The sequence below is a fragment of the Alloalcanivorax profundimaris genome (assembly GCF_015265435.1).
In the GTDB taxonomy this organism is placed as follows: domain Bacteria; phylum Pseudomonadota; class Gammaproteobacteria; order Pseudomonadales; family Alcanivoracaceae; genus Alloalcanivorax; species Alloalcanivorax profundimaris.
The window spans coordinates 166716-278360 of sequence record NZ_JABJWH010000006.1; the positions used below are offsets into that span (position 1 = coordinate 166716).

Sequence of the window (111645 nt, forward strand, 5' to 3'; positions counted from 1 at the left end):
GCGCCGGCGGCGGCGAGTTCAACACCCTGGCCGACCTGGGCATCACCCTCAAGGTGGACGGCACCCTGGAGGTGGACGAGGAGGCCGTGGACGACGCCGTGGACAATCAGTTGGGAGCCCTTGCGGACTTCTTTACCGGCACCGTTGACCGGGATGGCCTGGCGGTGCGGCTCGACGACGCCCTGTCGGAAATGGTGGATGACGGCGGCACCCTGGACGATGCCACCGAAGGGCTGGAAACGAGCATTGACACTCTGCAGAACCAGTACACCCGAACCGAAGAGCGTATCAACAGCACCCTGGCCCGCTACCGGACCCAGTTCCAGCAGTTGGACAGCATGATCGCGGAGATGAACTCCACCAGTTCCTACCTCACGCAGCAATTCGATGCCCTCAACGCACAACTGGGCCAATAACCGTCATGCCGGAAGGAAGGGGATTATGACAACATCACGAGGGGCGGCCGCCTACGGCCGCGGCGCCGGGGCCTATGCCCGGGTTGGAGTGGAAAGCGGTGTCATGGCCGCCAGTCCCCATCAGCTGATCACCATGCTGTTCGACGGCGCGGCCTCGGCCATCCGCACCGCCGGGCTGCACATGGACAACCAGCGGCCGGCGGAGAAAGGCGCGGCCATCTCCAAGGCCCTGGACATCGTCAACAACGGCCTGCTGGCGGCCCTGGACCGGGACAAGGGCGGTGAAGTGGCGGAACGGCTGGCGTCCCTGTACGACTACGTCGCCCGGCTGCTGCTCAACGCCAACCTGCGTAACGACCGCGCCAGCCTGGATGAGGCCGGCCGTTTGCTGGCGGACATCGCGTCCGCCTGGCGCCAGATCGAGCCCGCGACGGCGCAGGGGGACGAATGACGAAAACCGCCCCCAGCCGTGCCCCCGCCACCGGCGAACAGGTCCTGCAGGCCTACGAGGCGTTGCTGGAGCGCACCGGGCGAATGCTCGAATGCGCCCGCGACCAGGATTGGAACGGGCTCATCGACGAGGAGAGCCAATACGTGCTGGAGGTGGAACGCCTGGCCCGGGGCGAGACATCGATACAGCTCAACGAGTTTCAGCGGCACCGCAAGGCGGAGGTTCTGGAACGTCTTCTGGAACGCGAACGCGGTGTGCGCGGTTGTCTGGAAAGCCGTCGCCAGGAACTGGACCAGCTGATCGGCCTGTCACGGCGACGCCGCGACCTGAACCGCTCCTACGGCGCCCAGGAGGCCGCCGTGGTGGACGGCCGGCCGCGCTTCGATAAAGAGCGGCCGTGAGCGGCATCACGCCGATCCTCGACACCTTGCTGCACCAGGTGTTGGGAAAACGGGTCGACGTGCCCCTGGAGCGGCCGCTGCCCGACCCGGTGAAGCCCTTGCTGGGCGCCGAGGCGCCACCGGCGGTGCGCAGCGATTCGCGGCTCGACCCCCGCGCCCTGCCGGCCCGTGAAAGCGGCGCCGCCGCCGGCGAGGCCCGGTCCGGGGCGCCAGCCGCGCCGGCCCCGGACACCGCCCCTGGCTCCACCCGCACCCACTTCAGCCCCGCCGCGCGCACCATCGCCGACCTGCTCGCCCGTTATCCGGCGCCGCCCTCGGCGGTGCGTCCGCCGGCGCCACTGATGGCCCCCGCCGAGCAGGGCGCCCCGGAGTTGGCCGCGCGCCTGCGTGGCAGCCTGGAGCAGAGCGGCCTGTTCTACGAATCCCATCTACAAGGCTGGTTCCAGGGCCGGCGTGACGCCGCCACCCTGGTCCGGGAACCGCAGATGAGAGTGTTCCTGGAGGCGAGGGCGGCCACGCCGGCGCCGCCGGGCGCGGAGGGCGCCGGTCCGGCCCGTGGCGCCGCGACCTCGCCGCCGGCGGGCCCGGCCAACGCGCCGCCGACCGCCGCCGCCTCTTCCCCGGCGCCGCCCGGGGCCCCGGAGCGGACAACGCCGGCGTCCGGTCAGGCGTTGCCCGCCGGCGCCGAATCCGGCGCCGAGGAGGCCCGTGGCGGCGAGCCGCGCCCGGCGCCGGCGCTGTCCGAGACCCAGCGGGATGCGCTGCACGGGGTCCTGCGCCACCAACTGGAGATGCTCGCCACCCCGGTGCTGCGTTGGGAGGGCGACGTCTGGTCCGGCGTGTTCATGGCATTGATGATCCAGCTCCCGGACGGCTCGCCGGAGCACCGCGAGGGGCAGGCCGGTGAAGGGGAAGGCGAGGGCGAGGAGTCGCCGTCGGACACCTGGCGCACCGGGCTGACCCTGAGCCTGCCCGCCCTCGGCGAGGTACGGATCAAGGTGGTGCTGGGCGGGGATCGCCTTGATCTTACGCTTGCCGCCGGCGATGAGACCGCGCGACGACTGCGCGCCGGCGGTGGCCGCCTGCGCGAGCGGCTGGTGAATCTGGGCCTGGGTGATGTCCGGGTCACCGTCACCGAGGAGAACGGCGATGACCGATCAACGCCCTGACGCCCCGCGCCGCCGGGCGGTGGCGCTGGCCTATCGCGAGGGGGGCGATGCCCCGAGGGTGCTGGCGCGTGGTTATGGCGAGCTGGCCGAACGCATCATCGCGGAGGCCCGGCGGCGGGACATTTTCGTGCATGACGCGCCGGAGCTGGTGGCACTGTTGATGCGGCTGGATGTGGACGAGCGCATACCTTCCACGCTGTACCAGGTGATCGCGGAACTGCTGGTCTGGGTCCGGGACCTGGATGAGAGGGAGGGGGAGCGGAATCGAGGCTAAGCTTAAAGTATGAGTAAGTTTGCCAATAGTAAGTGAGAGCGACTTTCTGTGACCTGATTCCTTGTTTCTGAGTGTTTCACGAAGAGCTGCAACAAAGTCATTATTACAGTGTTGCATATTGCGATGACGATGGTCCCAATAACTCACCGGTAAGATCTGGAAAATATAGGGTAACTGACTGTTATTAAAGAGAAAAAATAAGAATACAGGGCAAACCACGTATTTCCGGCTTGAACAGGCCAACCTCCCCGATGACACCCATAGGTCGATTTGTTGACCAAATTCTATACTGTGACGGACATCACAAAAAGCCGATCACCCGGTGATTTTTTTGGCAATAAAGTATGAGCTTTCCGGCAAAACTGTGATACGTTTCAACCATAAGATGCCAACTCAAATCACTTACCATCCAAGTGCTACTAGCACTTTATTCTTATTTATTGCGGTGACCGTCACGACAAGGACTGGACGGACACCGGAGGAAGGCCGCGGCCCTGCTTTCAGGTCCGGGCTTTCGTTCAAAACGGGAACCGGGTTTCGCCCGGTTGGGGTTATCGAAGGAGCAAGCGCACCCATGAACATCGACGGCGTTCTCAATGAAATCCAGGATCTGAATCTGTCCTACATGCTGCTGGCGCAGCGTCTTCTGAACGAGGATTACACTACCGCCCTGTTTCGGCTGAAGATCGACGAATCGCTGGCCCGGGTGTTGGTATCGCTGTCCACCAAGCAGTTGGCGCGCATGGCGCGCACCAACCAGCTGCTGTTCCGCATGCATCTCGATGACGCCGACCAGGTGACCCAGCTTACCCGGGACAAACGCGAGCAGGGCTTGGGCCAGACCCATGCCTCCCTGCTCATGGCGGCCTGTGACTACTGAGGGGGTGTCATGGCGGAGAAGAGTCTGGTGGGCGAGATGCAGCAGGTGCGGCTCGCCATTGAACTGATCGAACTGGGGGCCCGGCTGCAGGTACTGGAGTCGGAAATCGGATTGAGCCGTGGGCGGCTGATCCGGCTGTACAAGGAAGTGAGGGGCGCGTCGCCGCCCAAGGGGATGCTGCCGTTCTCCACGGACTGGTTCATTACCTGGTTGCCGAACATCCACTCCTCGCTGTTCTACGGTTACTACCGGCAGCTCACCGAACAGAAGGGCTGCGAGCGCATGGAAGGGTTCGTAAAGGCATATCGCCTGTATCTGGAACAGGTGGCACTGGACGAGGCGGAGCCGGTGCTCGGACTGACCCGGGCCTGGACCCTGATCCGCTTCTTCGAGAGTGGCCTGTTCGAGCTGTCCGATTGCACCTGTTGCGGTGGGCGGTTCGTCAACCACGCCCACACGCCCAGTCAGGATTTCGTGTGCGGCATCTGTCAGCCACCCTCCCGGGCTGGCAAGACGCGAAAGAAGCCGGCCGCCGGTAAGGCCATCGGCGCCTGATACCGGCCCTCGTTGTTCTCTCCCCGCCGTGCCGTCACGCGGCGGGTCCCCTGCGCGCGCGGCAAACCGCCGCCGGATAAATTCCTACCCGTTTCCCTCAAGTCCGGGGTGTTCCCGCCGATACGGACGGTAATGCGATCCACGCTGTAGGAAGGACACCCGTTGTGCTGATACCTCTAGGTTTTCTGATTGTCGCGATTTCTGTTTTTGGCGGCTTCTCGCTGTCCGGCGGAAACCTGGGGCCGCTCTATCAGCCCACCGAAATCCTGATGATCGTGGGCTCGGCGGTGGGGGCCTTCGTCGCCGCTAATAACGGCAAGGCCATTAAGGCGACATTCCGCTCGGCGAGCCGTCTCAAGCGCACCAAACGTTACGACAAGTCCATGTACATGGAACTCATGGCGCTGCAGTACAAGCTGCTCACCAAGATGCGTCGCGAAGGGGTTCTGGGTGTCGAGAAGGACATCGAGAATCCCCAGGACAGCGTGTTGTTCTCCGAGCATCCACGCATCGCGGCGGACCCACTGATCATGGGGTTCATCACCGACTATCTGCGTTTGATGGTCAGCGGCAGCGTTGAACCGTTTGAGCTCGACGAACTCATGACCCATGAGATTGAGGCCTACGAACACGAGGCTCACATCCCCGCCGATGCCCTGCTCAAGGTCGGCGACGCCTTGCCCGCTTTCGGGATCGTGGCGGCGGTATTGGGCGTGGTGAAGGCGCTGGCATCGGCGGATTCCGGCGCCGATCAGATGGGTATGATGATCGCCCACGCTCTGGTCGGGACCTTTCTGGGCATCCTGCTCGCCTACGGTTTCATCAATCCGCTCGCCAGCCGCATCGACCGGCAGGTGGCGGAAGGGGTGAAGATGCTGCAGTGCGTGCGCGTGACCCTGCTGGCCAACCTGAACGGCTACGCGCCTCAGCTGGCGGTGGAGTTCGGCCGCAAGGCGCTGCACAGCGCCGAACGGCCGTCCTTTGACGAGCTCGAGGAGCATGTGCGGTCGGCCCGGTCCGGCGGGGTCGCGGAAGGATGAGCAACGGGCGCCGCGCCGTCATCGTCCGCCGGCCCCGGCGTAGCGCGCCGGAGCACCATGGCGGAGCCTGGAAAATCGCCCTGGCGGATTTCATGACCGCCCTGATGGCGCTGTTCCTGGTGTTGTGGATTCTGTCCACGGCGTCGCCGGCGGAACTGCAGGGGCTGGCGGAATACTTCCGCACGCCCCTCAAGGTGGCGATGACCAACGGCGACCGGGATTCAGCCAGCACCAGCGCGATCCCCGGCGGCGGGCCGGACCCGGCCCACTCCGACGGCGAGCAAGCGCGCATCGACCTGCGCCGGCAAAGCCGGCCGGCGGAGGAGCGCCAGCGCTTCATCGACCTGCGCCGGCGCATCGAGAGCGTGATCCGGAACGACCCGGCCCTGCGCGACCTGCGCGATCAGATGCGCTTTGAAATGACCCCGGAGGGGCTGCGCGTGCAACTCATGGATACCCAGGAAAAGCCCATGTTCGAGTTGGGCAGCGACCAGGTGTCGGCGGCCATGCGGGACCTGCTGCGCTCGCTGGCGCCGATCCTCAACGACGTGCCCAACCGGCTCAGCATCAGCGGCCACACCGACAGCCTGCGCTACGCCGGCGGCGACACCGGCTACAGCAACTGGGAGCTGTCCGCGGACCGCGCCAATGCCTCGCGCCGGGAACTGGTGGCGGCCGGCCTGGACCCGGACAAGCTGCTGCGCGTGACCGGCATGGGCGACCGGGTTCCGGTGCCAGGCAGCAACCCCGGCGATCCGGTCAATCGCCGCATCACCCTGGAGGTGCTCACCGACCAGGCCGCCCGGCGCCTGCGCGCGGCGAGCCGGCCGGACGGCCTGGGCACCCCCGCACAACCGGTTGTGGAGTGATCATGGATATCACCGATTTCTACGACACCTTTTTCGAGGAAGCGGACGAACTGCTGGCGGAGATGGAATCCCATCTTCTGGAGCTGGACGTGGACAACCCGGATCAGGAACGGCTCAACGCCATCTTCCGGGCCGCCCACTCGATCAAGGGCGGCGCCGGCACCTTCGGGTTCGAGGCGCTGCAACGCACCACCCATCTGCTGGAGAACCTGCTCGACTACACCCGGCGCGGGGAACTGGCCCTGCGCCGCGACATCGTCGATACCTTTCTGGAAGCCAAAGACATGTTGAACGACCAACTGGATGCCTATCGCCAGGGCGGCGAGCCCGACCCCGAGGCCCTGGAGCGGATCTGCGAGACCCTGCGGCGGCTGGCCCTGGAGGAAATCGGCGAGGAAGCGGACGTGGAGGCGCATGCGCCGCCGCCCGCCGCCGACGCGGTGGCCCCGTCACCGCCCCCGGAACCGGCCGGGGAGGCGGCCTCCGCCGCCGGCGGGCGGTTCGAAGTGGTGTTGCTGGGCGTCGATGACAAGGACCGGGAATTGCTCATCGAGGAACTGGGCCAGCTCGGCGACATCGAGACCCGGGACGGCGACGCCGAGCGCTACCGCGTGACCCTGTCGTCTTCGCTGAGCGCCGACGACATCGAAGCGGTGATGTGCTTTATCGCCGAACCCGAACAGTTGGAGATCAAGGCGCTCGACGCGGCGCCGGCGGCTTCCGAGCCCCCCGCTGTCGCGGCGGCCGCGGCCACGACCTCCGAGGCCGGGACCAACGAAGCCGCGCCCAACGCGGCCGAGGCGAGCCCGGCGCCGGGCGACGCCAAGGCCGACGGCGCCAGGTCGGCGCCGCCCGCCGAGAAGGCGCCGGCCAAGGCCGCCAAGAGCAACGAATCCACCTCCATCCGCGTGCCGGTCACCAAGGTGGACCAGATCATCAATCTGGTGGGCGAACTGATCATTACCCAGTCCATGCTCAACCAGGTGGCGGAGGATTCCGAAACCCTGGACGACGGCGCCCTGGTCAACGGCCTCAACCTGCTGCAGCGCACCGCCCGGGATTTGCAGGAGGCGGTGATGTCGGTGCGCATGGTGCCCATGGACTATGTGTTCAGCCGTTTCCCGCGCCTGGTTCGCGACCTGGCCGGCAAGCTCGACAAGGACGTGGAGCTGGTCACCGAGGGCAAATCCACGGAGCTGGACAAGGGCCTCACCGAACGGATCATCGACCCTCTTACCCATCTGGTACGCAACAGCCTGGACCACGGCATCGAAACCCCGGAGCGTCGCGAGGCCGCCGGCAAGCCACGCACCGGCAAGCTCACCCTCTCCGCCCAGCACCAGGGCGGCAACATCCTTATCGAGGTGATCGACGACGGCGCCGGCCTGAACCGCGAAAAGCTGCTCGCCAAGGCGCGCAGCAGTGGCCTGGTGGTATCCGATTCCATGAGCGACGACGAGGTCTGGCAGCTGATCTTCGCGCCGGGCTTTTCCACCGCCGAGGAAGTCAGCGACGTGTCCGGCCGGGGCGTCGGCATGGACGTGGTCAAGCGCAACATCCAGGCCATGGGCGGCCACGTGGAAATTCTCTCCCAGCCGGGGCAGGGCACCACCACCCGCATCGTGCTGCCGCTGACCCTGGCGATCCTGGACGGCATGTCGATCCGCGTCGGCAAGGAAACCTTCATTCTGCCGGTGAGCGCGGTGGTGGAATCCCTGCAGCCGGCGGCCGGCGATCTCTACGCCATGGCCGGCGACGACACCCTGCTCAAGGTCCGCGAGGACTACCTGCCGGTGGTGGCCGTGCACCAGGCCATGGATGTGGCCGGCGCCATCACCGAGGCGACCCGCGCCATCGCCGTGATCGTTCAGGGCGAGGGGCGCCGCTACGCCCTGCTGGTGGATGAACTGGTGGGCCAGCAGCAGGTGGTGGTCAAGAACCTGGAAACCAATTACCGCAAGGTGCCCGGCGTGTCCGCCGCCACCATTCTCGGCGATGGCAGCGTGGCGCTGATTCTGGATGTGGCGGACCTGCACCGGCTCAGCCAGAGCAAGAAAGAAAACCGTATCTTCGAGAATCGCTCCCAACCTTTGGAAAAAGAGGTAGAACCGTCATGAGCAACGCCACCGCTTTGGATCACACCGTCGCCGCGGAAGCCGGCAGCCAGGAATTCCTGGTGTTCTCCCTGGGCGAGGAAGAGTACGCCATCGACATCCTCAAGGTTCAGGAGATCCGCGGCTACGACAATGTCACCCGCATCGCCAACGCTCCGGAGTTCATCAAAGGCGTGGCCAACCTGCGCGGCGTGATCGTGCCGATCGTCGACCTGCGCATCAAGTTTCGTCTCGCCAAGGCCGAGTACGACGATCAGACCGTGGTGATCGTGGTGAACATCGCGGATCGCGTGGTGGGCATCGTGGTCGACCGCGTTTCCGACGTCATGACCCTCACCGCCGAGCAGCGCAAACCGGCCCCGGAATTCGGCGTCAGCCTGCCGCTGGATTACATCCACGGCCTGGGCAATCTGGACGACCGCATGCTGGTGCTGGTGGACATCGAGAAACTTCTGACCAGCGAGGAAATGGCGCTGGTGGAAGAAGCCAGCGAGTAAGCGCCCAGGGACCATGACAATAGCCACGATAAAGGGAAGGCGTGATGCGTGATAACCAGCCGGTGACCCAGCGCGAGTACCAGCTTGAATCCGATGACTTTCTGATCTCGCGCACCAACTTGCGCGGGCGTATCACCTATGCCAACCCGGCCTTCGTGGCGGTGAGCGGTTTCGACAACGACGAGCTGGTGGGCGCGCCACACAACATCGTACGTCATCCGGACATGCCGGAAGTCGCGTTCGAGAACATGTGGGCGTGCATCAAGGGCGGCGACATCTGGATTGGCCTGGTTAAGAACCGCCGCAAGAACGGTGACCACTACTGGGTGCGCGCCCACGTCACCCCGGTCACCGAGGACGGCGAGATCGTCGGTTTCGTATCCGTGCGCCTGAAGGCCGACCGTCCCTCCATCGACGCCGCCGAGCGCGATTACGCCGCTCTGCGCGAAGGCCGCGGCCGCCATCTCTACTTGCACAAGGGCGAGGTGCGCCGGCGCGGCCCGCTGGCGGCTCTGCGCCGCTGGAACCCGCATTCGGTGAGCAGCCGCATGAGCTTTTTGTTCATCGCCGCCGCCGCCCTGGTGCTGGCCACCGCCGGCGTCGGCCTGCGCGGGCTGGCGGAGGGCGCCGGGTTGTCCCGGGCCCTGCTCATCGCCCTGGCCGCCGCCGGTGTGCCGTTGCTGGCCCTGGGCTTCCGTCTGGTGACCCGCTCGGTGCTGGCGCCGGTGCTCACCGCCGGCAAGTTTACCCTGCAGATCGCCGCCGGCAATCTCGCGGCGCGACCGCCGGGCCGTATGGGCGGTGAACTGGGCATGCTGGTCATGGGCCTGAAGCTGATGCGCCGAAGTCTGGGCAGCATCGTCGGCCATGTGCACCAGGGCATGACCGTGGTGGCGCCGGCGGCGCGGGACATCGCCGAGGGCAACGAGGACCTGTCGTCCCGGTCCGAGCAGCAGGCCAGCTCACTGCAGCAGACCGCCGCTAGCATGGAACAGATGACCGCCACCGTGAGCCAGAACGCGGACAACGCCCGCCAGGCCAGCGAGCTGGCGTCGGACGCTTCCCGGGCGGTGTCCGAGAGCGGCCAGGTGATGGGCCAGGTGGTGGATACCATGGGGCGCATCACCACCAGCTCCGAGCGCATGGCGGTGATTATCGGCACCATTGATGGCATTGCCTTCCAAACCAATATTCTGGCGCTCAACGCCTCCGTGGAAGCGGCGCGCGCCGGCGAGCACGGCCGGGGTTTCGCCGTGGTCGCCGAGGAAGTGCGCAACCTGGCCGGACGTTCCTCCGAGGCCGCTCGCGAAATCCGCCAACTGATCGACGGTTCCGGCCGCGAGATCGAAAGTGGCGCCGACCTGGTGCGGCGGGCGGAGAGCGCCGTCGAGTCCGTGGTTGCCTCGGTGACCCGGGTCAACGACATCATGGACGACATTCGCGCCGCCTCCGAGGAACAGAATACCGGCATCAATCAGATCAACCAGGCGGTGGCACAGATGGACGCGGTGACGCGCCAGAACACCGACCGGGTACAAGCCTCGGCTAGTGCCGCTGCTTCCCTGGAGCGGCAGGTTCGGATGCTGACGCATTCCATGGGGGTGTTCAGGCTAAAGGGGGGGCATGAAAACCCGCCGCCGCGCACCGTCACCAATCGCCGTGCCGTTGGCACGGGTGGGGAGTTCTCGGGCATTGAGCGATAACGCCGAGCAGTACCGTGCCGATGTCTTCGGCACAGCGGATCGGGACCTGGTGTTCCGCGACGCTGACTTCGATCGCATCCGCGCGCTGATCTACCGGCGCGCCGGCATCGTGTTGGCCGCGCATAAGCGCGACATGGTCTACAGCCGCGTGGGCCGGCGCGTGCGTCAGCAGGGGCTGGCGCGCTTTCAGGACTACCTGACCCGGCTGGAGGAGGACCCCAGCGGCCCGGAGTGGGAAGCCTTCACCAACACCCTCACCACTAACCTCACCGCCTTTTTCCGCGAGGCGCACCACTTTCCGTTGCTGGCGGAGCATCTGCGCGGTCGCGGCGGGCCGGTGCGGGTATGGAGCGCCGGCGCCTCCACCGGCGAGGAACCCTATTCCATCGCCATGACATTGCTGGAGACCCTGGGCGACCGGGCCGACATCCAGGTACTGGCCACCGACATCGACACCGAGGCCCTGGATCGCGCGCGCCTGGGCGTCTACCCCCTGGCCCAGGTGAACAAGATCGAGGAAAGCCGGCGGCGCCGCTTTTTTCAGCGCGGCAGCGGCCGGCGCGCCGGCTTCGCCCGGGTACGCCCGGAGGTGGCGGCGCGGGTGCGCTTCGAGCCACTCAACCTGGTGGCGCCGGGCTGGCGCGTGGAGCCCCCATTCGACGCCATCTTCTGCCGCAACGTGATGATCTATTTCGACCGCGACACCCAGGCGCGCATTCTGGAGCGCTTCGCGCCCCTGCTGAAGCCGGACGGCCTGCTGTTCGCCGGCCATTCGGAAAGCTTTTCCTACATCAGCGACCGGTTCCGTCTGCGCGGCCAGACCGTTTATACGCCGGTGCGCTAAAGAACACGACGCCGCCGCCGATAACCAGAACAAGGAAGACGTCCGCCACGCGCCGGCGTTCGAAGCAGGGGAGACCGATCTTGGGCGGAAAAAAAATAACGGTGCTGTGCGTTGATGATTCGGCGCTGATCCGCGACCTGATGACCGAAATCATCAACGAGCAGGACGACATGGAGCTGGTGGCGGTGGCACCGGATCCGTTGGTGGCACGAGATTTGATCAAGCGCCACGACCCGGACGTTCTGACCCTGGATGTGGAAATGCCGCGCATGGACGGCCTGGATTTCCTGGAACGCCTGATGCGGCTGCGGCCGATGCCGGTGCTGATGGTGTCGTCGCTGACCCAGGCCGGTTCGGAAGTGACCCTGCGGGCGCTGGAACTGGGCGCGGTGGATTTCGTGCAGAAGCCGGCGCTGGGCATTCGCACCGGCATGCTCGAGTACGCCGAACGCATCGCCGAGAAGGTGCGTGCCGCCGCCCAGTCGCGGCCCCGGCGTCTGCCGGCGGCGTCCCCCGCGCCGGCCAGGGAACTGAAGCCGGTGATGGTGTCCAGCGAGAAGCTGGTGATCCTGGGGGCGTCCACCGGCGGGCCGGAGGCGATCCGCCAGGTGCTGGAACCGTTGCCGCCGAACTCGCCGGCGATCCTGATCGCCCAGCACATGCCCGGCGGGTTCACGCGCTCCTTCGCGCAACGGCTGGACCGGCTGTGCCGGGTCACGGTGAAGGAAGCGGAAGACGGCGAGCGGGTGCTGCCCGGTCACGTCTACGTGGCGCCGGGCGATCATCATCTCAAGCTGGTACGCAGCGGCGCCAATTACGTGGTGCGTCTGGACGACGGCCCGCCGGTGAACCGCCACCGGCCCTCGGTGGACGTGCTGTTCGATTCGGCGGCCCGCCAGGCCGGCGGCAACGCCATCGGCATCCTGCTCACCGGCATGGGCAAGGATGGCGCGGAAGGACTGCTGACCATGCGCCGCGCCGGCGCCCACACCCTGGCCCAGGACCAGGACAGCTCCCTGGTGTTCGGCATGCCCCGCGAGGCGATCGCCCGCGACGGCGCCACCGAGGTACTGCCCCTGGATCAGATGGCGCCGCGTTTGATGGCGCTGGTGGCGGCTTCCGGGCGCGCCCAACGGGTGTGAACAACGACGAGAACCCCTGATTAAAGGAAACCCTGGTTATGCTTAAACTCCCCCGTAACCTGAAGATCAACACGGCGGTCGCCGGCGCGTTGGCCTGCTGCACGCTGCTGATTGCTCTGTTGTTCGGCCTGCGAGTGGCCAACGACCGGATGGTCGATGACGCCATCGGCACCCTCAACCAGGTGAATGTGGAGCAGCTCAACCAGGTGAGCCGCGCCACCACCCTGCTCAACCAGGCGCGCATCGAAATGGATCTGGCCGCCGATTACCTGGACATGGGCATGCGCATGATCGCCGCCGACCAGGTGCAGAACGTGGGCGCCCTGCTGGACCGCGCCGAGGGCCGTTTTCAGCGTTTCAGCGAGACCGAGAAAACCGAGGCCGGTGAGGAACTCTCCGCGGAACTGGCCACCGCCTTCGGCAAGGTCATGGAACTCACCCGTCAGCAGCTGGACACCCTCAAGGAAGGCTCGCTGAGTGACTACCGGGCGCTGCGCCAGCAACTGTTGGGGCCGGGCACCAACCTGAACAAACGGCTCACCGACTTCACCCACTACGCCGATGAGCGCGGCGCCGAGGTGATGGCCGGCTATCACCAGGAGTCCACGCTGTTCTCGCGTATCGCCCTGGGCGCGGTGATCGCCGCCGTGCTGGTGATGCTGTTCATCTACCTGGGCCTGCGTCGCATCGTGGTGCAGCCGCTGGAAAAAGCGGTGGAAACCCTGGAGCGCATCGCCCGCGCCGACCTGTCCGAGCGGATTCCGGCCTACGGCCGCAACGAGGTGGGCAAGCTGTTCCACGCCATGCGTGAAATGCAGACCAGCCTCAGCGGCATCGTCAACGATGTGCGTTCCAGCAGCGGTTCGATCCTGGTGGGCAGCTCCGAAATCGCCCGGGGCAACATCGACCTGTCCTCGCGCACCGAGCAGCAGGCCGCCTCCCTGGAAGAAACCGCCACCAGCATGGAAGAGCTCACCGCCACCGTGAAGCAGAACGCGGACAACGCCCGTCAGGCCAGCAGCCTGGCCAACGACGCCTCCGGCACCGCGTCCAAGGGCGGTGACGTGATGCAGCAGGTCACGGTGAAGATGCAGGGCATCACCGACAGCTCCCGCAAGGTGGCGGACATCACCGGCATGATCGATTCCATCGCTTTCCAGACCAACATCCTCGCCCTCAACGCCTCCGTGGAAGCGGCCCGCGCCGGCGAGCAGGGCCGCGGCTTCGCGGTGGTGGCCGGGGAAGTGCGCAACCTGGCGGGCAACAGCGCCGACGCCGCCCGCGAGATCAAGCAACTGATCGAACAATCCGCAGTGGAAGTGCAGGAAGGCTCCGAGCTGGTGGAACAGGCCGGTGAAACCATGAAGGAAGTGGTGGCCGCGGTGAAGCGGGTCACCGACATCATGGACGAGATCTCCGCCGCCTCCCAGGAACAGAGCGGCGGTATCGAACAGGTCAGCCAGGCGGTCAGCCAGATGGACGAAGCCACCCAGCAAAACGCCTCCCTGGTGGAACAGGCCGGTGCCGCGGCGGCGTCCCTGGAAGAGCAGGCCAAGCGCCTGGAGCAGGCGGTGGCGATTTTCCGCGTGAGCGCCGACAACGGCGCCGACGCCGCGCCGATGATGATGCCCCTGGCCGACGAACACGATGATCAGCCGCCGGTGGTGACCATGGCGGCGGAGCCGGCACCGGAGCCGGAGCTGGAGCCTCGGGACGGTTCGGACGACGAGCGGGAAGACGCCGCGCCGCGCCGCGAGGCCCGCGCCGAGGCGCACCCGTCCCGGGAAGCGACGCGCCGGGAACCGGTGACTACCGAGGACGACTGGGAAGAATTCTGAATCCATGAATGCGCCGGGCCGCCGCCCGGCGCCGCGACGCAGTGAGAGGAAATGATGGACAAGGGCATGAGTATTCTGGTGGTGGATGACTTCCCCACCATGCGACGCATCGTGCGCAGCCTGCTCAAGGAGCTGGGTTTCACCAACGTGGAGGAAGCCGAGGACGGCCAGGAAGCCTTGACCAGGCTCAAGGCCGGCGGCTTCGACTTCGTGGTGTCGGATTGGAACATGCCCAACCTGGACGGTCTGGAGATGCTCAAGCAGATCCGTGCCGATGAAGGGATGAAGTCCCTGCCCGTGTTGATGGTCACCGCCGAGGCCAAGAAGGACAACATCGTCGCCGCCGCCCAGGCCGGTGCCAACGGCTATATCGTCAAGCCGTTCACCGCCGTGACCCTGGAAGAGAAGCTCAACAAGATTTTCGAGAAGCTGGGCAAATAAAGCCCGGACTTCGCGACAGGAGAAGCGACTATGAGTGGTGAGGCGCGGCCGACGAACGAACACGCTCACAACGAAGATCTGGTGCAGCGTATCGGACAGCTCACCCGCATGCTCCGTGACAGCATGCGCGAGCTGGGGCTGGATAAAGAGGTGGAAAAAGCCGCCGAGGCGATACCCGATGCCCGGGCGCGGCTCAATTACGTGGCCTCCATGACCGAGCAGGCGGCGAACCGGGCGCTTAACGCCGTGGACCGCGCCCAGCCGCTCCAGGACGAAATGGAAAGCCGCGCCCAGGCCCTGGACGAGCAGTGGAGCGCCTGGTTCGAGAACCCCATGGAGCTGGACGACGCCCGCGAACTGGTCACCGAAACCCGTCGCTACCTGGGCGCGGTGCCGGCCATGGCCCGCGACACCAACAAGGAACTGTTGGAAATCATGATGGCCCAGGACTTCCAGGATCTCACCGGCCAGGTGATCAAGAAGATGATGGAGGTGATCCAGGAGGTCGAGCGCCAGCTGCTGCAGGTGCTGCTGGAGAGCGTCCCCGAGGGCCAGGAGCGGGAAGCCATGCGCCAGCGCATGGACAGCAGTTCCGCGGAGGTGGCCCGCCAGCGCGAGGAGGCCGGCCTGATGAACGGTCCGCAGATCAAGCCCGAGGGCGAGGACGTGGTGAGCAGCCAGGATCAGGTGGACGACCTGCTCGACGAGCTGGGCTTCTAGCGCGGATCGCCCACGGCGTCCGCTCACCGTAGGAGCGACTTCAGTCGCGACCCGCGCTTGCCATGAATAGCCGCCGATAGCGGTCGCTTATCGGCGGTTTGGCCGGTGCCGGCCTGGCCGACAATGCTCCGCGAGAGCAATTGCGCGCGGACGCCGCATCATGGCCGACGAAACCGAAGATCAGGAAAAGACCGAAGAGGCCACGCCCCGAAAACGGGAGAAAGCCCGTGAAGACGGGCAGGTGGCCCGTTCCCGGGAGCTCACCACGGTGCTGCTGCTGTTCGCCGGGGTGGGCGGCCTGTGGGCGCTGGGCCCGGCCCTGTTCGGGCGCGTCGGCCGCGTCATGGAGCAGTCCTTCCTGTTCGACCGCCAGCAGGCGTTCGATCCCACCGTGATGCTGGTGCACGCCGTCGACCTGGGGGCGCGGGCCCTGTTCGGCCTGCTACCCCTGTTCCTGTTGCTGGCGGTGACCGCCCTGGTCGCCCCCAACCTGCTGGGCGGTTTGCTGATTTCCGCCAAATCCCTCAAGCCGCAGCCCGGCAAGCTCAACCCGATCAAGGGCCTCAAGCGTCAGTTTTCCTCCCAGGCCCTGGCCGAGCTCGCCAAGGCGATCGCCAAATCGGTGCTGGTGGGTCTGGTGGCGGTGAGTTTCATGGTCGCCCACCGGGGCGAATTCATGTCGCTCATGGACCAGCCCCTGCAGCAGGCCCTGGCGGACGCCCTGCGCCTGGCCGCCATGGCCTGCGCCCTGATGGTGCTGTCGCTGATCGTGGTGATCCTCATCGACGTGCCCTACCAGCTCTGGAGCCATTCCAAGAAGCTGCGCATGAGCAAGGAAGAGGTGAAGCGCGAGCACAAGGAAAGCGAGGGCGACCCGCACCTCAAGGCCAAGATCCGTGGCCAGCAGCAGGCCATGGCCCGCAACCGCATGATGACCCAGGTGCCCGACGCCGACGTGATCGTCACCAACCCCACCCATTACGCCGTGGCCCTGAAGTACGAAGAGCAGCGCATGAACGCGCCCCGGGTGGTGGCCAAGGGCGCCGACGCGGTGGCGGCGCGCATCCGCGAGCTGGGCGCCGAACATCGCGTGCCGCTGCTGGAAGCGCCGCCGCTGGCCCGCTCCCTGTACCGGCACGTGGACCTGGACCGGGAAATCCCCGGCCCGCTGTACACCGCCGTGGCGGAGGTGCTGGTGTGGGCGTTCCGCCTCAAGCGGGCCCGGGAGGAGGGCGGTGAAACCCCGATCACGCCCTCGCAGCTGACCGTGCCGCCGGAACTGGAGGTGGCGCCATGAAAGCCCTGAGTCAGTACCTGGGCCCGGTGGCCGCCACCGACGGCAAGCTGCTGGCCGGCCCGCTGTTGATCCTGCTGATCATGGCGATGCTGATCCTGCCGCTGCCGCCGTTCGCCCTGGATCTGTTCTTCACCTTCAACATCGCGCTGTCGCTGATGGTGCTGCTGGTCAGCATGTTCACCCTGCGCGCCCTGGATTTTTCCGCTTTCCCGGCGGTGCTGCTGTTCACCACCCTGCTGCGGCTGGCGCTCAACGTGGCCTCCACCCGGGTGGTGCTGATGGAAGGCCACGAAGGCGGCGCCGCCGCCGGCAAGGTGATCGAGGCGTTCGGCCAGTTCCTGGTGGGCGGCAACTTCGCCGTCGGTCTGGTGGTGTTCCTGATCCTGGTGGTGATCAATTTCATGGTGATCACCAAGGGCGCCGGCCGCATCGCCGAGGTGGGCGCGCGCTTCATGCTGGATGCCATGCCCGGCAAGCAGATGGCCATCGACGCCGACCTCAACGCCGGCCTGATCGGCGAGGAAGAAGCCAAGAAGCGCCGCGCCGAGGTGTCCCAGGAAGCGGATTTCTACGGCTCCATGGACGGCGCCAGCAAGTTCGTGCGCGGTGACGCCGTGGCCGGCCTGGTGATCATGGCGGTGAACATCATCGGCGGCCTGATCATCGGCATGGCGCAGCACGATCTGTCGTTCGCCGATGCCGGTCGCACCTACACCCTGCTCACCATCGGCGACGGCCTGGTGGCGCAGATCCCGGCGCTGGTGATCTCCACCGCCGCCGGCGTCACCGTGTCCCGGGTCAACACCGAGCAGGACGTGGGCCAGCAGATGATCGAGCAGCTGCTGGTCAACCCCAAGGTGCTGATTCTGGCCGCCGGCGTCATGGGCCTGCTGGGCCTGGTGCCGGGCATGCCCAACTTCGTGTTCCTGCTGTTCACCGCCGCCCTGGCCGGCGCCGGCTGGTACCTGGCCCGGCGCGGCGACCGCCAGCTGGCGGAGGAACGGATCCAGGCGGAGCCGCCGCCCCAGCCGGAAGCCCCGGAAGCGAGCTGGGACGACGTCCAGTTGATCGACACCCTGGGCCTGGAAGTGGGCCACCGGCTGATTCCCATGGTCGATTACCGCCAGCAGGGCGAGCTGCTGGGCCGCATCAAGAGCGTGCGCAAGAAATTCGCCCAGGAGGTCGGGTTCCTGCCGCCGGTGGTGCACATCCGCGACAACCTGGAGCTGGGCGCCAACACCTATGTGATTACCCTCAAGGGCGCCGAGGTGGGGCGCGGCGAGGCCTACCCGGGCAAATGGCTGGCCATCGACCCGGGCCAGGTGTCCGGCGAGGTGAGCGGCACCCCCACCCGGGACCCGGCGTTCGGTCTACCGGCGGTGTGGATCGAGGAGAACCAGCGCGAGCAGGCCCAGGTGTACGGCTACACCGTGGTGGACGCCAGCACCGTGGTGGCCACCCACCTCAACCATCTGTTGCACGGCCATTCCGCCGAGATGCTGGGCCGTCAGGAAGTGCAGCAACTGCTGGACAAGCTGGGCGACGCCAACAAGGGCCTGGTGGAGGACGTGGTGCCCAAGGCGGTGTCGCTCACCACCCTGCAGCGCATCCTCCAGCACCTGCTCGACGAGGACGTCTCGATCCGCGATCTGCGCACCATCCTCGACACCCTGGCCGAACACGCCAGCGAGGGCGCCGGCGCCCACGACCTTACCGCCCTGGTGCGGGTGGCCCTGGGCCGCGCCATCAGCCACCAGTATTTCCCTGGCCAGGACGAGCTGCGCGTGATCGGCCTGGACGGCCAGCTCGAACAGGTGCTCAACCAGGCACTCAACGGCGGCGGCGCCCTGGAGCCGGGGCTGGCGGACACCCTGATGAACCAGGCCGCCGCCGCCCTGGAGCGCCAGGAAGCCGCCGGCGATCCGCCGGTGCTGGTGGTGCCCCATAACCTGCGGCCGCTGCTGGCCCATTTCCTGCGCCGCCGCCTGCGTCACCTGGCGGTGATGTCCCAGGCGGAGATCCCCGACGACCGGGGGCTGCGCGTGACCCAACTGATCGGCGGACCGTCCTGAGGGAAAGCCCATGAGCGTACAGCGATTCACCGGCGCCAATAACCGCGAGGCCATGGGCCGGGTGCGCGCCGCCCTGGGCGACGACGCCCTGATTCTGGCCAACCGCAGCACCCCGGACGGCGTGGAGATCCTGGCCGTGGCCGAGGACGAAGCGGGCCCGGCGCCGCCCCGCCGCCCGGCGCCGCCGCCCCGGTCCGCGTCCCCGGCGGCGGGGTCGCCATCCACCGCCCCGGACGCCGGGCTCAGTGAACAATTGCTGCGCGAGGTGCGTGATCTGCGCGCCCGGCTGGACGCCCGTGGCGAGGACGAAACCCCGGCCCGCCGCGCCCTGCGGCGGCGGCTGGCGGCCCTGGGCTTGGGCGCCGCCTTGAGCGACGACCTGCTGGCCGGCTGGCCGGAGGAGGCCGGCCTCGGCGGCCTCGACCCGTGGCTGCGCCGGCAACTGCGCCGTCGCCTTCTGACCGGCGAGGGCCTGGAGCAGGACGGCACCTTGGTGGTGCTGGGCCCGGCCGGCGTCGGCAAGACCAGCGTCGCCCTCAAGCTGGCGGCCCGGGCCGGCGCCGCCCGCGCCCGCCTGTGGGTGGAAACCCCGCCACCGCCGGCGCTGGCGCGCCGGGCGGAGGGCCTGGGCCTGTCCTGGGAGAAGCTCGACCAGGAGCGGCCGGTGCCCCCGGAGCCCGGTGGCCTGACCCTGATCGACACCCGGGGCCGGGGTCTGCGCGACCCGGACCTGGGCGCCGCGCTGCACCGCGCGGGCCCGGCGGCGCGGCCGGTGCTGGTGCTGCCCGCCGGCGCCGCCCCGGAGACCCTGGAAGAGACCCTGGCGGTGTACCGGGGCCTGGCCCGGGCCGCCGGCCGGCGCCTGGACGACGTCATCGTCACCGGCCGGGACGACGCCGCCCGCCTGGGCCCGTTGCTGGACCTGGTGCTGCGCCACGGCCTGCGTCTGCATTACCTGAGCGCCGGCCAGCGTATCCCCGAGGATCTGACCCCGGCGCGGCCGGAGGCCCTGCTCGACGACCTGCTGGCCACCCCGGACAGCGATGAGCTGGAGCGGGCCCCGGCGGTGGGCGACCGGCGCTGGGCGGAGCGGCTGCTGGACCAGAGCCGCGCCCTGGACGCCGCCAGCCGTCTGCTTCGCGACGGCGTTCCGGCGTTCCGCGAACTGCTGGAAGCCACCCCCGGCGGCGGCCTGGCCACCGCCGGACCGGACGCCATCGTGCACGGCGCCGAGGACGCCCGGGTGCGCCTGGCCCTGGACCCGGGCGGGCTGCCCCTGGGCCCGGTGAGCGACCACGGCGACGGTGCCCGGCTGCTGCCGTCGCTGCCGGACGCGGCCCTCTGGCACCGCCTGGGCGCGCGCCCCTGGCTGGCCTCCGCCCGGGGCAATGGCCGGGTGTGGCTGCGCGGTGAACGGCATGCCCTGGAAGAAAGCCGGGCCCGGGCCGTCGCCTGGGACAGCCGCCTGCTGCGTCACCGGGGCCGCGCGGTGCAGGCGCGCCTGCGCCGCCTGGATGTGGCGGCGCCGGTGGCCGGCGGCGGCGCCGCCCCGCTCAGCGCCCGGCTGTGCGCCTGGTTCGCCAGCCTCCACGACCTGGACACCGGCGCCGAGCTGGGCCAGCGCTACTGGCTGGCGCCCGGCGACCAGGATCGCGAACGAACCCTGTCGTTGCTGGTGGCGTCGCTGAGCGCCGAGGGCCTGCCGGCGCTGGAGCGGCGTGCCCGTCTGACCCTGGACCGGGAAGGGCTGGCGGCGCCCGCCGGCGCCGCCGGCCTGCTGGCCTCCCTGGCCCTGCGCCTGGATCTGGACGACGGCGACTGGGCCCTGGACGCCCGTGGCCAGCTGCTGGCCCTGCTCGGTGGGCGCCGCCGGCGCAAGCCGGAAACCCTGCTCGACGCGCTGCTGGCGCTGCTGCGCGCTCGCCACAGCCTGCGCGATCTGGGCCGTGATCTGGGCCTGGAGCCGTGAGGCGCTCGGCGGCGGCGCTGTTGTCGCTGGTCGCCGGCCTGGCCGTGGCGGCACCGGGCAGCTGGACCGCCGAGGCCCCGGCGGTGCGCGTGGCGGGGCCGGACCGGGACTACCACAGCCGGGCCCTGACGCCGCCGCCCCTGGCCGAACGGGCCACGCCCACGCGGGTGAGCTGGCGCTACCGCGTCCCCGCCGGCGCCGAGCCCCGGGCCTGGCTGTGCCAGGCCGGCCACTGCCTGGCGCTGGGCGGCCCCCGGGGCCGCGCGCCGGCGCCGGCGGCCTGGCGCGGCGACCGGCCGCTGCGGTTCCGTTTCCGGCTGGCGGCGGGGGCCCGGCAACCGCTGCGGGTGGCGGCGCTGCGCCTGACGGTGGCTTACGCCGATCCGAACGACGCCGATCCGGACCTCGCCGGTCGATCCGGCAAATAAGCCCGCCCAACGAGCGTTATTCACCGCTTCCAAAGCCGGCCAGATGCCAATAATGAAAGCAGTCACGGGCGCCCCTTGCGGAGAACCACATGTACACGGCACAGGGTAAAATCGATCACGATGCCTTGCTGGAGCAACACCTGCCGGCGGTGCGCCGCCAGGCGTTGGCCTTGCAGGTGAAGCTGCCCTCCGGCATCGACCTGGACGACCTGATCCAGGCCGGCACGGTGGGGCTGCTGGACGCGCTGCGGCGCTTCGACCCCAACGCCGGCGCCAGTTTCTCCACCTTCGCCAGCCAGCGCATCCGGGGCGCCATGATCGATGAGCTGCGCACCCGGGACTGGCTGCCGCGCAGCGTGCGCCGCAACGCCCGCAACCTGGATCAGTGCGTGCACCGCCTGGAGCAGCGTCTCGGCCGCCCGCCGGAAGAGCGTGAAATCGCCGCCGAGATGGGCATGGACCTGGCCGAGTATCAGCAGCTGCTCACCGACACCAACAACGGCTACCTGCTGCCCTACGAGGAAATGGTGGAAGAGCGCGGCGAGCCGGAAGCCGGCAGCGGCGCGCCGCCGTCGCCGTTCGCCGCCCTGGTGGACGGCCAGCAGCGCGAGCGCCTGACCGCCGCCATCGAGGCCCTGCCGGAGCGCGAGAAACTGCTGGTGGCGCTGTACTACCAGGAAGAACTCAACCTCAAGGAAATCGGTGCCGTGCTCGGCGTCACCGAGTCCCGGGTCTGCCAGCTGCACAGCCAGGCGATCAGCCGTCTGCGTTCGCGCCTGGCGGAATCCGACTGACGGCGCGCCTACACGAATCCCCGGGCCGGCGTTACAATGCGCGCCGACGCAGACCGAGGATTCTATGAACCCCAGCGACGAGATCCACCAACGGCGAACCTTCGCCATCATCTCCCACCCGGACGCCGGTAAGACCACCATTACCGAGAAGCTGCTGCTGTACGGCAACCAGATTCGCATGGCGGGCACCGTGAAGGGCAAGAAGAGCGGCGTGCACGCCACCTCCGACTGGATGGAGATGGAGAAGGAGCGGGGCATCTCGGTGACCACCTCGGTGATGCAGTTCCCCTACCGGGACGCCACCGTGAACCTGCTCGACACCCCCGGCCACGCCGACTTCTCCGAGGACACCTACCGCACCCTGACGGCGGTGGACTCGGCGCTGATGGTGATCGACGCCGCCAAGGGCGTGGAGGAACGGACCGTCAAGCTGATGGAGGTGTGCCGGCTGCGCGACACACCCATCCTGACCTTCATCAACAAGCTCGACCGCGACGTGCGCGACCCCATCGAGGTGCTCGACGAAATCGAGGACGTGCTCAAGATCGAGTGCGCCCCGGTGACCTGGCCGATCGGCATGGGCAAGAGCTTCAAGGGCGTCTATAACCTGCTGCGCGATACCACCGTGCTGTACAAGACCGGCCAGGGCCACACCGTGCAGGAAGTGCGCGAAGTGCAGGGCCTGAACAACCCGGAACTGGACCAGGCGGTGGGCGCGGACTACGCCCAGGAACTGCGCGACACCCTGGAGCTGGTGCAGGGCGCCAGCCATGAATTCGACCTGGAACGTTTCCTGGCCGGCAGGCTGACGCCGGTGTTCTTCGGCACCGCCCTGGGCAACTTCGGCGTCGACCACATGCTCGACGGCCTGGTGGACTGGGCGCCGCCGCCGCAGCCCCGGGACGGCGGCGCGCGCCAGGTGCAACCCGACGAAGGCAAGATGACCGGCTTCGTGTTCAAGATCCAGGCCAACATGGACCCGCGCCACCGGGACCGCATCGCCTTCCTGCGCATCTGCTCCGGCAAGTACCAGAAGGGCATCAAGCTCAAGCAGTGCCGCACCGGCAAGGACGTGCGCATCGCCGACGCCCTGACCTTCCTGGCCGGCGAACGCGATAACGTGGATCAGGCCTTCGCCGGCGACATCATCGGCCTGCACAACCACGGCACCATCCAGATCGGCGATACCTTCACCGAAGGCGAGGAGCTGCGCTTCACCGGTATTCCGCACTTCGCCCCGGAGCTGTTCCAGCGCGTGGTGCTCAACGACCCGCTCAAGAGCAAGCAGCTGCACAAGGGCCTCACCCAGCTGGCGGAGGAGGGCGCCACCCAGGTGTTCTTCCCGCTGCGCAACAACGACGTGATCCTGGGCGCCGTGGGCACTCTGCAGTTCGACGTGGTGGCCGCCCGCCTGAAGGCGGAATACGGCGTGGACTGCCGCTACGAGGCGGTCAACGTGAGCACCGCCCGCTGGACCGAGGCGGACAGCGAACGGGAACTGGACGCTTTCGAACGCAAGGCCCACGAGCACCTGGCCCGGGACGGCGCCGGCCATCTCACCTACCTGGCGCCCACCCGCGTGAACCTGCAGCTGGCCCAGGAGCGGCACCCGGAAATCCGTTTCCGGGAAACCCGGGAGATCTGAACCCGACCCCGGGCCTTCTTGTAGGAGCGGCTAAAGCCGCTCCTACGGAGGGTATGTAAATCCCCCGGGGCCGTGCGGCGGCGCGGTCGCTGTGCTAGACTCGCCGCCCTCTTTGGCACCGGCCCCGATTTCGATATGTTCATGGCGTCCAATCCGCCCTAGCGTTTCGCCCCCCTGTCATCGCGTTCCGCGATGATCCGTCGGCCGTCTTCCATGACGGCGTACTCCCGGCCACCCCGGTCGTCATTTTTGTTGCTTATGGTTTGCCGCGTCGGCGTGCCCGTCGCGTTCCGTGCTTCGTTGTTGTTAGAAGGATTCCGTTTTGCTGCCGTTGAAAGAAAACTGGTTTTCCAATCTTCGTGGTGATGTGCTCTCCGGTCTGGTGGTGGCGCTGGCCCTGATTCCGGAGGCGATCGCCTTCTCGATCATCGCCGAGGTGGACCCCAAGGTGGGGTTGTACGCCTCGTTCTGCATCGCCGTGGTCACCGCCTTCGCCGGTGGCCGCCCGGGAATGATCTCCGCCGCCACCGGCGCCATGGCGCTGCTCATGGTGACCCTGGTGCGCGAGCATGGCCTGCAGTATCTGCTCGCCGCCACCGTGCTCACCGGGGTGCTGCAGATCATTTTCGGGATCTTCAAGCTGGCCACGGTGATGCGCTTCGTGTCCCGCTCGGTGGTCACCGGCTTCGTCAACGCCCTGGCGATCCTGATCTTCCTGGCCCAGATTCCGGAGCTGATCGGCGTCACCTGGCACGTCTACGCCATGACCGCCGCCGGCCTGGGCATCATCTACCTGTTCCCCTTCCTGACCCGGGTGGTGCCGTCGCCGCTGGTGTGCATTCTGGTGCTCACCGCCGTGGCGGTATTCTTCGGCCTGGACATGCCCACCGTGGGCGACAAGGGCGAGCTGCCCAGCAGTCTGCCGGTGTTCCTGCTGCCGGATATTCCCCTGTCCCTGGAGACCCTGCGCATCATCTTCCCGGTGTCGCTGACCATGGCCGTGGTGGGGCTGCTGGAATCGATGATGACCGCCACCATCGTCGACGACCTCACCGACACGGACAGCGATAAGCACCGCGAATGCCGGGGCCAGGGCATGGCCAACATCGCCTCCGGTTTCCTCGGCGGCATGGCCGGCTGCGCCATGATCGGCCAGTCGGTGATCAACATGAAATCCGGCGGCCGCACCCGGCTGTCCACCCTGGTGGCCGGCGTGGTGCTGCTGGTGCTGGTGGTGTTCCTGGGCGACTGGGTGTCGCGGATTCCCATGGCCGCCCTGGTGGCGGTGATGATCATGGTGTCCATCGGTACCTTCAGTTGGGAGTCGATTCTCAACTTGCGCCGTCATCCGCCGAGCAGCAGCGTGGTGATGCTGGTCACCGTGGCGGTGACCGTGTTCACCCACAACCTGGCCATCGGCGTGGGCATCGGCGTGCTGCTCAGCGCCCTGTTCTACGCCAACAAGGTGGGCCGGGTGTTCTATGTGTCCAGCGAGGCCGACGACGCCGGCTACCAGCGCCGTTATCAGGTGGTGGGGCAGGTGTTCTTCACCTCCGCGGACCGGTTCCTGGCGGCGTTCGACTACAAGGAAGGCCTGGAAAAAGTCACCATCGACGTGCACCGGGCCCGCTTCTGGGACATCACCGCCATCGGCGCCCTGGACAAGGCGGTGATCAAGTTCCGCCGCGAAGGCACCGAGGTGGAGGTCATCGGCCTGGACGAGGCCAGCGCCACCCTGGTGGATAAATACGCCGTCCACGACAAGCCGGACGCCGTGGAAAAAATGATGGGCGGCCACTGAGCCACCCCCGGATTCGAGGATCGACCATGAGTCATGTGATTGCCTGCATCGACGGCTCCGCCGCGGCGGACACCATCTGCGACCACGCCGCCTGGGCGGCCCGGCGCCTGGGGGCGCCGCTCATGTTGCTGCACGTGCTGGACGAGGACCGCTACCCCAGCGAGTCCAACCTGAGCGGCAATATCGGCCTGGGCACCCGGGAAGCCCTGCTCAAGGAGCTGGCGGACCTGGACGCGCGCCGCAACCGTCTGGCCCTGGAGGAGGGCAGGGCACTGCTGGAGGCGGCCCGGGAGCGCCTGGCGGCGGCCGGGCACCCGGCGCCGGTGCTGCGCCAGCGCCACGGCAAGCTGCTCGACGCGGTGCGTGAGCTGGACCAGGAAACCCGGCTGCTGGTGATCGGCAAGCAGGGCACCGAGCACACCGGCGTCGACCGGATCGGCGACAACGTGGAAAAGCTGATCCGCGGCGTGGACCGCTCCGTGCTGCTGGCGGTGGGGCCGTTCCGTGAGCCCGGCGCGTTGATGCTGGCCTACGACAACAGCCCCTCCATGCGCGACGGCGTGCGCCTGATCGCCAGCAGCCCGCTGCTGCGCGAGCTGCCCTGCCACCTGGTGCAGGTGAACGGCTCGGACCGGGACCGCGAGGGCGCGGACTGGGCCGCCGGGCGCCTGGAGGATAACGGCCATCCGGTGACGGTGGCGTCCCTGAAGGGGGACGTGGAGGCGGAACTGCACCGCTACCAGGAAGAGCACGATCTGGACCTGGTGGTCATGGGCGCCTACGGTCACTCGCGGATCCGGGAATTCCTGATCGGCAGCACCACCGACCGGCTGATCCGCCATGCCCGGGTGCCACACCTGATTCTGAGGTAGCATTCACGGCGCGAATACCGGTTATCATCAAGATTGATTGTTTTTATGAGAACCGCGCTCCTAGAATGCGCGGCATCGGTAGTCGGCGTCGGGCGGGCCCTGCCCCGCGTGACCGGCGGCTGCGGTGTTCATTCTTCTATTGACAAGGATTGACCATGTCACAGTACCTCAAAGAGATCGAAGCACTGAGCTCCGTGGTTGGTGCCAACAAAACCTGGCACGACATCAACCCGGAATCCGCTGTCCGCATGCGTCTGCAGAACCGTTTCAACACGCATCTGGATATCGCCAAGTACACCGCGAGCATCATGCGCAAGGACATGGCGGCCTACGACGCGGACAACTCCAAGTACACTCAGTCCCTGGGTTGCTGGCACGGTTTCATCGGTCAGCAGAAGATGATTTCCATCAAGAAATACTTCGGCAGCACCAAGGGCCGCTACCTGTACCTGTCCGGCTGGATGGTCGCCGCGCTGCGTTCCGAGTTCGGTCCGCTGCCTGACCAGTCCATGCACGAAAAAACCGCCGTGGCCGACCTGATCCGCGAGCTGTACACCTTCCTCAAGCAAGCCGACGCCTGGGAACTGAACCACCTGTTCCGTGACCTGGACGCCGCCAAGGAAGCCGGTGACGAAGCCAAGCAGAAAGAGATCATCGACAAGATCGACAACTTCGAGACCCACGTTGTGCCGATCATCGCCGATATCGACGCCGGCTTCGGTAACCCGGAAGCCACCTACCTGCTGGCCAAGAAGCTGATCGAAGCCGGTGCCTGCTGCATCCAGATCGAGAACCAGGTTTCCGACGAGAAGCAGTGCGGCCACCAGGACGGCAAAGTGACCGTTCCCCACGCCGACTTCATCGCCAAGCTGAACGCCGTTCGCTACGCGTTCCTGGAGCTGGGTGTCGACGATGGCGTGATCGTTGCCCGTACCGACTCCGAAGGCGCTGGCCTGACCAAGCAGATCGCCGTGACCAACGAGCCGGGCGACCTGGGCGACCAGTACAACGCCTTCCTGGAAGGTGAGTTCATCGATTCCGCCGAGCAGATCAACAACGGCGACATCGTGATCAAGTCCGAAGGCAAGCTGCTCAAGCCGACCCGTCTGGCGTCCGGCCTGTTCCAGTTCCGCGAAGGCACCAACATCGACCGCGTGGTTCTGGACTGTGTCACCAGCCTGCAAAACGGCGCCGACCTGCTGTGGATCGAAACCCCGACCCCGAACGTGGCTCACATCAAGCACATGGTCGACCGCATCCGCGAGCAAGAGCCGAACGCCAAGCTGGTGTACAACAACAGCCCGTCCTTCAACTGGACCCTGAACTTCCGTCAGCAGGTGTTCGACGCCTGGAAAGAGGAAGGCAAGGACGTATCCGGTTACGACCGTGGCGACCTGATGAACGCCAAGTACGACGACAGCGATCTGGCCGCCGAAGCCGACCGCTGGACCCGTGAGTTCCAGGCCAAGGCCTCCCGTGAAGCCGGTGTGTTCCACCACCTGATCACGCTGCCGACCTACCACACCGCCGCCCTGTCCACCGATCAGCTGGTGGAAGGTTACTTCGGTGAGGAAGGCATGCTGGCCTACGCCGCGGGCGTTCAGCGCAAGGAAATCCGCCGTGGCATCGCCACCGTGAAGCACCAGGACATGGCCGGTTCCAACATCGGCGATGATCACAAAGAGTACTTCTCCGGTGAAGCCGCGCTGAAAGCCGGCGGTAAGGACAACACCATGAACCAGTTCGGCTAACAACCGGTTCGGTGTTAAAAAAAGAAGGGCGGGATCCTTGGATCCCGCCCTTTTTTTATGGCCGCCGTCCCTGGCGGCCGCTCCTTACGTCGCTGCTACACAGCGGTCCTTGTCAGCCTTGCTTGTCCAGCCACTCATCGGCTTGACGTTCCGCGTCCTCGCGGGTGGAGCCGTAACGCTCCTGGATCTTGCCCACCAGCTTGTCCTTGTGACCCTCGATCTGCTTGAGGTCGTCATCGGTGAGCTTGGCCCACTGTTTCTTTGCATCGCCTTTCAACTGTTTCCACTGGCCTTTCAGCGTATCGCTGTTCATTACTACCTCCATGCGGTAACGACGAATGAGGCTTCAGTATGCGCTTGTGGGGCCGGGGCGTAAGGGGGGCAAGCGAAGATTTAGCAGTTTTTATCGTACTTGCCGGAGACCGCCGATGGCCCCATCATGGGCGCCGCGCGGCCCCGGTGGGCCGTGAATCGGGCGCGATCACCGGGCGATCACTGTAGGGAGAGGCATTCATGGCGGCGGTATTGGCGGGCGGCATCATCCTGATCTGGCTGGCGTTGAGCGGCGGCCGGGCCCTGCTCGGCGCCCTGGGCGTGACCCTGCACCGCCGCGCCGCCCTGATCGCGCCGCCGGGTCTGGCCCTGGCCGAGAGCCTGCTGTTCCTGCTGGCGGTGCCCGCCGGCGAGCTGCTGCCCGAGCCCCAGTGCTGGCCCGCCGCCTGGGCCCTGGTGGCCCTGGCCTGGCTGATCAATGGCGCCGTCACCTTCCGCCTTTGGCGCGCTCCCCAACGCTAAAACGTGGACCAGCCGGTGAATTCCATCACCCGGTACAGGCCGTAGCGCCAGCGGGAATCGTCCGCGAACGCCTGGTAGGGCAGGCTAAACGTCTTGCCGTCCGGGTTCGACCAGCGTTGTTGAAAGGCCTCCCGTGCCGCGCGAATCGTCGGGTGCCCGGCCTCCGCCACCAGCTCCACGCTGGTTTCCAGGTTCAGATTATCCAGGTTGCGGCGCGTGTAGTTGGCCGAGCCCAGGATCAGCGTGGCCGGCCGGTGAGCGCCGTAGCGCAGCAGCATCTTGGTGTGGCACTGCTCGCCGTGGGTGGCGCACCAGCGCACCGGCACGCCGGCGCGGTGCAGTTCCCAGGCCACCTGGCGGTTGGGCACGCCGTTCTTCTCGCGGCCGAAGGCGTCCTTGTTGGGGTCCAGCAGCAGGCGCAGCCGCACGCCCCGTTCCCGGGCGGCGGCCAGGGCTTCCACCAGCGGCCGGTGGGACAGATAGAACACGCCCACGTCCAGGTGCTGGCCGGCGCGGGCGCCGTTCACCGCGTCCAGCAGGGCATCGCGGATCGCCACCTCGCTGAGCACCCGCAGGCGGGGGCCGGCTTGCCGGTCGCCCTGGTCCGCGGCGTCCGGCGCCGGCGGCGTTGGCCAGTTGTCCCCCAGCCGGGCGCCGGAAAAACGCGCCGCCGACAACTCCGAGTGCAGCAGGTCCAGGGCCGCCGGGCCGCTGAAGCGCAGCGCCAGGTTGGAGTGGGCGCTGCTGGCGTCGTGGGCGTTGGCGGAGGTCACCAGGCCGGTCCATTGGTCGCCTTCGTCCACCACCAGGGTCTTGCGGTGGTTGGCCTTGAAGTTGATCAGGGAGAGGTAGGTGCGCAGGGTCACCTTGCCGTCGCCGGTGGGGTTGGGCAGCCAGCCGCCCTCGGTGGTGTTGCCGAACCACTGGCAGCACAGGCGCCACAGGCCGGACCAGGTGGGGTTGGAGTCCCGCAGCCGGTTAAGGTCGGTGAACACCACTTCCACGCCGGCCTGGCGCAGGCGCTCCAGGTGCGGCGCGGCGACGCCGCCGTACAGGGTGTTGAAGGGGTCGGTGATCAGCACCACGCGCACGTCCGGGCGTTGCCGTTTGCGCGTCGCCAGGGCCTCGGTGAGCTGCTCGCTGAGCGGTCGCAGGCTGCCGGTGGTGGCGCCGGCCATGTCGTTGTAGAGGAACATGTCCACCACCACCAGTTTGTCCGCCTGGCCGATGAGGCGGAAGAATTCATCGAAGATCGCCTGGTCATAATGGCGCGCCGGGTCGTCGCCCGCGTCGGTGTCCACCCAGGTGTCGTCGGCCAGCAGCGCCAGGTTGTCCGCGCCGCGCGCCGGCCAGGCCCGGCCCACGTCCTCCGGGAGCGGCTTGTAGCGGTGATAGAGGGCGGTGAGCAGCCAGGCGGAAAGCAGTAGAAGCAGAAGCACGCGGATCGGGTGGCGTTTTTTCATGGGTTTTTGGGGCCAGCGGGCGAAGGGGGTAAAGCTACCTGTTCGGGGGTGTGGGCCGCAAGCGCCCGCGTCCTGGGTTCTCCATCCGGGCCGCGTCTCGGTGTGGGCCCCTTTCCGGGAACGCCGTGAACCCCCGCAAGCGGGCCCGGCCACCCATCACAGATGGGCGGCGTTCGGCGGCGCGCGAAGCAGTGCTTCGCAACACGCTTGCCTCACCCCTGGGGGCTCCCGGTTTGACATCCTGTCAAACAGGGTCCCGGAAAGGGGCCCACACCGAGACGCTTCGAGGTAGCGTCACGTGCGGCTCCGTAGTGTGGCATTGGCGGTTGAAGGTCGCGGTAGGAGCGGCCGGGCGGCGTTCCGCTTTAGCCGCGATGCGGTTGGCACGGCTTGTGATCGCGGCCAAAGCCGCTCCTACGGCGGTCTGCCTCCCGTGGCGGGCGCCCTACCGGTCCGGGAGGGCGTAGGTGATGACGTAGTCGCCGCTGGGCGTTTCCATGAAATGGTGGCCGGTGGCGACGATCATCAGGTACTGGCGCCCGTCCGCTTCGTAGACCAGGGGGTTGGCCTGGCCGCCGGCGGGCAGGGCGTCCCGCCAGACGGTTTCGCCGGTTTCGATGTCGATGGCGCGGATCAGGTCGTCGGTGGCGGCGGCGATGAAGATCAGGCCGCCGGCGGTGACCACGGCACCGCCGTTATTGGGCGTGCCGATGGTGAATGGCAGGCCGCTGCGGATGCCCCAGGGGCCGTTGGCCCGGGCGGTGCCGAAGGGGCGGTCCCAGAGGGTCTTGCCGGTTTTCACGTCCACCGCGCGGATGCCGCCGTAGGGCGGCTGCTTGCACAGCAGGCCGGTCCACTTGACGCGCCAGCCGGCGTTCACATCGATGGCGTAGGGGGTGCCCGCCTGCGGGTCGCCCTGGCCCTCGGCGCCGCCGTGGTCGCCGCCTTCCTTTTCCTCACGCGGTACCCAGCCGTATTCATTGGCCTTTTCCCGGGGCACCAGCCGGTTGTAGTTGGGGGTGATGTTGTAGTTGGCGATCATCACGCCCCGGTTCGGGTCCAGGGCCACGCTGCCCCAGTCGGAGCCGCCGTTGTAGCCGGTGAACTCGATCCAGGGCCGGTCCGCGTTGGGCGGTGTGTACATGCCCCGGTAGTCGGCTTTCTGGAATTGCGCGCGGCAGTACATCTGATCGAAGGGCGTCATGCCCCACATGTCCGCAGGCGTCAGATCCGGCTGCTGGAGGCTGTGGTAGTTGGAGTAGGGCTGGGTGGCGGTGCGCTGTTCCGGCTCCGCGCCACCCTGGGGTACCGGCCGTTCCTCGATGTCCACCAGGGGCTCGCCGGTGCGGCGGTTGAACACATAGAGGCCGCCCTGTTTGGTGGGCAGCAGCAGGGCCGGCACCGGGCCGTCGTCGGTGGGGAAGTCCAGCAGGCTGGGTTGCGAGCCCAGGTCATAGTCCCAGACGTCCTTGTGGGCGGTCTGGAAGTGCCAGGCCGGTTTGCCGGTGCTCACGTCCAGGGCCACCAGGGAGGTGGCCCATTTATTTTCCGCTTTGCTGCGCGGGGTGCTCCAGTAGTCGGCGGCGGAGTTGCCCATGGGCAGGTAGACCAGGCCCAGTTGGTTGTCGCCCACCGCCGTGGTCCACATATTGGGCGAGCCCCGGGTGTAGGTGTCGTCGCCGGTGAGCGGCTCGCCGCGCCCCGGGCGGCCCGCGTCCCAGGCCCACTTCAGCTCGCCGGTGATCGCGTCGAAGCCCTTGATCACGCCGGAGGGCGCGTCGCGGCGCTGGCCGTCCAGCACCTGGTGGCCGGTGACCAGGGTGTCGCGCACGATCACCGGCGCCGAGTTGATGGAGACATAGCCCGGCGGGGTTTCCCCCATGTTTTTCTTGATGTCCACCTGGCCGCCGTCGCCGAAGCCCTGGCAGGGTTCGCCGGTGGCCGCGTCCACGGCGATCAGGCGGCCGTCCAGGGTGCCGGAGAAGATGCGCTTGGCGCAGGCGCGGTCGTCGGCGCCGTTGCCCACGCGCCGGCCGGCGGCTTCGCCGCTGGCCGCCACCAGGGGGTCGCCGTCGTTGTCCGGGGCGTCGCCGCCGGCCTCGTTGCCGGCGTGCCCGCCCGGCGGCACCTCATAGTAGGTGACGCCCCGGCAGGCGGCGGTGTAGGGGATGGCGTCCTTGGACACCTGGGGATCGTAGCGCCAGTTTTCCTCGCCGCTGGCGGCGTCCAGGGAGATCACGATGTTGCGGGAGGTGCACAGGAAGACGTCGTCGCCCACTTTCAGGGGCGTGGTTTCCGCGCCCCAGCGTTCCTCCAGCAGGTCGCCGGTGCGGTAGGTCCAGGCCCGTTCCAGCCCGGCCACGTTGTCGCGGTTGATGCCGTCCAGCGGCGAGAAGCGCTGGGCGCTGTTGCCGCCGCCATAGGCGGGCCAGTCACCGGGCGCCGGGTTGTCCGCCGGCTGGTCGTTGCCCACGGTGGTGGCCAGCGCGGCGCTGCCCGCCTCGGGCACCGGGTTGGGGCGCACGAAATCGAACGGCACGAAGGCCAGCCCCAGGCCGGCCACGATCACCACCACCAGCAGGCCGGCCACGCCGAAGGAGGCGCCCTTGCCGAAGCCGTCGCGCACCCGTGGCGCCACCAGCGCCACCAGCACGCCCAGGCCGAGAATGACGTCCAGGCGGGGAATCCAGCCCCAATAATCGGCGCCGGCTTCCCACAGGGTCCACAGCAGGGTGCCGGCCACCACCAGGGCGTAGAGGGTGACGCCGGCCCGTCGGCCGCCGATCAGCAGGGCGCCGGAGAGCAGCAGGCCCAGGCCCGCGATCAGGTAGTACCAGGAACCGCCGAGGCTGGCCAGCCAGCCGCCTTGCAGCGCGAAGGCCAGGCCGAACAGCGCCACCAGGACGCCGACCAGCGCCCGGGGAAAATCTCGTGTGCCGGTGGATTCCGCCATGATGACTCCTTGTCGCTTGGGGTTGGAGGGACGTTTATCCGCACCTTAACGCAGCGAAGAGGGTCAATACCTTATACATGTTTTGGAACGTTCCCGGATTTTACCAACCTTTAAATTTGGCTCCGGGGCTGATCGCGGCTTCCTACCGCGACCAAGGAGCCGTAGGAGCGGCTAGGCGGCGTTCCGCTTCAGTCGCGATCAACGGTAGTCGTCGAAGCCGCGGTCGTCCTGGAACGTCAGCGGCTGGTCCCAGCCCGGCAGGCGAATGTCCTTGTCGGTGACGGTCAGGTCGTCGCCGTTCAGAACGCCGTCGTTGAAATGGTATTCCGGCACCACCTGGCCGGCCAGGGCGCGGCGGTCATAGTCGGCGGCGGCCTCCCGGGTGGCCGCCACCCGATCGCGCCAGCCGTCCAGGGTGGCGTCGCCGTGGCGACGACGCAGCAGCTCGGTGGCGCGGTCCGGGGAGAGCACCACGGCGGTGGCGTTGTTGCCGCCGAAGCCCTTGGAGTTGAGGAGCGCCGCCGACGGGCGCCCCTCCTGGTGGGTGCTGGACAGCGACAGCCGGTCCGCGTGCAGATCGTCGGCGAACCGGTCCACGGTGGCGATGCCCGGCAGCACGCCGTCGCTGAAGGTGCCCAGGCTGGCGGCCAGCTGGTCACCGCCGGCGCTGCCCAGGGAGTGGCCCACATAGGCCTTGATCGCCGCCACCGGCCAGTCGCGGATGCCGAACGCCTCCGCCACCTGGTTGATGACGTGGGATTCGGTGATCCGGTTCTGCGGCGTACCGGTGCCGTGGGCGTGCACCAGGGTGTTCCGGCGCAGGCCGTCCTCGCCCAGTAACTGGCGCACCAGGTGGGCGGCGCGGCCCAGGGTCAGGTAGTTGCCGATGCCCGGCGAGGAAATGGATTTCTTGGCGCCGTCGGCGTGCACGAACACGTCCGGCACCGCGCCCAGGATGTCGGCGCCCAGCTCCAGGGCCAGCTCATCGTCCATCAATACGGTGAACTGGGCCGACTCCGCCATGGTGAAGCCGCAGTTGGCGCCGAACGGCCGGCAGGCACGGCGCAGGTCCGGGGTGTCGGCGCCGTCCAGCGCCGCCAGGGCCTCGTCCTCGGCCAGGGCGCCCATGGCCCGGTAGCCTTCCATCACTTCCGGCACCAGCGGCGCCTCGCTGGTGCCCACCACCACCAGTCGGGCGCGCCCGGCGCGGATCGCGTGCACCGCGCGCTCCAGGTTGTAGAGGAAGGTGGCGCAGGCGCCCAGCAGGCCGCCGGTGCCCCCGGCGCTGCGCAGCACATAGGCGTTGATGAAGTCCGCGGTCATCTCGCCCAGGCCCAGGGGGCATTGCTTGGAGGTGGTGCGCTGGCCCAGGGCGGGGGCGCGCATCATGCCGCCCAGGCCGTGGTCGTCGAGCTGGGCCATGGCGTTGGACGCGAACACCGCCACCTGGTCCGGCGCCAGCCGGCCGCGCAGTTGCTCCCAGGGAATGCCGAGCATGCCGAAGGCATCGCTGACGCCGTAGATGGCCATCTGCAGGGCGCGGGGATGGTTGCGCGAGGCGTACAGGGCGCCCGGGTCGAAGCCGTCCGGCAACTGGCCGGCGGCGCTCACCCGGCGGGCGATGGGCGTGGGCACGCGCAGATCGGCGCCGGCCGGCACCGTGACGCGGCTGCGCTGGCGGTTGATCGCTTCCACCCGCCAGCCGGCGGGCAGGGGATCCGGGAGATCCAGGTTGCGCATCTCCAGGGTCACCGGGCCGTCGCTGTGGCCGTTCACCGCCAGGTTCAGGCGCCGGTCCTCGGGCAGGCCACGGATCAGGGTGCCATTAAGCAGCGCCTCCCGTCCGGAGGCGCCGGTCAGCGCCGCCAGGGCGCCCAGGGTGCTCTCCTGCCGGGCCGAATCCAGGGCGTCGAACACCAGACGGCGGAACCCGTGGTGCATGGACGTGCGGCCGGCGGCATTGATGCCACCCATGGCGGTAATGACGGGCAGGGCGGACATAGAACTCCCCAGAATGTGACTGAACGGTCAATTCTAGGCGTCCGCGCGCGCTTTGCGTATTGGTCAGAGGGATTGATGTTGCAACCGGATATTACCGGACGGCCCCGTCGGCCCGCTGCAAGCTGCAAGCAGGCTGTGCTGGCGGGGAGGCCGTGCCGGTCGAGAAACAGTTGCAAGTTACAAGTTGAAAGTTGAAGCGCGGCACAGGCCTTGCCGGCTGTAGCGACCGTGCCCGCGTTTGCAACTTGAAACTTGCAACTTGCTAACCCCGCCAGCGGCACGGCCTCCCCGCCGCCGCCCTCGCTGGCTTGCCGCTAGATCAGCTCCACCGCCACCGCCGTGGCCTCGCCGCCGCCGATGCACAGGCTGGCCACGCCGCGCTTGCCGCCGGTGCGCTTGAGCGCGTGGATCAGCGTCAGAATGATGCGCGAACCGGTGGAGCCGATCGGATGACCCAGGGCGCAGGCGCCGCCGTGGATGTTGAGCTTGTCGTGGGGAATGCCCAGATCCAGCATCGGCATCATCGCCACCATGGCGAACGCCTCGTTGATCTCGAACAGATCCACGTCGTCCACGCTCCAGCCCACTTTCTTCAGCAGCTTCTCGGTGGCGCCGATGGGGGCCACGGTGAATTCGCTGGGGTGGCGGCTGTTGGTGGCGTGGCCGAGCACCCGCGCCAGCGGCTTCAGGCCGCGCTGTTCGGCCACGCTTTCCCGGGCCAGTACCAGTGCCGAGGCGCCATCGGAAATGGAGCTGGCGTTGGCGGCGGTCACCGTGCCGTCCTTCTTGAACGCCGGCTTGAGCCCCGGAATCTTGTCGATGTTGGCGTTGCCCGGTTGCTCATCGGTGTCCACCACGGTTTCGCCTTTGCGGGTTTTCACCGTCACCGGCACGATCTCGTCGGCGAACCAGCCATTGGCGATGGCCGCCTGGGCCCGCTTCAGGGATTCGATGGCGAAGTCGTCCATTTGCTCGCGGGTGATGCCGCGCTGGTCCGCCACGTCCTGGGCGAAGGCGCCCATCAGGCGGCCGGTTTCGGCGTCTTCCAGGCCATCCAGGAACATGTGGTCGAACACCTGGCCGTGGCCCATGCGGTAACCGGCGCGGGCCTTGTCCAGCACATAGGGGGCGTTGCTCATGGATTCCATGCCGCCGCTCACCACGATGTCGTGGCTGCCCGCCTTGATCATGTCGTGGCAGAACATGGTGGCGCGCATGCCCGAGCCGCACAGCTTGTTGATGGTGGTGGCGCCGGTGCCGTCGGGCAGGCCGGCCAGACGCATGGCCTGGCGGGCCGGGCCCTGCTTGAGGCCGGCGGGCAGCACGCAGCCCATTACCACGTCCTCGATGTCGGCGGCCTTCAGGCCGGCGCGGGCCACCGCCTCGCGGATGCTGGCCGCGCCCAGTCGTGGCGCGCTCATCGGCGCCAGGGCACCCTGGAACCCTCCCATGGCGGTGCGGGCACCGTTTACGATCACGACGGCGTCGTTGGACATGCATTCTTCTCCTGGTTGTGTTGTAGCCGTAAGCCGCAAGCAGGCCGGGCTTGATGTGGGGCCGTGCCGGTGGCGTTAGTTACAAGTTTCAAGTTGCAAGTTGAAGGGAGTCAGCGAACCGGCTTTCCCACGACCCGCGGTCGGCAACGCCATTCGTGAATTCTCCCCCCTTGAGGCGCGGGCACGGCCTGAACACGGCGCGGGGCCTGCCCGCGCTTCAACTTGCAACTTGTAACTTGCCGCTAAAAAACGGCGTTATTCTACTTGAGATGCGCGGGAACGTCCCCATGTGCCCCTTGCATACGCACTCGGACTTTTTTGAAAAGCAATCATTCTCAAGTAGGCGTCAAAGAAGGTAAAACGCGGGTCGCGAAGCACTGTGTACTCAGTGGTTCACCCCCCGGACGCTTGTTATGATGCTTCCACATTTCACAGTCCGAATGGTTTTTCGACCAACAGTCAGGGGATATGACTATGGCTTTTGAACTTCCGCCGCTTCCGTACGAGAAAGACGCTCTCGAACCGCACATTTCCGCCGAGACCCTCGAGTATCACCACGGCAAGCACCACAACGCCTACGTCACCAAGCTCAACGACATGATCAAGGGCACGGATGACGAAGGGAAATCGCTCGAAGACATCATCAAGGGCGCCAAGGGCGGTCTGTTCAACCAGGCGGCACAGGTCTGGAACCACACCTTCTACTGGAACAGCCTCAGCCCCAATGGCGGCGGTGAGCCGTCCGGTGCCGTGGCCGACGCCATCAACGCCAAGTTCGGTTCCTTCGACAAGTTCAAGGAAGAGTTCAACGCCAAGGCCGCCGGCAACTTCGGCTCCGGCTGGACCTGGCTGGTGAAAACCGCCGATGGCGGCGTGGACATCGTCAACACCGACGACGCCGACACCCCGATCGCCCACGATAACGGCTACACCCCGCTGCTGACCGTGGACGTGTGGGAGCACGCCTACTACATCGACTACCGCAACGCCCGTCCCAAGTATCTGGAATCCATCTGGAACCTGATCAACTGGGACTTCGCCGCCAAGAACTTCGGGTAAGCGAACCTCCGGACACTCCCCATCACCCGTTCCGCGGCCGCCGTTGGCGGTCGCCCTGCGGGGCGCCGAGAGCGGCCCGCACTCCGCGTTGCGGCCTCTTGACGTAGCGCTGCTACGCCGGCGAGGCCGCGCCTTGATTGCGAACCGCTCTCGACGCCGGAACGGGTGCTGGGAAGCGCCCGAAGGTTCCGGCGCAATCAACGATCCTTATTTTACTTCCCGCCGCCTGACATCTCGTCGACCGGACGGTCGTGACGGCTGGGGTGGAACTTTCCCGCGCTTTCCCCACACCAAGCCCCACCGCCGTGCGCCGACTCCGGCGGACAGGTAAGATGCGTGTTTTCATCCAATCACACAGGAATTCGCCATGACCCGAGAGCGCGACGTCAAACTGGGTGATATCGACGACGTCCCCGTGGACGAACCCCGCCGCCGGCCCGCCGGCGAACAACCGCGCCCACCAAAAAGCGGCGGAGGTGGCAACGGTGGCGGCAATGGCAATGACAAAGGCGGTCGCCGGCCCACGCCGCGCCAGCCGGAACCACGCCGTGGCGGCGGTGGAGGCGGCTGGGTCTTCCTGACCCTGGTGCTGGCCGTGGTGCTGGCGGTAGCGTGCACTTACTTCTATCGCGAGATCAGCCGCCTGCAAGGGCAGATGGAAACCCGCATGGGCATGTCCTCCGAGCAACTGGAAAACCTCCAGGCACGGCTTTCCGCCACCGATGAATCCCTGGACCAATCCTCCGGCAAACTGCGCGACACGCTCAGCGAGCACAGCAAGGCCATCGACACCAACGGCGACGAAATCCGCAAGCTCTGGGACGTCAGCAACAAACGCAACAAGGAATGGATCCAGGAAAACCAGAAAACCCTGGATAGCGTGGAGAAGGCCCTCAAGAGCAACCAGAATGCCCTGGCCGAGCTCAAGAAAACCGTCGGCGGCTACGACCAGAGCATCAAGCAGGTGCGCGGCCAGATCGACGAACTGCAGAGCAAAGTCGCCAGCGCCATCGAAGCGGTCAACGACAGCAGCGACCAGTGGCGCACCCAGATCAACCAGGTGGAAACCCAGGTCGATGTGGTGGTCGATACCGTCAAGCAGCTCGAGCAACAGAACCAGACCCAGAAACAGGCCATCGCCAGCCTGAAAAACAACCAGAGCGGCGCCGCCCAGCTCGACCAGCGCCTCTCCGAAATCGAGGACGCCATCCGCGCCTTCGACCAGTACCGCCTGCAGGTGAACAACCGCCTGGACAGCCTGGAACGGTAACGCCGCCCCACCGTAAGGGCGGCTTCAAAAGCGTTCCGGTGGTATTCCATCGGCCGGCTGCTACAATGGCCGGCCTGCGCCAGTGGTGGAATTGGTAGACACGTCAGGTTTAGGTCCTGATGCCGCGAGGTGTGGGGGTTCAAGTCCCTCCTGGCGCACCATTCCCTTTCTTTAGACGATGCCCCGTCCGGGCGGCGTCGTCTACTCTCCAGTGAATCCGGGCTCGCGTTTGGCGAGAAAGGCGTTGATGCCTTCCTGGGCGTCCCAACCCTGTCCAAGCTCACTTTGCAGCGTCGCTTCGGCGTGAAGCTGTGCCTCCAGATCCTGTTCCGTGCTTCGGTCGATCAAGGACTTGATGCCCGCCAGAGCGCGGGTGGGTTGCGCCGCCATCTCGAAAGCCAGCGACATGGCTTTGTCGATCAGTTGGTGGTTATCGTGCACGGCATTGATCAGGCCCCACTCCAGGGCGGTCTCCGCTTTCAAGGCGTCACCACTCATCATCCACTGTAATGCCCTGGCGCGACCGATCAGGCGCGGCACGGTCCAGGTGCCCCCGGCATCGGGGATCAGCCCCAGCTTGATGAACGCCTGGATAAAGGTAGCGGATCGGGCGGCGAGAATGATGTCGCCGGCCAGGGCGAGGTTGCAGCCGGCACCGGCGGCGACACCGTTGACGGCGACGATAACGGGTTTTTGCATGCCGCGTAGCAGCCGGATGATGGGGTGATAGCTCTGATGCAGGGCGGTGCCCAGATCGGTGGCATCGTCGCCGGCGCTATCCGCGCCTTTGAAATGGCTCAGATCGGCGCCCGCGCAAAAGCCGCGGCCATTGCCACTGAGTACCAGGGCGCGGCAGGAGGCGTCCCTGGCCACCGAACCGATCGCTTGGCGCATTTCCTTGAGCATCAACGGTGACAGCGCGTTCAGGCGGTCCGGTTGATCCAGCAGAACCACGGTGACGGCGTCCCGCCGGGTGAGCTGGAGCGTGTGAAAGTCCTGAGCAGCGGTGTTCTTGGTCATGGGGTCTTTCCTTTCGATTGCCAACAAACAGGGGCGGGCTTACAGCCACCAGGTCTGGAAGTCGGAGGGCCAGAACCATTCCAGCGTGAAAATGGTGACGCCATAGAAAGCGATGAGTTTGGCCCAGATTCTGGTGAAGTAAGGCATGGATTCCCGGTGGAAACGCAACTGCATCCACAGCGAGTAGAAAAAGAGAATGGTGGCGAGCGTGACCTGGATGGCGATGATCAGGTTGATGCGGGGAAGAACATCGGCGGGGCTGGCGAACAGGTAGTGGCCGAAGGACAGCCAGTTACCGATTACGAAGCCCTGGATCAACGTGTAGACATGGTCGGGGTAATCTCCGGATACCGTGCTGGAGGCGCGCCAGGCGGCCAGGGCCAGCGGAATCCACAGAGCGGCGACAATGGGGGCGTTCAGCCAGGCGGGTTCCGGGTACTGATCGAAAAACACCACGTTGTCGAAGAAATGCAGGGTACAGCCGGCCAGCGTCAGCCAGATCAGCACCTTGAAAATCTTGAAGTGCTTTGAGTCGGGTTGCATATGCAGTCCTTATGACGGTTGTTATAACTCCTGCCGGGAAGGTATTCTATGACGATCGTTATATCAATGGCCGAAGGCGATGAAGATGACAGAGAAGGCGTCACGGCAGCGGCTGGTCGCCGGTGCCGCGGATCTGTTGAGCCGCAGGGGCGTGAAGGCCACCAGCATTCGCGAACTGGCCAAGCATGCCCAGGCGCCTCTGGGCTCCACCTACCACTATTTCCCCGGCGGCAAGGCTCAACTGGTCACCGAGGCGGTGCGTTTTATCGGCGGTAAGGTCAGCGAGGTTTTGGCGAAGTCCCTGGAGCGAGGGCCTGTCAGCGGGCTTCAGGAATTTCTGGCGCTATGGCGCCATGAAGTGGTGCGCTCGGACTATCGCGCCGGTTGCCCGGTGCTGTCGGTGGCGGTGGAGGAGCCCGATGACGAAGAGAGCAGGGCGGCGCTGACGGTGGCCGAAGCCGTTTTCGCCGACTGGATTGGCCTGTTGACGCGATCCCTGAGTGAGCACGGGGTGGATGATGAGCAGGCGCGGCAATTGGCCACGTTGGTGGTCGCCTCGGTGGAGGGGGCCATCGCGCTGTGCCGTGCGCGGCGCAGCGCCGAGCCACTGGAGCAGGTATCGACGCAACTTGAAGCACTGATCAGGCAAGCCTTGGGAGAGTAGCCGATGACTCCGGAAGAGAAAGCGGAACAGTACAATGGTCACGGTCATAGTGGGTTGCCGGGCCTGGTGGGCATGCGGATGACTCGCATCGACGAACGGACGGGAATAGCCGAGGCGGAGCTGCCGGTGGTCGGCAAACTGATGGCTCCCAACGGCTTTCTGCACGCCGCGTCTGTGGTGGCCCTGGCCGATACCTGCTGTGGCAACGGTACCATGGCGAGCCTGCCGGATGGCGCCGTGGGGTTCACCACGGTGGAGTTGAAATCCAACTTCCTTGGCACGGCCCGGGAGGGGATGCTCGAGTGCGTCGCCGAGCCGGCGCATCGCGGACGGACCACGCAGGTCTGGGACGCGCGGGTGGTTCATCGGGATACCGGCAAGAAGGTGGCGCTGTTCCGATGCACGCAAATGATACTGTACCCGCGATAGGGGCCGGTCTTGTCCAGGTTCTATGACCGGCTTTTGCTGGTCGCCATCGTCATTGTCCCGCTGGTGCCGATGCTGCTTTATAAATGGTCCTATTCGTTGGATACCTGGTACGTGCCTTGGGGTGAGAATCGCTCGGATTACTTCGACACGGGCTTCGAGCGGGCCGCCCGACAATGGCTGGGCAAGGTGGCGTCGCGAGGCGACGCGGTCTATGTGATTACCGATAGCCAATGCCCCTGCGCCAGGCCTGTTCTGAAAAAAATGAATCGTGCGCTGGAGGGGACCGTGTCGGCGCGGGTCCATGATGCCTACCGGGATCGGGACGACCGTTACGGTTTGTCGTCACTGGTACGTTACATGCCTGCCTTGCCGACCGCCCTGGTGGTGAAATCGGGAAAGCTGCGTTACGTGGGCCCACTGGTGACCGGCAATCTTTGTTCCCGCGAGGCACGGTTCTCGCCACCCCTTGCCGCCTACCGGACAGTGACGGACGGTACGGTCTTCAACTGGCTCTCGAAGGGCTGCTATTGCCGTGTCGTTCCCGAGCGGTTGGATCAGGGGGCGGTTTCGGGAAGCAGACCCAGAAGCCGTTCCGTGACTCTGTCGAAATAGCCGGTGTCGCCGTAAATGCGGGCCATCAGAATGGCCCCTTCGTAATCCGATACCGCTTGCCGGCCAATGTCCTGCGCCGCTTTCCGGGGAAGTTCGCTGCCGAGAATATGAGCCAGGGCCTCGCCCCATTCGTTCATGAAATCCCGGACCTGCTTCATGAGTTCGGGGGCATCGCCCGCCGCGTCAACCGAAATGATCCCCATCAGGCAGCCGACGGTCGGGTGCATGAAGAGCTTCTTCCCTTTGCGTCCGAGTTTGGTCAGACGGTCCCTTGGGGCCCCTTCCTGGTAGGCAATGCTGAACAGGCCATCGCGGATCTGTTCATGTGTCCAGGTCAGCACGTCGTGTACCAGGGCTTCCTTGCTCTTGTAATGGTGGTAGAAGGAGGCCTTGGTCAGCCCGCAAGCGGTGGCGAGTGCTTCCATGCTGGTACCGTGGTAGCCGCTTTGTTTCAGGGTATTGGCGCAGCGGGACAACAGTTCCGCGCGGGGCAGCTTTTGCGGGCGCATGGAAGGCTCCGGGGTAAGTGGGAAAGGCATGCTAGAACAGCGTCCCGGCATTCACAACTTGAAGTCTACCGAACGTTCATTTATAAACTAAACGTTCGGTAAGTAATCTGTTTGTTCTAGGAGAGAGAAATGTCGGAACTCAATAGTGGAGCAGGTCGGGTAAGCCGGGAAAAACGAGGCGCGGTATTCCTGATTGGCCTGGATCGCGCTGGCAAGCGCAACGCCTTCGACAGTGCCATGATCACGGATCTCTCCCTGGCGCTCGGGGAGTATGAGCGGGATGACGATTTGCGCTGCGCGGTGATTTTTGGTCATGGCGATGTATTCACCGCCGGCCTGGATCTGATGGAACTGGCGCCGAAACTGATGTCCGGGTTTGGCTATCCCGACAATGGCGTCGATCCTTGGGGCGTGGAGCCGCCGCGCAGGACCAAACCGGTGGTCGTCGCCGTCCAGGGGGAATGTTGGACGGCGGGCATTGAGCTGATGTTGAACGCCGATATCGTGGTGGCCTCGGAGGATGCCCGCTTCGCTCAGGTGGAGGTGCTGCGTGGTATCGCTCCGGTGGGGGGCGCCACGGCGCGCTTCGTGCAAGCCGCCGGCTGGCACAATGCGATGCTCTACATGCTGACCGGTGAGGCGTTCACCGCCGAGCGGGCCTTATCCATGCGTCTGGTGAACGAGGTGGTGGCGACCGGTGAAGCACTTCAGAGGGCGCTGGTGTACGCCGAGCGTATCGCCAAGGCGGCGCCGCTTGGCGTCAAGGCCACCTTGCAATCCGCCTTCAAGGCCCGGGATGAGGGCGAGGCGGCGGCGTTGTCGCAACTGAACAATACGCTGCTGGGGCTGATGAAAACACAGGACGTGCAGGAAGGTATCGCCGCGATGGTGCAAAAGCGCGAACCTCAATTCAGGGGTCACTGAACCACGCCGGGAAGCAGAATAATAAAGGAGACATGCTCATGAGCGATTCGATACTGCTGAAACTGCACCTGTTCGGCGTGGCGTTCTGGTTCGGTGTGGTCGGTGTGGAGTTCATCGTTGAGAGGCAGCGCGCGGCCCATCGGGAACAAGGCTTTCTGGTGGCCCGCGTTCATGAACGCATTGATCTTTTTCTCGAAATGCCGGCCTTTGTGCTGGTTCTGATCACCGGCGTCATGATGGTCGACATGGACCGTTTGACGGACTTCTATCTATTGAAGGTGAGCGCCGGCGCGATCGCGGTGCTGGGCAATGTTTTGTGCCTGGCGCCGGTCTTCGCGCGAAAAAGCGCCGCGGACAGGCAGGACCTTGGTGCCGTGATTCGCTATTCCGCCGCCATCGATCGAATCACTCTGGTGGCCCTGCCCGCCGGTTTGTTGGCGTTTTGCCTGGGTGTCGCGTTGATGCTGAACGTGATTCAGTGAACGTCGCGCACCCAGGCCCGCCTTTCCTCAGTAGCTTACTTCGACGGACGCCATGTAGTTGCGCGGGTCGCCGTAGTAGTTGTTCACCCCGCTGCCCACCTTCTTGTAGTACTCCTTGTCGAAGATGTTGTTGGCGTTGAGCCGCAGGCGCACGCCGTTGCCGAAGTCGTAGCTGGCCATCAGGTCGTAGACGGCGTAGCCGGCCTGGCGGTATTTCACGTCGCCGGCACCGGTGGTGTAGATGTCGCTTTGCGCGCGCACGCCGCCGCCGACGGTGAGGCCCTGGGGGCGTTGGTTCAGGTTGTAGCTGGTGAACAGCCGGAACAGGTGGCGCGGGTCGGCGGTGCGGATCGGGTCGCCGATGTTGTCCGGGTCGTCGTCTTCCACGTATTCGGTGTGGTTGTTGGTGTAGCCGGCCAGCAGTTGCCAGCCGGGCAGCACCTCGCCGGCGATTTCCAGTTCCCAGCCTTCGCTTTGCGTTTCGCCGTCGGCGACGCGGCAGTGGCCGTTGGTGTAGTAGGGGGTGCAGGGGTCGGGGCTGCCGGCGTCCTCGACGGCGGCGCCTTCGTTATTGATGCGGAAGGCGGCCAGGGTGAGGTTGAGGCGGCCGTCGCGGAACTCCCCTTTGAGGCCGGCTTCGTAGTCCTTGCCGACGATGGGGTCGAGCAGGCTGCCGCCGGCGTTGTATTCGTTCTGGGGCTGGAAGATGTCGGTGTAGCTGGCGTAGACGCTGTAGGTGTCGTTGAGGTCGTAGACCAGCCCGAAGTAGGGGGTCAGTTCCTTGTCCACGTCGTAGTCGCTGTCCGGGTCGCTGGGCACTTCGAATTCCCACCAGGTGGCGCGGGCGCCGGCGATCACGGTGAGCGGGTCGGTCACCGACAGGCGGGCGGTGCCGTAGACGCCGTGCTGGCGGGTGTAGTCCACGCGGCCGGAAGTGGTGACGTTGGCGTAGGGCTCCGGGATGTCGTGGTAGGGGTCCCAGTCGCGGATGTCCACGTTGGTGAGCACGTTGGGGGTCCAGATGCCGGCCGTGCCCCGGGTGCGCACGCGTTGTTGGTCGGCGCCGACCACCAGTTCATGCTCGCGGCCGAACAGGCGGAAGGGGCCGTCGGCGGTGACCGAGTAGAAGCGCTGGTCGCTGGCGTCGCCGTCGTAGATGGAGGTGGAGACGTTCATCAGATAGGGGTTGGTGGTGCTGGCAGGCTCGAAGTAGGTCTGCTTGAAGCCCTCGTCTTCCATGCGGAAGCGGGTCTTGGTGGCGGAGGCTTCCAGGTGCCAGCCGTTGTCGAAGTAGTGGTCCAGTTCCAGGAACAGTTGCTCGTTGAAGCGGTTCCATTGGTTCCAGTCGGCGCCCAGGTAGGTGTCCCGGGGCAGGTCCAGCTGGCTACCGTCAAAGTCCGCCGGCAGGCCGCCCCAGGAGCCGGTGGCGTCCAGGTGGGTGTACTGGTAGCCGGTGGCCAGGGTGGTGCGGTCGGTGAGGTCCATTTCCAGCACGCCGTAGAATACCTTGCGGTCTTCCTGGCGGGCGTCCTGGAAGAATTCCCGGTCGTCGGAGACCGCCACCAGGCGGCCGCGAAGCCGGCCGGAGGGGATCAGGGCGCCGGAGATATCGCCTTCGATGCGCTGGCGTTCCCAGGAGCCGTAGGTGGCCTTGGCGGAGGCCTGGAACGCCTCGGTGGGTTTCTTGCGGACCATGTTCACGGTGGCGGAGGGGTTGCCGGTGCCTTTGAGCAGGCCGGCGGAGCCGCGCAGGATCTCCACCCGGTCCAGGGTGGCCATGTCCGGTTGGATGAAGATGGAGCCGCCCTGCTCGACGCGGCCGCCGTCGATCTGCAGGGATTCGATCCGGTAGCCTCGGGAGTAATAGTTGACCCGCTCGCTGTCGGTGTAGTCCACGGTGACGCCGGGGGTGGCGCTGAGCACGTCGTGCATGTCCAGCAGGGCGCGATCGTCCAGGCTTTGGCGGGTGACCACGGTCACCGGTTGCGGCGTGCGGCGCACCGACTGGGTGCCCTTGAAGGTGCTGATGGCGTTGGCGGTATAGCCGCCGGAGCCTTCGGTCATCGGCGTCAGGGCCACGTCGTGCACGTTCACCGGCGCCAGTACGTTGCCGCCGGCCTTGACCAGGGTGATGGTGTCGTCGGCTTCCACCCGGTAGCCCAGGTCGGTGCCCTGCAGCAGGACGTCCAGGCCTTCGCGGACGGTGAATTCGCCGCTCAGGCCCGGGCTGCGCTTGCCGGCGGTGAGGCTGCTGTCGCCGCTGAGGTAGACGCCGGCGAGCTCGGTGAAGCGGTTCAGAGCCTCGGAGAGCGGCCCGGCGGGGATGTCCACGCGGACGCGGGCGGTCTCGGTCTGCGCCCGGGCGGGGGCGGACCACAGCGTTGGCAGGGTGGTGGCGCCGGCCCAGGCCAGGCCGGTGACGCTGAGTTGAATCGCCAGGGCCAGCGAGCCGGCCCGGCGGGGGATGAACAAAGTGGGTGTCGAGGGCATGTCGTGCCTTCCTCCGGTTTCAATGTCGGCGTTCTACCTCTCAACACGGATGAGCCGGAAAAAGGGGAAGAAAAAAATTCAGGGTTTCACGCCGGGCCGATGGTGACCCACCAGGGCAGCGGTTGCCGGGCGCGTACCGGCAGGGCGTTCTCCAGCATCGCCAGGGCCAGATCCGGGCGGCCGGCGGGGTAGGTGCCCAGTGCGCGCAGGTGGGCCACCGCCGGGTCCACGCCCAGGTGGCCGTGGCGGTAGCGGGCCAGCTCCTCCACCAGCTCGCCCAGGGGCAGGTCGTTGGCCACGATCAGGCCCTGGGACCAGGCCTGGCGGGCCGGGTCGGCGGCGCCGGCGGGGGTCACCGAGGCGGCCTGGAAGGTGGCTTGCCGGCCGGCCTCGATAACCGCCTCGTCGCCGTCCCGGGTGCGGATCGCCACGGAGCCTTGGTACACCGCCAGGAAGCCGTGGTCGCGGTGCTGGCGCACGGTGAAACGGGTGCCCAGGGCGCGCAGGCGGCCGTGCCGGGTGTCCACCACGAAGGGCCGGCGGCGCGGGTCCGCGCCGGTCTGAATGAGGATCTCGCCATCATGCAGGGTGACCCGGCGCAGGGCGTTGTCGTAGGCCACGTCCACGGTGGTGGCGCTGTTGAGCCAGAGGCGGCCGCCGTCGGCCAGGCCCAGGTCGCGGATCTCGCCGGTGGTGGTGTGCTGGCCGGCGGTGAGTCCGGCGATCAGACGTCCGGTGGCGTCCGGCAGTGGCGTGTGGCGCCAGGTCAGCCAGGCGGCCAGGCCTGCTCCACCGCCCGGCGCCGCCACAGGTCGATGTACAGGCGTTCGGCCACGGTGCGCAGATAGCCGCGGGCGCTGTGGGTGTTGTTCAGGGAGCGGGGCCGCGCCAGCAGGCGCAGGAAGGTGTCGTGGGCCAGGTCGGCGGCCAGGGCCGGGCAACCCACGCGCTGGCCGAGCCACTGGCGCAGCCAGCCATGGTGCTCGGTGTAGAGGGTCTCCACCGTTTGGTGGGGTTTCGCCACCCCGGACATGATTTCCGCCCCCAGGCATGAAGTTCGCGTGAAGGGCGGATTATGAATGAGAATGGTTTTTATTACAATTATGAACGGTTCAGTTTCGCCTTGAGCCGCTTGTCCATGCGCCGGAAGAACGGCTGGGTGTACTTCACCGCCGGGCCGGGTACCGCGGCCAGCACCAGGCTGCCCACCGTGCCCAGGGGGCTGCCCACCCGCGCCGGCCGGTCGCGCAGGGCCTTGAGAATCCAGCCGGCGGCGTCCTCCACCTTCATCATGCGCATGTGCTTGTAGATCGAGGTGCGGCTGGACATGGGCGTGCGCACCATGGGGAAGTACACCATGGTGGCGTGGATGCCCTTGTGGCCCAATTCCGCGTTCAGCGAGCGGGAGTAGGACTCTAGCGCCGCCTTGCTGGCCAGATAGGCGGAGAACAGCGGGATCGGCACCTGGGCGGAGAGGGTGGAGGCGTTCACCACCTGGCCGTGGCCCTGTTCCAGAAAGCGCGGCAGCAGGCCCATGGTCATGCGCAGGGCGCCGAAATAATTCAGCCGCATGGTGCGCTCGTAGTCGTGGATGCGGTCCAGGGCCTCGACGATGGGGCGGCGGATGGAGTGGGCCGCGTTATTGACCAGGGCGTCCACCCGTTGGTGTTCGGCGAGCAGGGCGTCCAGGGCGGTGTCGATGCTGTCCGGGTGGGTCAGGTCCGTGGGGTAGATCCAGGCGCGGCCGCCTTCGGCGTGGATGTCGGCCTGCACCCGGGCCAGTTCCTCCTCGCGGCGGGCCACCAGGCACAGCCGCGCGCCCCGGCGCGCCAATTGTTTGGCGGCTTCCTCGCCGATACCGCTGGAGGCGCCGGTGAGCACGATGGTCTTGCCGTTGAAGCTCATGGAAGGTCTCCGCTGTGGGCATCCAAGCGACCATGGTGACCGGCGCGGCCGGGAAAGAAAATGATCCGGTTCGCGGCCTCTTTTGTTTTGCTATTGTTATGTTATAACATATTTGTCCCCAAACGCTTCCCCGGGAGACTTCCCATGACCGACCAACGCCTGCCGGTGACCGTGCTGTCCGGTTTCCTTGGCGCCGGCAAGACCACGGTGCTCAACCATATCCTCAACAATCGCGATGGCCGCCGGGTGGCGGTGATCGTCAATGACATGAGCGAAATCAACATCGACGCCAGCCTGGTGAGCCAGCAGGTGAGCCTGAACCGCTCCGAGGAAAAGCTGGTGGAGATGAGCAATGGCTGCATCTGCTGCACCCTGCGCGAGGATCTGCTGGTGGAGGTCCGCCGGCTGGCCGCCGAGGGGCGTTTCGATTATCTGGTGATCGAGTCCACGGGCATCTCCGAGCCGCTGCCGGTGGCGGAGACCTTCACCTTCGAGGGCGAGGATGGCGAGAGCCTGTCCTCGGTGGCGCGGCTGGATACCCTGGTCACGGTGGTGGACGGCGCCAACTTCACCGAGGACTACCGGCGCGCCGCCGAGCTGCGCGACACCGGCGAAAGCCTGGGCGAGGACGACGAGCGCAACGTGGCCGACCTGCTGGTGGATCAGATCGAGTTCTGCGATGTGCTGCTGGTGAGCAAGACCGATCTGATCGACGAAGGCGCGCGGCGGTCGGTCATCGGCACGTTGCGAGCGCTCAACCCGGAGGCGGAGATCATTCCCATCCGCCAGGGCGCGGTGCCTTTGGACAAGGTGCTCGACACCGGGCGCTTCGATTTCGAGCGCGCCAGCCTGGCGCCGGGCTGGCTCAAGGAAATGCGCGGCGAGCATACCCCGGAAACCGAGGAATACGGTATTGCCAGCTTCACCTACACGGCGCGCCGGCCGTTCCACCCGCAGCGTTTCCACGACTTCCTGCACCGCCAGTGGGACAACGGCAAGTTGCTGCGCTCCAAGGGCTATTTCTGGCTGGCCACCCGACCGCGGCTGGCGGGCACCTGGAGCCAGGCCGGCGGCATCGCCCACCATGGCGTGGCGGGCTTTTTCTGGAAGGCGGTGCCGGAGGCGCGCTGGCCGGAAGACCCGGAGACCCGGGCCTTTATCCAGGAGAAATGGCAGGAACCCTTCGGCGACATGCGCCAGGAACTGGTGTTCATTGGCCAGGACATGGACCCGGCGATCACCCGGGCGGCCCTGGACGCCTGCCTGCTGGACGAAAAGGAAACCCTGGCCGGCGTGGAGTACTGGCGAACCCTGGCGGATCCCTTCCCGGACTGGGGGCTGGCGGAGGCGGTGTGACCGGGCCTGTTCAATCGGTCCGGATGACCGGATAATGTAACACTCCGCCCGGTGTCGGGCGGAGCGAACCGGGCCGGGAGAGAACATGCCGTACACGCAGGAAGAACAACTGGATATCGCCCAGCAGCGCTGCCAGGAGCAGGGGCTGCGGCTGACCCCCCAGCGGCGCCAGGTGATGGCGCTGCTGCTGGGGCATCAGGGCCCGGTAAGCGCCTATGACCTGCTCGACGAGCTGCAGCGCGAGCACCAGCCGGGCGCCAAGCCGCCCACCATCTACCGGGCCCTGGATTTCCTGGTGTCCGCCGGCCTGGCCCATCGCCTGGCCTCCACCAACCGCTACCTGGCTTGCGATCATCTGGCCTGCGATCACGGCCACGATGCCGGGACCCTGTTTCTGGTCTGCGATGAATGCGGCGCCGTGCGCGAGGCCCCCATGGATGCGTCGTTGCGCCGGCAACTGAACCGCAGTCTGGATCGCGAGGATTTCCGCGCCAACGCCCAGCCGGTGGAGATGCACGGCCGCTGCCAAAGCTGCGCCTGATCGCGCCCGATCGCGACTGAAGTCGCTCCTACCCCCGGTAGGAGCGACTTCAGTCGCGATTTCTTTTCTTAAAAGAGTCCCTTCTCACGCGCCGCGTGGCGCACCAGCTCCCCGGTAACGCCCACCGGCCGCCCGAACGAGCGGTCGTAATGCGCCTGGTTGAGGGCGTGGCATTCCTTGCTGATGCGGTCATACAGCTCCCGGGGCGCCAGCCCCTCGGCCTCCGCCAGGGGGCGCAGCCCGAACACGGCGTAATCCAGCCGCTGGCGGCCGGCGGCCTTGAGCAGCTCCGGCACCCAGCCCTCCGGCGACAGCTGGGTCTGATAACGCAGATTCTGGTAGTCCAGCTGCGCCGCCAGGGCGGCGGCGTCCAGCACCTCGAAGTAGTTGCGCACCACCAGGGTGAGCAGTTCGTCGAGACGCTGCCAGACCAGCCGTTTCTGTTCCTCGGAATAGGCGTTCCAGTCCACCACTTCATGGCTGAAGCGGCGGCAGCCGCGACAGACGGTGTCGCCGAAGACGGTGGAACAGACGCCGATGCACGGGGTGCCGATGCGGGTTTTGCTCATGACCGGATTGTAACGGGGAAGCGGGGAGGCGGTCGACGGGTATTGCGGCCGGGCTTGGTGGATCGCGACTGAAGCGGAACGCCGCCCGGTCGCTCCTGCAGCGGAAGGCTTCGGTGGCGCGCGTCGTAGGAGCGACTTCAGTCGCGATCAAGCGCGATCAGAAGCGCTCCGGGTCGATATCCCGTTCGGTGAGGCGCCGTTTGTTCTGCAGCAGGGTTTTCCAGTCGCGCACGTATTCCGGCAGCGGCGGGGACGACAGGTTCAGGCCGGTCATCTCCTGGAACGCCTGGGGGCTGATGGTCTTGCCGCCATACATGTGCGCCAGCCGGTGCAGGGCATGGGTGTGCAGCTTGCGCTGGGATTCGAAGCGCTGATCGTAATAGCTGTATTTGCCGTCCCAGCCGAGCAGCCGGGTGTGCACCTGGAAGCGCTGGTAGGGACGCAGCTCGCGGATGTAGGCGATCTCGGTGTTGGCCACCACGGTGCTGGTGCGCGCCTCGATGGCGCGGTGCAGCAGGCCGGTGACCACGGCGTGCTCCAGCCGGCAGCGGTCCATGATCTTGACGTACTTGCCGGTGTTGAGCTGCAGGTTCAGGTCGATGTCCAGCAGTCCGACGCGGAATTCCATCCGCACGGTGTCGAACAGGTCATGGGTCGGCGGTCTCTTGCGGCGCCGTGCCGCGCTGATCAGTTCCAGCATGGATGCTCGTTCCTTCCCCGGTGGCGCCGCCGGTCCGGCGCGGTACAGACTTCAGGATACAGGATACAGCGCGGGCGGCCACACCGCGCGGCGGCGCCCGCCTTCGCCGCGGCCAACCGCGGCCCCGGGCTCCTCGACAGCCCCGGTAGGAGCGGCTTTAGCCGCGATAACCCGGCGGTTGATCGCGGCTAAAGCCGCTCCTATGGCCATGCCGACTCCGGAGCCGGCGTTGTCAGGCCGCGCGGGCCAGGTGAATGCTGAACAGGCCTTCTTCGTCCACCCAGCTCGACAGCGGCGCGAAGCCGGCGTCCACCAGTTCCCGGGAAAAGCCCTCCACGGTGAACTTGTAGGAGTTCTCGGTGTGGATGCGGGTGCCCGCCGGCAATTGGATGCGCTGGTCCGCCACGGAGATGGTCTGGTCGCGGCGGCACTCCAGGTGCATTTCGATGCGCCGCGCGCTTTCGTTGTAGAACGCCCGGTGCTCGAAGGCGTCCGGGTCGAAGCCGCAGTCCAGGCGCCGGTTGAGATGGTGCAGGGCGTTGCGATTGAAGGCGGCGGTGTGGCCCTGGGCGTCGTTGTAGGCGGCGTTGAGCCGGGCCGGGTCCTTTTGCAGGTCGGCGCCGATCAGCAGATAGCCGTGGTCGCCGGCCAGGCGCCGCAGGCCGGCCAGGAAATCCGCCCGCGCCGCCGGTTCGAAGTTGCCGATGGTGGAGCCGGGGAAGAACACCAGCCGCGCCGGCCCCAGGTCGTCGGCGGGGAAGCTGAGCGCCTTGGAGTAGTCGGCGCACACCGCGCTGAAGCGCACCGAGGGGTAGCGCGGTGCCAGCTTCCGGGTGGCGTCGAGCAGGCATTGCCGGGAAATTTCCAGGGGCATGTAGCCGCTGGGCCGCCAGCGGTCCAGCAGCAGGCGCACCTTGTCGCAGCCGCCGGCGCCCGGTTCGGCGATCACCAGGTCGCCGGGCAGTTCACTGGCCATGGCGTCGGCGTGTTCGGCGAGCAGGGCGGCTTCGGTGCGCGTGGGGTAGTACTCCGGCGTGCGGGTAATGGCGCCGAACAGGGCGGAGCCGCGTTCATCGTAGAAGTACTTCGGGTCCAGAGTGGGGGAGGGCGCGGACAGCGAGGCCGCCACCTCCTGGGCGGCGTCGGTCATCGGTGGCTGCAGGTCCAGGAACGTCAGGTTAGGCAATAGCCGTTGGGGACGGGCCACGGGGTGCCTCCATGCTTTGGGCCAGACGAACGCCGCTGAACTGCCAGCGCAGGTGGGGGTAGAAGAAATTGCGGTAGCTGGCGCGCAGATGGTCCCGGCTGCTGGCGCAGGAGCCCCCGCGCAGCACCATCTGGTTGCTCATGAACTTGCCGTTGTACTCGCCCACGGCGCCTTCCTCCGGGGCGAAGCCCGGGTAGGGCAGGTAGGCGCTGGCGGTCCACTCCCAGACATCGCCGAACATCTGCGCCGGGGTGTCCGGGGCGCCGGCCCGGGCCACGGAGGGGTGGAAGCGGTGGTTGTCCACGAAGCCACCGGTCACTGGCAGGCGCGCGGCGGCGTGCTCCCATTCCGCCTCGGTGGGCAAGCGCTTGCCGCACCAGCGGGCGAAGGCGTCCGCTTCGTAATAGTTGAGGTGGGCCACCGGCTCGTGGAGCTGAATCGGGCGTCGGCCGGCCAGGGTGTAGTATTCCGGGGCGCCGCCGTCCAGGAACCAGTACAGGGGGGCCTCGGCGCCGGCCTGGCGCACCCAGTCCCAGCCGTCGGAGAGCCACAGCTCCGGGCGGCGGTAACCGCCGTCCTCGACGAACGCCAGGTACTCGGCGCAGGTGCCGGGCCGGCTGGCCAGGGCGAACGGCTCCAGCCATTGCCGGTGGCGCGGGGTTTCGTTGTCGAAGTGGAAACCGTCGCCGGGGCGGGCGCCGATTTCCACCAGGCCGCCCTCGTAATTCAGCCAGGCGAAGTCCGGAGCGCGGGCGTCCTCGTCGTCCCGGGCCTGGTAGACCGGCCACAGCGGGTTGTAGGAAAAGCTGTGCTTGATGTCGGTGAGCAGCAGTTCCTGGTGCTGCCGCTCGTGCTCGATACCCAGGGCCACCAGGGCCAGCAGGGCCGGGTCGTCGTCGCGGGCCAGCAGCTCCTGCAGCGCCTCGTCCACCTGGGCCCGCCAGCGGTACACGGTGGCGGTGTCCGGGCGCGACAGAAGATGCCGGCGCGGCCTCGGGTACTGGGCGCCGATGCCGTTGTAATAGCTGTTGAACAGGTATTCGAAGCGTTCGTCGAACGGCGGGTAATCCGGACAGCGGGGCTTGAGGATGAAGGTCTCGAAAAACCAGGTGGTGTGGGCCAGGTGCCAGCGCGGCGGGCTGACCTCCGGGCAGGCCTGCAGGCCCATGTCTTCCACGCTCAGGGGCGCGCACAGGGTTTCGCTGAAGCGGCGGGTGTCGGCCAGCCGTTCGGCGAGACCAGGGTTCCTCGGCTGGCTGTCAGGCTGACTCATGGGCAGTCCCCTTGGTGGTGCCGGATGGTAACCAGAATGCGCACACCGCTGAGCGGAAGCAACAATGTCGGCCCGGCGGCGCTTCGTTATAGTGTGGTTCGCCGTACTCATCCCAACAAGGAGTCAGTATGAATATTGAAGGTAAAGTCGCCGTGATCACCGGGGCCGCCTCCGGCCTGGGCCGGGCCACCGCCGAAGCGCTGATCGCCAAGGGCGGCAAGGTGATGATCCTGGACCGCGACGAGGAAAAGGGCGCGGAAACCGCCGCCGCCCTGGGCGAGGCCGCCGCTTTCGTGAGCACCGACGTCACCGACGAAGCCTCGGTGAAGGCCGCCATCGACGCCACCAAGGACAAGTTCGGCGCCATCCATCTGTGCGTGAACTGCGCCGGCGTGGGCTCCGCCATGAAGACCGTGGGCCGGGACAACCAGCCCCATGACCTGGGTGTGTTCAACACCGTGGTGCAAATCAACCTGATCGGCACGTTCAACGTAGCGCGGCTGGCGGCGGCGGTGATGGCCGAGAACGAGCCCGGCGAGGACAACGAGCGTGGCGTGATCGTCAACACCGCCTCGGTGGCCGCCTTCGACGGCCAGGTGGGCCAGGTGGCCTACGCCGCCACCAAGGGCGGCGTGGTGGGCATGACCCTGCCCATGGCCCGGGACCTGGCCAAGCTGGGCATCCGCGTGAACACCATCGCCCCGGGCATCTTCAACACGCCGCTGATGAACGCCGCCCCGGACAAGGTGAAGATGCCGCTGATCGAGATGACCCAGTTCCCCAAACGGCTGGGCGAGCCGCCGGAATACGCCGCCCTGGTGTGCCACATGGCGGAGAACACCTTCCTCAACGGCGAGACCATCCGCCTGGACGGCGGCATCCGCATGCAGCCGCGCTGACCATCACTCCAATACGTAGCAGGGCTCGTAGTGGCTGCCCGGCAGCTTCATGCGGCTCTGCGCCACGAACGACTGCAGCAGGATATCCAGCTGTGACATCAGCCCCGGCTCCGCGGTGAGCCGGTACGGGCCGTGTTCCTCGATGGCCTGGATGCCGGCTTCCTTGACGTTGCCGGCGACGATGCCGGAGAACGCCCGGCGCAGGTTGGCCGCCAGGTCGAACACCGGCAGGTCCTTGCGCAGGGCCAGGCCGGCCATCGCCGCGTGGGTGGGGTGGAAGGGCTTCTGGAACTCCACCGGCACGGTCAGGCGCCAGTTGTAGTAGAAGGCGTCGTCCTGGTTGCGCCGGAATTCGGTCAGGTCACGGACCCCGTCGCGTACCGCCAGGGCCACCGCTTCCGGGTCGTCGACGATGATCCGGTAACGCTTGGCGGCGTCGTCGCCCAGGGCGTAGCGGATGAAGGTGTCGATCTGGCGGAAGTATTCGGCGCTGTGCGCCGGCCCGGTGAAGATTACCGGCAGCGGAATGTCCCGGTTGCTCGGATGCAGCAGCACGCCCAGCAGGTAGAGGATTTCCTCGGTGGTGCCGACGCCGCCGGGGAACACGATGATGCTGTGGGCGATGCGCAGGAACGCCTCCAGCCGCTTCTCGATGTCCGGCATGATCACCAGCTCGTTGACGATCGGGTTGGGCGCTTCGGCGGCGATGATGCCCGGTTCGGAGATCCCCAGATAACGGCCCTGGCGGTTGCGCTGCTTGGCGTGGGCCACGTGGGCGCCCTTCATGGGGCCCTTCATGGCGCCGGGGCCGCAGCCGGTGCAGATGTCCAGCCCGCGCAGGCCGAGCTGATAGCCCACGCTCTTGGAGTAATCGTACTCTTCCCGGGAAATGGAGTGCCCGCCCCAGCACACCACCAGGTTGGGCGGTTCGCCGGCGTGCAGCACGCCGGCGTTGCGCAGGATGTGGAACACCGCGTTGGAGATGCCGTCGGTGTCCTCCAGGTCGAAGCGCCCGCCGTGCTGGATTTCGTTGGCCACATAGACGATGTCGCGCAACACCGCCGAGAGGTGCTCGCGGATGCCCCGGATCATGCGGCCGTCCACGAAGGCGCCCGCCGGGGCGTTGTCCAGTTTGAGCATCAGACCGCGGTCCTCCTGAATCACCTGAATGTCGAAGTCGTGATAGGTTTCCAGCACCTGGCGGCTGTCGTCGGTGGGCGTGCCGGCGTTGAGCACCGCCAGGGCGCAACGCCGCAGCAGGTCGTGCAGGCCCTTGGTGGAAGTGTCGCGCAGGCGTTCCACCTCCTGTTGGCTGAGGACTTCCAGGCTGCCTTCCGGGGCGACGATGGTGGATACGGTCGAGGTCATAGAATCCAGTGACGGTTGAGAGTGAAAGGGGGGCAGTATAACCCCGGGGACCGGAGTCCCGTCTCGTTTGATGGAAATCAGTTTTTACAGGATTTCATGCCTGGTGGCCGCCGGAGTCGCTGTCAAAACCCGCCAACTGGGTCACTATGGGCCCATCGGCGTGGAGACCCTGTCATGGCGGCGTCATCCCCGCTCCCTAGGCTGAGACGACCTCTGGAGTCTGGCATGTTGCTCAAGTATCTGAATCAACTCGATGACGCGGTGCGCGAACTGTTGGCGCACCCGGGCCAGGACGCCCTGACGCAATGCAACGAGTGCGTGCGGGTACTGGAAGATTATCTGGAAACGCAAATGGAGCCGGTGGCCCGGCGCGGCCGTGAGATCATGGACCAGTCCCTGGCCCGGTTGCCGACGCCGGTGGGCGAGCGGTCCGCCCCGGCGGCGCGGGTGGCCGGCTGATAGCACCCCGCTGGCGCGGCTGAAGCCGCTCCTACCGTGAATAGAGCCCGCCGCAGGACGCGAATAGAGCCCGCCGTAGGAGCGACTTCAGTCGCGATGGCCTTTCAGGGCCCGCGATGCTGGCGCAGGGCCTTCTCCCGTTCCTCGGGAAACAGATCCGGCTGTTGCGGGCTTTTCAGGTCCCTGAGCCGTACCCCCACGCCCAGCAGCCGCGCCGGCGCCGGATGGCGCTCCCACAGCTGGGAGAGCATGCGCTCGAAGGGTTCCCGCTCCACCCGGTCGCCGCCCTGATCGGTGCTGACGATGCGGAAATCGTTGTAGCGTACTTTCACCGTCAAACCCTGGATGATGTAGTTGGCGTCGAGCCGGTCGATGCGCTGGCGCAGCCGCTCCAGCAGGTCGTCCAGCTCCCGGTGCCATTCCGCCAGGGTGCGTTTGTCCTCGTGGTAGGTCTTTTCCACGCTGGCTGACTTGCGGCGCCGGCTGGTCTGCACCGGCCGGTCGTCCTCGCCCCGCGCCAGGTGGTAAAGCCGCTCGCCGAAGCTGCCGAAGTGGTGGGCCAGATCCAGCCGACCCATGCCCTGCAGGTCGCCGCAGGTGTGGATGCCCAGGGCCGCCAGCTTTTCGCCGGTGACCCGGCCCACCCCGGAGATGCGGTTCACCGGCAGGGCGGCCACGAAGGCGTCCACCTGGTCCGGCGGAATCACGAACAGGCCGTCCGGCTTGTTCCAGTCGCTGGCCACCTTGGCCAGGAATTTGTTCGGCGCCACCCCGGCGGACACCGTGATGTTGAGCGTATCGCGCACCTTGCGGCGGATGGTCTCGGCGATGCGCGTGGCGCTGTTGGCGTGCAGCGGGCTCTCCGACACATCCAGAAACGCTTCGTCCAGGGAGAGGGGCTCGATAATGTTGGTAAAGGTGCGAAAAATATCGTGAATCTGCCCGGACACCCGGCGGTATTTATCGAAATCCGGGCGCAGAATCACCAGTTCCGGGCACAGCCGCAGGGCGTGGGACGAGGACATCGCCGAGCGCACGCCGAATTCCCGGGCCGGGTAGTTGCAGGTGGCGATCACCCCGCGCCGGTTGGGATCGCCGCCCACCGCCACCGGACGCCCGCGCAGGCGCGGGTCGTCGCGCACCTCGACGGCGGCGTAGAAGCAATCGCAATCCACGTGGATGATCTTGCGGCTCACAGAAGTTCGGTGTCGTCGTGGTGGTAGGGCGGCGAGCAGGCGCACAGCACCACCAGGGTGGCGTCGCCGGTGTTGTCCAGGCCGTGCTCGGTGCCCGGCGGGATCACCACGGTGTCCCCCGGGGCGATGTCGAACCAGTCGCCGGCCAGCATCATCCGGCCGTGGCCGGCGGTGATGTGATAGATTTCCTCGCTGCGGGCGTGGCGGTGCGGCAGGCTTCGCGCGCCCGCCGGCAGCCGGGCCTCGGCCAGGGATTGATGACGGGCGCCGAATTCGCCGTGCACCGCCGGGTGCATCATCTCGCGAATCTCGGTGCCGTCGCGGGTAATGTAAGGAGTCAATTGCGCATGACGGGTTTTCATCGGGAACCTCGATCTCAGTTCCGGGCGACCATGGTAGCACCGCAATCATGATGACGGGATCCAACGCCCCCAAGGTATTGATCGTGGGCGCCGGCCCCACCGGCCTCACCCTGGGCATCAACCTGCTGCGCGCCGGCGTGCCCTGCCGGATCATCGACCGGCAGGCGGAGCGCTCCGAGCACTCCCGGGCCCTGGGCCTGCACGCCCGCAGCCTGGAGATCTTCGACGCCATGGGCGTGCTGGACGCGGTGCGCGCCGAGGGCCGGCCGCTGTCCATGATCCGCGTGCACGGCGAGAAGGGCCCGCTCATGGACCTGGATTTCGGCGAGCTGGCGTCGCCGTTTCCCTATCTGCTGTGCTGCCCGCAGCCGCGCCTGGAGGCGATTCTGGAGCGGCGCTACCGGCGCCTGGGCGGTGACCTGTGGCGTGGCGCGGAATTGCTGCAGGCGCAACAGGACGGTTCCGGCGTCACCGCCGTGGTCCGATACGACGGCGATGACGTGGCCATCGGCACCCAGCTGATGGTGGGCGCCGATGGGGCCGGTTCCACGGTGCGGAAACTGCTTGGCCTGCCGTTCGACGGCCACGAGTACCGGGAGCATTTCCTGCTCGCCGACGTGGACTGGACGCCCAACCTGGCCGACGACGCCTTCCACGGTTTCCTGCTCGCCGACGGCAACCTGGCGGCGATCCCCATGCCCGACGGCTGGCGCCTGGTGATCAGCGAAAACGGCGAACCGGACGAGGAGGCCGGCGAGCCCGGCCTGGAGGATTTCCACGAACGCCTGCGTGCCGCCCTGGGCGCGGACACGCCCCTGCCGGAGCGGGCCCGCTGGCTGAGCCGCTTCACCATCCAGCGGCGGCTGGTGAGCCACTACCGCCGCAACCGCATTCTGCTCGCCGGCGATGCCTGCCATGTGCAGAGCCCCCTGGGCGCCCAGGGCATGAACACCGGCATCGCCGACGCCTTCAACCTGGCCTGGAAACTGGTGCTGTTCTGCCGGGGGCGGGGCGGCGGCGCGCTGCTGGACAGCTACCAGCGCGAACGCCGGCCGGTGGCCGAGGACATGCTGCGCGGGGTGGACGCCCTGTCGCGGGCGTCGTTGGTGCGGGCCCGGGCGTTGCGTGGCGCCCGGGATTCGTTGTTGCGCCTGGCCGGTGGCCGGCCGCAACTGGCCCGCCGTCTGGTGCGCCGGGCCAGCCAATTGGACGTGCATTACCGTCATTCCCCCTTGGTGGAGGCCGGGCCGGATGCCGAGATCGGCCGCCGGCGCCAGGGGCCGCTGCCCGGCGACCGGGTGCCGGACGCCGCCCTGGTGTCCCTGCGCGACGGCGGGCCGCGGCGGGTGCAGGGGCTGCTGCGCCAGCCGTTGCATCATCTTCTGCTGCAGCTGGACGAGGCGCCGGATCACCGTACCCGGGTGATTCTGCACGCCCTGCTGTCGCGGCTGCCGGATGAGTACCTGAATGAGCTTAGGGTCACGGTGATCGGCCGTGGTGACCTGGAGCTGGATCCGCCCCAGGGGGTCATGGCCCGGGCGGTGCACCGGTGGCGGGACGAGAACGGGGAGTTCCAGGCCGCCTTCGGGCCCGGCAGCCGGCTGTGGCTGATGCGCCCGGACGGCCACCTGGCCTACCGGGCGCCGCTCACCGACGCGGATTACCTGCTCGCCTATCTGGAACGCATGCTGCGCGGGACCTGAGCCGCGCGACTGAAGCGGAACGCCCCCCGGTCGCTCCTACGGTGGGGCTTGTCCTCCGTAGGAGCGACTTCAGTCGCGATCCTTCAGCCGCGCTGGCGCAGCGCCCCCGCCAGCGCCAGCATCAGGACCGCCAAACCCAGGGTGCCGCCACCACCACCGCCGCCACCACCACCGCTGTCGGTGTCGGCGCTGGCGGAATAGGACAACGCCACGGCATCGTCATTGTTGTCGGTGGGGAAGTCGCCGCCGTTGGCGTCCACGCTCAGCCCCAGGGTGCCGGCCTGGGCGGTGCCGGTGGCCAGGGTCACGGTAAACTCGGTGCTTGCGCCGGGCGCCAGATTGCCCGGCCTGCACACCGTGTCGCAGGGCACGGAACTGTCGCGCACCGTGGTGCCGGCGGGCAGGGACAGGCTCACCGCCACCTGGCTGGCGGTGGCGCCGCTCACGGTGCTCAGGTTGCTCACGGTCACCCGCACCTCCGCCACGCCCTGGCCGTCGCCGTCGCGGCTGGCCTCGATGACCTGGCCGCTGACCGACAGGTCCGCCTGGTCGGAGAAAATCAGGGTGATTTCGTGGCGGTTGTTCTTGTCGCGGTATTCTTCCTGGTCGGCGCCGGCGTCCAGCGTCAGGGTGGCCCGCGCCGGGGTGGCCAGGCCGTCGTAGCGGGCGGTCAGCTCCACCTGCTCGGCGCGGTTGATCAGGGTGGTGCCCAGGGTGTTGGAGGAGGTGTAGCAGGGGGTGCTCAGCGGCGTGCAGCTTTGCCCGCCCAGCGTCACGTCCAGGTTGTTTTCGGTCGCCGATATGGTGGCACCGGTGACGCTGTTACGCAGGCTGCGGTTGGCCAGGGTCAGGGTGCGCGACAGGGTGCCCGCCGCCGATGCGTACAGCCGCTCGCCGGTGTTTTCCAGGGCCAGGTCCACCAGCGGGTCACCGGCGTCGGCGGTGGCTGCTTCCACGAAGCCGATCTGGCTGGCCAGGTTGGTGTACACCGAGGGCAGGTCGTCGGCGCAGCTGGTCTGGCCGTAGCTGGTCAGGCCGACGATGTAGGGATCGCTGTCCCGGCCGATGAACAGCGGGCCGCCGCTGTCGCCCACGCAGGTGTCCTGCTGCTGGCCATCCGGCGGGTTAAGCTCGTCGGCGCACACCATGGTGTCGGTATTGAAGTTGCCGCTGCCCCACTGGCTCAGGCAGCTGTCGGTGCGCACATAGTCCAGTTGCACTTCCTGGAGCCGCTGCGCCGGGGTGTTGCCGCCGGGCTGGGTAACGCCCCAGCCCAGGGCGGTGACCGCTTCGTCCCGCGCCGCGAAGGCACGGCTCTGGAGCTCCTGGAACCGCGCCTGCCCGATCAGGCTGGGGCGCTCGCTCATGGCCGGGCCGTTAACGAGCTGAAGCAAGGCTATGTCGTTATCAAACTCAGGGGAGCGAGCTGTATCGTAGTTCGGCGAGATATGGATTTCTCTTAGAGAGTAGGGGTCGCCGCGTCGGTCAAAGACGCTATTCAATAATACGACAGTCTCACCAGCCGCCACCTGTTGACCGTTTTCATCAAACAGACAATGGGCAGCAGTCACCACCCAGTTCCTGGCCAGATGTGTGCCGCCGCATAGGCCGAACCGGTTGGCAGCGAGTTCTATTTCGACCTGCGCCATCCAGGGCCACTGGCCGGCTGGGGCGGCGTCGCCGCCAATGATGCGCGGCTCGGCGGTCTGGGCCCAGGCCGGCGCGCACAGCAAGGAAATAAGGACGGGCGTCCAACGAAACATGGTCTTCCCCGGATCGTTATTGTTACCCAGAGCATACGCCACTTGTGCGAGGGAAAAGTGAGCAAACCGTTTCCGTTTGGTTAAAGAATCAAAGCGGCGTGGCGTGGGCCAGCCAGTGTCCCTCGTCCGGCCGGGTGCGCGGCATGGCGGTTTGCAGATGGTGCAGCACCTGCTCCAGGGCCGCGTTGGCGCTGTGCAGGGTGAGCAGGGCGGCGCACAGGCCGGGCCGGGAAGCGCGCAGATCGGCCAGCAGTTGCTCGGCGGCGCCGGTGGCGGTGCAGGGCAGCAGCAGGGCCAGATGTTCCTCGTCGTAGCGGGCGACGATGTCGCTGCGGCGCAGGCGCTGGCCGACGGCGTCGGCCAGGGCGTTAAGGTCGTCGTCGTGCACCAGCACCAGGGTCAGCGGCGAGGACAGGCGGTCGTGCAGGGGAATCAGCCAGCCGGCGGTGCTGGTCAGGGCGGCGCGGCTGATGAAGCCGGTCTGCGGGTCGCGCCAGGCGTTCTCCACGGACTGGCGGGCCAGCACCTGATTGCGCCAGATCATTAGGCCGAAATACAGCATGCACACGGTGAGCGCCGCCAGCAGGAACAGGCTGGCCGAGGCGGCCGGGTTGAGCAGGTCTCCGCCGTCGTCGCCGTAGCTCAGGCGGATCGGCATGACGATGGCCAGCACCACCTCGGCGGCGGCCAGCATGATCAGAAAACGCCGCAGGCCATACAGCAGGCCGTTACTGAGCACCGCCAGGAACAGCAGCGCCATGGTCGGTGGCGGCTGGCCGGCGTCGATCAGGATCACCACGCCCAGGATCACCAGGTCCAGGCCGGAGGCGAGCAGGGTGGCATGGGGCACGCGGGCCAGCAGGAACAGCAACTGCAATCCCAGGTAGCTGCCCGCCAGTACCCAGGGCGTCACCGCCGGCAGGGCGAAAAAGAAACCGTCGGAATGGTTGAAATAGATCACCGCGAGAACGGCGAACAGCGCCCGGGCAACGTACTGCAGGATAATCACGCCCTGTTCCGTGGACATGCGGCTTGGGGTTTCCATGAAACTGCTTCCTCGATCCGATCCGCGCTATGTTGCGTCAGCCCCGTTATGGAATAAAGATATCCAATGGACCCTTGTTGTAAAAAAGCGCTTCACGTTCGCCACCAGGCGGGTCGCGCACCCTAGAATGGGTGAATCGCAAGGCTCGGGGCACCAAGACGGTGCACCGTTCGGGCAATCCAATGGAAATCGGGAGCGACATGGATCAGGACCCACACGCGCCATTGCGCGAGGACGTTCGCCTGCTGGGCGAGGAACTGGGCGCGGTACTGCGCGAGCAAGCCGGCGACCGGTTGTTCGATACCGTGGAAACGATTCGTCAGGCGGCGGTGGAAAGCCGTTCCCAGGGCGAGGTCGAGCTGACGCGCCTGCGCGAACTGCTCGGCCCCCTGGACGACGCCACCCTGCTGGAAGTGGCGCGCGCCTTCAGCCAGTTTCTCAACCTGGCCAACATCGCCGAGCAGCATCACCGCGAGCGTCTGCACCGCCGCCATGAACGCTACCCCGGCGACCCGGACACCGACCAGGGCCTGCGCCAGGTGCTGGCGGAACTGAAAAAGCAGGGCGTCTCGCCGGAGCGCATCCAGGAAACCCTGGCGCCGCTGTCGGTGGAACTGGTGCTGACCGCCCACCCCACCGAGGTGACGCGGCGCACCCTGATCCGCAAGTACGATCAGATGGCGGACCTGCTCGCCGAGCGGGACCGGCCGGACCTCACCACCGAGGAAGAGCACGGCCTGCGCCAGCGCCTGCGCGAGCTGATCCTGTCCGCCTGGAGCACCGATGAGATCCGCCGCGAGCGGCCCACCCCGGTGGACGAGGCCAAATGGGGCTTCGCGGTGATCGAGCAGTCCCTGTGGCGGGCGGTGCCCCGCGCCATGCGCGACGTGGAAGCGGAGCTGGCGGTGGCCGGCCTGGACGCGCCGCCCTCCGCCTGGGTGCCGATGCGCTTCGCGTCCTGGATGGGCGGCGACCGGGACGGCAACCCCAACGTGACCGCGGCGGTGACCCGGGAAGTCTTGCTGCTGGCCCGCTGGATGGCCGCCGACCTGTATCTGCGCGACGTGGAAAACCTGCTCGCCGATTTGTCCATGCACCGCGCCAGCGACGAGCTGCTGGCCCGCACCGGGCCCAGCCACGAGCCCTACCGGGTGGTGCTGCGCGACGTGCGCGACCGGCTCAAGATCACGCGCCGGCGCATGGAGGCCCTGGTGGAAGGGCGACCGGTGCCCGACGGCGAGGGCTTCATCGAAGGCCGGCAACTGCTCGACGAGCTGCTGCTCATCGACCGCTCCCTGCGCGCCGTGGGCCTGGCCGCCATCGCCGACGGCGAGCTCAAGGATACCCTTCGGCGGCTTAACTGCTTCGGCATCACGCTGCTGTGCCTGGACATCCGTCAGGAATCCACCCGCCACACCGCCGCCCTGGATGCCATCACCCGCTACCTGGGGCTAGGCGGCTACGGCGACTGGGACGAGGACCAGAAGCAGGCCTTCCTGCTCCAGGAACTGGAGAGCCGCCGCCCGCTCATCGACGAAGCGTTTTACCGCTCCGACCGGTGTGACGGCGACGTGCGCGAGGTGCTGGACACCTGCAAGGTGATCGCCGAGCAGGGCCCGGAAGGGTTGGGCGCCTACGTGATCTCCATGGCCCGGGGGCCGTCGGACGTGCTGGCGGTGATGCTGCTGCAGAAGATCGCCGGCGTGCGCCACCCGATGCGCGTGGTGCCCCTGTTCGAAACCCTGGACGACCTGGACAACGCCGGCGACACCATGACCGCGCTGCTCGATATTCCGCTCTACAAGCATCGGGTGGTGGACGGCCAGGAAGTGATGATCGGCTACTCCGATTCCGCCAAGGACGCGGGCTTCCTGGGCGCCGCCTGGGCCCAGTTCCGCGCCCAGGAAAAACTCACCGGCCTGTTTCGCGACCACGGCGTGCCGCTGACCCTGTTCCACGGTCGCGGCGGGTCCATCTCCCGGGGCGGCTCGCCCACCCGCATGGCACTGCTTTCCCAGCCGCCGGGTTCGGTGGCCGGACGCATCCGCGTCACCGAGCAGGGCGAGGTGATCCGCTTCAAGTACGGCCGCCCCTCGGTGGCCGCCTACAACCTGGAGCAGTACCTGGCCGCCACCCTGGAAGCCACGCTGCTGCCCCCCGGTGAGCCCGAGGAGGCCTGGCGCGAGCGGATGCAAGCGCTCACCGATGTGTCCGTGGAGGGCTATCGCCAGGTGGTGCGCGACGACCCGGCCCTGGTGGGCTACCTGCGCACCGTCACCCCGGAAACCGAACTCAGCCGCCTGGCTCTGGGCAGCCGCCCGGCGCGCCGCAAACCCGGCGGTGGCGTGGAAACCTTGCGCGCCATTCCCTGGGTGTTCGCCTGGACCCAGATCCGCCTCATGCTGCCCGCCTGGCTGGGGACCGGCGCCGCCCTGGAAGCGGCCCTGGACAGCCCGGAGGAAACCGCCACGGTGCGCGCCATGGCCGAGCACTGGCCGTTCTTCCAGGGTGTCATCGACATGCTGGAGATGGTGCTCGCCAAGGCGGATCCGCGGGTGGCCGCCTGGTACGAGGAGCGCCTCACCGACGACCCGGACCTCAAGCGCCTCGGCGATACGCTGCGCCAGCGTCTGTCCGCCAGCGTGGACGCCCTGCACCGGCTCACCGATCGGGAGGACCTGCTGGTCAACAACCCGGTGATGCGCTGGTCGATCCGGGTGCGCGACCCGTATACCGATCCGCTGCACCTGCTGCAGGCGGAACTCATGGCCCGCCTGCGCGGCCGCGACGGCGACGACACCCTGGAAAGCGCCCTGATGGTGACCATCGCCGGCATCGCCGCGGGCATGCGCAACACCGGCTGAGTATCGCGGCTGAAGCCGTTCCTGCCGTGTGTACCAGGCGGCGGTAGGCGCGGCTTTAGCCGCGATCGATCAAGGCCCCCGGCCACCATCAAGGATTCCGTCGCGCGGCGAACCAGACCAGCAGGGCCTGCGGCACGGCCAGCACCCAGTCCACCGTTAGAAGGATGGAGAAGTGCTGGCCAGTGGCGCGCAGGGTTTGCTCCAGGTCCAGCATCTGCATGCCCTCCAGCCAGGTCTTGCCGACGCCACCGGCGCCGACCACGGCGCTGGCCAAGATCACGCCACTGACCACCATCAAGGCGGTCCGGGCGGCGCGCACCGCGCTTAGCGGTAGACTGCGTGGTCCGCCGGCGCGGGTGGCGCCGCTGGCGCTGAGCCAGAGTCCGGCGGCGAAACCCGCCTGCGGCGCCAGCCAGGCGGTGGCTTTCTCCCCAATGCCCAGCAGCACCAAGCCGAACACCGGCAGGGCCACCAGCCAGCCAATCAGCAGCGTCCGCCAGGGCACGAACGCCAGAGCGGCGGCCACCCCCGGCTGGCGCGCCGGCCCCCGCCCCAGCAACCAGCCCGGCAACAGCCCCAGCAGGGCGCCCAGCAGCACGCCGGGGACCGCCATCAACAAATAGCCGAACTGGCTGGCCACCGTCGCGTCCCAGGCGAACAGGCCCGTGAACAGCGCGGGCAGAGCAGACGAAAAAGAATACATTCGGGTCCTCCTTGTAAGTGGTGTTCGATTCGGTCGGCCGGGCCAATCGGGGCCGCGCCGCTGGCAGTGCCACGGGGTTGCGGTAGGCTGGCGAAAAAAACACCACACAAGGAGCGACCATGAACGCCAAGGATCCCCATCTGACCCACGTCACCCTGCCGGACGGCCACCGTATGCGCGCCCGCTGGTTTCCGCCCGAACGGCCCAACGGCCTGAACGCCGCGGTGATCGTGATCCATGACATCTTCGGTTTCAGCGATGACCAGGCGCGCATTGCCCGGCGCCTGGCGGACAACGGCTACCCGGTACTGGCGCCGGATCTCTACGACCGGGCCGGCGCCCGCTCACTGTGCGTGGTTCGCACCCTCCGTGACCACGAACTCGGTCACGGCCCGGCCTTCGAGCAACTCGACGCCTGCCGTCTCTGGGTGCTGGAGCAGGACCAGCAGCCGGTCACCAAGGTGGCGATGATGGGCTTCTGCATGGGCGGGCGTTTCGCGTTGCTGTACGCGGCCCGGGGCGGCCTCCAGGTGGTGGCCCCGTTCTACGGCGGCGTGCCGCGCAAGGCCTCGGCGCTCACCGGGATCTGCCCGGTGGTGGGGGGCTGGGGCAAGAAGGATCGGGTTTACGGGAGCCACGGTGACCGGCTGGCCCGTCATCTCTCCGAGCTGGGCGTCCCCCACGATGTCAAAACCTACCCGGACGCCGGCCACTCCTTCATGAACGATCACCAGACCTTCGTCTTCAAGCGGCTGTCCCCATACAGCCCTTTGCGCGCCTACCACGACCCGGACGCCGCCGAGGACAGTTGGCGACGAGTGTTGCTTTTTTTCCGACAAACGCTCCAATAAAGTAAACATATGTTCACTTTGAAACCAGTCAATGGCCCGATTATCAGATTTGGTGATTAAAAAACGGATTATTAGATATTAGTTACGTCCCCTTTTTTGCGTGAGCAACATGTTATTTAAAAAAGGGGACGGACATATTTTAAAAATCGCCTAACTGATTTATTTTGCTGAGTTTTGAAGATAGACTACCGTCCAATAATAAAGCGATATTAGAGGGATAGCATGCCGAGGAAGAGGCGCGTTGTTCTTCCGGGTTACCCCCATCATATCCTGCACCGGGGCCACAACCGCCAGGCCGTATTCAAAGAAGAAGAGGATTACCTCAAATATCTGGCGGACGTAAAAGAACTAAAACAAAGTTTCGGGGTTGATGTTTATGCATGGTGTTTGTTGCCCGATGAAGTCCACTTGCTGATTAATCCCGGGCCCGATACGGATGCCCTGGGGGCCTTCATGAAGTCATTGGCGGCCCGAATGACGAGACACCGGAACCGGCGCGAGGAACGCCGCGGCACGCTGTGGGAAAGCCGCTACCGCTCCAGCCCGGTGCAGTTCTCGTGGTTGTTGCCCTGTGTCCGTTATCTGGAGCAATTGCCGGTGCGGCAGGGCAGGGTGTCGGGCCCGGAATGGTACCCCTGGAGCAGCTACACGGAACGTCTGACGGCGGGTGCCGGTTCGTCCACCCTGGATCCGGACCCGGACTACCTGAATCTGGCGGACACCGAGGAAGAGCGCCGGAGTCTCTACGAAAGTTATGTCCGCCATAAGCCCGATGACAGGGAAACCGTCTTGATCCACGATGCCGTGGAGCGCAATCAGCTTACCGGCGATCCGGATTTCACCGACGAGGTGGAGGCCCTCACCGGCCACCGGGTGAGCAACCGTGGGCGCGGCCGCCCGCGGCTCAAGCAGCGTTTTTAAACGCGCTAATCCAGTTTTTCAAAGAGCGACGACCGGATTTTAATCGGGTTTTTCCTGATTATTATCCGGGGCGGTTTTGCGCCAGCGTCGCCACCAGGGTGTGCGCTTTTTCAGGCCGACATGGGCGCCGTCGCAGTGCGGCGGCCGGCTGGTGGCGCCGCAGCCGCAGAACAGCACGATCTCCTCCTTCCCCGCCGTATAGGGCACCCTCTCACCGGGCGCGCAGCCCTGGTCGGTGCAGAAAGGCGCCGCATCGCTGTGCCCGCAGGCGCACCAGTAGCGGGTCTCGCCGGGCCGCATCCGGACCGGTTGGGGATAGCGCGGCTCCGCCGCCTGTTTATCACGCATGCGTCTTCCTTTTTTCTCCACCGCGCCGGCTGTCGCGGGATGGTCATGTTTTTGTCACGGCACGGCAATCGGGGGCTTCCAGACTGGCCGGAAAATAATGTTGGGAGCTCGTTATGCTTGCGCAAGCCGCTGGAAGGATCAAAGCCCTGCGTCCGCCGTTCCGCCCCAAAACCCGGCCCAAGGACCTGGACGGCGGGAACCGTTTCAGTGCCTATTTCACCCGGTCACGACGGGAGATCCTCAAGGTGCAACGGTTGCGTTACCGGATTTTCTCGGAGGAATACGGCGCCAGCTTCAGCGCGCCGTTCGGCCTGGACCGGGACCGCTTCGACCGCCATTGCCTGCACCTGGTGGTGCGCGATAACCGCACCGGCGAGCTGGTGGGCTACACCCGGGTGCTGCCCGGCGACCGGGTGGCGCGCACCGGCGGTTTCTATTCCTCCGGCGAGTTCCACATGCCCCTGGTGGACACCCTGCGCGGCGGGGTGGCGGAAATCGGCCGCACCTGTATTCATCCGGCCCATCGCGGCGGTGCCGTGATCACGGTACTCTGGGCAAGGTTGGCCCAGTATATGCTTGAGAACGACGTGCGCTACCTGATCGGCTGCGCCAGCGTGGCCCTCGGCGAGGGCTACAACGTGGCGGCCATCGATCAGCGTATCCGCGAGGGCCATCTGGCGCCGGCGGGTCTGCGTGTGACGCCCCGCTGCCGGCTGTCGCCGGTGCCCGGCGACGCGCTGGTGTCCAAGGTGAAGATGCCGCCGTTGCTCAAGGCCTATTTGCGCATGGGCGCCCGGGTGTGTGGCGAACCCTGCTGGGATCCGGAATTCAATTGTCTGGATTACTTTATTCTGATGGAGGTGGACCGCCTGCCGGCCCGCTATGTGCAGCACTTCCTGCAGCCCGGCCAGGCCGGGGCGACCGAGCGCGCGGTAGCGATGGTATGAATGAACGGGATTGGTCCCTGGACGCCGAGGCGAGGCCCCGGCCGCTGATTCTGGCCCGCCGTCTGTGGCGGGCCTTGCGCATCATCGGCCATCTCATCGCCGGCGTGGCGGAGGCGGCCTGGCGGCGCGCCGCCCGGGACCCGCACCGGCCGGAAATCCTGCTCGCCAAGCAGCGCTGGTGCCTGCGGCTGCTGGCGATCATGGGCGTGGAGCTGCGCGTGCACGGCGCGCTGCGCGGCGGCCCCGTGTTCCTGGTGGCCAACCATGTCTCCTGGCTGGATATTCCGGTGATCGCGGCGGCGCGGCCCTGTCATTTTCTGTCCAAGGCGGAGGTGGCGCGGTGGCCGGTGATCGGCTGGCTGGCGCGTTCGGTGGGCACCCTGTTCATCCGCCGGGGCGCCGGCGAATCCCGGGCCAAGGCCGGCGAGATCCGCGAGCACCTGGCCCTGGGGCGCGGCATCCTGGTGTTTCCGGAGGGCACCACCACGGACGGCACCGCGGTGCGCCGCTTCTTCCCGCAGTTGTTCGCCGCCGCCGAGGACGCCCCGGTGCAAACCGTGGCGGTGCGTTACCGGGACGCCGCCGGCCAGGTGGACCGGAGCCTGGCGTTCATCGACGACGACGAGCTGCACCATCATCTGTGGCGGCTGCTGGGCCGTGAACGCATCGTCGTGGACCTGACCTTCGGCCCGCCGGTGCCCGCCGCCGAGCCCCGTGAACGGGCCCGCCTGGCCCGCGAACAGATCATCGCGTCTCTTGGCTGATTCGTTTTTTTGCTACCATGGCCTCCGTTTCGTCCACCACGAGGAAGGCCCGTGACCCGCGCCAGTGAATTGAAAAAAGCCGATGTGATCGAGCACAACGGCGGTTTGTTCGTGATTCGCCAGATCGACGTCCAGTCCCCCTCCGCCCGGGGCGCCGCCACCCTTTACCGGGTGCGCGCGCAGCAGGTGGGTGGCGGCTCCAAGTTCGAGGACCGTTTCAAGGGCGACGACGACGTGCCCACGGTGTCGCTGGTGCGCCGGCCGGTGCATTTTTCCTACCTGGACGGCGACGACTATGTGTTCATGGACGACGAGGATTTCTCCCAGTACCCGATCAAGGGCGAGGACATCGCCGACGAACTGGCCTTCATCACCGAGGACGGCGAGGGCCTGCTGGCCCTGCGTGTGGGTGAGGCGCTGATCGGCCTGGAGCTGCCCGCCTCCGTGGTGCTCACCATCACCGAGACCGCGCCCGCCATGAAGGCGGCCTCCGCCAGCGCCCGCACCAAGCCCGCCACCCTGGAAACCGGCCTGGTGGTGCAGGTCCCGGAATATCTGCAGGAGGGCGAGAAGGTGCGCGTCAACACCGCGGAACGGAAATTCATGTCCCGTGCTTGAAGAAAGGATGGCAAGTTGCAAGTTGCAAGTTGCAAAGACCTCGCCTTCGACGGCTGGCCAGCCTATTCGGGGCTGGGTCAGAGGTTGGGCCTTGCAACTTTTAACTTGCAACTTGCTATTGCTTTTATCCGGCTGTCAGCTGGGTTACTACGGTCAGGCCATGAAGGGCCACTTCAGCCTGATGCACCAGCGCGAGCCGGTGGAGCGGGTGCTCGCCAACCCGGACACCCCGGACCCGGTACGCCGCCAACTGGCCCTGGCCGAGGACGTGCTGGGCTTCGCCGAGCGGGACCTGGCGCTGCCCGCCGAAGGCGTTTACCGCGGCTACGTGCACCTGGACCGGGACGCCGTGGCGTGGAACGTGATGGCCGCGCCGCGCTTTTCCTTCCAGCCCAAGACCTGGTGCTTCCTGTTCGTGGGTTGCCTGAGCTACCGGGGCTATTTCCAGGAGGCGGCGGCCCGCGAGCAGGCGGACAAGCTGGCCGCCGAGGGCTGGGACACCTACGTGGGCGGCGCTATCGCCTATTCCACTCTGGGCTGGTTCGACGATCCCCTGACCACGCCCATGATCGACCGCTCCGGCCCGGCGCTGGTGGAGCTGCTGATCCACGAGCTGGTGCACCGGCGCCTTTACATCGCCGACCACACCCGCTTCAACGAATCCCTGGCCACCATGGTCGCCCGGGAGGGCACCCTACGTTACCTGGCCCACCACGATCTGGCCGTGGACCTGGATCGCTGGCGGCGCCGGGACCAGGCCCGCGACGCTTTCCTGGACCTGGTGGGCGACACCCGCGACAAGCTGGCGACCCTGTACGCCGGGGACCTGCCGCCGGAGGCCATGGGCGAGCAAAAGGCGGCCCTGATCGAGGCGCTGCGCCAGGCCTTCCGCGCCCGCGCCGAGGCGGTGCCCGGCCTGGAGGCCTACGCCGGCTTCTTCGAGGGCACGCTGAACAATGCCCGCCTTAACGGGGTCCATGATTATTACGGCCGGGTGGGGGACTTCCAGAAAATACTGCTAAGCTGCGGCGGGCAGTGGCCCTGCTTCTGGCGGCGGGTGGAAGCACTGGCCGACGACCTGGATTAGAGGACGGGAATGCTGGAACTGGTTCGTATCAACAACGCCTCCCTGGCCAAACGGCTGGCCGATCTGCTGGCGCGGCGCGGCATCGACACCCGCACCGAGGAACGGGACGGCCACTACACCCTGTTCCTGGCGGACGCCGCTCGCCAGGACGAGGCCCGTGAACTGGCCCGGGAATTCCTCCACAACCCGCTGGCCGGCAAGTGGCAGGACGATGCCTGGCAGGCCAGCGAACCGGTCACCGGCCTGCCCCGGGAGCGGGTGTTCTCCGGCGGCTGGTTCGCCAGCCTGGGGCCGGTGACCCGCACCGGTCTGGTCGCCTGCGCGCTGATCTTTCTTTCTCCCTATGTGATGGGCCCGGCGCTCTACGAGGCGCTGATGTTTCCGGACACGGTGCAGGGGCTGGTGGCCCAGCCCTGGCGGCTGCTCACCCCCATGCTGCTGCACTTCTCGGTGCTGCACATCATCTTCAACCTGCTGTGGTGGTGCGACCTGGGGCGCCTGATCGAGCGCTTCCAGTCCAGCCTGCAGCTGCTGTGGATCACCCTGGTGGTGGCCTCGGTGTCGAACTTCGCCCAGTACCTGGACACCGGCCCGCGCTTCGGCGGTATGTCCGGCGTGGTGTACGGCCTGCTGGGGTATCTGTGGCTGTATGGCAAGGTGAACCCGGCGGCCGGGTATCAATTGCGCAAGGAGATTGTGGTATTGATGCTGGTCTGGCTGGTGATCTGCTATGTGGGCCTGTCCGGCGTGGTCGCCAACACCGCCCACCTGACCGGTTTGCTCAGCGGCGGCGCGCTCGGCGTGCTGGTCGGTTTGTACCGGCGCATGCGCTATTATCGCGGCGGAACGAAGGGAGAGTAGTTTGAAGCAACGGACAATCGCCATCGCGGCGCTGGCCGGCCTGATCCTTGCCCTGCAGGGCTGCGGTCTGGCCCGGGTGGGAGACAGCCTGGGCAAGGGGGTGCGTCAGAACGGCGACCTGGCCACGGTGGAGGCGGGCCTGCCCAGCTATCTGCTGATGATCGACGGCCTGATCGTCAACTGGCCGGAACGCGAATCCCTGCTCGCCACCGGCGCCGATCTCTACGGCGCCTACGCCGGCCTGTTCGTGGATGACCCGGAACGGGCCGCCCGCCTCAATGCCCGGGCCCTGGATTACGGCCTGCGCGCCGCCTGCGCCCACGACGACGCCTACTGTTCGGTCCGCGAGATGGAGGTGCCCGCCCTGGAAGCGCTGCTGGCGCGGGCGGACCGGGACGACGTGCCGGCCCTGTTCACCCTGGGTGGTGCCTGGGCGGGCTACATCCAGACCCACTCCGACGACTGGAACGCGGTGGCCGAGCTGTCCCGGGTACGGCTGCTGATGGAGCGGGTGGTGGCCCTGGACGAAGGCTATCAGCACGGCCAGGCGCACATGTACCTGGGCGTGCTCAACAGCCTGCTGCCGGCCAGCCTGGGCGGCCAGCCGGAGCAGGCCCGGGAGCACTTTCTGCGCGCCGTCGAGCTTTCCGGCGGCGACAACCTGATGGCCCGGGTGCTCTATGCCGAGCACTACGCGCGCCTGGTGTTCGACCGCGAACTCCACGACCAGCAACTCAGGAAGGTGCTCGACGCCGACGTGGACGTGCCCGACCTCACCTTGCAGAATGCCTACGCCAAGCGCGAGGCGCGCCGGCTGCTGGACAGCGCCGACGAGTATTTCTAGGAGACAATGATGTTGAGAACCGCCGTGGCCTTGCTGGCCCTGATGCCGATGCTGGCCCTCGCCACCACCCTGAAGATTTCCACGCTCTACCCGGACGGCACCGCCGTGGTCAAGGCGCTCAAACAGGCCGGCGACACCATCGAGCAGGAGACCGACGGGCGGGTATCGCTGAAAATCTACCCCGGTGGCGTGATGGGCGACGACCAGGCGGTGCAGCGCAAGATCCGCGTCGGCCAGCTGCACGGCCAGATGGCCCAGGGCGGCGCCTTCGCCCGCTACTACCGGGACAGCCAGATTCTCAACGTGCCGCTGACGTTCAACGATTACGCCGAGGTGGACGCCGCCCGGGAAAAACTGGACCCGCTGATCAAGCAGGGCCTGGAGGAGAACGGCTGGGTGAGCTTCGGGCTGGTGGACGGCGGCTTCGCCTACATCATGTCCGGCAAGCCGGTGCGCGGCCTGGACGACCTGCGCGCCCGCAAGCTGTGGCTGCCCTCCGGCGACAGCGCCTCGGCCAACGCCGCCGACACCCTGGATCTTTCCCCCATCGTGCTCAACATCGGCAGCGTGCTGACCTCCCTGCAGACCGGCGCCATCGACGCCTACGCGGCGCCGCCGGTGGCCGCCCTGACCCTGCAGTGGTATTCCCGGGTGGACTACATCACCGATCTGCCGCTGCTGTATACCTATGGCCTGCTGGCGATCCAGAAGCGCCATTTCGACCGCCTCTCCGAGGCCGACCAGCAGGTGGTGCGCCGGGTGCTGGAGAACGCCTTCGACGGCATCGACGAGGACAGCCGCGAGCAGAACAAGGCGGCCTTCAAGGCGGTGCGGAACCAGGGCCTGGAGCTGGTGTCGCCCAGCGATGAGCAGCGCGCGGAGTGGAAGCGCTACGCCGACAAGGCCACCCAGAAGCTGGTGGAGGATGGCCAGCTCAGCCAGGACATGCTCGACCGGCTGCATGCCATTCTCGAGGCCTATCGGAACAGCGGTTCCTGATGCGGCGTTTGCTGGGCTGGATCCACCGCTTCGAGGACGGCCTGATCGTCTTCGTGGTGCTGATGATGGTGGCGCTGGCGGTGGCGCAGATCGTGTTGCGCAACCTGGCCGGCACCAGCTTGGTGTGGGCGGACCCGTTGCTGCGCAACGCGGTGCTGTGGATCGGCCTGCTGGGCGCCATGATCGCCTCGCGCAAGGATGAGCACATCCGCATCGACCTGGCCGCCAACTTTCTGCCCGAGCGCGTTCTGCCCTGGATCACCGGCCTGGTGGACCTGTTCACCGCCGGCATCTGCCTGCTCACCGCCTGGTACGGGCTCGGTTTCGTGATCGAGGAACGCCAGTTCGGCGGCGCCGCCTTCGCCGGCATTCCCAGCTGGCTGCTGCAGGCGGTGATTCCGTTGGGCTTCTCGGTGATGGCGCTGCGCTATGTGATTCTGTTCAGCCTGGGCCTGGTGGGCCGCCGGCCGAGCATGCGGGGGCCGGTGGCATGATCCTCGCCGGTGCCCTGATCCTGATTCTGCTGGCGCTGCTCGGCGCGCCCCTGTTCGCGGTGTTGCTGGGCGCCGCCGCCCTGGGCTTTTTCGCCCTGGGCTCGCCGCTGGCGGTGCTGCACATCGACATCTACCAGCTGGCGGATTCCGTGGTGCTGATGGCACTGCCGTTGTTCACCTTCGCCGGCTTCCTGCTCAGCGAATCGCGCACCGCCGATCGGCTGATGCGCCTCAGCCAGGCCGCCTTCGGCTGGATGCCCGGCGGCATGGCGTTCGTGGCGCTGATCGCCTGCGCCTTCTTCACCGCGCTTACCGGCGGCTCCGGGGTGACCATCGTGGCCCTGGGTGCCTTGCTGCTGCCGGCGCTGGTGAAGGCCGGCTACCCGGAACGCTTCAGCCTGGGGCTGGTGACGTCCTCCGGCAGCCTGGGGCTGCTGCTGGTGCCCTCGGTGCCGTTGCTGATCTACGGCATCATCGCCCAGCAGCTCTCCCAGCAGCTGGCCATGCCGCCCGTGGAGATCGTCGATCTGTACCTGGCCGGCGTCGGTCCGGCCCTGCTGATGGTGGTGCTGCTGTATCTGTATTGCCTGTGGGCCACCCGGGGCGGCGGTGCCGAAGGCGCCACCGCGGTGCCGCGCCAGGCGTTCAGCGGCCGCGAGCTGCGCGCCGCCCTGTGGGACGCCCGCTGGGAGCTGCCGTTGCCGCTGGTGGTGCTGGGCGGGGTGTTCTCCGGCGTGCTGGTGGTCAGCGAGGCGGCGGCGGTGACCGCGCTTTACGTGCTGATCGCGGAAGTGTGGCTGTACCGGGAAATTCCCCTGCGGCGGCTGCCGGGTATTACCCGGGAAGCCATGGTGATGGTGGGCGGCATCCTGCTGATCCTGGCGGTGGCCCAGGCGTTCGCCGATTACCTGGTGTACGCGGAAGTGCCCGAGCAGTTGTTCCAGTTCATCCAGACCCATGTGCAGGGCAAGATCGCCTTTCTGATCCTGCTTAACATCCTGCTGCTGGTGCTGGGCGCCATGCTGGATATCTTCGCCGCCCTGGTGATCATGGTGCCGCTGATTCTGCCGGTGGCGCTGCGCTACGGCATCGATCCGGTGCACCTGGGCATCATCTTCGTGGCCAATATGCAGATCGGCTACATCACGCCGCCGGTGGGCATGAACCTGTTCATCGCCAGCTACCGGTTCCGCAAGTCCATCACCGAGCTGTTCGCGGCCACCATTCCCTTCATGCTGGTGCTGATCGTGGCGCTGCTGGCGATCACCTATATTCCTTCTCTCAGCCTCTGGCTGGTGCGTTAGAACCCGCCGCCCAATCGCCGCTTCAACCGCGATTCCGTTACTGGACAGGGCGTTTCTCCTGTGCACATACTCCAGGGTATGTGGTTTCTATCAATAATATAACAACCCGGGAGAGAACCATGTTCGTGGAGAAAACACCGTGGAAAGCCACGGTCACCGCTATTTTCCTTTCGTTTTTGTTTATCGCTTCAGGTCACGCCGCGCCCGCCGACAAGGACCCGGTCACCATCGCCATTATCGATCCGCTGACCGGCCCCATGGCCGGTGTGGGGCTGCCGCTGGTCGCCCACATGAAATTCGAGGCGGAGCGCCTGAACGCCGATGGCGGCATGAATGGCCATCCGTTCCGCATTATCGGGTTGGATAATAAGGTCAGCCCCCAGGAAAGCCTGGTGCAATTGCAAAAGGCGGCGGACGACGGCGTCCGTTATATCGTGCAGGGCAACGGTTCCTCGGTGGGGTCGGCGCTGATCTCGGCGATCGATAAACACAACCGCCGCAATCCCGGTGAGGAGATGCTTTATCTCAACCACGGCGCGGTGGATCCGGTGCTGACCAACGAGCGCTGTTCGTTCTGGCATTTCCGTTTCGATGCCGGCGCGGACATGAAGATGAACGCTCTGACCAACTGGATCCAGGGTCAGAAGGACATCAAGAAGGTGTATCTGATCAACCAGGACTACAGTTTTGGCCATTCGGTGTCGTCCATGGCGCGGGAAATGCTGAAGGAAAAGCGCCCGGACATCGAGATCGTGGGCAATGACTTCCACCCGCTGGCCAAGGTCAAGGACTTCACCCCCTACGTCTCCAAGATCAAGGCGTCCGGCGCGGACGCCATCATCAGCGGGAACTGGGGCCAGGACATGGTCCTGCTGGCGAAGACGCTGGCGGACTTCGGTGTCGACGCGCCCTTCCTGACCTACTACGCCGGCAGCCCCGGCACCGTGACCCAGGTCGGGGACCGTGGCGTGGACAGGATTTATCAAATCTACGCCTATTACGGCGATACCGATGACCCGGAAATCGGGCAGCGTCAGAAGGAGATGTACCAGCAAACGGATTGGGATTACTTCCTGTTCTATCCGCGCCTGACCACGATGATGGAAATGCTCAAGAAAGCCGCCGACCAGGCCGGCAGCGTGGACCCGGTGGAGATCGCCTTCGCCATGGAGGGAATGTCCGTGGACATGGACACCGGCACCTACACCATGCGTAAAAAGGACCACCAGGTGCAGCAGCCCATGGTGCTCTCGGTGATGAAGGGCGACATGCCTTACGGTGCCGAGGGCACCGATTACAACTTCGCCAAGGTGGCGCGCATTGCCGCCGAGGACGTGGCCATGCCCAGCACCTGCCGGATGCGCCGCCCGTCCCGGGATTGAACCGGGGCCGGGCTCACTCGCCTTTGTTGCGCACCCAGAGCCCGCCGTTCTCGCCTTTCCTGAGCTCGAAATGCTTCTTCTGGGCGGCCAGCAGGTCGCTCAGTTTCTTGAAGCCGTACAGCCGGGTATCGAACTCCGGGCGGCGCTTGTTCAGGTTCTGCCCCAGGGCGCCCAGGTGGGCGAAATTGTCTTCCCCGGAGATGTCGTCGATCACCCGGGCGATGAACTTGATCGGCGGCGTGTTGCCGGCGGTGCGCTCCTGGGCCGCCTTGGCGGCCTTGCCGGCGTCGGCGTCATCCTGATCGTCGCGCAGGATCTCCGTGTAGATGAACTTGTCGCAGGCGGCCACCAGGGGTTTGGGCGTTTTCTGTTCGCCGAAACCGTACACGGTCAGGCCGGCCTCGCGCAGGCGCGCCGCCAGGCGGGTGAAGTCACTGTCGCTGCTGACCAGGCAGAAGCCGTCCAGGTCCCGGGTGTAAAGCAGGTCCATGGCGTCGATGATCAGCGAGCTGTCGGTGGCGTTCTTGCCGGTGGTATAGGCGAACTGCTGCACCGGCTGGATGGAGTAATCCAGCAGCACTTTCTTCCAGCCGCCCAGGTTGGGCTTGGTCCAGTCGCCATAGATGCGTTTGACGCTGGCGGTGCCGTACTTGGCGATTTCCTCGAACAGCCCCTCGACGATGGCCGGCGGGGTGTTGTCGGCGTCGATCAGGACCGCCAGATGGTTGGGCAGGTCGGTGTTGTTGGCCATGGCCGGTTCCTTGCGTTCGAATCCGGCCTACTTTATCAGGCATTGGCGGTGTGATCAGGCCTCCGCCTTGCGGCGCACGAACCAGGCCATGAACCGCAGCGGCAACATGCGGATGGCCACGCTCTGGGCGGTGATCGACCAGCCGGGCAGGGCAAGGCGCTTGCCGGCGTGCAGGGCCCGCCAGGCGCCCCGGGCCACCTCGGCGGGGCCGTCCACGCGCTCGGTGACGAAGCGGGTGATGCCCTGGGAAGAGGCGTGCCGGCTTTGCGCCGTGTCCAGGAAGCCGGTGCGGGTGGTGGTGGGGCAATAGCAGGTGACCCGCACGCCGTGGGGTTTGAGTTCCTCGCCCAGGGAGGCGCTGAAGTTGATCACGAAGGCCTTGCTGGCGCTGTAGGCGGCGAAATAGGTCATCGGGCAGAAGCCGGCCAGGGAGCCGATGTTGAGAATGCGGCCGCCGCCGGCGTCCTTCATGCGCTTGCCGACCAGCAGGCAGAGCTGGGCGAGCAGCTGGTTGTTCACCGCCAGCATCTTGCCCACCCGCGTCGCGTCCTGCTCCACGTGCTCGCCGAACAGGCCGAAGCCCACGTTGTTGACCAGCACGTCCACCGGCAGGCCGTGCCGGTCGAGCCAGTCCGCCACCCGCACGGCGGCGTCCGGCTCGGACAGGTCCATGGCCACCGGCCGGTAATCGCAGCCGTCGGGCAGGTCCTCGCCGAGGGCTTCCAGGGCGTCGCCGCGCAGGTCGAAGGCCAGCACCCGGTAGCCGTCGGCGGCGAACAGGCGCGTCAATTCCTGGCCGATGCCGCCGGCGGCGCCGGTGATCAGAACGGTTCCGGTCATGGGTTCGCGGCTCCCCGGGTTTGTGGGCCCAGATTGAAGGGGCCGATGATCATGTCGCTGGAGTGCGCGCGATGGTGTGCCTCGCGGGCCCTCCAGGCCTTGCCGTAGCGGTAGAAGGGAATGGTCGGGTAGAGGTGGTGCATCAGGTGGTAGTTCTGATACATCAGCACCGGCGTGAGCCACCATTCCTGGCCCATGCGCATCAGGGCGGTGCGGTTCGGGTCCCGGTCCTGGCGGCCGGTGTGCGGGTAATGGGGCAGCACCATGAACACCAGGCACATCAGGAAGAACGCCAGATAGGTGGGGATCAGCCACAGCGTGAGCATGTAGAACGGCGCCCATACCCAGAGCGCGGCGATGATGGCGCCGGCCACCAGCATTTCCCGCACCACCTCGGAGACCTTCAGGCCCGGCACCCGGCTCGGGTCGCGCAGGAAGTAGAGCACGTAGAAATACGGCCACAGGCCCCACAGCGGCATGGTCCACAGGCTGCGGGCCATCCAGTGGTCCGGGTCGTTTTCCTCGTTGGCGAACCGGTGGTGGCGCATGTGCAGCAGCCGGAACAGCCGGCCGCGGCCGAAGGGCACAGCCACGAAGGTGGCCGCCGCCAGCAGGAAATCGTTCATTTTCGGGCTGCGCGCGGCGCAGCGGTGAATCGCCTCGTGGGCCGGGGTGAACAGGGCATAGCCGGCCACGCCGTTGACCACCATGCCCACCCAGAGCGGCCACAGATGGTTCATGGTCAGCACCCAACTGGCGGCGATGGTGGCCACGCTGCCGATCAGAATCGCCACCGTGGGCCAGGCCAGGGTGGGCGATACCCTCAGCCGGGCCAGCTTTTGTTTCTCCAGGGTCTCGGTCGCGTCGCTGTGCATCACGGGTCTCCGCCTCGTTACGTGCACACAGTGTTTACCAGGACGCTGCCGACGGGCAGACGTGGAAATTGCCAACAGGGGGATAAAAAGTGACAGGTTCAGGGGCGCCGGAAGTCGCTGGGGCGGGTGCCGTACCAGCGGCGGAAGGCACGCCGGAAGCTGGCCACGTCGGTGTAGCCCAGCTCCCGGGCCACCGCCGCCACGGTGTAGTGGGGCAGGCCCAGTAGCTCGGCGGCGCGCCGCGCCCGGGTGCGGTCGCGCAGGGCCTGGAAGCGGGTGCCCTCGGCCTTGAGTCGGCGGATCAGGGTGCGCGGGCTGATGTGCAGGGCCTCGGCCACCGCCTCCAGGCCCGGCTCCGGCTCGCCGCGCAGACGCGCCAGCACCTGGTCGCTGAGCGAGCCGTGGCGGCGCAGGGCCTCCTGGCGGGCCTCGCACTGGCGCACCGCCATCCACAGCAGCTCCCGGTCGTGGCTGGGCACCGGCTCGTCGCCGTAGTGGGCGGGCAGGGTGAGGGCCACCTGGGGGGCGTTGAATTCCACCCGGATGCCGGCGAAGGCTTCCCGGTACAGGGCGGCGTGCTCCGGGGGCGGGTAGTTGAAATGCACGGCGCCGTCCTCGATGGGGCGGCCGCGCAGCACGATGTGGCAGGCGAACGCGGAGGCCAGGGCCGATTCGGTGAGAAACCGCACCGCGTAGTCCCGGGGCTCGATGAAATCCAGGCGCAGGGTGATGGCGTCCCGGTCTTCCTCCAGATGGGTGGTGAACACCCGGGTGCGGGTGTTGTTGAAGCGCGCGAACAGCACCATGGCGTCGCGCAGGGTGGCGCTGGCCATGGCCGCCATGCCCATGGGGCCATGCATGGCGGGCAGCGCGCGCAGGCCGGTGCGCAGGGCCAGGTCCGGCCGGGGCGACAGAGCCATGGCGTTGGCGATCAGCCGCCGGGCGCCGGGCCAGTCGATGAAGCCCTCGCCGCGCGCCAGGGTGGCGGCGTCGATGCCGGTGCCTTCCAGCAGGGCGGCCTGGTCGGCGCCGTCCGCCTCCAGGGTCTGCGCGATCATGCGGCAGTAGGTCAGGGCCAGGTCCGGGCTCACGGCGGCGCTTCCTCCGGTGGCTCGGCCAGGTAGCCGGCCACCATGCGGGTCAGCTCCCGGGCCAGTTCCTCCTCGTCGATGAGGTCGCCCTGGCTGACATGGCGCACCATGGTGAACAACACGCTGTTGGTGACGATGAACACGCGCACTTCCAGGTTCCGGATCGGGTAGTCCCGATAGTGGCGCAGAAAATACAGCCGCGACAGCTCCATGAAGTGCTGCTGCAGCAAATCCACCATGCGGTTGGTGGGCAGCCGGTGCCAGTTGCGCACCAGCTCCAGGTAGAGGCCGTCCCGGGAGCGCAGCACCGAGAAGCCGAAGCGGATCGAGCGATGCACCATCTCGTTGAGATCGGTGACCGCCATCAGCGGCAGCCGCCGCAAACCGCCGGCGATGTCCTCCGCCAGGCGGTCCATGAGCGCCTCGATCAGGGCGTCCTTGTCGCCGAAGTACTGATACAGCGAGCCCACGCTGACGCCGGCCTGTTCGGCGATGCGCGCCGTGGTGGTGTCGTCCAGGCCGTGGCGCTGGATACACAGGCCGGTGGCCTCCACCAGGGCCTTCACCATCTCCCGGGACCGTTTTTGCCTTGGTTGTTTCCGCATGACGCCTCGAAACGCGAATTGAATGCGAATAGATATTCGCATTACTGTCCGATCCTGAGCAAGCCCCTTTCAGGAGCGCACCATCAGGAGAGCACCATGAACGCACCGGCCCCCTCGACCCCTTCCGCTACCACATCCGCCAACACGTCCGCCGCCCCCACCCGGGCGCGGCCGTTCGAGAAGACCGCCACCCCCACGCCGGCCTGGCTACGGCGGCTGCTGGGCCGGGAGCTGGCGCCCAGCCGCGATGAATACCAGGCGGCGCTGGACGATCTGTGGGTGGGCGACCCGGCCATGGACGCCCTGATCGACTGGATGTACGAGTATGGCCCGGCCCGGGCGCGGCCCCTGTTCGAGACCGCGGTGCGCGAGGGCGTGGACGCGGTGCCGGAATGCCCGGCGCCGCTGCGGGCGTTCATGGACCAGGTGGCGGCGCCGGCCTGGCTGGATCCGGCCCTGGTGGACGAGGGCGCCCGCTTCATTCAGTCCACGGGCATGGCGGCCCCCTATGTGCTGCGGGATCTGGCGCTGATGGGCGGCTATTTGCTGTCCGGCTTCAACCAGTCCCTGGTGCTGACCGGCGCGCTCAGCCAGGGCACCGCCCGGCGGGTGGCGGAAACCGGCAAGTGGTGGATCGATTGCACCGAGGAAGGCGGGCTGCTGCCCGGCGGGGAGGGCTACCGGGGCACCCTGCATGTGCGCATGGTGCATGGCCTGGTGCGGCGTAACCTGGATCGCCGGGAGGAATGGGATCACGCCCGCTGGGGGTTGCCGCTCAACCAGGTGGACATGGCCGCCACCTATCTGGGCTTCTGCGTGGTGATGCTGGGCGGCCTGCGCAAGATGGGCATTCCGGTGACGGCGCGGGAGTCCCGGGCGGTGATGCATCTGTGGAAGTACGCCGGCTGGCTGATGGGCGTGGACGAACGCTGGCTGGTGGAGCGGGAACGGGACGGCATCGTGCTGCTGCACCACGCCATGATGACCCAGAGCCGCCCGGACTGGACCAGCCAGGAACTGGGCCGGGCCCTGTCCCGGGAGCCGCTTTCCCAGTCCTTCCGCCGTCTGGCGGGGGTGCGTCGGCGCTGGGCCTACCGCCGCCACCTCAGTGTCACCCGGTACTTCCTGAACCGGGAGAAAATGCGCCAGCTGGGTCTGCCGGACGACATCGGCCCCTGGTTTCCGCTCGCCACCCTGGTGCCGCGTTTCGCCGGTCACGTGGCCCTGCGTTACCTGCCGGGCCTGCGCGGCTGGCAGCAGCGCCACGGCCGGCGGGTGCAGAACGCGGCCCTGCGGCACCTGTTCGCCGAGGGCGATCCCGGCCTGGTGCGGGCGGACCTATAAAAAAATCCGATCAATTCGTTCTTCTCACCCTCGTCCCTTCACATCCGCTTTATGGGTACAGTTTTAATCTCATTCGCGGAAACGGATAAGGTGAAGAGCGATGAAACGGATTCTGGTGCTGTATTACTCCATGTACGGACACATTGAGTCACTGGCGGACGCCGTGGCCGAAGGGGCGCGCGGCGTGGGCGGCGTGGAAGTGACCATCAAGCGGGTACCGGAAACCATGCCCGAGGACGCTTTCAAGGCGGCCGGTGGCAAGACCGATCAGAAAGCCCCGGAGGCAAGCCCCGGGGAACTCAAGGATTACGACGCCGTGATCGTTGGCACGCCCACCCGCTTCGGCAACATGAGCGGGCAGATGCGTACCTTCTGGGATCAGACCGGCGGCCTGTGGGCCCAGGGCGCCCTGGCCGGCAAGGTGGCCAGCGTGTTCACCTCCACCGGCACCGGCGGCGGCAAGGAAACCACCATTATTTCCACCTGGCTGACCCTGGCCCACCACGGTTTCGTCCTGGTGCCCCTGGGTTACGCGGACCCGGGCCAGGAGCAGACCGACATCAGCGAAGCCCATGGCGCCTCCCCCTACGGCTCCGGCACCCTGGCCGGCCCGGACGGCAGCCGCCAGCCCAGCGACAAGGAACTGATCCTGGCCCGTTATCAGGGCGAGCAGGTGGCCAAGCTGACCGTCAAACTCTGAGATTTCCTCTCGTGTAAGAACTCATAGCGCTGATTCTTACCCCCTTATGCCGCCCTCCCCCGGGCGGTTTTTTTTGTTTCAGGCCAGGCGCTTGCGCATGCGCGTGCGGGGCAAGGAGACGCCTTGCCGTTGCACGCTCTCCTCGCCGTCCACCTCGAAGCCCAGAAACGCGAAGAAATCCCGCGCCACCAGACTGGCCTCGGTGACCAGTTCATCGAGGCCCTGAATCCGGGCTTCGTCTTCCAGGTGGTGGTAGAGCAGGGTGGCGATGCCCAGGCGGGCGGCGTCCGGATGCACGTAGACGAAGGTGACGCGCCGCTCCACCAACTGCGCGAAGGCGGCGGGCCGTCCGTCCCATTCCGCCACCATGGTCAGCCCGTCCGCCAGCGCCGCCTGGAAGCCGGGCGCGTCGGCGCCGGCGGCCCAGGCGGCGCGCTGGTCGGCGTCGTAGTGGTCGGTGGCGGTGGTGTGCACGGCGGCCTGGAACACCGCCGTCAGGGCGGGGCCGTCATGCGGTTCGAAGGGGCGGATCAGGAAGGGCAGGCCGGGCAGGGCCGGGGTATCGGTGGCGTCCGGCGCCGGCGCCGTGCTGGCGGGCTCGGCGGGCGGGGCCGCCGGGGCCGGAGGCGTCTCCCGGCCGGCGTTGGTGAGCCATCGCCACAGGGCGCGGATCATGAGCCGTCCCGCTGCTGTTGCTGTTTAAGCGCTTCCACCTGGCGCTCCAGGGCGCGCAGATAATCCTCCTGCTTTTTCAGCAGGGTTTCGGTGGTGGCCTGCTGTTCGCGCAGCGCCTCGGCCCGGTCGCGCAGTTCCGCCCGTTCGCGCCGCGCCGCGTCGCCGGCTTCCTCCGCCGCCGCCCGGGCGGCGTCATCGTCCCGGGATTCGGCGCCCACGGCGGGCGCGGCCAGGGCGATCAGCAGCAATGGCCAGAGCAAACGCATGGAAAATTTCCCCCGCAGCCAAAACACCGAGTCTAGCAGAGGTTGGGTGCCGCGACAGTGCCGCCGGTCGCCGGGCGCGAGTCAGGCATGTCCTACCTATATCGAGGGCGATCACGCCAGACCGGAAATCAGGGCGGCGCCGGCCACCGCCAGCAGCAGGGCCCAGAGCAGCGCGCCCAGCGCCAGCGGGCGCCAGCCGGCCTGGCGCAGCAGGCCCAGGTGGGTGCTCAGGCCCAGGGCGGCCATGGCCAGCGTAAGCAGCAGGTCATCCGCGCCGGCCAGGGCCGGGCGCGGGCCATCCGGCAGCAGCCCCAGGCCGTTCACGGCCATGGCCAGGGCGAACAGCAACGCGAACGGCGGCACCGGCAAGCGGCGCCCGGCAGTGCCGCCGTCGCCGCCGCGCGCCAGCAGCGCCAGCCCCATCAGCACCGGGGCCAGCATCATCACCCGCGCCATCTTCACCAGCAGGGCGGTGTCCACCAGCGCCGGCGACATGGCCTGGGCGGCCACCAGCACCTGGGCGACCTCCTGGACGGTGGCGCCGGTGAACAGGGCGTAGTCCGCCGGATCGCCGAACAGGCCGGGCCAGCGATGGAACATCACCGGCAGCAGCAGCATGTTCAGGGTGCCGAACACCACCACCGCCGCCACCGCCATGGCGCCGTCCCGGTCCCGGCCGCGCAGCAACGGCTCGGCGGCGAGCACCGCGGCGGCGCCGCAAATGCCGTTGCCGGCGCCGATCAGCAGAGCGGCGTTGCGCGGCATGCGGAACAGCACCGGCCCCAGCCAGGCGGCCAGCAGCAGGCTGGCCAGGACCTGCACCGCGTCCAGCACCAGCACGCCGACCCCCAGCCCGGCCACGGCATCCAGGGGAATGCGCAGGCCGTAGAGCACGATGGCGGTTTTCAGCACCGGGCCCTTGAACAGGTTCAGGCTGGGCGCGGCCCGCTCCCGCCAGGCCGCCGGCAGCGGCTGGGTCACCAGCAAGCCGATGAGCAGAGCCAGGGCCAGGGCGCCCAGGCCCCAGGCGTGGGCCAGGGGCGTGCTGGCCAGGCCCATGCCGGCCAGCCCGCAGGCCACCACCAGCAACACAAAGGGCCATTCGGAAGGGCGGGGGAGAACCTGGGTGAACATGGTCGGGCTCCGTGATGAATTCGGAGCCACTATGGCAAGGGCGCGGGGTTAAATATATTTAATTATTATAAAGATATAACTAAAATAAAATTATGAATGACACCACTCTGCGCCAATGGCGCCTGTTCCTGGCGGTGGCCGAGACCGGCAGCGTGGCCGCCGCCGCACGCCGGGTGGCCCTGACCCAGCCGGCGGTCAGCCAGGGGCTGGCGCAACTGGAGGACCGGCTCGGCGAGCGTCTGTTCGACCGGGTGGGCCGGGGCCTGCATCTGAACGGGGCGGGCCGCCGGTTGCTGCCCGAGGCCCGTGCCCTGCTGGAGCAGGTGGAACGCTGTGAGCGCCTGTTCCAGACGCCCCGCCTGGAAGTGGAACTGGCGGCCACCCACACCCTGGGCAATTACTATCTGCCGCCGCTGCTGGCCGCCTTCCGGGCGCGCCATCCGGCGGCGCGGGTGCGCCTGGACGTGGTCAACACGCGCACCGCCGTGGCCCGGCTGCTGGCCCTGGAAACCGAACTGGCCCTGGTGGAAGGGCCGGTGTCCCACCCTCTGCTGGCGGTGCGGCACTGGCGGGACGATACCCTGGTGCGGGTGGCGGCGCCGGCCCTGGCGGCCAGCCTGGGCCCGGACCCCTCGGGCTGGCCCTGGGTGATGCGCGAGCCCGGGTCCGGTACCCGGGCGGTGATCGAGGCGCGGCTGGGGGAAGCCTTTCCGCCGGCGGAGCGTCTGTTGCAGCTGGGCGCCGGCGAGGCGGTTCGCCAGGCGCTGCTGGCCGGAGCCGGCGTCGGCTACGTGAGCCGGCTGGCCGCCGCCCGCGCTTTGCAAGACGGCCGTCTGGTTGCGGTGCCCGGGGACGGCGAGTCCCTGCGCCGGCCTCTGTACCTGCTGCGCCATCGTCAGCGCCCGCCGGGGGAAGGTGAGCGGGCGCTGGAGGCGTTGTTGCTGGAGGGCGGGGGTCAGGGGTCGAGCCCGTAACGGCGCAGCAGGTCCCGGTTGCGGTTTGCCCAACGGTCGTAGCGTTGACGCAACTCGTCGTCCTCGGGGACCGGCGCGCCCACCCACTGGCAGCGTTGCACCACCGCCCGTTTGAAAGCGCCGAAACCGCCGTAACGGCGCATCGAGAACCAGCGCTTGCGGCCCCGGTTGGCGGTGACCGAGAAGTTGCCGCCCAGGGGTTTCTCGCGGAAGGTCACGGTGACCCCCACCAGACCGAAGGGGTTGCGTTGATCCGTCCGGTCCGGGGCCTCGTCCTTGTTCTGGGCGTAGAGCATCAGCGGGCGGCGGTCGCCCATGGCGGCGCGCACCGCCGGGTCGTCGATGGCCTGGTCGCGCCATTGGCGGGCCTGTTCCAGGGCCGCCGCCTTGCTGCCGTAGCGGCGGTCGCGGAACGAGCGGCGCCGTTGCCGGCGGCGTCCGTGGCCGTCCAGCCAGGGCACCGCGCACCACCAGAACTCGCCGGTGTGATTGCGATAGATGTACAAAAAGGAGTGCACACGGGGCGCTCTTTTTACGGGGTGATTCATGATGCTGACTTCCGTCCTCGACATTTTTTATTGCTTTCCCGCAATATTGGAAATCAGTGCCATTAATGCAGAGCTAACCCCGAAAAGAGCGTTCCTGCTCTTTCTTTACAGGGAGAGCGTCGGCGGGTCCCATCCCTGAGCGTCCTTAAAAGTCGTCGCGACCACCAAACAAATTCGTCAGGACGGCAATATTCCTGCCGTATACGCAAAGGGGCGTGAGGGAGATAAAACGGGGGCGAATAAAAAGGGGGCGCCGGAGCGCCCCTTGTCGGTGGGAAGGATGGAAACGGCGGGCGAACGTCAGCCCTTCATCATCTGCCGCAGCACATAGTGGAGGATGCCGCCGTTCTTGTAGTAGGTGACCTCGGCGCCGGTATCGAGCCGGCTGATGCAGTTCACCCGCTCTTCCTTGCCGCCTTCCTTGCGGAACACCACTTCGATTTCCTGGCTGGGTTTGAGGTCGTTGCCCAGGTTGGGGATGTCCACTTCCTCGCTGCCGTCCAGGTTCAGGGTCTTGCGGGTGGTGCCTTCCGGGAACTGCAGCGGCAGCACGCCCATGCCGATCAGGTTGGAGCGGTGAATGCGCTCGTAGCTTTCCGCGATCACCGCGCGCACGCCCAGCAGGCGGGTGCCCTTGGCGGCCCAGTCACGGCTGGAGCCGGTGCCGTATTCCTTGCCGGCCACCACCACGGTGGGAATGCCGTCCTTCTGATAGCGCATGGCGGCGCCGTAGATGGGCATTTCCTCGCCGCCGGGCAGATGCTTGGTGTAGCCGCCCTCGATGTCCGGCGTCATCTCGTTGCGGATGCGGATGTTGGCGAAGGTGCCGCGCATCATCACCTCGTGGTTGCCGCGCCGGGAGCCGTAGGAGTTGAAGTCGATGGGCTCCACGTCGTGGCCCTGCAGGTAATGCCCGGCGGGGCTGTCCGCCTTGATGGCGCCGGCCGGCGAGATGTGGTCGGTGGTGATGGAATCGCCCAGCATCGCCAGGATGCGCGCGCTCTTCACCGGCTGCACGTCGTCCACCTTCTCGGTGAGCCCGTCGAAGAACGGCGGGTTCTGGATGTAGGTGGATTTCGGATTCCATTCATAGGTCTTGGACTCCGGAATCGGCAGGCTCTTCCAGGTTTCGTCGCCGTCGAACACGCTGGCGTATTCCTTGCTGAACATTTCCGTGTTCACCGCCACCATGGCGTCCTGGATTTCCTTGCTGGAGGGCCACAGATCCTTCAGGTAGACCTCGTTGCCGTCCTTGTCGTGGCCGATCGGGTCCTTGTCCATGTTGATGCGCACGGTGCCGGCCAGGGCGAAGGCCACCACCAGCGGCGGCGAGGCCAGCCAGTTGGTGCGCACGCTCTGGTGAATCCGGCCCTCGAAGTTGCGGTTGCCGGACAGCACCGAGGCCACGGTGAGGTCGCCCTCGGCGATGGCCTTGTCGATTTCGTCGGGCAGCGGGCCGGAGTTACCGATGCAGGTGGTGCAACCATAGCCCACCAGGTCGTAGCCGATCTGGTCCAGGTACTCCTGCAGGCCGGCCTTGGCCAGGTAGTCGGTGACCACCTTGGAGCCCGGCGCCAGGGAGGTTTTCACCCAGGGCTTGCGGTTCAGCCCCTTCTCCACCGCCTTCTTGGCCATCAGGCCGGCGGCCAGCATGACGCTGGGGTTGGAGGTGTTGGTGCAGGAGGTGATGGCGGCGATCACCACGTCGCCGTGGTCCAGGTGGAAGGTCTGGCCGTCCATGGTCACTTCCACGCCGGAGCTCGGTTCGTGGTTGCCCACCGCGGTCTGGCCGCCTTCGCCCTCGAGCTTGGCCACTTCGGCGTCGTCCTTGCCGAGCTGCTCGGTGATGATGTCGGTGATGGTCTGCTTGATGCCGGTGAGCGGCACCCGGTCCTGGGGCCGTTTCGGGCCGGCCAGGCTGGGCACCACCTGGCTGAGATCCAGCTCCAGGGTGTCACTGAATTCCGGCTCCGGGGTGTCGTCGTAACGCCACAGACCCTGCTGCTTGCAGTAGGCTTCCACCAGCTCGATGTCCTGCTTGGGCCGGCCGGTGAGTTCCAGGTATTCGATGGTGCGCTCGTCGATGGGGAAGAAGGCGCAGGTGGAGCCGAATTCCGGGGACATGTTGCCCATGGTGGCGCGGTCCGCCAGGCTCAGATCCGCCAGGCCCTCGCCGAAGAATTCGACGAATTTGCCGACCACGCCGCGCTGGCGCAGCATCTCGGTGACGGTGAGCACCAGGTCGGTGGCGGTGACGCCCTCGCGGAGCTTGCCGGTCATCTTGAAGCCCACCACTTCCGGGATCAGCATCGCCACCGGCTGGCCGAGCATGGCCGCTTCCGCCTCGATGCCGCCCACGCCCCAGCCGAGCACGCCCAGGCCGTTGATCATGGTGGTGTGGGAGTCGGTGCCCACCAGGGTGTCCGGGTAGGCGAAGGTCTTGCCGTCGGCGTCGCTGGACCAGACGCCACGGCCCAGATACTCCAGGTTCACCTGGTGGCAGATGCCGGTGCCCGGCGGCACCACGCGGAAGTTATCGAAGGCTTTCTGACCCCAGCGCAGGAACTGGTAGCGTTCCTTGTTGCGCTCGTATTCCTTCTCCACGTTCTGCTCGAACGCCTGGGGGTTGCCGAACTTGTCCACCATCACCGAGTGGTCGATGACCAGATCCACCGGTGCCAGCGGGTTGATGCGGTCCGGGTCGCCGCCGGCCTTGGCGATGGCGTCACGCATGGCCGCCAGATCCACCACGCCGGGCACGCCGGTGAAGTCCTGCATCAGCACGCGGGCCGGGCGGTAGTTGATCTCCCGGTCGGAGGCGCGCTTCTCGGGCCATCGCACCAGCGCCTCGATGTCTTCGGCGGTGACGGTGTCGCCGTCTTCGTGGCGGAGCAGGTTTTCGAGAAGAACCTTGAGGGTAAAGGGAAGCTTGCTGAGATCACCCCAGCCCTTGTCGGCGACGGCGTTGAGATCATAGTAATGATAGGTCTTGCCGCCGACATCCAGGGTCTTGGCGCTGTTCAGGGTGTCCTGGCCAATCCGTGTCACTGCGCACCTCCTTAGTTGGCGAGTCGTTCGCTTGGGGGGTTGTAACTCCATGATAGTACGCCCTTATGGCGGGCACATGAACCAACCCGGGCGCCGGCGCCGGCTATCGCCGCGATGGGCCGGGACGATGCCCGGGCCCGGGCGGCGCGGGCCCCGGGGCGGCGGTGGTGGGGATCGCCGCCGGGGTCGGGTTTTACACCTTTTCGCAAAGGCCGGCGCCGGGGCGCGTTAGGCTGCGCGCAAACAGCGAGGAGGGAACCCATGTTGGACTGGATTTCACAACACCAGAAAGTACTGAGCGTATTGATCAGCTTCGGCACCCTGCTGATCTGGCTGGTCTACGCCCAGCTGCTGTACCAGAGCTACCGGCGCCAGCGGCGGCCGCGCATCGTCATCAACCGGGGCAAGCACCGCAGCGTCAACGCCCTGTGCCTGATCAGTAACATGAGCGCCGAATCGGTGTTCGTGGAGCACATCGTGGCGCGCCTGGAAACCGACCGGGGCGTGTTCCGCGCCGACGTCACCGAGCTGGAGCAGGACTACGAACAGGGCGACGAGGACCGCGAGCAGCAGCATGGCACGGCGCCGGATTCGCTGCGCGACAGTACCCGCCAGGGGCCGCTGGCACCCGGCGAATTTCTGCATATCGGCGCCTTCGACGGCGTCATCGAGCGGGTCTGCCGGGCCCAGGGCCTGTCCCTGGAAGCGGACGACGGCGACGAGCGCACCGTGCGGCCCGAGGCCCTCACTATCCAGGTGGTGGCGATCTACGGCTCCGACGATCTGCCGATCGGCGTGGAGCGGCGCTTCCTGATCCGCGAAACCGATCGGGGGCACCTGCTGGTGCCGGCCAGCTGGGACAGCAAGCGGCTGGCCGGCCGTCGCCAACGCCGCCAACTGCGGGACCTGATGGAGGAACTGCGCAAGGAACAGTTGGCCCGGCATTGAGGAATCCGTTGTAATGGGGGTTTCGCGGATCAGGGGGGGAACAACCATGCGCTTCGAGGCCGTGCATCCGGGCACCGTCGCGGTATGGCGGGTGCAGACACTGGTCGGCGTCGCCGTCCTGCTGCTGGGGCTGGTGGCGGTGTTCGCGCCGCTGCTGGCCGGCGGCGCCCTGGCCCTTCCGGCGCTGGGTGTCTGGGGGCTGGCGCTGCTGGTGCTGGCGGGCCTGGGCTGGTGGGGGCCGGCGGCCTGGTACCGGCGCCTGCGCTACTGTCTGGATGAACGCGGCCTGAGCGTGGAGCGGGGCCTGCTGTGGCGCCATCGCATCACCGTGCCGCGGGTCCGGATTCAGCATTCCGATGTCAGCCAGGGGCCTTTGCAGCGCGCCTTCGGCGTCGCCACCCTGCGTCTGTATACCGCCGGCAGCCGCTTCACCGTGACCACCCTGCCGGGCCTCGACCACGACACCGCGCTGGCGCTGCGCGAGCGACTTCTCCGCGAGGGCGACGGCGATGCGGTATGAAAACGGCCACCCGGTTCCGGAACGCCGTCTTCACCCGCTGAGCTGGGTATTCCACCTGGCCGGCGGCCTGGGCGCCATGATTCCCCTGGCCATCGCCGCCGCCCTGGGCGCGGAGCGCGGCGGCGCGCTCTGGATGCTGGTGCCGCTGGTGCTGCTCGGCCCCCTGGCCGGGCTCTGGCACCAGTGGGTATACCGCTACGATTACGGCCCCGAGGGGCTGCTGATTCGCGAGGGGCTGGTGTTCCGCAACCTGCGCCAGATCGACTACCGGCGCATCGAGAACATCGACACCGAGCGCACCCTGTTGCACCGCCTGTTGGGCGTCGCCGACGTCAAGGTGGAGACCTCCAGCGGCGGCGGCGCGGAAGCCACCATCCGGGTGCTGTCCGTGGCCGGCGCGGAGGCCCTGAGCGAGGCGGTGTTCGCCCGCCGCCGGGCGCTGCGCGGCGACAACGGCGGCGAGGACGCCACCCGGGAGCCGGTGGCGGCGGGCGCCGCCGGCGGGGCGCCCGACAACAGCGCCCCGGAGCCCCTGCTGCGGCTGCCCGCCGGCGAACTGATCCTGATGGGGCTGATCGACAACCGCAACCTGTTCTGGCTCGGCGCGGTGATCGGTTCGCTGTTCCAGGTGGTGGGCGTGGAAACCCTGGAGCGGGTACTGGGGCCGGCGTTGCGTGACGCCGGCGTGGCCTACGTGAGCCAGCTGGGCCTGGCGCTCAAGATCGTTCTGGTGCTGGCCACCGTGGTCGGCGTGCTGGTGGTGGCCAAGCTGCTGTCGGTGATCACCGCCCTGGTGCAGTACCACGATTACACCCTGGAGCGGAACGGCGACGACCTGCGCGCCCGCCACGGCCTGTTCACCCGCCGGGTGGTAACCGTGCGGGTGCCGCGCATCCAGGTGGTGCACCGACTGGCCACGCCGCTGCACCGGCTGTTCCGGCGGGTGGCCTTGCAGGCGGATCTGGCCGGCGGCGCCGCGGAGCCCGGCCAGAGTGGCGGCGCCCGGCCCCTGGCGCCGATCTGCCGGCCGGACCAGGTGGACGCCCTGATCGACCGGGCGCTGCCGGGCCTGGACCGCGCCGACCCGGACTGGCGGCCGCTGTCGGCGCGCACCCGCCGGCGCCTCACCCGCCTGTGGCTGTGGTGTTGGGCGCTGCTGAGCCTGCCGCCGGCGCTGTGGTGGTGGGGCTGGCCGGGGCTGGCGGTGCTGCCCGCCGGCCTGCCGGTGGCGCTGCTGCACGGCCACCTGTACGCCCGCTACACGCGCTGGGCGCTGACCCCGGACCTGCTGCTGTTCCACCGGGGCTGGCTGTGGCGCCGGCTGGCGGTGGTGCCGCGCAATCGCATTCAAACCGTGCGCCTGGCCCGCAATCCCTTCGACCGGCGCTACCGCATGACCGAGTTGGAAATCGACACCGCCGGCGGCGGCCTGGCCAAGCGCCGGGTGCGGCTGGCCTACCTGGACCGCGACGTCGCCGCCCGGCTCGCCGGGTCGCTTTTGGAGTAAACCATGCTGGAATGGATCGCTTCGCCGGAGGCGTGGATCGCCCTGGCCACCCTGACCGCCCTGGAGATCGTGCTGGGCATCGACAACATCATCTTCCTGTCCATCCTGGTGGACCGGCTGCCGGAGAAGCAGCGCCCCAAGGCGCGCTTTATCGGCCTGTCCATGGCCATGGTGATGCGGCTGCTGCTGCTGGCGTCGCTGGCCTGGCTCACCAAACTCACCGCCGATCTGTTCACGGTGCTCGGCCAGGGCATCTCCGGGCGCGATCTGGTGCTGATCCTGGGCGGGTTGTTCCTGCTCGCCAAGTCGGTGCTGGAAATCCACCATTCCATCGAGGACGCCGACGAGGCGCCCCAACTGGCCAAGCCCAAGGCCGGGGCCTCCTTCATGGCGATCCTGATCCAGATCGCGGTGCTGGACATGGTGTTCTCGCTGGATTCGGTGATCACCGCCGTGGGCATGGCCAACCATCTGGAAGTGATGGTGATCGCGGTGATCATCGCGGTGGGCTTCATGATGGTGTTCGCCAACGCCATCGGGCGTTTCATCACCGAGCACCCGACCCTGAAGATGCTGGCGCTGTCATTCCTGGTGCTGGTGGGCACGGCGCTGATCGCCGATGGCCTGGAATTCCACATTCCCAAGGGCTACATCTACTTCGCCATGGCGTTCAGCTTCGGCGTGGAAATGCTCAACCTGCGCGTGCGCGCCAAGCGCAAGGCGGCCGCCGTGGAGCCCTAGGGCTCCACGCGCTGCAGCTGGTCGAGCAGCGCCATCAGGGTCTTGTAGTTGTCGGCGCCGAGCTGGCGTTTGATGCGGCGGTATTGCTTGTGCATGTCGCCGCTCATGGCATCGAACAGGCGGTGGCCTTCCTCGGTGAGCGATACGCACAGCCGGCGCTGGTCATTGGCCGGCTTCCAGCGTTTCACATAGCCGGTTTTTTCCAGGCGCACCAGCACGCCGGTGAGACTGGGCCGCAGGATGCAGGCGATTTCCGCCAGGTCCCGGCTTTCCAGTTGATGCTCCGGGACTTCCTTGAGGATGCGGATCACCCGCCATTGCTGTTCGGTGAGGCCATGCTCATTGAGCAGCGGGCGGAAAAAGCCCATGGCGGCCTCGCGGGCCTGAAGCAGGGCCACGGTCAAAGAAGGCGTGGGTTTGGCCATGCGGTGGGAGTGCTCCTTGGGTACCGCGCGGCGGCGGCTCACGGATCCGCCACGCACAGGTATTTCAATTCCAGATAATCATCGATGCCGTGCCGGGACCCTTCGCGGCCCAGCCCGGATTCCTTGATGCCGCCGAAGGGGGCCAGTTCGGTGGAGATGATACCTTCGTTGACGCCGACCATGCCATATTCCAGCGCCTCGGCCACCCGCCAGGCGCGCCCCAGATCGCCGCTGTACACATAGGCGGCCAGCCCGGAAGGGGTGTCGTTGGCCAGGGCCAGCGCCTCGGCCTCGTCGTGGAAACGGAACACCGGCGCCAGGGGGCCGAAGGTTTCCTCCCGGGCCACGCGCATGGCCGGGGTGACGCCGCTGAGCACGGTGGGCTGGAAGAAGCCGCCGCCCAACGCATGGGGGGCGCCACCGCACAGCAGCCGGGCGCCGCCCTGAAGGGCGTCGTCCACATGGGCCTGTACCTTGGTGAGGGCGCCAGCGTGGATCAGCGGACCCTGTTGCGCGTGTTCGTCGCCGGCGGGGCCTACCTTGAGGGCGGCCACCGCCCGCGCCAGCTTGTCGCAGAAGGCGTCGTGGATGCCGTCCTGGATCAGAAAGCGGTTGGTGCACACGCAGGTCTGGCCGCTGTTACGGAACTTCGAGGCCAGGGCGCCTTCAACGGCGGCGTCCAGGTTGGCGTCGTCGAACACGATAAAAGGGGCGTTGCCGCCCAGTTCCAGGCTCAGCTTCTTCACCGTGTCCGCGCATTGCGCCATCAGCAGCTTGCCCACCGCCGTGGAGCCGGTGAACGACAGCTTGCGCACCCGCGGGTCGCCGGTGAGGCGGGCGCCGATGGCGGCGGCGTCGCGGCCGGGCACCACGTTGAACACCCCGGCGGGCAGGCCGGCGCGCCGGGCCAGCTCGGCCAGGGCCAGCGCCGAGAGCGGCGTTTCCGGATCCGGCTTGAGCACCAGGGTGCAGCCCGCCGCCAGGGCCGGGCCGGCCTTGCGGGTGACCATGGCGCAGGGGAAGTTCCAGGGGGTGATGGCGGCCACCACGCCCACCGGCTGCTTGAGGGTGGCCAGCCGCCGGCCGGGCCGGTCGCCGGCCAGCAGTTCGCCGTTGACGCGTTTGGCTTCCTCGGCGAACCACTCGATAAAGCTGGCCGCGTAGTCGATTTCGCCCCGGCTTTCCGCCAGCGGCTTGCCCTGTTCGCGGCTGAGCAGCCGGGCCAGGTCTTCCTTGTGCTCGAGCATCAGGTCGAACCAGCGGCGCAGGATCCGCGAGCGTTCCTTGGCGGGCCGTTGGCGCCAGGCGGGCAGGGCGCGCTCGGCGGCGTCGATGGCGCGGTCGGTGTCCGTGGCGCCGGCGTCCGCCACCTCGGTGATCAGGCTGTGGTCCGCCGGGTCGCGCACCGGGAAGCGGGCGCCGCCATCGGCGTCGAGCCACTGGCCGTCGATGCAGGCCTGGTCGCGCAGCAGGGCGGCGTCGGCCAGGGCCAGGGGAGAGTCGGTCATGAAGGTTCCTTGGTTCCGATCAGGGCGCGAATCAGTAAACGGACGGGCCGGCGGGCGCCGCCGGGGCGTCGTCGCCCTTGAATTCGGCGGCGAGGCCCTTGAGGGCGCCCATCAGCAGGCTGGTGTCCACCCCCACGGCGACGAACAGGCAGCCCAGCTCCAGGTAGCGCCGCGCCAGCGCCTGGTTGGCGTTGAGAATCCCGGCGGCCTTGCCGGCCTGGCGGATGCGCGCGATGGCATCCTCGATGGCCGCCTGCACGTCCGGGTGCGCCGGGTTGCCCCGGTGACCCAGGGAGGCGCTCAGGTCCGCCGGCCCGATGAAGACGCCGTCCACGCCGTCCACGGCGGCGATCTGGTCCAGGTTGTTCAGGGCCTCGGTGCTCTCGATCTGTACCAGCAGACACATTTCGCCGTCCGCCTGGTCCAGATAGCCGGGCACGCTGTTCCAGCGCGATGCCCGGGCCAGGGCGCTGCCCACGCCGCGCACGCCGTCCGGCGGGTAGCGCATGGCGCGCACCAGCTGGCGGGCCTGATCGGCGCTGTCCACCATGGGCACCAGCAGGGTCTGGGCGCCGATGTCCAGGTACTGCTTGATCAGGGCGGTGTCGCCCACCGGCGGGCGCAGCACCGGCTGGGCCGGGTAGGGCGCCACCGCCTGGAGTTGCGCCAGCAGGGTGCGCAGGTCGTTGGGGGCGTGTTCACCGTCCATCAGCAGCCAGTCGAAGCCGGCGTTGGCGGCCAGCTCGGCGCAGTAGGCGTCGCACAGCCCCAGCCACAGGCCGATCTGCGGGCGTTTCTCGGCGAGCGCTTTCTTGAAGGTGTTGACGGGCATGTCCATCTGTTTTTCCTGTGTCGGTCTTGGGCTCAAACGAACCGGCAGGCGATGGCGCCCATATCGTCGTAGTCCACGTGGAAGGTGTCGCCGGGACGCACCGCCACCGGGCGGGTGAAGGAGCCGCCGAGAATCAACTGGCCAGCTTCCAGACCCACATCATAGGGCGCCAGACGATTGGCCAGCCAGGCCACGCCCTTGGCCGGGTGATTGAGCACCGCGGCGGCGACGCCGGATTCCTCGATCACGCCGTTGCGGTAGAGGATCGCGGAAACACGGCGCAGGTCCAGGTCCATGGGCCGGATCGGGCGGCCGCCCATCACCACGCCGGCGTTGGCGGCGTTATCGGAAATGGTGTCGAACACCTTGCGGGTGACGCCGCTTTCCTCGTCCACCTGCTGGATGCGCGCATCGATGATCTCCAGGGCGGGAATCACGTACTCGGTGGCGTCGTAGACGTCGAAGATGGTGCAGTTCGGGCCCTTGAGCGGCTTGCCGAGGATGAACGCCAGCTCCACCTCCAGGCGTGGCACGATAAAGCGGTCGATGGGAATGTCGGTGCCCTCGTCGAACAGCATGTCGTCGAGCAGGGCACCGTAGTCCGGCTCGTCGATGTTCGAGGACACCTGCATGGCCCGTGAGGTCAGGCCGATCTTGTGGCCGATCAGCTTGCGTCCATCGGCGATTTTCTTGTCCACCCAGGCGCGCTGGATGGCGTAGGCGTCCTCGATGGTGATGTCCGGCTGTTCCAGGGAAAACTGGCGGATCTGGGTGCGTTGCCGTTCGGCGTCGTCGAGCCGTTGCACGGCCTGGCGGATGAAAGCGTCGTCGAGCATCAGCGCTCCCCTTTGAGAAAGGCGTGGATGTTGTTGTGTTTGAAGTTCAGGTCCGGGTCCAGCTCGGTCATCTCGAAGGACACCGCCAGCAGACGTTTTTCCTGAAGCGGCGCGAAGTGGGCCTTGATCGCCTCGAACAGGGTTTCGGCGACTTTTTTGCGGGTTGCCAGGTCGCGGCCGCTGCCCACCTTCAGGCTCAGGTGCACGAAGGCGTAGTCGTGCTCGCCGTCGGCGATGCGGTAGGTATCGTGGCGGATGGCGCGGCTGCGGATGCCGCCCAGGGGAAACACGCCGGAATCGCCCAGTACCCGGTGCACGGTTTCGAACAGGGCGGGGAAGTCCGTTTCGCCTTCCAGGTTGCCGCTGTATTCGGCGATGAAATGGGGCATGAGAGTTCTCCTTGAATCAGGATGGCCTACCAGGGCAGCGGAAAAACCGCATTGATCTGCCCGGTGCCGGAGCTGGCGTACAGATCGGTGAGCACTTCCACCGGCCGGTCGTAATCCTCGCCGCCAAGCAGCCCCAGCAGCATGGCGGTGTCGTGCATGCCGCCCTCGCCGTAGCAGTGCTCGGCGTAGTCCGGCAGCATGGCGCAGAACTCCTTGAAACGGCCCTGCTTCCACAGTTCCACCACGCGCAGGTCCATCTGCCGGTCGAATTCACGGCTCCACTGGTGGAGGTTCTGGTCGGCCAGCCGGTCGTCGGAAAAGCGGTGCGACATGGAGCCGGACGCCAGCACCACCACCTTGCGGTCGCTGGCCTCGATGGCGCGGCGCACGGCGGCGCCGAAGGTGAAGCTGTCCTCCAGCCGGTGCCAGGCGCACCAGGACGCCACCGACACCACCTTCAAATGCTGCTCCCGAGGCACGTCCATGTGCATGTAGCGCATCGGCACCAGGGTGCCGTACTCCAGATGCAGGCTGGGAATATTGTGGGCCCGGGTGCGCACGTCGGCGGCGTTGGCTTGCTCGGCGATGAGTTCGCCCAGATCCGGAGCGCCGTCGTACTGGTAGTGCATGTCCTTGATGAAGTGGGGCAGCTCGTTGCTGGTGTAGATGCCCTCGAACCGTTCACCGCAGTTGATGTGGTAGCCGCTGTTGACCAGCCAGTGCACGTCGAACACCAGGGCGGTGTCGGCGCCCAGCTCGCGGGCGCGGCGGCCGATTTCCTTGTGGCCGTCGATGGCCGCCTGCCGGCACCCCTGATGGGGCCCCGGCAGTTCGGACAGATACATGGACGGCACGTGGCAGATCTTGGCGGCGAGAACGACCTCTCCCATTGTTTTTCTCCTTATCGCCGTGCCGGGGTCAGACGCCCCAGCGCGGAATGTGATGGTGGCCCATGGCGACGCAGACGTTCTTCACCTCGGTGAACACCTCGAAGCTGTATTCACCGCCCTCGCGGCCGGTGCCGGATTGTTTGATGCCGCCGAACGGCTGGCGCAGGTCGCGTACGTTCTGGCTGTTGATGAACACCATGCCCGCCTCGATGCCGCGCGCCACGCGGTGCGCCTTGGCCAGGTTCTCGGTCCACACGTAGGAGGCCAGGCCGTACTGCACGTCGTTGGCCAGTTCCAGGGCGTGGGCCTCGTCGGTGAACTTGCCCAGGCACACCACCGGGCCGAAGATTTCCTCCTGGCAGATGCGCATCTTGTTGTCCACATCGGCGAACACCGTGGGTTGGATGAACTGGCCGTTGGCGACCCGGTCGGGCAGGCCCTCCGGGCGTTCCAGGCCGCCGGCCACCAGTTTGGCGCCTTCCTCGATGCCGATGCGAATGTAGCCGGTGACTTTTTCGTAGTGCTGTTGGGTGATCATGGAACCGACCTGGGTGTCCGGGTTCTCCGGGTCCCCCACCTTCAGCTTCTTGGCGCGTTCGGCGAATTTCTTGACGAACTCGTCATAGACACTTTCCTGAATGAAGATGCGGCTGCCGGCGGTGCAACGCTCGCCGTTCAGGGAGAAGATGGTGAACAGGGCGGCGTCCAGGGCGCGATCCAGGTCCGCGTCCTCGAACACCAGCACCGGCGACTTGCCGCCCAGTTCCATGGAGTACTTCTTCATGCCGCCGTTCTGCACGATCTTGCGACCGGTGGCGGTGCCGCCGGTGAAGGACACCGCACGCACGTCCGGGTGGCGCACCAGGGCGTCGCCGGCGGTGGACCCGTAGCCCTGGATCACGTTGAACACGCCATCCGGAATGCCCGCCTCCTTGGTCAGCTTGCCCAGCTCGGCGGCGGTCATCGGCGACAGCTCGGACATCTTGAGCACGGCGGTATTGCCCAGCGCCAGGCAAGGGGCGGTTTTCCAGGTGGCGGTCATGAACGGCACGTTCCACGGTGACACCAGCGCGCACACCCCCACCGGCTGGTACAGGGTGTAGTTGAGCATCTGGTCGTCCACCGGGTAGGTGTGGCCGTTCATGCGCGTGCAGACTTCGGCGAAGAAATTGAAGTTGTGCGAGGCGCGCGGGATCAGCACGTTCCTGGTTTGATGAATGGGCAGGCCGGTGTCCAGGGTCTCCAGCTCCGCCAGGCGCGGCACATTCTCGTCGATCAACTCGCCGAGGCGGCGCATCAGACGGGCCCGTTCCTTGGCCGGGGTGTTGGCCCAGCCGGGGAAGGCGGCCTTGGCGGCGGCCACCGCTTCGTTCACTTCCTTCTCGGTGCCGCTGGCCACCGGGCCGATCACTTCGCCGGTGGCCGGGTTGATGTTGTCGAACGTTTCCGGGCTTTCCACTTCCCGGCCGTTGATCCAGTGCTTGATCACGATGACTGCTCCTTCGCGTTCTTGAAGAATTCACTTTCGCTGAGCATGGTGTTGCGCAGCCGACCGATGCCCTCGATCTCCACGTCCACCACGTCGCCGGGTTGCACGTCCGCCATGCCCTTGGGCGTGCCGGTGGCGATCATGTCGCCGGGCTGCAGGGTCATGAAGCCGGACAGGTATTCGATCAGGAAGGGCACGTCGAAAATCATGTCGGCGGTGGTGCCTTCCTGTTTCAGTTCGCCGTTGATGTAGGTGCGCAGGGTCAGGTTGTTGGGCTCCGGAACCTGGCTCCTGTCGATGATCCAGGGGCCCACCGGGGTGGTGCTGTCGCGGTTCTTCACGCGCAGGTTGGGCCGGTAGTAATTTTCCAGGTAGTCGCGGATGGCGTAGTCGTTGCACAGGGTGTAGCCGGCCACGTACTCCAGGGCGTCGGCGCGGCTGACGTTACGCGCGGTCTTGCCGATCACCGCCACCAGCTCGCACTCGTAGTGCATGTAATCCACGTTGTCCGGGCGCCAGCTGTAACCGTCGTGGCCGGTGTAGGCGTTGGGCGCCTTGACGAACACCAGCGGTTCCTTGGGCGCCGATTTGAAGCTCAGCTCGGCGGCGTGGTCGGCGTAGTTGAGGCCCAGGGCGAACATGGTGCCGGTGGCCGGCGGCAGCCAGGTCACCTGGCCGGCGTCGAGCGGCGTGCCGTCGGCCATCAGGATATTGCCGTCGTCATTGACGGTGACGTCGAGCACCTGGCCCCGGTGCTGGATGCGAGCGTGTTTCATGGGCGGTCTCCTTTCCGGGTGGTGTCTTCTTCCGTCACCAACGACACCAGGGTGCCGACCTTGTCGATCTCCACGGCCACTTCGTCGCCGGGTTCCACGTCCACGCGGCCGGCCGGCACGCCGGCGATCAGCACGTCGCCTTCGTGTAGGGTCATGAACTCGCTGAGCTCGGCGATCAGTCGCGCCACCGGGCGCACGAAGTTGCCGGTGTTGCCCTCCTGCCTGAGCTCGCCATTGACGGTGAGGCGCACGCCCAGGCCGGACGGGTCGCCGACGTCGGCGGCGTCGGTGACCCAGGGGCCGATCGGGCAGAAGCCGTCGCGGCACTTGGCCTTCACCGCCGGGCGGTAGTAGCTGTCCTCCGGCAGGCTGAACTCGTTGATCACGGTGTAGCCGGCCACATGGGCGAGGGCGTCCGCTTCACTCACCCGGCTGGCGGTCTTGCCGATCACCACGCCCAGGGACGGGCCCGGCTGCAGACGCTCGCCGGCGGGGCGCGCCACCGGGCGACGGTGGCCGTTGCGGGTGTTCGGGGTCTTGATGAACAGCACCGGTTTGGTGGGCGGCTTTTCGTAAGGGGGCTGGTTGAAGCTGTCCAGGTGGGACTCCAGCAGGGCGCGGTCATTGAGGGCGATGCCGAACACGGTGCCGGACACCGGCGGCAGCCAGCGGGCCTGGTCCTCGGCGAGGGGGCCGCCGTCGGCGCGGCGTGGCCGGTCACCGTCCACGGTGACGGCGGTCGGTTCGCCGTTGATTTCCACGAGGGCGTGGCGCATGGGAACTCCTGTTTGTTCTTTGCCGGATTTTGTACATTAAGATGTTAATGAATTCAAGCGGCCGACGCGATCGGTTATGCTGGGTCCCGGAGAGCCCTATGAAGAACAACGAACCGATTCCCAACATCAACATCGGCCAGGTGTACGACCAGCGCTACGCCGATGCCGAGGTGCACTACGACGCCCTGGGGCCGATGGCGGATTTCTTCGGCCGCAACATGCCGGCCCATCGCCACGACCGTTTTTTCCAGGTGCATTTCGTGAAGAGTGGCCTGGTGCGCGTCTACCTGGACGAGCGCCAGCACCACCAGCACGGCCCCCTGTTCTTTCTCACGCCGCCCACGGTGACCCATGCTTTCGTGACCCAGGCGGACGCCGACGGCCACGTGCTCACCGTGCGCCAGCAGCTGGTTTGGAGCCTGCTGGAGGAGAGCGGCGATCTCGCCGACCCGGCCGAGGTGCGGCCGCTGTGCGTGGCCCGCGCGCAGCTGGAGCCGCGCCGGCACGCCGAGCTGGACCGGCTGGAACGGTTGTTCGAGGCGCTCGGCGACGAGGCCGCCAGCGACGGTCCCGGCCGGGCGCTGGCGGTACGCAGCCTGGCGCGGCTGATCTTCATCCGCCTGTTCCGGCTGTCGAGCAGCGCCCTGCCGTCGCAGCCGGCGCGCCACGAGGACCTGGCCGTGTTCCAGCGGTTCCAGATGCTGATCGAGGACCATCACGCTCAACATTGGACGCTCTCCCAGTACGCCGAGGCCCTGGATGTCACCGAGAACCGGCTCAACGAGATTTGCCGGCGCACCGCCGGCAAACCCAGCAAGCGGCTGGTGTTCGACCGCCAGATTCAGGAGGCGCGGCGGCTGCTGATTTTCACCACCGCTTCCATCAACGAGATCGGCTACCGCCTGGGCTTCAACGATCCCGCCTACTTCTCCCGTTTCTTCACCCGCGAGGCGGGCATGACGCCGGGGCGCTATCGCCGCCATAACCGGCGCGGCTGATCGTCTCAGCCCGGGCGTCGGGTATTGGCCTCGAAGAACGCCGCCAGTTCGTCCACCGCCTCGAACGGCAGCACCTGGGACACATAGTGGTCCGGGCGCACCACGATCACGGCGCCGTTGCGATCGATGCCGCGGGCCTCGAAGATGTCGCGCTCCGGGTCGATGGCGTAAACCTTCTCGTAGTCGGTGAGCTGGAAGGGCCCCACCCGGGGTTGGAACAGGGCCGGAATGGAGGGGCCGAACTCCACCTCGCCGTGGGGCTGCTGATAGATCACCTTGATGTCGAACAGGCTGTCCAGGTCGGCGCCGTCCGGGGTAAAGCGCGCCACCGGCGAGGCGGCGGCGTTGAGCATCCATTCCGCCCAGTCGTTCAGCCGTTCGGCGCCGGCGTCGGCGAAGGCGTAGATCCGCCAGCGGCCATCGGCGGTGGCGTGGTGGCCCAGGTGCACGTCGTTGCCGTCGCAGACCCGCATCACCGGCGCCGATTTGAAGCGCTTGCCCACCGGGAAACCGGTGGCCAGTGACTGGTGGCGGGTGTCGCCGGTGACCAGGGAAGGGCGGTACTCGGTCATGAAGCCGGCGGGAAACTCCGCGGTTTTCACATAGAAGTCCGCCAGTTCCTTGGGGTCCTCGAAGTCCTCGGCGGGCTTGGCCATCAGGCTCGACCATTCGCGGTCGAAGTCGATCAGGTTCTGCGCCACCTCCTGGCGTTCCTCGGAATAGGTGGCCAGCAGTTCCGGCGGTGCCTGCCCGGACAGCACCTGGCCCAGCTTCCAGGCGATGTTCCAGCCGTCCTGCATGGACACGTTCATGCCCTGGCCGGCCTTGGCGCTGTGGGTGTGGCAGGCGTCGCCGGCGATGAATACGCGCGGCGCGACATGCTCCTCGTCGCCGGGGTCCACGTCGTCGAACTTGTCGGTGACCCGGTGGCCCACCTCGTAAACCGTGTACCAGGCGCAATCCTTCACCTCCAGGGTGTAGGGGTGGAGGATGCGGTTGGCCTTGGCCACGGTGGTTTCCAGGGTGGTCTGGCGCACCTGGCGGTTGTCGTCCGCAGACACCTCGCCCAGGTCCACGTACATGCGGAACAAATGCCCGCCCTCGCGGGGAATGTGCAGGATGCTGCCGCCGCTGGCGGACTGGATCGCGCACTTGGTGCGAATGTCCGGGAAGTCGGTGGTGGCGAGCACGTCCATCACGCCCCAGGCGTGGTTGGCCACCTTGCCCAGGTGCTGGCGGCCAATGGCCTCGCGCACCTTGCTGTGGGCGCCGTCGCAGCCGACCACGTACTTGGCGTGCACGGTGCGTTGCTCGCCTTCCCGCTCGCCGCTCACATGGCGCAGGGTGACGGTGACCGGGTACTCGGCGCCGCGGTCGATTTCCAGCCCGACGAATTCCAGCCCGTAGTCCGGCTCGATGCGCGCCGGCGCGTTGCGGGCGAACTCCGCGAAATAGTCCAGCACCCGCGCCTGGTTGACGATCAGATGGGGGAATTCGCTGATCTCGCCGGTGCCGTCATCCAGCGCCACCGAGGCGCGGGCGATGTGGTCCGGATTGGCCGGGTCCGGGGACCAGAACGCCATCTCGGTGATGCGGTAGGCCTCGTCGGTGATGCGCCCGGCGAAGCCGAATGCCTGGAAGGTTTCCACGCTGCGCGCCTGGATGCCGTCGGCCTGGCCCAGTTTCAGGCGGCCCGGACGGCGCTCCACGATGCGGGTGGTGACGTTGGGGTATTTGGCCAGCTGGGCGGCGGCGATCATGCCCGCCGGGCCGCTGCCGACGATCAGCACGTCGACGTGCTCGGGCAGGTCCTCGGGACGGTCGATGCCGGTGCCGGCGGCGTCCTCGACGCGCGGATCGCTGGAAACATAGCCGTGATGATGGAACTGCACTGCGACTTCTCCTTTGTTTTTCTGATCAGCGTTGTGATCGCGATCGTCGCTCTGGCGACCGCGTTGCTTTTTTTCATCATCGGCGAGAGCAAAGGCGGAGGCCCAGGTGTTTTCCGAGGGAAAAATTGCACTTTTCAACGGCTGGGCTCGCGAATGTATACCCGGCCGGAAAGGAAACGATTTTATTCATGCCGGCGCATTGACCGGCCGCTCGGAGGCTGTTTAGTATTCATTAACAAATTAATGGATGGCGACCAACCCGGAGTCCCATGGCACCGATCGCCGCCATTGAGAACAACAAGCACAGACAGCCGAGAGGTCACCATGAAAGCAAGCATAAGAAACCTCCCCCTCTGGATCGCCGGCACCGCCCTGGGCCTGACCCTGAGCCTCGGCGGCGCCCACGCCGACGACAGCGTTACCCTGCGTATCGAGCATTTCCTGCCGGCCAACTCCAACGCCCAGCAGAACGTGATCGAACCCTGGTGCGAGGACATGAAGGCGGCATCGGACGGCCGCATCCAGTGTGAGATCTACCCTTCCATGCAGCTCGGCGGCACGCCGGGCCAGCTGGCGGACATGGCGCGCAACGGCGTGGTGGACGTGGTGTGGACGGCGCTGGGTTACTCCGCCGGCCGCTTCCCGCGCAGCGAAGCGCTGGAGTTGCCGTTCGTGCTGCCGGCCGGCGGCGAAACCGCCAGCCGCATCATCTGGGACTATTCCACGACCTACGCCAAGGACGACTTCAAGGACTACAAGGTGCTGGCGGTGTACAGCGACGGCGGCGGCACCCTGCACACCGCCCGCAAGGCGGTGCGCGACCTGGACGACATGAAAGGCCTGCGGGTGCGCGCCTCCACCCGGCTGGCATCGCGCTTTCTCACCTCGGTGGGCGCCACGCCGGTGAGCATGCCGCCCTCACAGATCGCCGACACTCTGTCCAAGGGCGTGATCGACGGCGCCCTGGCGGTGTGGGAAGTGGTGCCGCCCACCAAGCTGGACGAAACCACCTTCCATCACACCACCACCGGGCCTGATCAGGCCACCACCACGGTCACCACCCTGGCCATGCTGATGAACCAGCAGCGCTATCAAAGCCTGCCGGATGACCTGAAAAAGATCGTCGATGAGTACAGCGGCGAGGCGCTCACCGTGCGCTTCGGCAAGGCCTGGGACCAGGCCATCGATCAGGTGAAGAACCGCATAGCCGGTGACGACGCGCACACCATCATCACCCTGGACGACGCCGCCTATCAGGCCATGCTGGACGCGTCGCAAAGCGTGGTGGACGACTGGGTGGCCTCCGACGACGGCGGCCTGGACCGCCAGGCCCTGTTCGACGGCCTGCAGAAAACGGTCAAGCAATACACCCCGGAACTGGCGCGCTGAAGCGCGCCTTCCTCGGAGCGGAGTGAACAATGGCGGGCGTTATTCTGCGTCGGTTGTCGCTGGGGTTCGCCCTGGCCGGTGGCGCCATCGTTTTGGCGCTGATCGTCATGTCGCTGGTGTCATTGGTGGGGCGCAAGCTGTTTTCCGCGCCCATCCCCGGTGACATCGAGGTCCTGCAAATGGCCATCGCGGTGGCGGTGACCGCCTTTCTCCCCCTGTGCGAGATGACCGATAACCACATCCGCGTGGACCTGGTGGCCGGCTTTCTGCCGGCGCCGGTGAACCGGGCGCTGCTGGCCATCGGTCATCTGTTGCTGGCGGCGGCGGCGGGCTTGATGGGCTGGCGCACCTTTCTGCTGATGCAGAACAGCCAGGATTACGGCTCCACCTCCACCATGCTTGGCGTGCCGCTGTGGTGGCCCCAGGGATTGATGGTACCGAGCCTGGCGCTGCTTGCCCTGTGCGGGCTGTACCGGGCGGCCAGGGAGATCCGTTCATGAGTGGTCTGGAAACCGGCCTGCTGGTGCTGGCGGTGCTGATGGGGCTGCTGGCCCTGCGCGTGCACGTGGGCATCGGCATGTTCCTGGCGGGCATTCTCTGCTATGTGCTCGTCAACCACGGCAATCTCAACGCCCTGCTGTTCACCATCAACAATCTGGTCTACGCGCGGGTGTCCGATTACGACCTGGCGGTGATTCCGCTGTTCGTGCTGATGGGGCAGTTCGCCATCCACGGCGGCCTGTCGCGGGCGCTGTTCCGCGCCGCCTCCGCCTTCATCGGCCACTGGCGGGGTGGGCTGGCGATGTCCGCCGCCGGCGCCTGCGCCGGCTTCGGCGCCATCTGCGGCTCGTCCCTGGCCACCGCCGCCACCATGAGCCAGGTGGCCTTGCCGGAGCTGGAGAAGCACCACTATCCCAACAAGCTGGCCGCCGGCACCATCGCCGCCGGCGGGACCCTGGGCATTCTGATTCCACCGTCGGTGCCGCTGATCGTGTACGCGGTGCTCACCCAGGAATCCATCGGCAAGCTGTTCGTGGCGGCGATCATCCCCGGTTTGCTGGCCATGCTCGGCTACCTGATCGTGATCCGCCTGGTGGCCATGCGCACCATGCGCGATGCACCGCGCATTGCCAAGGCGGCGTGGGGCACGCGCCTGCGCGCCCTGGCGGAAGTCTCGCCGGTGCTGGTGGTGTTCCTGGTGGTGATCTTCGGCATCTACGGCGGTTGGGCCAACCTCACCGAGGCGGCGTCCATCGGCGCCGGCGCCTGCGGGTTGTTCGCCGTGACGCGCGGCGGCATGCGCGGCGATGGCCTGGTCAAGAGCCTGATCGGCACCGCCGAGGCATCCGCCATGATCTACCTGGTGGTGATCGGCGCCGACCTGCTCAACAGCGGCCTGGCGCTCAGCCGCATGCCGGTGGAGCTGGCGAACTGGGTGCAGGCCAGCGGCATGGCGCCGTTCGCGGTGCTGCTGTCGATCCTGGTGATCTACCTGCTGCTGGGCTGCGTGATGGATTCCCTGTCGATGATCCTGCTCACCGTGCCGATCTTCTACCCGATCGTGGTGGGCCTGCCGTTCTTCGATCTCACCCAGACCGAGATCTCCATCTGGTTCGGCATCATCGCGCTGATGGTGGTGGAGATCGGGCTGATCACCCCGCCCATGGGCATGAACCTGTTCATCGTGCAGAAGTTCAGCGAGCGCACCTCCCTGGGCGCGGTGAGCCGGGGCATCGTGCCCTTCCTGGGCGCCGACCTGGTGCGCATCACCCTGCTGGTGGCGGTACCGGCGTTGTCGCTGATGCTGTTGACCGTGATCTGAGTCCCGCCTTTCTCTCCTTCCCGCCGATACCACTCCGTCGCGGTACCGCCTTGGGCGGCGCCGCGAGCGCGTCCCTGCGTGTTGGTCATCAGTGCATGCCTCCGCGCCGCCTTGTCCACCCTTCGGGGGACGAGGATTAATGGTCTTCCTTGCTACGGTTGAGTGAGTTGAACGGTCGCCATAGACGGCCGCTACCTATAACAACTTGATGAGCAAGGCTGTTTTCATGTCAGTGCAGGATCGCCCTTTTCATTTAACGGTGTCTCGGTTCGCCGCGGAGGCCAAGGACATCGCGTTGCTTGAGTTGCGAGATCCGGAGGGGCACTCCTTGCCGGTTTTCTCGCCGGGTGCTCACCTGGAATTGGTATTGGAGGATGGCCTGCTACGGCATTACTCGTTACTCAATTGCAGTACCGAGAGAGACCGTTACGTAGTGGCGGTCCACCTGGCGCCGCGAAGCCGAGGGGGTTCCTCATTCATTCACTCCCGGGTGCGACAGGGCGACGTGATCACCGCGCATGGCCCGCGTAATAACTTTCCATTGGACGAAGAGGCGCCTGGCTACTTGTTCGTCGCCGGTGGCATTGGCGTGACACCCATCCTGTCAATGGTCCGTTGGTGTGAGCGTCAAGGTAAGCATTGGCGGCTTCTGTATGCCTGCCGAAACCGTCAACGAGCGGCATTCTATGAAACGCTCGCTGAGATGGGCGGAGATCGCGTTCAGTTCCATTTTCAAGATGAGCAGGAGGGACGGTTGCCGGACGTGAATGCTTTTATCAAGCAGCTGCCCGATGGGCATCATCTCTACTGCTGTGGGCCTGACCCCATGATGCGCGCGGTGCGTGATCATGCCGAAGCGCTCGACATCGACAGGGTGCACTTTGAATGGTTTGAAGCGCCGGCGGCGCAAGCCGGACGGGATGAGCCCCAGGGCGACGCCAGTGGCTTTGACGTGAGGTTGATGGAGCGTGATATGACGATCCACGTGCCGCCGGATCTAAGCATTCTGGAGGCACTTGAACAACAAGGCATTGATATGCCCTACGCATGCCGCGCGGGGATCTGCCGGACCTGTGAAGTGGAGGTGTGTGGCGGGGAACCCGACCATCGCGATTTCATCCTTGATGATCAGGAGAGGGGAAGCGGAAAAACCATACTGGTGTGTGTATCAAGATCAAATACCGACACGCTCGACCTTAAGATTTAGAAAAGAACAAATTAAAAAGGAGGTAACGCCATGACTCGACCGGTACGGAACATTATTGCCAGTTCGAGAAGAGCCGCCACGGCGATGGCGGATAATAGTACGCCGTTCATCTACAACGAATGGTATGTGGCCGCCTTCGGCGAAGAGTTGGGACGAGCATTACTGGCGCGCCGTATTCTGGGCCGAAGGGTGGTGCTTTATCGCACGGAAGCGGGTCACCCGGTGGCGTTGGAGGATCGCTGCCCGCACCGCTCCTTTCCGCTCTCCGAGAGTAGCCTGGAAGGCGACACCATCGTATGTGGGTATCACGGTTTTCGTTATAACGCCGAGGGGGATCTGGTCGAGGTGCCCTCGCAAAATGCCTGTCCAAAAGGCATCGGCGTGCATGCTTATCCATTGGTGGAACGCGGCCCCTTGGTCTGGATCTGGATGGGCGACCCGGATCGGCTGGATGAGAGTCGTATCCCGCATCAAGAATGGTTCGACAGTGGCGACTGGGAATATTCCACCGGTTATCTGTACCACCGTGGCAACTACGTAAGCATGCATGAAAACCTGATGGATCTGACTCATCTTTCCTATCTGCACGCGGATACCATAGGTACGCCGGACTATGCGGGCGCGCCTTACGATATGGACCTTACCGAGGGTAATTACAAACTGCACCGTAGAGTGGTGCCGACCCGATTGTCGCCCGTATGGGGTAAAAGTACGGGACTGGATGGTCTGGATAGCGCCGCCAGGCTGATTACTTCGGAATTCGTATCACCAGCACTGCATCGGGTGAGTGGTACCTTTTATGATTCCGCTCTGCCTGATGGCGAGCGGCCGGAGTACCGTATTTGCACGGCGCATATCCTTACCCCGGAAACCGCGCATACCATGCACTATTTTCTGGTGCATGGTCGGGATTTCGCCACCGAAGATGAACACATCACCAAGTTTATGCATGAGCAGCTGTTCGCCGCCTTTGAAGAGGACGTGGTGGGTCTTGGGAAACTGGAAGGTGTACTCCAGGAGCGTGATGACAGCACCTTCGAGATATCGGTGGCCAGCGATGCTCCCGCCATTGCGACACGTACCTATCTCAAGAAGCGTGCCGAGCAGGATGCGGGGCCCGCGTTCGGTGTGAACGCATAGATTTATTCTCCTTTCTCTTTCAATGAATGCCGTTACATGAAACGGCATTTTTAATATTCATAATATTAACATGTTAATAAAACCAAGAAGGGATAATGCAATGAGTATATCAAGAATTGGCTGTTTCATTATTGGTGGCACCGTTGCCATCAGTGCCGGTAACGCAACGGCGATTACCTTCAAAGTGCAGGATACCGAAGTGGGTATCAGCGGCTACGCACGCATGAATATGACTTATGATATTGATCAGGACCTGGGAGACGCCAACGCGGTAGGCTTTGATCTGGATACCGAAGGTGACGGCACCGGTCCGGATTGGGATATGAGCGCGGCGCAAAGCCGGATCGGCTTTTCCACCGCGACACCCTTGCAGCGCGGTACCTTGAAGACCTTCATCGAGGGCGATTTTCTGGCGTCCGGAAACTTCCGCCTGCGTCATGCCTATGGCAGCTGGAATGGTATCCTGGCGGGCCAGACCTGGGCCAATTCCTCGCTGTTTCTGGGACGTACACCGACCCTGGATTTTCCCAGCCTGGTCGGTTATCCGGGTCATGTGAACGAGGCCCGCCAGGCTCAGGTGCGTTATACCCGCGGCGGCCTCTCCCTGGCGGTGGAAGATCCCACCAGCGACGTCCATGGCGCTGGTTCCGGCGGACGGTTGCTGTTGGACCAGAACAACACCG

General features: G+C 66.8%; 109 protein-coding genes and 1 tRNA gene (2 of these 110 running past the window's edge). 67 read left to right on the forward strand and 43 right to left on the reverse strand.

Going from position 1 to position 111645, the window contains the following annotated elements; translation table 11 throughout:
- The 26 genes from fliD to HMJ39_RS03860 form a co-directional block, all read left to right on the forward strand.
- On the forward strand, positions 1-416 hold the end of the coding sequence (gene fliD, locus HMJ39_RS03735) for a flagellar filament capping protein FliD (RefSeq protein ID WP_194296327.1). 934 nt of this gene lie to the left of the window's left edge; 416 of the gene's 1350 nt are visible here — the last part of the coding sequence; its start codon lies off the left edge, out of view; its stop codon occupies positions 414-416.
- Positions 417-441: 25 nt separating this feature from the next.
- Complete coding sequence (gene fliS, locus HMJ39_RS03740; protein WP_194296328.1) at positions 442-867, forward strand: flagellar export chaperone FliS; 426 nt, start codon at positions 442-444, stop codon at positions 865-867.
- Positions 864-1268 (forward strand): flagellar protein FliT, encoded by a 405-nt coding sequence (locus tag HMJ39_RS03745; protein WP_194296329.1) that lies wholly within the window; start codon positions 864-866, stop codon positions 1266-1268. The genes fliS and HMJ39_RS03745 overlap by 4 nt, the downstream gene beginning before the upstream one ends.
- The gene (locus HMJ39_RS19130) at positions 1265-2437 is read left to right on the forward strand and encodes a flagellar hook-length control protein FliK (RefSeq protein ID WP_194296330.1); all 1173 of its coding nucleotides are present in this window, start codon (positions 1265-1267) and stop codon (positions 2435-2437) included. Before HMJ39_RS03745 ends, HMJ39_RS19130 begins: the two co-directional genes overlap by 4 nt.
- Positions 2418-2711, forward strand: coding sequence for an EscU/YscU/HrcU family type III secretion system export apparatus switch protein (locus tag HMJ39_RS03755; RefSeq protein WP_194296331.1), 294 nt, complete (start codon positions 2418-2420; stop codon positions 2709-2711). Before HMJ39_RS19130 ends, HMJ39_RS03755 begins: the two co-directional genes overlap by 20 nt.
- Before the next feature lie 574 nt (positions 2712-3285).
- A complete protein-coding gene (flhD, locus tag HMJ39_RS03760; protein ID WP_194296332.1) occupies positions 3286-3591 on the forward strand; it encodes a flagellar transcriptional regulator FlhD in 306 nt (101 codons plus the stop codon).
- Positions 3592-3600: 9 nt separating this feature from the next.
- The gene (flhC, locus tag HMJ39_RS03765; protein WP_194296333.1) at positions 3601-4146 is read left to right on the forward strand and encodes a flagellar transcriptional regulator FlhC; all 546 of its coding nucleotides are present in this window, start codon (positions 3601-3603) and stop codon (positions 4144-4146) included.
- A 164-nt stretch (positions 4147-4310) separates the two neighbouring features.
- Positions 4311-5186: a flagellar motor stator protein MotA gene (motA, locus tag HMJ39_RS03770; protein ID WP_194296334.1), complete on the forward strand. Its 876-nt coding sequence runs from the start codon at positions 4311-4313 to the stop codon at positions 5184-5186.
- Complete coding sequence (gene motB, locus HMJ39_RS03775) at positions 5183-6055, forward strand: flagellar motor protein MotB (RefSeq protein WP_194296335.1); 873 nt, start codon at positions 5183-5185, stop codon at positions 6053-6055. The genes motA and motB overlap by 4 nt, the downstream gene beginning before the upstream one ends.
- A 2-nt stretch (positions 6056-6057) precedes the next feature.
- Complete coding sequence (cheA, locus tag HMJ39_RS03780) at positions 6058-8172, forward strand: chemotaxis protein CheA (protein ID WP_194296336.1); 2115 nt, start codon at positions 6058-6060, stop codon at positions 8170-8172.
- A complete protein-coding gene (locus HMJ39_RS03785; RefSeq protein WP_194296337.1) occupies positions 8169-8666 on the forward strand; it encodes a chemotaxis protein CheW in 498 nt (165 codons plus the stop codon). The genes cheA and HMJ39_RS03785 overlap by 4 nt, the downstream gene beginning before the upstream one ends.
- Before the next feature lie 44 nt (positions 8667-8710).
- Entirely contained in the window at positions 8711-10369 is a 1659-nt protein-coding gene (locus HMJ39_RS03790; protein WP_194296338.1) for a methyl-accepting chemotaxis protein, read from the forward strand.
- Positions 10359-11213: a CheR family methyltransferase gene (locus tag HMJ39_RS03795; RefSeq protein WP_228462138.1), complete on the forward strand. Its 855-nt coding sequence runs from the start codon at positions 10359-10361 to the stop codon at positions 11211-11213. The genes HMJ39_RS03790 and HMJ39_RS03795 overlap by 11 nt, the downstream gene beginning before the upstream one ends.
- Before the next feature lie 140 nt (positions 11214-11353).
- Complete coding sequence (locus HMJ39_RS03800; RefSeq protein WP_407645791.1) at positions 11354-12355, forward strand: protein-glutamate methylesterase/protein-glutamine glutaminase; 1002 nt, start codon at positions 11354-11356, stop codon at positions 12353-12355.
- Between the two features lie 38 nt (positions 12356-12393).
- Positions 12394-14193, forward strand: coding sequence for a methyl-accepting chemotaxis protein (locus HMJ39_RS19135; protein ID WP_194296341.1), 1800 nt, complete (start codon positions 12394-12396; stop codon positions 14191-14193).
- Positions 14194-14244: 51 nt separating this feature from the next.
- Positions 14245-14634: a chemotaxis response regulator CheY gene (gene cheY, locus HMJ39_RS03810; protein WP_194296342.1), complete on the forward strand. Its 390-nt coding sequence runs from the start codon at positions 14245-14247 to the stop codon at positions 14632-14634.
- A gap of 30 nt (positions 14635-14664) precedes the next feature.
- Entirely contained in the window at positions 14665-15354 is a 690-nt protein-coding gene (gene cheZ, locus HMJ39_RS03815) for a protein phosphatase CheZ (RefSeq protein ID WP_194296343.1), read from the forward strand.
- Between the two features lie 160 nt (positions 15355-15514).
- Positions 15515-16651 carry a flagellar biosynthesis protein FlhB gene (gene flhB, locus HMJ39_RS03820; protein ID WP_194296344.1) on the forward strand — a complete coding sequence of 379 codons (1137 nt, stop codon included), beginning with the start codon at positions 15515-15517 and terminating at the stop codon, positions 16649-16651.
- The gene (gene flhA / locus HMJ39_RS03825; protein ID WP_194296345.1) at positions 16648-18723 is read left to right on the forward strand and encodes a flagellar biosynthesis protein FlhA; all 2076 of its coding nucleotides are present in this window, start codon (positions 16648-16650) and stop codon (positions 18721-18723) included. Before flhB ends, flhA begins: the two co-directional genes overlap by 4 nt.
- Positions 18724-18733: 10 nt before the next feature.
- Positions 18734-20692: a flagellar biosynthesis protein FlhF gene (locus HMJ39_RS03830; RefSeq protein ID WP_194296346.1), complete on the forward strand. Its 1959-nt coding sequence runs from the start codon at positions 18734-18736 to the stop codon at positions 20690-20692.
- Positions 20689-21120 carry a flagellar protein FlhE gene (locus tag HMJ39_RS03835; protein ID WP_194296347.1) on the forward strand — a complete coding sequence of 144 codons (432 nt, stop codon included), beginning with the start codon at positions 20689-20691 and terminating at the stop codon, positions 21118-21120. The genes HMJ39_RS03830 and HMJ39_RS03835 overlap by 4 nt, the downstream gene beginning before the upstream one ends.
- Before the next feature lie 89 nt (positions 21121-21209).
- Positions 21210-21914: an RNA polymerase sigma factor FliA gene (locus HMJ39_RS03840; protein ID WP_161386066.1), complete on the forward strand. Its 705-nt coding sequence runs from the start codon at positions 21210-21212 to the stop codon at positions 21912-21914.
- Between the two features lie 64 nt (positions 21915-21978).
- Positions 21979-23559, forward strand: coding sequence for a peptide chain release factor 3 (prfC, locus tag HMJ39_RS03845; RefSeq protein WP_194296348.1), 1581 nt, complete (start codon positions 21979-21981; stop codon positions 23557-23559).
- A gap of 322 nt (positions 23560-23881) precedes the next feature.
- The gene (locus HMJ39_RS03850) at positions 23882-25360 is read left to right on the forward strand and encodes a SulP family inorganic anion transporter (protein WP_194296349.1); all 1479 of its coding nucleotides are present in this window, start codon (positions 23882-23884) and stop codon (positions 25358-25360) included.
- Between the two features lie 26 nt (positions 25361-25386).
- Entirely contained in the window at positions 25387-26232 is an 846-nt protein-coding gene (locus HMJ39_RS03855) for a universal stress protein (RefSeq protein ID WP_194296350.1), read from the forward strand.
- Positions 26233-26387: 155 nt separating this feature from the next.
- The gene (locus HMJ39_RS03860; protein WP_194296351.1) at positions 26388-27983 is read left to right on the forward strand and encodes an isocitrate lyase; all 1596 of its coding nucleotides are present in this window, start codon (positions 26388-26390) and stop codon (positions 27981-27983) included.
- Between the two features lie 112 nt (positions 27984-28095).
- On the opposite strand, the gene HMJ39_RS03865 is transcribed toward HMJ39_RS03860, so the two are convergent.
- On the reverse strand, positions 28096-28296 hold the full coding sequence (locus tag HMJ39_RS03865; RefSeq protein ID WP_161386061.1) for a CsbD family protein: 201 nt from the start codon (positions 28294-28296) through the stop codon (positions 28096-28098).
- A 200-nt stretch (positions 28297-28496) separates the two neighbouring features.
- Between HMJ39_RS03865 and HMJ39_RS03870 the strand changes: the two genes are divergently transcribed.
- Positions 28497-28778 carry a hypothetical protein gene (locus tag HMJ39_RS03870; RefSeq protein ID WP_161386060.1) on the forward strand — a complete coding sequence of 94 codons (282 nt, stop codon included), beginning with the start codon at positions 28497-28499 and terminating at the stop codon, positions 28776-28778.
- Here HMJ39_RS03870 and HMJ39_RS03875 read toward each other — a convergent pair.
- The 4 genes from HMJ39_RS03875 to HMJ39_RS03890 all read right to left on the reverse strand — a co-directional run bounded on the left by HMJ39_RS03875 (position 28775) and on the right by HMJ39_RS03890 (position 36691).
- Positions 28775-30241, reverse strand: a complete 1467-nt coding sequence (locus HMJ39_RS03875) for a phospholipase D-like domain-containing protein (protein ID WP_161386059.1) — start codon at positions 30239-30241, stop codon at positions 28775-28777. The genes HMJ39_RS03870 and HMJ39_RS03875 overlap by 4 nt on opposite strands.
- 445 nt (positions 30242-30686) lie before the next feature.
- Positions 30687-33194: a membrane-bound PQQ-dependent dehydrogenase, glucose/quinate/shikimate family gene (locus HMJ39_RS03880; protein ID WP_194296352.1), complete on the reverse strand. Its 2508-nt coding sequence runs from the start codon at positions 33192-33194 to the stop codon at positions 30687-30689.
- 198 nt (positions 33195-33392) lie between these two features.
- Positions 33393-35195, reverse strand: a complete 1803-nt coding sequence (locus HMJ39_RS03885) for a beta-ketoacyl synthase (protein WP_194296353.1) — start codon at positions 35193-35195, stop codon at positions 33393-33395.
- Between the two features lie 314 nt (positions 35196-35509).
- Complete coding sequence (locus HMJ39_RS03890) at positions 35510-36691, reverse strand: acetyl-CoA C-acyltransferase (protein ID WP_194296354.1); 1182 nt, start codon at positions 36689-36691, stop codon at positions 35510-35512.
- A 474-nt stretch (positions 36692-37165) separates the two neighbouring features.
- Here HMJ39_RS03890 and HMJ39_RS03895 point away from each other — a divergent pair, with 474 nt between their 5' ends.
- From HMJ39_RS03895 to HMJ39_RS03905, 3 genes are all read left to right on the forward strand, one after another.
- Positions 37166-37750 carry a superoxide dismutase gene (locus HMJ39_RS03895; protein ID WP_161386054.1) on the forward strand — a complete coding sequence of 195 codons (585 nt, stop codon included), beginning with the start codon at positions 37166-37168 and terminating at the stop codon, positions 37748-37750.
- 367 nt (positions 37751-38117) lie between these two features.
- Positions 38118-39020 (forward strand): hypothetical protein, encoded by a 903-nt coding sequence (locus HMJ39_RS03900; protein WP_194296355.1) that lies wholly within the window; start codon positions 38118-38120, stop codon positions 39018-39020.
- 76 nt (positions 39021-39096) lie between these two features.
- Positions 39097-39181 (forward strand) — tRNA-Leu (locus tag HMJ39_RS03905).
- A gap of 40 nt (positions 39182-39221) precedes the next feature.
- Here the strand turns inward: HMJ39_RS03905 and HMJ39_RS03910 are convergent.
- Together HMJ39_RS03910 and HMJ39_RS03915 are read right to left on the reverse strand one after the other, a co-directional pair.
- A complete protein-coding gene (locus HMJ39_RS03910; protein ID WP_194296356.1) occupies positions 39222-40040 on the reverse strand; it encodes an enoyl-CoA hydratase-related protein in 819 nt (272 codons plus the stop codon).
- Positions 40041-40079: 39 nt separating this feature from the next.
- Entirely contained in the window at positions 40080-40583 is a 504-nt protein-coding gene (locus HMJ39_RS03915) for a hypothetical protein (RefSeq protein ID WP_194296357.1), read from the reverse strand.
- 85 nt (positions 40584-40668) lie between these two features.
- On the opposite strand from HMJ39_RS03915, the gene HMJ39_RS03920 reads away from it, so the two are divergent.
- From HMJ39_RS03920 to HMJ39_RS03930, 3 genes are read left to right on the forward strand one after another with little or no spacing between them, the layout of a single operon-like run.
- On the forward strand, positions 40669-41247 hold the full coding sequence (locus tag HMJ39_RS03920) for a TetR/AcrR family transcriptional regulator (RefSeq protein WP_228462139.1): 579 nt from the start codon (positions 40669-40671) through the stop codon (positions 41245-41247).
- A 3-nt stretch (positions 41248-41250) separates the two neighbouring features.
- Positions 41251-41676 carry a PaaI family thioesterase gene (locus HMJ39_RS03925; RefSeq protein WP_194296359.1) on the forward strand — a complete coding sequence of 142 codons (426 nt, stop codon included), beginning with the start codon at positions 41251-41253 and terminating at the stop codon, positions 41674-41676.
- A 9-nt stretch (positions 41677-41685) separates the two neighbouring features.
- Complete coding sequence (locus HMJ39_RS03930) at positions 41686-42288, forward strand: DUF6436 domain-containing protein (RefSeq protein WP_194296360.1); 603 nt, start codon at positions 41686-41688, stop codon at positions 42286-42288.
- On the opposite strand, the gene HMJ39_RS03935 is transcribed toward HMJ39_RS03930, so the two are convergent.
- Positions 42231-42797, reverse strand: coding sequence for a TetR/AcrR family transcriptional regulator (locus HMJ39_RS03935; protein WP_194296361.1), 567 nt, complete (start codon positions 42795-42797; stop codon positions 42231-42233). The two genes, HMJ39_RS03930 and HMJ39_RS03935, sit on opposite strands and share 58 nt — an antisense overlap.
- Before the next feature lie 129 nt (positions 42798-42926).
- On the opposite strand from HMJ39_RS03935, the gene HMJ39_RS03940 reads away from it, so the two are divergent.
- Both HMJ39_RS03940 and HMJ39_RS03945 read left to right on the forward strand, forming a co-directional pair.
- The gene (locus tag HMJ39_RS03940; protein ID WP_194296362.1) at positions 42927-43721 is read left to right on the forward strand and encodes a crotonase/enoyl-CoA hydratase family protein; all 795 of its coding nucleotides are present in this window, start codon (positions 42927-42929) and stop codon (positions 43719-43721) included.
- Positions 43722-43753: 32 nt separating this feature from the next.
- On the forward strand, positions 43754-44203 hold the full coding sequence (locus HMJ39_RS03945) for a hypothetical protein (protein WP_194296363.1): 450 nt from the start codon (positions 43754-43756) through the stop codon (positions 44201-44203).
- Between the two features lie 27 nt (positions 44204-44230).
- Here HMJ39_RS03945 and HMJ39_RS03950 read toward each other — a convergent pair whose 3' ends face one another.
- The 4 genes from HMJ39_RS03950 to HMJ39_RS03965 form a co-directional block, all read right to left on the reverse strand.
- On the reverse strand, positions 44231-46693 hold the full coding sequence (locus HMJ39_RS03950) for a TonB-dependent siderophore receptor (protein WP_194296364.1): 2463 nt from the start codon (positions 46691-46693) through the stop codon (positions 44231-44233).
- Between the two features lie 86 nt (positions 46694-46779).
- Positions 46780-47502 (reverse strand): FecR domain-containing protein, encoded by a 723-nt coding sequence (locus tag HMJ39_RS03955; protein WP_194296365.1) that lies wholly within the window; start codon positions 47500-47502, stop codon positions 46780-46782.
- Positions 47460-47726: a sigma factor gene (locus HMJ39_RS03960; RefSeq protein WP_194296366.1), complete on the reverse strand. Its 267-nt coding sequence runs from the start codon at positions 47724-47726 to the stop codon at positions 47460-47462. Before HMJ39_RS03960 ends, HMJ39_RS03955 begins: the two co-directional genes overlap by 43 nt.
- Before the next feature lie 68 nt (positions 47727-47794).
- The gene (locus HMJ39_RS03965; RefSeq protein ID WP_194296367.1) at positions 47795-48598 is read right to left on the reverse strand and encodes an SDR family NAD(P)-dependent oxidoreductase; all 804 of its coding nucleotides are present in this window, start codon (positions 48596-48598) and stop codon (positions 47795-47797) included.
- 144 nt (positions 48599-48742) lie between these two features.
- On the opposite strand from HMJ39_RS03965, the gene zigA reads away from it, so the two are divergent.
- Entirely contained in the window at positions 48743-49954 is a 1212-nt protein-coding gene (zigA, locus tag HMJ39_RS03970) for a zinc metallochaperone GTPase ZigA (RefSeq protein ID WP_194296368.1), read from the forward strand.
- 85 nt (positions 49955-50039) lie between these two features.
- Positions 50040-50495: a Fur family transcriptional regulator gene (locus HMJ39_RS03975; protein WP_194296369.1), complete on the forward strand. Its 456-nt coding sequence runs from the start codon at positions 50040-50042 to the stop codon at positions 50493-50495.
- A gap of 68 nt (positions 50496-50563) precedes the next feature.
- On the opposite strand, the gene HMJ39_RS03980 is transcribed toward HMJ39_RS03975, so the two are convergent.
- From HMJ39_RS03980 to egtB, 4 genes are all read right to left on the reverse strand, one after another.
- Positions 50564-51064, reverse strand: coding sequence for a DUF1289 domain-containing protein (locus HMJ39_RS03980; protein ID WP_194296370.1), 501 nt, complete (start codon positions 51062-51064; stop codon positions 50564-50566).
- A gap of 157 nt (positions 51065-51221) precedes the next feature.
- Positions 51222-51764, reverse strand: a complete 543-nt coding sequence (locus tag HMJ39_RS03985) for an acyl-CoA thioesterase (RefSeq protein WP_194296371.1) — start codon at positions 51762-51764, stop codon at positions 51222-51224.
- Between the two features lie 232 nt (positions 51765-51996).
- Positions 51997-52971, reverse strand: coding sequence for an L-histidine N(alpha)-methyltransferase (gene egtD, locus HMJ39_RS03990; RefSeq protein WP_323370831.1), 975 nt, complete (start codon positions 52969-52971; stop codon positions 51997-51999).
- Complete coding sequence (egtB, locus tag HMJ39_RS03995) at positions 52943-54244, reverse strand: ergothioneine biosynthesis protein EgtB (protein ID WP_194296372.1); 1302 nt, start codon at positions 54242-54244, stop codon at positions 52943-52945. The genes egtD and egtB overlap by 29 nt, the downstream gene beginning before the upstream one ends.
- 128 nt (positions 54245-54372) lie before the next feature.
- Between egtB and HMJ39_RS04000 the strand changes: the two genes are divergently transcribed.
- Positions 54373-55143, forward strand: coding sequence for a 3-hydroxyacyl-CoA dehydrogenase (locus HMJ39_RS04000; protein ID WP_194296373.1), 771 nt, complete (start codon positions 54373-54375; stop codon positions 55141-55143).
- Between the two features lie 3 nt (positions 55144-55146).
- Here the strand turns inward: HMJ39_RS04000 and ppnN are convergent, their stop codons facing one another.
- Entirely contained in the window at positions 55147-56511 is a 1365-nt protein-coding gene (gene ppnN, locus HMJ39_RS04005) for a nucleotide 5'-monophosphate nucleosidase PpnN (RefSeq protein ID WP_194296374.1), read from the reverse strand.
- Positions 56512-56736: 225 nt separating this feature from the next.
- Between ppnN and HMJ39_RS04010 the strand changes: the two genes are divergently transcribed.
- The gene (locus HMJ39_RS04010) at positions 56737-56970 is read left to right on the forward strand and encodes a hypothetical protein (protein ID WP_194296375.1); all 234 of its coding nucleotides are present in this window, start codon (positions 56737-56739) and stop codon (positions 56968-56970) included.
- A gap of 104 nt (positions 56971-57074) precedes the next feature.
- Here HMJ39_RS04010 and dinB read toward each other — a convergent pair whose 3' ends face one another.
- Positions 57075-58166 (reverse strand): DNA polymerase IV, encoded by a 1092-nt coding sequence (gene dinB / locus HMJ39_RS04015; protein WP_194296376.1) that lies wholly within the window; start codon positions 58164-58166, stop codon positions 57075-57077.
- Positions 58163-58528: a cupin domain-containing protein gene (locus tag HMJ39_RS04020; RefSeq protein WP_161386128.1), complete on the reverse strand. Its 366-nt coding sequence runs from the start codon at positions 58526-58528 to the stop codon at positions 58163-58165. Before HMJ39_RS04020 ends, dinB begins: the two co-directional genes overlap by 4 nt.
- 47 nt (positions 58529-58575) lie before the next feature.
- Between HMJ39_RS04020 and HMJ39_RS04025 the strand changes: the two genes are divergently transcribed.
- A complete protein-coding gene (locus tag HMJ39_RS04025) occupies positions 58576-60231 on the forward strand; it encodes an FAD-dependent monooxygenase (RefSeq protein WP_194296377.1) in 1656 nt (551 codons plus the stop codon).
- An 83-nt stretch (positions 60232-60314) separates the two neighbouring features.
- On the opposite strand, the gene HMJ39_RS04030 is transcribed toward HMJ39_RS04025, so the two are convergent.
- The gene (locus HMJ39_RS04030; RefSeq protein ID WP_194296378.1) at positions 60315-61994 is read right to left on the reverse strand and encodes a trypsin-like serine protease; all 1680 of its coding nucleotides are present in this window, start codon (positions 61992-61994) and stop codon (positions 60315-60317) included.
- Between the two features lie 88 nt (positions 61995-62082).
- Complete coding sequence (locus HMJ39_RS04035; RefSeq protein ID WP_194296379.1) at positions 62083-63039, reverse strand: GGDEF domain-containing protein; 957 nt, start codon at positions 63037-63039, stop codon at positions 62083-62085.
- A gap of 200 nt (positions 63040-63239) precedes the next feature.
- On the opposite strand from HMJ39_RS04035, the gene ppc reads away from it, so the two are divergent.
- Positions 63240-65903 carry a phosphoenolpyruvate carboxylase gene (gene ppc, locus HMJ39_RS04040; protein WP_194296380.1) on the forward strand — a complete coding sequence of 888 codons (2664 nt, stop codon included), beginning with the start codon at positions 63240-63242 and terminating at the stop codon, positions 65901-65903.
- 88 nt (positions 65904-65991) lie between these two features.
- On the opposite strand, the gene HMJ39_RS04045 is transcribed toward ppc, so the two are convergent.
- On the reverse strand, positions 65992-66606 hold the full coding sequence (locus tag HMJ39_RS04045) for a hypothetical protein (protein WP_161386133.1): 615 nt from the start codon (positions 66604-66606) through the stop codon (positions 65992-65994).
- A 119-nt stretch (positions 66607-66725) separates the two neighbouring features.
- Between HMJ39_RS04045 and HMJ39_RS04050 the strand changes: the two genes are divergently transcribed.
- Positions 66726-67457, forward strand: a complete 732-nt coding sequence (locus HMJ39_RS04050) for a dienelactone hydrolase family protein (protein ID WP_194296381.1) — start codon at positions 66726-66728, stop codon at positions 67455-67457.
- Positions 67458-67679: 222 nt separating this feature from the next.
- Positions 67680-68378, forward strand: a complete 699-nt coding sequence (locus HMJ39_RS04055; protein ID WP_194296382.1) for a transposase — start codon at positions 67680-67682, stop codon at positions 68376-68378.
- Positions 68379-68417: 39 nt separating this feature from the next.
- Here the strand turns inward: HMJ39_RS04055 and HMJ39_RS04060 are convergent, their stop codons facing one another.
- Positions 68418-68726: a CDGSH iron-sulfur domain-containing protein gene (locus HMJ39_RS04060; RefSeq protein ID WP_194296383.1), complete on the reverse strand. Its 309-nt coding sequence runs from the start codon at positions 68724-68726 to the stop codon at positions 68418-68420.
- A 113-nt stretch (positions 68727-68839) separates the two neighbouring features.
- Here HMJ39_RS04060 and HMJ39_RS04065 point away from each other — a divergent pair, with 113 nt between their 5' ends.
- The 10 genes from HMJ39_RS04065 (at position 68840) to HMJ39_RS04110 (ending at position 78026) form a co-directional block, all read left to right on the forward strand.
- Positions 68840-69673: a GNAT family N-acetyltransferase gene (locus tag HMJ39_RS04065; RefSeq protein ID WP_194296384.1), complete on the forward strand. Its 834-nt coding sequence runs from the start codon at positions 68840-68842 to the stop codon at positions 69671-69673.
- Positions 69670-70437 carry a lysophospholipid acyltransferase family protein gene (locus HMJ39_RS04070; protein WP_161385537.1) on the forward strand — a complete coding sequence of 256 codons (768 nt, stop codon included), beginning with the start codon at positions 69670-69672 and terminating at the stop codon, positions 70435-70437. Before HMJ39_RS04065 ends, HMJ39_RS04070 begins: the two co-directional genes overlap by 4 nt.
- Positions 70438-70488: 51 nt before the next feature.
- A complete protein-coding gene (gene efpL / locus HMJ39_RS04075) occupies positions 70489-71055 on the forward strand; it encodes an elongation factor P-like protein EfpL (protein ID WP_194296385.1) in 567 nt (188 codons plus the stop codon).
- 118 nt (positions 71056-71173) lie between these two features.
- Positions 71174-72142, forward strand: a complete 969-nt coding sequence (locus tag HMJ39_RS04080; protein ID WP_228462156.1) for an aminopeptidase — start codon at positions 71174-71176, stop codon at positions 72140-72142.
- Positions 72143-72151: 9 nt separating this feature from the next.
- Positions 72152-73003, forward strand: a complete 852-nt coding sequence (locus HMJ39_RS04085) for a rhomboid family intramembrane serine protease (RefSeq protein ID WP_161385534.1) — start codon at positions 72152-72154, stop codon at positions 73001-73003.
- Position 73004: 1 nt separating this feature from the next.
- Positions 73005-73847 (forward strand): TRAP transporter TatT component family protein, encoded by an 843-nt coding sequence (locus HMJ39_RS04090; protein ID WP_228462141.1) that lies wholly within the window; start codon positions 73005-73007, stop codon positions 73845-73847.
- A 9-nt stretch (positions 73848-73856) separates the two neighbouring features.
- Positions 73857-74846, forward strand: coding sequence for a TRAP transporter substrate-binding protein (locus tag HMJ39_RS04095; RefSeq protein WP_194296387.1), 990 nt, complete (start codon positions 73857-73859; stop codon positions 74844-74846).
- On the forward strand, positions 74846-75340 hold the full coding sequence (locus tag HMJ39_RS04100) for a TRAP transporter small permease (protein ID WP_161385532.1): 495 nt from the start codon (positions 74846-74848) through the stop codon (positions 75338-75340). The genes HMJ39_RS04095 and HMJ39_RS04100 overlap by 1 nt, the downstream gene beginning before the upstream one ends.
- Positions 75337-76644 carry a TRAP transporter large permease gene (locus HMJ39_RS04105; RefSeq protein WP_194296388.1) on the forward strand — a complete coding sequence of 436 codons (1308 nt, stop codon included), beginning with the start codon at positions 75337-75339 and terminating at the stop codon, positions 76642-76644. The genes HMJ39_RS04100 and HMJ39_RS04105 overlap by 4 nt, the downstream gene beginning before the upstream one ends.
- A 119-nt stretch (positions 76645-76763) precedes the next feature.
- The gene (locus tag HMJ39_RS04110; protein ID WP_194296389.1) at positions 76764-78026 is read left to right on the forward strand and encodes a branched-chain amino acid ABC transporter substrate-binding protein; all 1263 of its coding nucleotides are present in this window, start codon (positions 76764-76766) and stop codon (positions 78024-78026) included.
- 13 nt (positions 78027-78039) lie between these two features.
- On the opposite strand, the gene HMJ39_RS04115 is transcribed toward HMJ39_RS04110, so the two are convergent.
- From HMJ39_RS04115 to HMJ39_RS04135, 5 genes are all read right to left on the reverse strand, one after another.
- A complete protein-coding gene (locus HMJ39_RS04115) occupies positions 78040-78777 on the reverse strand; it encodes an NYN domain-containing protein (RefSeq protein WP_161385529.1) in 738 nt (245 codons plus the stop codon).
- Between the two features lie 54 nt (positions 78778-78831).
- Entirely contained in the window at positions 78832-79617 is a 786-nt protein-coding gene (locus tag HMJ39_RS04120; protein WP_194296390.1) for an SDR family NAD(P)-dependent oxidoreductase, read from the reverse strand.
- Positions 79614-80492, reverse strand: coding sequence for a fatty acid desaturase (locus HMJ39_RS04125; RefSeq protein ID WP_194296391.1), 879 nt, complete (start codon positions 80490-80492; stop codon positions 79614-79616). Before HMJ39_RS04125 ends, HMJ39_RS04120 begins: the two co-directional genes overlap by 4 nt.
- Positions 80493-80590: 98 nt before the next feature.
- Positions 80591-81583, reverse strand: coding sequence for an AraC family transcriptional regulator (locus tag HMJ39_RS04130; protein ID WP_161385526.1), 993 nt, complete (start codon positions 81581-81583; stop codon positions 80591-80593).
- A complete protein-coding gene (locus HMJ39_RS04135; protein ID WP_194296392.1) occupies positions 81580-82188 on the reverse strand; it encodes a TetR/AcrR family transcriptional regulator in 609 nt (202 codons plus the stop codon). Before HMJ39_RS04135 ends, HMJ39_RS04130 begins: the two co-directional genes overlap by 4 nt.
- Positions 82189-82284: 96 nt before the next feature.
- On the opposite strand from HMJ39_RS04135, the gene HMJ39_RS04140 reads away from it, so the two are divergent.
- Together HMJ39_RS04140 and wrbA are read left to right on the forward strand one after the other, a co-directional pair.
- On the forward strand, positions 82285-83532 hold the full coding sequence (locus tag HMJ39_RS04140; protein ID WP_194296393.1) for an oxygenase MpaB family protein: 1248 nt from the start codon (positions 82285-82287) through the stop codon (positions 83530-83532).
- 100 nt (positions 83533-83632) lie between these two features.
- Positions 83633-84232, forward strand: a complete 600-nt coding sequence (gene wrbA / locus HMJ39_RS04145; protein WP_194296394.1) for an NAD(P)H:quinone oxidoreductase — start codon at positions 83633-83635, stop codon at positions 84230-84232.
- A 78-nt stretch (positions 84233-84310) separates the two neighbouring features.
- Here the strand turns inward: wrbA and HMJ39_RS04150 are convergent, their stop codons facing one another.
- From HMJ39_RS04150 to HMJ39_RS04160, 3 genes are all read right to left on the reverse strand, one after another.
- Positions 84311-84907 carry a GNAT family N-acetyltransferase gene (locus HMJ39_RS04150; protein WP_194296395.1) on the reverse strand — a complete coding sequence of 199 codons (597 nt, stop codon included), beginning with the start codon at positions 84905-84907 and terminating at the stop codon, positions 84311-84313.
- Positions 84904-85173 carry a hypothetical protein gene (locus HMJ39_RS04155; protein WP_194296396.1) on the reverse strand — a complete coding sequence of 90 codons (270 nt, stop codon included), beginning with the start codon at positions 85171-85173 and terminating at the stop codon, positions 84904-84906. The genes HMJ39_RS04150 and HMJ39_RS04155 overlap by 4 nt, the downstream gene beginning before the upstream one ends.
- Before the next feature lie 111 nt (positions 85174-85284).
- On the reverse strand, positions 85285-86307 hold the full coding sequence (locus HMJ39_RS04160; protein WP_194296397.1) for a YeiH family protein: 1023 nt from the start codon (positions 86305-86307) through the stop codon (positions 85285-85287).
- A gap of 92 nt (positions 86308-86399) precedes the next feature.
- Between HMJ39_RS04160 and HMJ39_RS04165 the strand changes: the two genes are divergently transcribed.
- Positions 86400-87281, forward strand: a complete 882-nt coding sequence (locus HMJ39_RS04165) for a LysR substrate-binding domain-containing protein (RefSeq protein WP_194296398.1) — start codon at positions 86400-86402, stop codon at positions 87279-87281.
- Here the strand turns inward: HMJ39_RS04165 and HMJ39_RS04170 are convergent.
- A complete protein-coding gene (locus tag HMJ39_RS04170) occupies positions 87263-87829 on the reverse strand; it encodes a hypothetical protein (protein WP_194296399.1) in 567 nt (188 codons plus the stop codon). The two genes, HMJ39_RS04165 and HMJ39_RS04170, sit on opposite strands and share 19 nt — an antisense overlap.
- A 300-nt stretch (positions 87830-88129) precedes the next feature.
- A complete protein-coding gene (gene acnA / locus HMJ39_RS04175; RefSeq protein ID WP_161385517.1) occupies positions 88130-90877 on the reverse strand; it encodes an aconitate hydratase AcnA in 2748 nt (915 codons plus the stop codon).
- Between the two features lie 261 nt (positions 90878-91138).
- On the opposite strand from acnA, the gene HMJ39_RS04180 reads away from it, so the two are divergent.
- Genes HMJ39_RS04180 through HMJ39_RS04195 form a run of 4 tightly spaced genes read left to right on the forward strand, consistent with a single transcriptional unit; the run spans position 91139 to position 94593 of the window.
- The gene (locus HMJ39_RS04180; RefSeq protein WP_161385516.1) at positions 91139-91825 is read left to right on the forward strand and encodes a hypothetical protein; all 687 of its coding nucleotides are present in this window, start codon (positions 91139-91141) and stop codon (positions 91823-91825) included.
- Positions 91826-91871: 46 nt separating this feature from the next.
- A complete protein-coding gene (locus HMJ39_RS04185) occupies positions 91872-92345 on the forward strand; it encodes a PH domain-containing protein (protein ID WP_161385515.1) in 474 nt (157 codons plus the stop codon).
- On the forward strand, positions 92335-93852 hold the full coding sequence (locus HMJ39_RS04190; protein WP_161385514.1) for a PH domain-containing protein: 1518 nt from the start codon (positions 92335-92337) through the stop codon (positions 93850-93852). The genes HMJ39_RS04185 and HMJ39_RS04190 overlap by 11 nt, the downstream gene beginning before the upstream one ends.
- A 3-nt stretch (positions 93853-93855) precedes the next feature.
- Complete coding sequence (locus HMJ39_RS04195; RefSeq protein WP_161385513.1) at positions 93856-94593, forward strand: TerC family protein; 738 nt, start codon at positions 93856-93858, stop codon at positions 94591-94593.
- Here the strand turns inward: HMJ39_RS04195 and hpaR are convergent.
- From hpaR to HMJ39_RS04240, 9 genes are read right to left on the reverse strand one after another with little or no spacing between them, the layout of a single operon-like run.
- Positions 94590-95018 (reverse strand): homoprotocatechuate degradation operon regulator HpaR, encoded by a 429-nt coding sequence (gene hpaR / locus HMJ39_RS04200; protein ID WP_194296401.1) that lies wholly within the window; start codon positions 95016-95018, stop codon positions 94590-94592. The two genes, HMJ39_RS04195 and hpaR, sit on opposite strands and share 4 nt — an antisense overlap.
- 38 nt (positions 95019-95056) lie before the next feature.
- Positions 95057-96526 carry an NAD-dependent succinate-semialdehyde dehydrogenase gene (locus tag HMJ39_RS04205; protein WP_256245021.1) on the reverse strand — a complete coding sequence of 490 codons (1470 nt, stop codon included), beginning with the start codon at positions 96524-96526 and terminating at the stop codon, positions 95057-95059.
- Between the two features lie 31 nt (positions 96527-96557).
- Positions 96558-97364: a 4-hydroxy-2-oxoheptanedioate aldolase gene (gene hpaI, locus HMJ39_RS04210; RefSeq protein WP_161385512.1), complete on the reverse strand. Its 807-nt coding sequence runs from the start codon at positions 97362-97364 to the stop codon at positions 96558-96560.
- Positions 97365-97390: 26 nt separating this feature from the next.
- Positions 97391-98194 (reverse strand): 2-oxo-hept-4-ene-1,7-dioate hydratase, encoded by an 804-nt coding sequence (gene hpaH / locus HMJ39_RS04215; RefSeq protein ID WP_161385511.1) that lies wholly within the window; start codon positions 98192-98194, stop codon positions 97391-97393.
- On the reverse strand, positions 98194-98583 hold the full coding sequence (locus HMJ39_RS04220) for a 5-carboxymethyl-2-hydroxymuconate Delta-isomerase (RefSeq protein ID WP_161385510.1): 390 nt from the start codon (positions 98581-98583) through the stop codon (positions 98194-98196). Before HMJ39_RS04220 ends, hpaH begins: the two co-directional genes overlap by 1 nt.
- Before the next feature lie 26 nt (positions 98584-98609).
- A complete protein-coding gene (gene hpaD, locus HMJ39_RS04225) occupies positions 98610-99473 on the reverse strand; it encodes a 3,4-dihydroxyphenylacetate 2,3-dioxygenase (RefSeq protein ID WP_194296402.1) in 864 nt (287 codons plus the stop codon).
- A 28-nt stretch (positions 99474-99501) separates the two neighbouring features.
- The gene (hpaE, locus tag HMJ39_RS04230; protein ID WP_194296403.1) at positions 99502-100962 is read right to left on the reverse strand and encodes a 5-carboxymethyl-2-hydroxymuconate semialdehyde dehydrogenase; all 1461 of its coding nucleotides are present in this window, start codon (positions 100960-100962) and stop codon (positions 99502-99504) included.
- Positions 100959-101738: a fumarylacetoacetate hydrolase family protein gene (locus HMJ39_RS04235; protein WP_194296404.1), complete on the reverse strand. Its 780-nt coding sequence runs from the start codon at positions 101736-101738 to the stop codon at positions 100959-100961. Before HMJ39_RS04235 ends, hpaE begins: the two co-directional genes overlap by 4 nt.
- The gene (locus HMJ39_RS04240) at positions 101735-102514 is read right to left on the reverse strand and encodes a fumarylacetoacetate hydrolase family protein (protein WP_161385506.1); all 780 of its coding nucleotides are present in this window, start codon (positions 102512-102514) and stop codon (positions 101735-101737) included. Before HMJ39_RS04240 ends, HMJ39_RS04235 begins: the two co-directional genes overlap by 4 nt.
- A 98-nt stretch (positions 102515-102612) precedes the next feature.
- Here HMJ39_RS04240 and hpaA point away from each other — a divergent pair, with 98 nt between their 5' ends.
- Positions 102613-103512, forward strand: coding sequence for a 4-hydroxyphenylacetate catabolism regulatory protein HpaA (hpaA, locus tag HMJ39_RS04245; protein ID WP_161385505.1), 900 nt, complete (start codon positions 102613-102615; stop codon positions 103510-103512).
- A gap of 5 nt (positions 103513-103517) precedes the next feature.
- On the opposite strand, the gene HMJ39_RS04250 is transcribed toward hpaA, so the two are convergent.
- Positions 103518-105404: an FAD-binding monooxygenase gene (locus HMJ39_RS04250; protein ID WP_194296405.1), complete on the reverse strand. Its 1887-nt coding sequence runs from the start codon at positions 105402-105404 to the stop codon at positions 103518-103520.
- Positions 105405-105728: 324 nt separating this feature from the next.
- On the opposite strand from HMJ39_RS04250, the gene HMJ39_RS04255 reads away from it, so the two are divergent.
- The 6 genes from HMJ39_RS04255 to HMJ39_RS04280 all read left to right on the forward strand — a co-directional run.
- Positions 105729-106793 (forward strand): TRAP transporter substrate-binding protein, encoded by a 1065-nt coding sequence (locus HMJ39_RS04255; RefSeq protein WP_194296406.1) that lies wholly within the window; start codon positions 105729-105731, stop codon positions 106791-106793.
- Positions 106794-106822: 29 nt separating this feature from the next.
- The gene (locus HMJ39_RS04260; protein WP_161385502.1) at positions 106823-107293 is read left to right on the forward strand and encodes a TRAP transporter small permease; all 471 of its coding nucleotides are present in this window, start codon (positions 106823-106825) and stop codon (positions 107291-107293) included.
- The gene (locus tag HMJ39_RS04265; RefSeq protein ID WP_194296407.1) at positions 107290-108615 is read left to right on the forward strand and encodes a TRAP transporter large permease; all 1326 of its coding nucleotides are present in this window, start codon (positions 107290-107292) and stop codon (positions 108613-108615) included. The genes HMJ39_RS04260 and HMJ39_RS04265 overlap by 4 nt, the downstream gene beginning before the upstream one ends.
- 226 nt (positions 108616-108841) lie before the next feature.
- On the forward strand, positions 108842-109822 hold the full coding sequence (locus HMJ39_RS04270; protein WP_194296408.1) for a PDR/VanB family oxidoreductase: 981 nt from the start codon (positions 108842-108844) through the stop codon (positions 109820-109822).
- Positions 109823-109852: 30 nt separating this feature from the next.
- Positions 109853-110962, forward strand: a complete 1110-nt coding sequence (locus tag HMJ39_RS04275; RefSeq protein WP_194296409.1) for an aromatic ring-hydroxylating dioxygenase subunit alpha — start codon at positions 109853-109855, stop codon at positions 110960-110962.
- 100 nt (positions 110963-111062) lie between these two features.
- Positions 111063-111645, forward strand: the 5' portion of a protein-coding gene (locus tag HMJ39_RS04280) for a DcaP family trimeric outer membrane transporter (RefSeq protein ID WP_194296410.1). 563 nt of this gene lie beyond the right edge of the window; only the first 583 of its 1146 coding nucleotides appear in the window; its start codon is at positions 111063-111065; its stop codon lies beyond the right edge, outside the window.

Bases quoted from the DNA above. Each gene is read 5' to 3' on its own strand.
- HMJ39_RS03880 (WP_194296352.1), bottom strand. From the start codon at position 33,194: ATGGCGGAATCCACCGGCACACGAGATTTTCCCCGGGCGCTGGTCGGC.
- HMJ39_RS03940 (WP_194296362.1), top strand. From the start codon at position 42,927: ATGTCGGAACTCAATAGTGGAGCAGGTCGGGTAAGCCGGGAAAAACGA.
- HMJ39_RS03790 (WP_194296338.1), top strand. From the start codon at position 8,711: ATGCGTGATAACCAGCCGGTGACCCAGCGCGAGTACCAGCTTGAATCC.
- HMJ39_RS03800 (WP_407645791.1), top strand. From the start codon at position 11,354: ATGACCGAAATCATCAACGAGCAGGACGACATGGAGCTGGTGGCGGTG.
- HMJ39_RS03895 (WP_161386054.1), top strand. From the start codon at position 37,166: ATGGCTTTTGAACTTCCGCCGCTTCCGTACGAGAAAGACGCTCTCGAA.
- HMJ39_RS03980 (WP_194296370.1), bottom strand. From the start codon at position 51,064: ATGAGCAAAACCCGCATCGGCACCCCGTGCATCGGCGTCTGTTCCACC.
- cheZ (WP_194296343.1), top strand. From the start codon at position 14,665: ATGAGTGGTGAGGCGCGGCCGACGAACGAACACGCTCACAACGAAGAT.
- HMJ39_RS04160 (WP_194296397.1), bottom strand. From the start codon at position 86,307: ATGTTCACCCAGGTTCTCCCCCGCCCTTCCGAATGGCCCTTTGTGTTG.
- HMJ39_RS04235 (WP_194296404.1), bottom strand. From the start codon at position 101,738: ATGAAACACGCTCGCATCCAGCACCGGGGCCAGGTGCTCGACGTCACC.
- HMJ39_RS04260 (WP_161385502.1), top strand. From the start codon at position 106,823: ATGGCGGGCGTTATTCTGCGTCGGTTGTCGCTGGGGTTCGCCCTGGCC.
- HMJ39_RS03910 (WP_194296356.1), bottom strand. From the start codon at position 40,040: ATGACCAAGAACACCGCTGCTCAGGACTTTCACACGCTCCAGCTCACC.
- HMJ39_RS04085 (WP_161385534.1), top strand. From the start codon at position 72,152: ATGCTGGAACTGGTTCGTATCAACAACGCCTCCCTGGCCAAACGGCTG.
- flhD (WP_194296332.1), top strand. From the start codon at position 3,286: ATGAACATCGACGGCGTTCTCAATGAAATCCAGGATCTGAATCTGTCC.
- ppnN (WP_194296374.1), bottom strand. From the start codon at position 56,511: ATGACCTCGACCGTATCCACCATCGTCGCCCCGGAAGGCAGCCTGGAA.
- HMJ39_RS04120 (WP_194296390.1), bottom strand. From the start codon at position 79,617: ATGACCGGAACCGTTCTGATCACCGGCGCCGCCGGCGGCATCGGCCAG.
- hpaI (WP_161385512.1), bottom strand. From the start codon at position 97,364: ATGGACATGCCCGTCAACACCTTCAAGAAAGCGCTCGCCGAGAAACGC.
- flhB (WP_194296344.1), top strand. From the start codon at position 15,515: ATGGCCGACGAAACCGAAGATCAGGAAAAGACCGAAGAGGCCACGCCC.
- HMJ39_RS03745 (WP_194296329.1), top strand. From the start codon at position 864: ATGACGAAAACCGCCCCCAGCCGTGCCCCCGCCACCGGCGAACAGGTC.
- HMJ39_RS04220 (WP_161385510.1), bottom strand. From the start codon at position 98,583: ATGCCCCATTTCATCGCCGAATACAGCGGCAACCTGGAAGGCGAAACG.
- hpaA (WP_161385505.1), top strand. From the start codon at position 102,613: ATGAAGAACAACGAACCGATTCCCAACATCAACATCGGCCAGGTGTAC.
- HMJ39_RS03785 (WP_194296337.1), top strand. From the start codon at position 8,169: ATGAGCAACGCCACCGCTTTGGATCACACCGTCGCCGCGGAAGCCGGC.
- HMJ39_RS03945 (WP_194296363.1), top strand. From the start codon at position 43,754: ATGCTCATGAGCGATTCGATACTGCTGAAACTGCACCTGTTCGGCGTG.
- HMJ39_RS03870 (WP_161386060.1), top strand. From the start codon at position 28,497: ATGGCGGCGGTATTGGCGGGCGGCATCATCCTGATCTGGCTGGCGTTG.
- hpaR (WP_194296401.1), bottom strand. From the start codon at position 95,018: ATGGCCAAACCCACGCCTTCTTTGACCGTGGCCCTGCTTCAGGCCCGC.
- HMJ39_RS04025 (WP_194296377.1), top strand. From the start codon at position 58,576: ATGATGACGGGATCCAACGCCCCCAAGGTATTGATCGTGGGCGCCGGC.
- hpaH (WP_161385511.1), bottom strand. From the start codon at position 98,194: ATGCTCGACGACGCTTTCATCCGCCAGGCCGTGCAACGGCTCGACGAC.
- HMJ39_RS03755 (WP_194296331.1), top strand. From the start codon at position 2,418: ATGACCGATCAACGCCCTGACGCCCCGCGCCGCCGGGCGGTGGCGCTG.
- HMJ39_RS04105 (WP_194296388.1), top strand. From the start codon at position 75,337: ATGATCCTCGCCGGTGCCCTGATCCTGATTCTGCTGGCGCTGCTCGGC.
- zigA (WP_194296368.1), top strand. From the start codon at position 48,743: ATGACCGACCAACGCCTGCCGGTGACCGTGCTGTCCGGTTTCCTTGGC.
- HMJ39_RS04180 (WP_161385516.1), top strand. From the start codon at position 91,139: ATGTTGGACTGGATTTCACAACACCAGAAAGTACTGAGCGTATTGATC.
- HMJ39_RS03920 (WP_228462139.1), top strand. From the start codon at position 40,669: ATGACAGAGAAGGCGTCACGGCAGCGGCTGGTCGCCGGTGCCGCGGAT.
- HMJ39_RS04035 (WP_194296379.1), bottom strand. From the start codon at position 63,039: ATGGAAACCCCAAGCCGCATGTCCACGGAACAGGGCGTGATTATCCTG.
- cheA (WP_194296336.1), top strand. From the start codon at position 6,058: ATGGATATCACCGATTTCTACGACACCTTTTTCGAGGAAGCGGACGAA.
- HMJ39_RS04265 (WP_194296407.1), top strand. From the start codon at position 107,290: ATGAGTGGTCTGGAAACCGGCCTGCTGGTGCTGGCGGTGCTGATGGGG.
- flhC (WP_194296333.1), top strand. From the start codon at position 3,601: ATGGCGGAGAAGAGTCTGGTGGGCGAGATGCAGCAGGTGCGGCTCGCC.
- HMJ39_RS03830 (WP_194296346.1), top strand. From the start codon at position 18,734: ATGAGCGTACAGCGATTCACCGGCGCCAATAACCGCGAGGCCATGGGC.
- HMJ39_RS03960 (WP_194296366.1), bottom strand. From the start codon at position 47,726: ATGTCCGGGGTGGCGAAACCCCACCAAACGGTGGAGACCCTCTACACC.
- HMJ39_RS04155 (WP_194296396.1), bottom strand. From the start codon at position 85,173: ATGCGTTTGCTCTGGCCATTGCTGCTGATCGCCCTGGCCGCGCCCGCC.
- cheY (WP_194296342.1), top strand. From the start codon at position 14,245: ATGATGGACAAGGGCATGAGTATTCTGGTGGTGGATGACTTCCCCACC.
- HMJ39_RS03855 (WP_194296350.1), top strand. From the start codon at position 25,387: ATGAGTCATGTGATTGCCTGCATCGACGGCTCCGCCGCGGCGGACACC.
- HMJ39_RS03875 (WP_161386059.1), bottom strand. From the start codon at position 30,241: ATGAAAAAACGCCACCCGATCCGCGTGCTTCTGCTTCTACTGCTTTCC.
- HMJ39_RS03865 (WP_161386061.1), bottom strand. From the start codon at position 28,296: ATGAACAGCGATACGCTGAAAGGCCAGTGGAAACAGTTGAAAGGCGAT.
- HMJ39_RS04100 (WP_161385532.1), top strand. From the start codon at position 74,846: ATGCGGCGTTTGCTGGGCTGGATCCACCGCTTCGAGGACGGCCTGATC.
- HMJ39_RS04240 (WP_161385506.1), bottom strand. From the start codon at position 102,514: ATGCGCCACGCCCTCGTGGAAATCAACGGCGAACCGACCGCCGTCACC.
- HMJ39_RS04065 (WP_194296384.1), top strand. From the start codon at position 68,840: ATGCTTGCGCAAGCCGCTGGAAGGATCAAAGCCCTGCGTCCGCCGTTC.
- HMJ39_RS04030 (WP_194296378.1), bottom strand. From the start codon at position 61,994: ATGTTTCGTTGGACGCCCGTCCTTATTTCCTTGCTGTGCGCGCCGGCC.
- HMJ39_RS04255 (WP_194296406.1), top strand. From the start codon at position 105,729: ATGAAAGCAAGCATAAGAAACCTCCCCCTCTGGATCGCCGGCACCGCC.
- ppc (WP_194296380.1), top strand. From the start codon at position 63,240: ATGGATCAGGACCCACACGCGCCATTGCGCGAGGACGTTCGCCTGCTG.
- HMJ39_RS04050 (WP_194296381.1), top strand. From the start codon at position 66,726: ATGAACGCCAAGGATCCCCATCTGACCCACGTCACCCTGCCGGACGGC.
- HMJ39_RS04060 (WP_194296383.1), bottom strand. From the start codon at position 68,726: ATGCGTGATAAACAGGCGGCGGAGCCGCGCTATCCCCAACCGGTCCGG.
- HMJ39_RS03950 (WP_194296364.1), bottom strand. From the start codon at position 46,693: ATGCCCTCGACACCCACTTTGTTCATCCCCCGCCGGGCCGGCTCGCTG.
- HMJ39_RS04055 (WP_194296382.1), top strand. From the start codon at position 67,680: ATGCCGAGGAAGAGGCGCGTTGTTCTTCCGGGTTACCCCCATCATATC.
- HMJ39_RS04195 (WP_161385513.1), top strand. From the start codon at position 93,856: ATGCTGGAATGGATCGCTTCGCCGGAGGCGTGGATCGCCCTGGCCACC.
- HMJ39_RS04070 (WP_161385537.1), top strand. From the start codon at position 69,670: ATGAATGAACGGGATTGGTCCCTGGACGCCGAGGCGAGGCCCCGGCCG.
- HMJ39_RS03890 (WP_194296354.1), bottom strand. From the start codon at position 36,691: ATGTCCAACGACGCCGTCGTGATCGTAAACGGTGCCCGCACCGCCATG.
- HMJ39_RS04115 (WP_161385529.1), bottom strand. From the start codon at position 78,777: ATGGCCAACAACACCGACCTGCCCAACCATCTGGCGGTCCTGATCGAC.
- HMJ39_RS03900 (WP_194296355.1), top strand. From the start codon at position 38,118: ATGACCCGAGAGCGCGACGTCAAACTGGGTGATATCGACGACGTCCCC.
- HMJ39_RS04165 (WP_194296398.1), top strand. From the start codon at position 86,400: ATGAATGACACCACTCTGCGCCAATGGCGCCTGTTCCTGGCGGTGGCC.
- HMJ39_RS03840 (WP_161386066.1), top strand. From the start codon at position 21,210: ATGTACACGGCACAGGGTAAAATCGATCACGATGCCTTGCTGGAGCAA.
- HMJ39_RS03975 (WP_194296369.1), top strand. From the start codon at position 50,040: ATGCCGTACACGCAGGAAGAACAACTGGATATCGCCCAGCAGCGCTGC.
- HMJ39_RS03965 (WP_194296367.1), bottom strand. From the start codon at position 48,598: ATGAGCTTCAACGGCAAGACCATCGTGCTCACCGGCGCCTCCAGCGGT.
- HMJ39_RS04000 (WP_194296373.1), top strand. From the start codon at position 54,373: ATGAATATTGAAGGTAAAGTCGCCGTGATCACCGGGGCCGCCTCCGGC.
- egtB (WP_194296372.1), bottom strand. From the start codon at position 54,244: ATGAGTCAGCCTGACAGCCAGCCGAGGAACCCTGGTCTCGCCGAACGG.
- HMJ39_RS04140 (WP_194296393.1), top strand. From the start codon at position 82,285: ATGAACGCACCGGCCCCCTCGACCCCTTCCGCTACCACATCCGCCAAC.
- flhA (WP_194296345.1), top strand. From the start codon at position 16,648: ATGAAAGCCCTGAGTCAGTACCTGGGCCCGGTGGCCGCCACCGACGGC.
- HMJ39_RS03860 (WP_194296351.1), top strand. From the start codon at position 26,388: ATGTCACAGTACCTCAAAGAGATCGAAGCACTGAGCTCCGTGGTTGGT.
- HMJ39_RS04110 (WP_194296389.1), top strand. From the start codon at position 76,764: ATGTTCGTGGAGAAAACACCGTGGAAAGCCACGGTCACCGCTATTTTC.
- HMJ39_RS03985 (WP_194296371.1), bottom strand. From the start codon at position 51,764: ATGCTGGAACTGATCAGCGCGGCACGGCGCCGCAAGAGACCGCCGACC.
- HMJ39_RS04170 (WP_194296399.1), bottom strand. From the start codon at position 87,829: ATGAATCACCCCGTAAAAAGAGCGCCCCGTGTGCACTCCTTTTTGTAC.
- HMJ39_RS03885 (WP_194296353.1), bottom strand. From the start codon at position 35,195: ATGTCCGCCCTGCCCGTCATTACCGCCATGGGTGGCATCAATGCCGCC.
- HMJ39_RS03915 (WP_194296357.1), bottom strand. From the start codon at position 40,583: ATGCAACCCGACTCAAAGCACTTCAAGATTTTCAAGGTGCTGATCTGG.
- HMJ39_RS04020 (WP_161386128.1), bottom strand. From the start codon at position 58,528: ATGAAAACCCGTCATGCGCAATTGACTCCTTACATTACCCGCGACGGC.
- HMJ39_RS04125 (WP_194296391.1), bottom strand. From the start codon at position 80,492: ATGCACAGCGACGCGACCGAGACCCTGGAGAAACAAAAGCTGGCCCGG.
- fliS (WP_194296328.1), top strand. From the start codon at position 442: ATGACAACATCACGAGGGGCGGCCGCCTACGGCCGCGGCGCCGGGGCC.
- motB (WP_194296335.1), top strand. From the start codon at position 5,183: ATGAGCAACGGGCGCCGCGCCGTCATCGTCCGCCGGCCCCGGCGTAGC.
- HMJ39_RS04205 (WP_256245021.1), bottom strand. From the start codon at position 96,526: ATGACCGACTCTCCCCTGGCCCTGGCCGACGCCGCCCTGCTGCGCGAC.
- HMJ39_RS04150 (WP_194296395.1), bottom strand. From the start codon at position 84,907: ATGATCCGCGCCCTGTGGCGATGGCTCACCAACGCCGGCCGGGAGACG.
- HMJ39_RS04275 (WP_194296409.1), top strand. From the start codon at position 109,853: ATGACTCGACCGGTACGGAACATTATTGCCAGTTCGAGAAGAGCCGCC.
- HMJ39_RS03925 (WP_194296359.1), top strand. From the start codon at position 41,251: ATGACTCCGGAAGAGAAAGCGGAACAGTACAATGGTCACGGTCATAGT.
- HMJ39_RS04010 (WP_194296375.1), top strand. From the start codon at position 56,737: ATGTTGCTCAAGTATCTGAATCAACTCGATGACGCGGTGCGCGAACTG.
- HMJ39_RS03935 (WP_194296361.1), bottom strand. From the start codon at position 42,797: ATGCGCCCGCAAAAGCTGCCCCGCGCGGAACTGTTGTCCCGCTGCGCC.
- HMJ39_RS04135 (WP_194296392.1), bottom strand. From the start codon at position 82,188: ATGCGGAAACAACCAAGGCAAAAACGGTCCCGGGAGATGGTGAAGGCC.
- HMJ39_RS04190 (WP_161385514.1), top strand. From the start codon at position 92,335: ATGCGGTATGAAAACGGCCACCCGGTTCCGGAACGCCGTCTTCACCCG.
- HMJ39_RS04095 (WP_194296387.1), top strand. From the start codon at position 73,857: ATGTTGAGAACCGCCGTGGCCTTGCTGGCCCTGATGCCGATGCTGGCC.
- HMJ39_RS04045 (WP_161386133.1), bottom strand. From the start codon at position 66,606: ATGTATTCTTTTTCGTCTGCTCTGCCCGCGCTGTTCACGGGCCTGTTC.
- hpaD (WP_194296402.1), bottom strand. From the start codon at position 99,473: ATGGGAGAGGTCGTTCTCGCCGCCAAGATCTGCCACGTGCCGTCCATG.
- HMJ39_RS04185 (WP_161385515.1), top strand. From the start codon at position 91,872: ATGCGCTTCGAGGCCGTGCATCCGGGCACCGTCGCGGTATGGCGGGTG.
- HMJ39_RS04270 (WP_194296408.1), top strand. From the start codon at position 108,842: ATGTCAGTGCAGGATCGCCCTTTTCATTTAACGGTGTCTCGGTTCGCC.
- wrbA (WP_194296394.1), top strand. From the start codon at position 83,633: ATGAAACGGATTCTGGTGCTGTATTACTCCATGTACGGACACATTGAG.
- HMJ39_RS19135 (WP_194296341.1), top strand. From the start codon at position 12,394: ATGCTTAAACTCCCCCGTAACCTGAAGATCAACACGGCGGTCGCCGGC.
- prfC (WP_194296348.1), top strand. From the start codon at position 21,979: ATGAACCCCAGCGACGAGATCCACCAACGGCGAACCTTCGCCATCATC.